This is a genomic window from Mongoliitalea lutea, assembly GCF_014652135.1.
Lineage (GTDB): Bacteria > Bacteroidota > Bacteroidia > Cytophagales > Cyclobacteriaceae > Mongoliitalea > Mongoliitalea lutea.
This window is the reverse complement of sequence record NZ_BMYF01000010.1, coordinates 1-115,343: the sequence shown is the minus strand read 5'-3', so window position 1 is coordinate 115,343 and position 115,343 is coordinate 1. Positions and strand designations below refer to the sequence as shown.

Genomic DNA, 115,343 nt, shown 5'->3' with positions numbered 1-115,343 from the left:
TTGGGTATTCCCAAAAGAAACTCCTCTCGTCAGATTACCTGATTTGGTCAAATTAGAGGATGAAAACAACTCTTCCCTAAAATCAAAAGCAGGAATAGCAGCCACTCTTCGGTCCCTAAATTGGGCCATGGAATCATAATCTGTCATCAATGTCCTTCTGGCATAACTTTGATGAAAAGCTATGGGAAAAGTACGGTAGCAAAAATTTAAAGAATCCGGCATAGAAGACTCGAGTTTCACTTGAATCCTTCCTGTTTGCAAATCATAGTTGAATTCAAAGGACTTACCCGATTGATCCCTTATCTGTATGCTTTCCTCCAGTACAGAAAGACTATCCAAAAGAAAGGCTTCTCGAAACACCTCCCGAGGGACCCATTTACAGGTTGGCTCCTGGGCCATACTTGCTGCGGTACTCAGCACAAGCAATAGGATACAGAAGAAAAACCTTAAATGAATCATGAATACAGGATTAGTATTCCCTAAGATACAATTTTTGACCAATAGCACGCATGAGAACAACTATTGGGCTTGAATTAGAGGAAAGCTGAGGAAGAAGGTACTGCCTTCACCTTCAACTGTCTCAAACCAAATTTGGCCTCCCGCAGTTTCTGCACCTCGCTTAGCAATCGCTAAGCCCAAACCAGACCCTTCGGTTTTGGTACTGAAATTTGGAATAAAAATCTTGTTTCTCAACTCTTCTGGAATTCCTTTCCCATTATCCTTCACTGCAAGAATGGCACAGGATTCTTCCAGATACAGTCGCAGTTGAATCACCGGTTTTTTTCTGCCCTCGACAGCCTGAATCCCATTAATGATCAAATTTGATATAATTCGTCCAAACAACTGATCATCCCCTTTGATATTGACCGTTGGCAGATCGGTTTCATCGGAGAATCGGATCATACCCTTATCTCGGGACTTAAAGAGCTCAATAGCATCGGAAACCACTTTTTTGAAATCCATTACCTCATTTTTCGGTAAAGGCATTTTTGCAAATGTGGAAAAAGAGGTGGCAATATCACTTAGGGTGTCTACCTGATGAATCAGCGTTTCTATCGGACGCTTGAGCATCGATGGGTCGTTTATTTTATTCTCTGCCTGTAAGCGCAACAAGTGCTGTAAGGTCAGTTTCATCGGTGTCAAAGGATTTTTGATCTCATGTGCTACCTGCTTGGCCATCTCTCTCCATGCCGACTCTTTTTCAGTTTCCGAAAGCACCTTTTTACTTTCTTCCAATTTAAAAAGCATGTTATTATACTCATTCACCAATAAACCTATTTCATCTCTGGTAGGCCAGTACATAGGTTCATTGTTTTCTAATCCTGTCATCTTCAATTTTTGTGTCAACAACTTAAACGGATTGGTGATTTGCTTGGAGACGAAATAGGACACAAACAAAAAGAGGACAAATATCAAGACAAAAATATTGACAATATTACTCAATACATCTGCTATTAGTCGATCCAACTCTTCTTCACTTTCAAAAAATGGAACAGCAATAATTGCCTGTATTCTTTCACCATCAGAACTTCTAATGGCTGCATATACCGTCTTAAAATTTAACTTTCCTACACTCTCAGAAAGTAATGCTATATTATTTTCCCTTTCTACTATCTCAATGATTGCCCTTGGATTGATTTTTCTGGAAATAATCCGCTTATCAAAAATTGTAGGCTGGGAGCTATAAAGCATACCTCCAGACGCAGCATACACATTGATTTCCGTATTTGAAGTTGACGAAAGACTATTTACTGCTTCAGGAAACTCATCTCGAAGACTTATTCCTGCGTCTTGTCTTTCCAATGAAGTGGTCAAATTATCCCTAATAATGGTCACTTTTTCCAAATATTGCCTATCCAATTCCTCCTTGTATGAGGTGGATAATAACCCAATAATTATGATAGAAATAATCAATATGGGAAAGAAAAATGCAAAATTCAGATACATCTGAAGTTTGGTAGCGAAATTAAACTCAAATTTGCCTAGGCCTTTGATCAAAGCGTAAATAAAAACACTAACTAAGGTCAATAGGATAAAAAAGATAAACAAAAGCGAAATATCTGCAAGGATGTAATACATTGGATAAATTGGCGATGACACAATCACCATCTTTACTCCGTCCTGAACACCGATATGGTGATATCCTTTTCTATAAATTCCTCGTCCAAACAATCCTGATTCTTGCCAAAGCGTCTCTAAAGATGCCATTCTATAATTAAACACTCCTACCGAATACTGTAGCTCTCCGTCCACAAGTACAGCATAATCATAGGACTGCTCATAATAAAAATTAGAATACCTGCTATCCAATAGCAACTTAGGGAATACAGCACTGGGTAATACTCTTAATTGCTGCAACTCAAAAAACACAGTTCCTAAAAGATTTCCCTCCCTGTATAAAGGAACAAATGCCACATATAATTTACTTAAAACATCTCCACTAGTCTGGCTAGGCATGTACAAATCACGGACTGAAGTAGCATAATCACTTTTCACATATGCTAATCGAAGGTCTTGAAGTGTGACAGCATCTTCCCTATTCAATATATTATCTCCATTAACATTAAATACTTTGATTTTGACAGCATATTGATCAAAGTAGTTTGGCAAATGAATCCGTCTGATTTTTCGTTCAATCGCCTCTTTTGGTTGAAATGGATCATTGATAGAAGATTTAATAAATAAGTCATGTCGAACCTTATCCATTACATCTGTAAGAAGAAACTCTGCCATCAGATCATTTTCAAGTAGCTGTTGACTCCCAAATCTTTCTTTGCTTTCTATTTCACGCTCAAGATAGACTTCGTAAGAAGCTATTCCGGTAATCAATGCTGCTATAAAACAACCGAAAAAGAAAGTTAAAAAAGTTGACAATCCAATCCTCCCTACATTTTTAAATAGCTGGAACCCTATAACAGACCCTATAAATACTAAATGCAATACAACTAATATTGACCATATCCAATTAAACCAAAACAACAGGACTCCTACTGGTAAAAACAGTATGAAAAGTACTTGCAAGCCCTGTTTTTTAGAAATAGAGCCTTCCTCAAAGAGAACTTTAAACCCAAAAAGATTAAAAAGTAAATAAATGGAGGCACCGAAAAATACAATCAGTAATGAAAGTGCTTTAAACAAGTCAAATGAAGGAAGGCTTAGGATATTTAAATCCCATTGAGAGTTAGTCAGAATATTCACATGCAAACTGTAGAATAATACCAATAAGCCAAAAGAAAGGAAATTAGCAACTACCAATTTCAACCAATAAGGAACCATTGCTTTAGCTCTCAACCTCCAAAAATGAAAGTCAGAAAACGCAAACTTCTTAATTATCATACCAAATACGAGCATAATGGAAAGCATATTTAGAAATAAGTCTCCTAAACTCGGATTCAGCCAAGAGGATGCGTATTTAACAGAATCAAATAATGTGAAATCAAAATACTTTTTTGGAAAACCTAAGACTAACATAGCCCCTCTAACAATTGCCAATATCAAACTAGTGTATACTATAGCTTTCCAATGCTGCTCTTTCCTCCAAAGAAAACGGACTAAATCAAGGGACAAAATTCCTATCAAACCAAGCAACGAAAAAAAGAATACTAATACAGGAATATTCCTAGACTCTCCAATAGACTGGTAGTTTTCCAGAAAAGAAACATAAAATAGAGGCTCTCCCTTGGTTCCTATGATAGGAATACCTCGATCACTTTGCTCACTAACAATAACAAAATCACCGGTACCAAATATCTCTTTGTTAAAACCAGAAGGCAGGTACTCGTTCTCCACCAAGGAATTAAGAATTAAGGGATAAAGTTGAAGTAATCGATACGACCTATTGTTTCGAGTAAAAAGTCGTGATTTACTAAAAAAAATACCTTCTCTTGTTTCTAATATATACGGGTTTACACTACCTTGAACATTTTCATAATCTGGGATAAATAGAAAATCTGACCAAAAGATTAATTCACCTGTGTCAGTATACACAAAATACGGATAATTGGAATCTATGAAGAGGCTTGTAAAGTCCATCTCATCATCAGGACGGTTTTTCATGAGAATATCAATGAAATCCGTATCAAAAGAGGACTCAATTAGTTGAATTTTTTCAGAAATCGGAGCTGCAAAACGCTTTTCCGGATCTGAAGAGGAAAAGTCAAACAAAAATACAAACACCAACCCGATCGCTAGAAGAGCAATAGTGACTAATAATCGTTTGGTTCGTGTATTCATGGATTAAAAGTAAAAAAGCAAAGTTTAGATTCAAACTTTGCTTTCTCTTTTAAAATTTATCACCGTGAAAAACGAACTTACTTTTCCGCTGTTTTGCGTTTTTGTACCAGAGATATCCTATGACAATGGCAATTGTATAAGGTGCAGCTAACAAGTAAAGAATCCCTTTATTTAAACCCGCACCAATAGTGGTATCACCATTACTAACGTTTATTTCTACCGTCGCTCTACACATCGCACACTGTGCATAGGCAGGCAATTGGATTAATAAAAACCCTAAGGCCAATAATACTACTCTTTGCAAACGCTTCATACTTCCATCAATTAAAAGGTGTAATAAGGACTTATCATTAGATACACCAAAACACCCGTTACAGTTACATATAACCAAATAGGATATGCAAATTTAACAATTTTTTTGTGTTGAGCACGCTTATCCATGTACCCATAGTAATAGGCTAGGAGAATTGGAAATAAAGCAACTGCTGCAAGAATGATGTGTGAAATCAAGATAAAGTAGTAAACTGGTCTTATCCATCCCTCACCACCAAATGTTGTACTTTCTGCTGTTGCATGATAAATGACATAAGAAACCAAGAAAATCGCACCAAGTCCAAATGCGCTTGTCATTGCCGTTCTATGTAATTGGATATTGCCATTTTTGATAAACACTAAAGCCAATACAAGGGCCAAAGTAGCCGCAGTATTGATGACCGCATTCAAATGGGGAAGAAAAAACACCCAATCAGAAGCTACATCTATCTTGGAAGGCATAAACAATAGAATAGCTACTACCACAGGTACAGCTATCGCTATAACCGTAATCCACTTAAGGATACCTTTATCTTCGGATTCGAAGGTTAATTTATTTTCCATGTAACAGGATTTTTGTTTCTAATATTAATCGATCAACTTCTTCTCTTGTAGTACCACTATAATAACCCCTAATACGTCCAAATTCATCCACTAAGACAAATTTATCACTATGCACAAAGTCATCAGGCACCCCATATCCATCAAAGGTAGGTAAAACAAACCCACAGCGCGCAAGATTATAAATTTCTTCTTTATCTCCTGTAAGGAAATGCCATTTATGGGAAGCTAAGTGTTTTTGCGCATAGCTATCTAATACCTCCTGAGTGTCGAATTCAGGGTCTATTGAGATAGAGTAAATCTGAACGTTAGGATTATCTTTAAAAGCATCATCCACCCGCTCCATTTCAGAAGACATCACTGGACAAATACTGGGACAGGAAGTAAAGAAGAAATCAACGATGGTGATTTTCCCCTCCATTTCAAACCTACCTACTTGTAAACCTTTATTGGAGGTGAAAGTAAAGTCAGGAATGATGTGCTGAACCCCTTGTTTGTGGTCACACTCCATGAATAAATCATTTGGAATGCCATCCACATAGAATACATCAATATCGTATTTATTGGAACCAAATGTCCGTAAGAAGACAATGATTACAATTGGTATCAACAGGATACAGAGTAATACGAAGCCTTGTAATATGCGTAAACTTTTCATAAGCCCTTTGAATGTTAAACAAAAAAATAGGTTAAAGTTCTCACCTTAACCTACTTTTTTTTATGATTTTATTGTTTTGTTACCAACGCACCATAAAGATATCACTACCTTCTCTAATCATTGCAATAACAAACCAAAGTAGGAAAATCAATGGAACTACGATTGAGTAGAACAATGGTTTTGCCTCTTCACCCAAGTGCATAAAATCCATCATGATATACTTAGCTTTCCAAATAGTTAGAGCAATGAAAAGCAAGTAAAGAAAGATGCCTCTTGGAAGAGTAAAAGCGAAAACTAACTCAATTGATGTTAAAACAAACAGAATTCCTGCTGTCTTCCATAATTTTTTAATTTTTGCCTCGTCGCGAGGAATTACAACCAATTTATTTTCTTGAGAAGCCATAATAGTTCAATTAATTAGGTTAGATCAAATAGAAGAAGGTGAATACGAATACCCACACAAGGTCAACAAAGTGCCAATACAAGCCGATTTTTTCAACCATTTCATAATGACCTCTTCTTTCATATACTCCTACAGCTGCCTGATAGAAGGCTAAGAACAATAAGAATACACCGATAGTAACGTGAAATCCGTGGAATCCAGTTATAAAAAAGAATAATTGGGCGAATGCGGCAGGGCCATATTCATTAACCATCAAATTAGCTCCAAAAACTGTTTCAGTAACTACTTGCCCCATTTTATTAACATAAGTGATTACAGAACCACCGTCAGTACCGTGAATAAAGTGAGACCACTCCCAAGCCTGACAACCTAAGAAAGTAGCACCACCCAAAATGGTCCACAACAACCACTTTACTACATCATTTCTATCATTTCTGTGACCTGCCTCTACTGCCAATACCATAGTAATAGAAGACATAATCAAAATGAAGGTCATCAAGGTCACAAACACCAATGGTAAATGCATACCATGGAAGAAAGGGAATGCATCAAAAACCAAATCAGGAACAGGCCAATATTCATTCGATCCAACAAATCCATCAGCAGGACCAGCATAACCTGGATAACTGACTCTGATCGCAGCGTAAGCAATCAAAAATGCGGCAAAAGTGAAGATATCGGAAAGTAGGAAAAACCACATCATGAGTTTTCCATAACTCGCTTTGAGAGGTTCATTACCTCCTCCCCAAATTCCTCTTTTTGGGCTTAACCCAACAGTAGTTGCAGTTGTCGACATATGTGTAAGTTACTTTTAATGATTCAATAATAAGAACATAAATAGATACAACCAAAGCCCCCCTAAGAAATGCCAATAGTTCATGCACATTTCAAGACTGACGATGTTTTTGGAATGTACTTTATAATTAAAGGACGAAATTAATACAATAATTAGAAATATCACACCACTAATCAAGTGTATTGCATGCAAACCTGTAAAGACATACAAGAAAGAACCCGCAGGATTCCCCACAAAGTACACATCCCTATCCACCAACGCAACCCACGAATACCACTGAGAAACCAAGAATGCAACTCCCAAGATAGTGGTAATTATCATACCTGTCTTTACAGCATTCAACTCATCTTTCTTCGCTGAAAGATAAGACCAATGCAATGTTAAACTACTCAATATAATAATCCCAGAACTATACCAGAAGATTTGAGGTAAGTCAAATTCCAACCAATTACCTTCTGACTGTCTAACAATGTAGGCACTAGTAAGAGACGCAAAAATCATCACCACCGTTACAATAAACAACCATAATGCAAACTTTTTAGGATGCATGGAAATTGGCTGTTCTGCCCCTTCTACATATGCAAATTTCTCTTCCATATTAAACTTTATCTAGCAGATATGCTATTTGTACAATTGGTAAATATAAGAATGAACCAAACATGATCCGAAGAGCCGATTTTCTAGAACAGTCTCTCATCAAAGAGAATGTCTGAGCTAGAAACAATACCCCACATAAAGTAGCGACTATCCCTGAATTGATTCCTGTCAAACCAAAATAGGTAGGTAAGAGACCTAGTGGCAACAAGAACAAGGTATAAATCATAATTTGAATAGCCGTATTTAAATCCTTTTTACCACCACTCGGAAGCAATTTGAATCCAGCCCTTTTGTAATCATCATCACCTACCCATGCAATCGCCCAGAAATGCGGAAATTGCCAGATAAACTGAATACCAAAGATGATTAATGCTTCATGGGAAATCATACCTGTTGCAGCTGTCCATCCCAACAACGGAGGCATAGCACCAGGGATAGCACCAACAAACACGGCAATAGGACCAACTCTTTTTAATGGGGTATACACGAACACGTATAATATCATGCTCAGCACACCCAAGGCAGTGGTCAATGGATTCGTTAATGTCCATAGAATCCCAACACCCGCAATTGCTATTAGCGTAGTGAACCAATAGGCCTCTTTTAAGGAAATCAAGTTCAATGGAAGCGGCCTATTTTGGGTACGCTTCATCAATTTATCAAAATCTTTTTCCCAAATTTCGTTAGCAGCACCGGAAGCTCCACTAATAAGAAGCCCACCGATAATCAAACCAATAAAATTTACCCAAGAGAAATTAACACCACTATCGCCTAGGATAAACCCAAAGCCCGCAGAGAAGGTAACCAAGGCGGAAAGCCTTAATTTCACTAGATCAGCATAAGCCTTCAACCGAAAACTTATGAAATCAAGCAGCGTGTCATTCGATATATTTAAAGTTCTCATGAACTTAGTTTAACAGCTATTAATTGTTTTTGATCAGATAATTTCATTAACAACAGGAACTGAATTCCAATTAATAAAGCCCCAAACAACAAATGGATTGGTTGGAGAAATGCAGGAATAGCAAAATAAGCCATACCAACACCGGATAAAATTTCCACCACCAACACTACAAACAAAAGTTGCGTGAGCTTAAATATTACGGAGTTTCTTACGGTAAGTTTATAAATCCTGTATACAAAATAAACATGTATGGCTAGAATCACTATACTGTAAGAACGATGAATCAGGAAGGATAAACCCAAATTGTCAACCCACTCCGATCTCAATAAACCGCCGAATTGAAATGCCACTTGATCCACTGCTTCTCTTACCTGAGTTCCCAATACAATTTGTCCGATCGTAAGCACAAAACCAATCACCAAAACATTAAATAGGTAATTAGGGTTGTCTGTAACTTCAAGACGATCTTTGACCAATCGATTGGAGCGGTAATACAAGTAAATCAACAAGCAAACAATCACTAGAGCTAATACCATGTGAATAGTAATCATCCAAGGCATCAAATTGGTGGATACTACAATCGAACCAATCCAAGCCTGAAAGAGAACCAACAATAAATTGAATACTGCCAAAACAGGAATAACCTTATCAGTTTTCCATAAGGGTAAGGAACGGATCATCGTTATCAAAACCAATAATCCAATAACCGCTCCTACTAATCTGTTCAAGTATTCAATCCAAGTTTTCACAGGATTAAACTCTTCTTCAATCAGGATACTTTTATCATTTCTGATTTCCTCGGCTTTTTTATTAAAACCTAAAGCCTCTAGGTTAGCAACAAAGCGATCATTTTTAACTAAGCGCTTTTCAAGATATATCTCCTGATAATTAGTTGGGAGCTGATCCACACTAGTAGGTGGAATCAAGCTCCCAAAACATTTAGGCCAGTCAGGACATCCCATACCAGATCCGGTACTTCGAACAACCCCACCGACCAGAATAAGAAAATAAACAGCTATCACAGTAATCAAAGATATACTGCGAAAGCTGTTTATAGAATGATTAAACGGTTTTTGTTTCATCGGCCACTAACATAGCTTCTTCCTCTGCAATAATCTCTTTCTCCAACTTCACAAGCTCCTGCTCATGTGGTAAGTTAGATTCAGGTGTCGCAGACAAAGGAACTGTTTGAGGAATGAAATCCTCAGCAGCGCCAGGCTTAGAATAATCATAAGGCCATCTATAAACCGCAGGAATCTCTCCAGGCCAGTTTCCATGACCAGGATTAACTGGAGTAGTCCACTCAAGTGTGGTAGATCTCCATGGGTTCATAGGCGCTTTACGACCTCTATACATGCTATAGAAGAAATTGAACAAGAAGATAGCCTGTGCAGCAAATGTAATAATAGCAGCAGCAGATACAAACATGTTCAAATCAGTATACATGTTGGTAAATTCGAAGTTTGTCCAAGAATAATATCTTCTAGGGAAACCAGCTATACCAATGTAGTGCATTGGGAAGAATACCATGTAAACTCCAATAAATGTCAACCAGAAGTGAATATAACCCAATCGAGCATCCATCATTCTACCAAACATTTTAGGGAACCAGTGGTACACACCAGCCATCAATCCAAAGAAAGAGGCAGAACCCATTACCAAATGGAAGTGAGCTACTACGAAATAAGTATCGTGTAATTGAATATCGATAGCAGAGTTACCCAAGAAAATACCTGTCAAACCTCCAGAAATAAAGAAGGAAACAAGACCAATTGAGAATAACATACCTGGAGTGAAAATCAAATTACCTCTCCATAATGTAGTCAAATAGTTAAATACCTTAACTGCTGATGGAATCGCAATAATCAATGTAAGGAACATGAAGATAGATCCTAAGAATGGATTCATACCAGACACGAACATGTGGTGAGCCCATACAACGAAAGAAAGGATTGCAATACCCAACATGGAAATAATCATTGCTTTGTAACCAAAAATAGGTTTTCTGGATTGAGTAGCAATAATTTCAGAAGTAATCCCCAAAGCAGGTAATAATACAATATATACCTCTGGGTGACCTAAGAACCAAAACAAGTGCTGATAAAGAACAGCACTACCTCCAGTATTAGGAAGCGCTTCTCCACCTATATAGATATCAGATAGATAGAAGGAAGTTCCAAAACTTCTATCAAACACCAACAACAATGCAGCGGAGAACAATACAGGGAATGACAACAAACCAATAACTGCCGTCAAGAAGAAGGCCCATATGGTCAAAGGTAATCTTGAGAAAGACATACCTTTGGTTCTCAAGTTAATTACCGTAGTGATATAGTTAATACCACCAAGCAAGGAACTCGCGATAAAGAAAGTCATGGAAATCAACCATAATGTCATACCCAAACCTGAACCGGGCATTGCCTGCTCAAGGGCAGATAATGGAGGATATACAACCCAACCGCCAGATGCAGGTCCTGTTTCAATGAATAAGGAAATGAACATGATCACACCGGAAACAAAGAATAACCAGTAAGACAACATATTCATAAAACCTGAAGCCATATCACGGGCACCGATTTGAAGTGGAATCAAATAATTTGAGAAAGTACCACTCAAACCAGCAGTAAGCACAAAGAATACCATGATGGTACCGTGCATCGTTACCAATGCCAAATAGAAGTTCGGATCCAGTTTGCCACCTTCATCAATCCAACCTCCAAGCAAAGGCTTAAGCCAGTGCAACTCCATGTCAGGGAAACCTAACTGTAATCTGAAAATAATAGACAAGGCACCACCAATGATAGCCCAGAAAATCCCCGTTACCAGGAATTGCTTACCAATCATTTTGTGATCGGTACTGAAGATATACTTGGTAATAAAATTGTCATGATGCTCATGATCATGGTGATCATGTGCAGTGGCATTGTGTAAAGCTGATTCTGCTGTCGCCATATTTATTGCTATTTATTACTTGTATTCGCTGATAGTAATTTCAGCTAATTCTTTTAACTCCAAAGGTAGATCCGCAACTAATGCTGGATTGTTAACGATGTAAGGTTTTTGATCAGCAACCCACTTTCTAAACTCATCCGGCTCTACCACTACAATTTCTCTTTTCATAGAGAAATGACCTCTCCCACAAATCTCAGTACATGCGATTTCATAGTTAAACTCAGGATTGTTCAGTTCAGCTCTCATTTCAGCCGTAGTCTTTGTAGGAACAAACCAAAAACGAGTAGGCATACCAGGAACAGCATCCATTTTCAATCGCATATGCGGAGCAAATACAGAATGCAATACATCTCTTGCACGGATTTTAAATAATACTGGCTCACCTTTAGGGATATAAACTACCGGAGAAGAGAAATCATCTAATGAATTTCTATCCGTAAAATCAACACCAGAAACATTAGAAGCATTGGTTAAACGGTAATCGTTCGCGCCAAGTACATTATCCATTCCAGGGTATCTCACTTCCCAAGCAAACTGATATCCCATCAACTCTACTACGTGAGCATTTTCCGGAGCAGGAGCAGTGATATCTGTCCAAGCTCTCCAACCACCAATTACCAACAAAGCAAGAACGATTGCCGGAACAACTGTCCAAATAACCTCTAATTTATTGTTGTCAGGGTAGAAGCTAGCAGTCCTTCTCTCAGAATACTGATACTTGTATGGGAAAATGAATAATAAGATATGCGTAATGATGAATACAATGCCAGTCACTGCCATTGTAACCCAAAACAACTGATCTGTTACCACACCATGTTCAGACGCAACTGGTAGATTGTAGTTATCAAACTCCTTGATTGAATACCAAAACATCAAACCACCTGCACCTACCAAAAACAGGATAAACATCAAGGCATTCACCTTATTGCTACCTGTTACAACCTTTTTGTCACTGCCCTTAACGACAGAGACCAATGTCTGAATTCTATAAACCATCCAAATGATGGATAGTAATAGTAAAACTCCAACTGCAATCAGAAATCCGTACATAGAATTAATTTTTTCGGATAATTAAATATGATGATGATAACTTTCTTCCAACATTGGATGGTTCTTCGCTACAAGATTACCTTTACCCAAATTGCTCATTACAACCCAAGCAGCACCTGCACCATATACCAAGAACATTCCAATCTCCATTAGACCAAAGCCACCGTTGTGACCCAAAGTACCTGGCTGAACCATCAAGAAGAAGTCAAACCAATGTCCTAAGATGATCAAAGAACAAACAACTTTCAAGAAAATTCCATGTCTCTTTGCATCACGTGTCATTAAAACAAAGAATGGCAAGAAGAAGTTTAGGATTAAATTTACAAAAACAAACGGTCCATACACATCAGACTGTAATCTTTCTACGAAGTACACAGATTCCTCAGGAATATTGGCGTAATAGATCAATAAGAACTGAGAGAACCATAGGTAAGTCCAGAAAATAGAGAAACCAAAAACAAACTTTCCTAAGTCATGGATATGGTTTTCGTTGACCATTTCCAAATAGCCTTTATCTCTCAAGTATAGCGTAATCAAAGTAATTGCCGAAAGACCTGCAACAAACCAAGACGCAAACATATACCAGCCAAACAAAGTAGAGAACCAGTGAGTATCTATAGACATTACCCAATCCCAAGCAGCAATAGAAGAAGATACTGCAAAGAATACCAAGAAAAATGCAGACCAAGTTCTCATTTTTCTCCAATGTTCTGTACCGCCTACTCTATCCTCTTCAAAGGACAAAGCTTTCAACTTGTTGAAAAAGAAAATCCAAACCCCTAGGAATACAAACATTCTTACAACAAAGAAAATTGGGAACGTACCTTTTTCTAAAGGCCAGAAAAAGAACCCACCTTTACCATCGATGATGTAATCATATTGCGGATCATTTTTATCAAATAGATAAGCGTGTGTCCAGTGGAAAATGTCATGGCTTACAATAAAATAAGATACAATCAATAATCCAGCACCGATAGGCAACCAATAACCAAGAGATAACATAACTCTAAGAATACCAGCAGACCATCCAGCCTGAGCAGCATATTGAATAGCAAAGAAGAAAACGCCGATTACTGCAATACCAGTAAAGTAAACGTTGTTAATCCATAAATTGGCAAATAGACGCTGATACCAATGATACGCATGAGCACCTTCCTCAGCACCATGATCATGGCCTCCAGTCATACTCAAGATAATACCAGCTACCAAAAGTACCGCACCAATTCCAAGTACAGTCATGATTGATTTTTTCAGCGCAGCCGAAAAATCAAATTTTTGGTCCAAATTGTAGTTAGTTGTACTGTGACCCATGATTATTGTTTCTGAATTTCTTGTTTAACATAGTGAACAATTTTCCAAATTCTCTCTTGAGGAATTTGTGAACCGTGAGCACCCATTCTGCCTTTACCTTTCATGATCACATGGAAAATATGACCTTCAGGCAAATCAATGTATGCACCACCTTTTAAATTGGCAACACCACCTACTACTTCACCAGCCTTACCATCACCTTCGCCATTATTACCATGACAAGTAGAGCAATACTGTCTGTACAACACTCTACCCTCAGCTAACACTTGCTCCGTTAGTTCTACTGGATTTTCAATTTTTGCAGCTTCTTCCAATTCAAATGCTTTCAAACGGTAAGGAAGCGCACCATCTTTGGTTCTTGGAACAGTATTAGCAACCGGTTCACGCATATTCATGCGGTTAGGATTATTAATGTTACTGTTGAAGAATTCACCCTTTCCATCTTCTCTTGTAGACAACCAAGAACCTTGGGATTCATCTACAATCTGATTTAATGGCTCATAAGCTACGGAGTTATACATCTGAGGTGCATACTCATATCCAGGATGGTCACCAGAAGCTGTACAGGCACCCAAGAAAACAAGGCCTGACAACCCAAGTACATATATAGAATTCGTAATTTTCATAGCTCTCAATGTTCTATTCAAAACTTTTTTTATTCACCTCAGAAGCACCAGAAGATTTTAAAACTTCCGCTAGCTTCTCTTCCTCCATTCCACTGTTTACAGCTAAATCAATTGCCATCACATGCTTATCATCAGTAACTCTTAGGTCAAAGATTCTAGCTTGTCCCCAAGGCTTCAGATTAGAGGATACGAAAAACACACCCACCATACCGAAAGCAGCTAAAAGTACCGTCAACTCGAAAGTTACCGGAACAAATACTGGAAAACCTGCATAATCTTTACCACCGATGATCATAGGCCAATCCCATTTCATCATGTAAAACTGCATCAACAAAGCTAAGCTTGTTCCCAACATTCCAAAAAGGAATGCTGCGATAGGCAATTTGCTTCTTTTATATCCTAAGACATCGTCAATTCCGTGAACAGGGAAAGGTGAATAAACCTCGTGGATTTTTACTCCACTTTGACGAACCTTTGTAATTGCGTCTAATAGTACATCCTCATCGTCGTACACACCGAGGATAAAATTCTTATCTCTTTCCATGTCTTATTTAGTAACTTTTTCAGATGAAGATTTAACAATTGACTTAACTTCAGCCATGTTGATTACTGGGAAGAATTTAGCAAACAACAAGAATAAGGTGAAGAACAAACCGAACGTAAACAAATACACTCCTACGTCAGCCCAAGTTGGATAGAACATCGCCCAAGAAGAAGGCAAGAAGTCTCTGTGTAGGGAAGTAACAATGATTACAAAACGCTCAAACCACATACCGATGTTTACAACAATCGATAAGATGAATGTGAGCACAATGGAAGTTCTAATTTTCTTAAACCAGAAAAGCTGAGGGGAAATTACGTTACAAGTCATCATCGCCCAATATGCCCACCAATATGGACCAAAAGCTCTGTTGACAAACGCATATTGCTCAGGAGCCACACCTGAATACCAAGCAATAAAGAACTCAGTGATGTAAGCAATACCTACAATAGAACCTGTGATGATGATAACGATGTTCATCAACTCAATATGTCCGATTGTGATATAATCTTCCAACTTGAATAGCTTTCTAGTGATGATCATCAAGGTCAATACCATGGCAAAGCCTGAGAAAATTGCTCCAGCTACGAAATAAGGAGGGAAGATTGTAGTATGCCAACCTGGAATTACGGAGGTAGCAAAGTCAAAAGATACAATCGTGTGAACTGAAAGTACCAATGGAGTCGCTAAACCTGCCAAAATCAAGGCAACTGATTCGTATCTGCTCCAAGTTTTTGCAGCACCATCCCAACCGAATGCCAATGCACCGTAGATAGTTTTTCTTAAACCTGTAGCTCTGTCTCTGATTGTCGCAAAATCAGGAATCAAACCAATGTACCAGAACACAAGGGATACTGAGAAATAAGTAGAAATCGCAAACACGTCCCACAAGAGCGGAGAGTTGAAATTTACCCACAATGAACCCCAAGTATTTGGAAGAGGCAAAGCCCAATAAGCACCAACCCATGGTCTACCCATGTGAATGATTGGGAACATTGCCGCACAAATTACAGCAAAAATCGTCATCGCCTCAGCAGCTCTGTTAATAGCCATTCTCCATTTCTGTCTGAATAGCAACAATACTGCGGAAATCAATGTACCAGCGTGACCAATACCGACCCACCACACGAAGTTGGTGATGTCCCAAGCCCAACCGATAGTTTTATTCAACCCCCACATTCCAATACCTTCCCAAAGAGTGGCTGCCAAAGCAAGTCCCCCTAAGCCCAAGGCACCAACGGAAACCAAAAGACCAAGAATCCAGCCGATGGACGGCTTACCTTCTACCTGTCTTGAGATATCATGGGTTACATCTTTTAAGGTTTTACCGCCGGTTATTAGCGGCTCGCGTACGGATGAAGTTACCTGCATATCTTATAAAATTATTAATTACGCTTCTGATTTATCCTTATTTCTGATTTTGGTAAAGTACCACACGTTTGGATTCACATTTAAGTACTCCAATACGTGATATGCTCTTTCCTCACCTACCTCTTTTGTCGGAGAATCGTTGTTATCTTCGATCTTCAACATTTTGGTAATGTTGCTTTCAGGATCATTCATATCTCCGAAAACAATCGCATTCGTAGGACAAGCGGTAGCACAAGCAGTATTGATTTCACCGTCTTTAACTCTTCTGCCTTCTTTCTTAGCAGTTAACTTGCCTGATTGAATACGCTGCACACACATAGAGCATTTTTCAATCACACCACGAACCCTAACCGTCACATCTGGATTCAATACCATTTTACCCATATCATCGTTTTGGGCAACGTTAACAGCAGCAAAAGCTTTGTTATCATGATACTTAAACCAGTTGAATCTTCTCACTTTGTACGGACAGTTGTTTGCACAATATCTTGTACCGATACATCTGTTGTACGTCATTTGATTCAAACCTTCTGAAGAGTGCGTTGTAGCAGCTACTGGACATACAGTCTCACAAGGAGCGTTGTTGCAATGCTGACACATCATCGGTTGGAAGATAACTTCTGGATTATCAGCCGCAGCTTCCAATTCTTTGTTGCTAGAAGCACCTTCTGGAGAAGAATAGTATCGATCGATACGGATCCACGCCATTTCTCTTCTATTCAACACTTCTTCTTTACCAACAACAGAAACGTTGTTTTCTACTTGACATGCTACTGTACATGCACCACAACCGATACATGAGTTCATGTCAATCGCTAATCCCCAATGGTGATTAGAATATCTGTGACCTTTCCACAAAGAAATCTTGTTTGGTTTTACAAACTCCCCTTCCATGTACACTTTAGGGAAATCTCTACCTGCAGATGGATTTTCTTTGTATTCAGGCAATGTAGACTCCTGGATGACATACTGTCTATCCATGTATGTCTGATGCGTCTGCGTTTGAGCAATCTTGTAAGAATCACTTGTAAGCTCAACACTTACGCCTTCAGTGATTTCATACGAGGTAAAGCCATTTGCATTGGTTAGCAATTCATAAGCATTTACCCCTACTCCATTGGCTACTCTACCTGCTTTAGATCTACCATAACCTAAAGCCAAACCTACAGTGCCTTTTGCTTGACCAGGCTGAACAAGTACAGGAACAGTTATAGTCTTGTCACCAATCGTTACTTTTGCTTTTTTGGTAGCACCTTCAAACATTTTTAAGCCTTGCTCAGAAGCCCAAGACTGGGATACTGTCAAGTAGTTATCCCAAGTAGCTTTGGAGATAGGATCGGACATTTCCTGCAACCATGGGTTGTTGGCAAAAGTACCATTTCCTAAACCTACCTTTGTATATACTACCAATTCTGTACCTGCATTATCTGCTTTGTACACTCTGTTGATAGCACTTGCAGCAGCAGATACATCAGCGGACCCTGTTACCGAAGTAGATGTACTTTCTACTGCATATACACCATTGAATAAGGATCTATCCCAGAATTCTTGGAAACTTGAAGTCTCAGACTGAGTAGAGAAAAGAGACGTTCTCCAATTCTCCTGTAAGAAATCGTAGTAATTAGTATCATTTCCTGCCCAAATCAAGAAAGACTCTTGAGCTTGACGGGTTTTAAACAAAGGAGAAATTACAGGCTGTGATAAGCTGTAGTGTCCTTTTCTTGGATTGAAGTCATTCCAAGACTCTAAGTAATGATGGTCAGGAGCAACAAACTTCACCAAAGAAGCAGTCTCATCCAAAGTACCATTCGTTGCAACAGAAACTTTTGCTTTAGCAATTGCTTCACCTAATTCAGCACCATTTACAAAATCATAAACCGGGTTACAGTTGTAGAATACTACACCACCAACTCTACCAGCTTTCAAATCAGCAACAAACTGATTCATTTTTGCATCATTTCCTTTTCTGAAATAGGTTGGAGTAGAGAAATCAACTGTAGCACCATTGTTATCTAGCAAATCATTGATTGCATTGATGACAATTTGTACGTTTGGATCGTTGGAACCAGCAACAACAAGAGACTTTCCTCTGTTTGCCCACAACTCATTGGCAGCTTTATCCAAATATTCAACTTCTACCGCCGCACCAGAAACAGTAGCAGCACCAGCTTTTCTTGCAATAGCATTGTATAATGCTAATACTGCCAAACCATTTTGTGAAGCTTTGATAGGAGTTCTGTAGTCCGCATTCGCACCAGTCAAAGAAAGATTAGACTCAAATTGGAAATGCCTTGACATCGTTGGCTTTTCTTTGGTAATCTTTCTTGTCTTGCTATACTGCTTAGCAAATTCAATTGGAGAAATCCAAGTACCTAGGAAATCAGCCGCGAAGCTAACAATCACGGAAGCTTTGTTGAAGTGATAGGTAGGCAGGATAGCAGATCCGTAGGTCATTTCTGCTGCTTTGGTAATACCATAAGCAGAAACTGGATCATAAGTAATTACTTCCGCTCCACCAAAAGCATCCGCGAACTGCTGTAACGCTTTTTCAGTAGAAGGAGAAAGAATGGTATTGGTAACAATCTTAACGGTTCCAGCAGATGCTAACTGAGCTTTCACTTGTGCATCTAGTGCTGACCATTCTACTTGCTCTCCATCAGCCATTGGACCAGCCACACGCTGCTTGTCATATAAAGACAATACGGAAGCTTCTACGATTGCAGAAGTACCACCTTGGGAGATTGGAGAAAGTTCGTTACCGTCAATTTTTATTGGTCTACCTTCACGCGTCTTCACTACGATAGAAGCATAATCACCGCCAGAAGCAAATGTTGATGCGTAGTAGTTTGGAATAGAAGGATTGATATCAACCGGCTTATTTACATAAGGGATTGCTTTTCTAACAGGAGCTTCGCAAGCTGCCAAAGAAGCTGCTGCTAAGCTGAATCCCATCATTTTCAAGAAATCTCTACGAGAAGAGCCATCTAAAGTAGACGGACCCTCCGGAAACTCTCTTTCAGCATTTCTGATAACTGACTCATCATTGGTCAGTTCTTCTAACCCTTTCCAGTAGGTTTTTTTATTTTCTTTCATTGTATATTCAAGAAAAGTAGGTTCCTAATTGATTTAAATTAATAGTGACACTTAGAGCATTCCAATCCACCGATATCTTTCACTTTTAGTGAACCTTTGGATCCGGAATGAAGCTGAACTAATTTATCATAGTACTCATTACCCTGAGCTTTGATGTCAGTCTGTCTATGACAGTCAATACACCAACCCATTGTCAATGTGGAATGCTGATACACAACTTCCATCTCTTCAATTGGTCCGTGACAAGTTTGACACTCAATGCCACCTACTACTACGTGCTGCGCATGGTTGAAATAAGCCAAATCAGGTAAGTTGTGAATTCGAACCCACTCAATTGGTTTATTTTCTTCTACCGCTGCATAAATTTTTGCGATTTCAGGAGACATTCCATCCTGACCACCTACGTTTTGAATGTGCATGTGGCAGTTCATACAAATATTTGCAGAAGGAATGTTGGCAGATTTGCCTAGCTCAACGCCTGTGTGACAATACTGACACTCGATTTCATATTGTCCAGCGTGTAAAGCGTGAGAGAATGCAATTGGCTGAGTAGGTGCATATCCTTGCTGAATACCTACTGAATATAAGCCATCGATTGCAGTTTTCGCTACCAATGCTACTACAAGCGCTGTAACGATCAGTACAAAAGCATCACTTTTAACTAATTTGGAGAAGTTAAATCGCTGATTGATAAACTCTTTATCATCTTCCTCTAAATTTTGAGTACCAAGATATTTGGTCAAAATAGAGATGATCAACCCTAAAACGATAAGGATCAACAATAATACGATAACCAACACAGCTAGGATGATGGTCAAGTATTCACTTGGAACCCCAGCACCGCCGGCGGCAACAGCACCACCACCGTCACCGGTAGCTGCCACAGCCTCAGCTTTGTCCCCGTACTCAATGTAAGCCAAAAGGTTCATCACATCATCGTCTGACAAGAACTCGTGGGCAGGCATCAAGGTCTGATTCCATTGGTTGTAAAGGGCCACTGCATCTGCATCACCGGATGCGATGAGAGCCTGAGAATTTCGGATGAATTTCGTAGCCCAATCTAAAGTTCTTCTTTCTGTAACTCCTCTCAAGGCAGGACCCACGTTGTTTTGGTCTAGCCTGTGACAAGCTTTACAATTCGAATTAAAGATTGATTTACCGGCAGAAATTGCCTCCTCACTGTCTGAGACTTCAGGATTAGCTGCCATGACCCCACTTCCAAGCAATAGGAAGAAAAACATCATAACGTAACCAAATCTCAAGGGAACACTTAATAAAGAGCGCTTGATCGACATATTTATTGTTTATTAAACAGTTTTTTCACCTATACGGATAATCCCTGCAAATGTACTACCCCAATTCTATTTTTCAAACTAAGGACAAATACCCTACGAATAGCGAAGAAAAAAAGTTTATTTTTTATAATGAACTGAAAAACAGTATATTATTAGCTGAACCACACGTTTTCAGCTTATTTAGAAAAATTATAAATAAATAAATCTTTGGCAAGCCTTTCACAACTAGCTCCTTTTGTGAATTCCAAGCCATTTGTCATATTAATGCAATTTATATGCATTATAAATTGAGCTTATGCATGAAATTTTATTTGTAATTTTTTTTTTGGCAGCTCATAGTAAATTCATACATTTGCATTCCCTTAGATAGGGTCGCGTGGCCGAGCGGCTAGGCAGAGGTCTGCAAAACCTTGTACAGCGGTTCGAATCCGCTCGCGACCTCCTTTTAGAGCATCCATATACTGGATGCTTTTTTATTTTTATAATTTTTGGCTTCCATTGACCAACTTATCTCTCCGTTTACACAAAAACAGATGTTTTTTAAGATGAGAATCAGAATATTAAGGTTCAATAGTCAGAGATTCTCATGAATAAATCGATTGAATTGCATGTAAATGGTGCAAAAAAAGTACTGGAAGCAGATCCTCAAGAACCCCTTTTATATATCCTGAGAAATGATTTAGCGCTGAAAGGTCCCAAATTTGGATGCGGCTTGCATCAATGCGGTTCCTGTATGGTATTATCGGATGGAGAAGCGAGCTATACGTGTAGGATACCATGTGCTGCTTTTGAGGGAAAAAAAATTCAAACCATTGAAGGACTAACTAAAAATGAAAAATTAATCAACCAAAGTCGCCTTGACCAAAGCTGTGGAGCCAGCAGTGCCTCTAACGGGAAATACTAAAGCCCGACCATTATCGGCCCAAGAAATACCCATCCCGAATTCAGATACACGCATTCCAGACTGGGTTACACCAAAAAAAGTCACTTGGTTGACAGCACCAGTAAGCATATCCAGCATCCAAATTTGAGGGATTCCCGATCGATCGGAAACAAATGCCATTTTGTTGGGATCAAAAGGTGACAAAGAAGGGGCAGAATCATTCCATTGGGACACCAAGACGTCAACTTTTTGCCCTCCTCTACTCCCATCAAACCCGAAAATATGGTACACAGGAAAATCATTATACAATTGCAAATGATCCGCAACCACCATTTCATTAATGCGCGAAACATCTAGTCCGCGGAATACAGGCAGACCAGTCACAAGATTGACACCATCACCAAAGGAAGTAAATACAGGAGTCATATTTCCTGCGAAATCACGTTTCCACACCCCAAAATCACCACTCACAAGAGAGTCAGCATAAAAAAACACCTCTTGATCATCTTTACTGAAACTAGGAGTTGCTTGTTGGTGCAAACCTCCACTGAATAGGTTGAATTCTTCGGTATCCAAATTAAAAATCTCCAAATGAGATGGCCTAATTCCCTGAGGCGTTTGACCAGAGCCAGCAGTAACGCTGTAAATTAATCGCTTCCCATCTGAAGACCAGTTCGGTTGGTTGGCATTTCTTCGTATCAAGCGGTGTTCCTGTGTCTGCTGATCAAAAATGAATAGGCTCAAAGCCCGACGCTCTTCACCATTCTCCGTGAATCTCACATCTGAGACATACGCTACCTGATTCCCTGATGGGCTTAATCTAGGGTGCAAAATACCATGTGGGCCAAAATCAGAATCGAATATTGGCTCTATTTCAGGGGATTTTCCTGGAACAATCATTACTGTATTGGAGTCCTCTTGCCTGCCTGCACGATTAGATCGGATAAAAAACTCATACGTTCCTCCAAAGTCAACATCAGTAAATAAGTATTCATTGGAACCTCTGGACAAACGAACCAATCGTTCGAAGTTTTGCATCCCATGTCTTTTCAAAAATAGATCATACGAACTTGCTTCTGCAAGGGGAACACAGTTCCACCCATTGCAAATCCGGAAATTTCCCCACATCAACAAAATATTTCCTTCTTCAGTCAATTCCGAAAGTAAGGTAGCTCTTGCTAAAGATACCCCTTCAGGAATAGGATCATCCCAGCGCTCCTCGCAGGAAGCCAAGGTGAAAAGAAAAGAAACCCCAATAATCAACCCAAAAAGCCTATTCTTCAAATCTATTCTCATGACTAACTCTTAAATTACATAAATACATTTCCTAATTCACTCTTTTAGAACTTAATTTATAAGCCACTCCTAGCTGTAACCCAAACTCAGTCAGCCGAGTATTGCTTTGATTAAAGCCTATGGCGGCATGTTGCTTAAAGTTGGGTTGCAAAAAAACACCTAACCGGTCAAAATAGTGTTGCAAATTAACACCCACTAAGTAGCCAACTCCTGATTGTTCCATCCAGCTACTGTATTCAGACTGCTGAAAGCCAAGCAAAGGACCTGCCTGCAGGGAGAGAAAACTAACTAATTCATAGGTGGCAAGCAATGGAACACTAATGTATTCAAAAGGCGTAGGTGCGATCGTTGTAAAGCTGCCAGGTCGAGGAGGTGGATTTCCCGTAGGAATCCATAAAGTCTCTACCAGCAAGGTTGCTTTGGAATAAGTAAACCCAGTTTCCATGCCCCATTTGCTATTCCCTTGCCAGGAAAGTCTGACGCCATATTCTTGAAATCTGTCCACATTGACCGAGGGACCACCTATCAATGTTGCTCCCAAAAAAGCAGCATCCGACACCCCAGCAAAAGCTTTGACTTGCCAATCCGATTGCCCGAGGGTCGGAAGCTGCATCATCACCCCAAAAATCAACAATCCCCAAATGAGTTTTTTCATCTTTTTTTGCTCTGTATTTTACTAGACGTAAGTTACGTGCAAAACGCTACAAGCTTAGGGGGATTTAGTGATTAGTAGATTAAGTGATTAGTAGTTAGAGGTCCACTGTTAACTGTCAACGGTTTGTGCAGGAGAAGGCTTCCTATTCGTATTTTTTATTCCCAGAATCACTACTTGGTAATTTAAGAGAAAAATGGACCATAATAACGACTACATTATTAGCAGCAGACTTCATTCTTTTAATGTTAAACATATCCTATGTGTGGTTTCATAAATACGATAGACATTAGCTAAAGGCATTTATGTCGGCCGTCCCGATGGGACTTTGGGGTCATAAACTAAATTTTAGCCCGAGGGTTGAAACCCTCGGCTAATATGTTGGCCGTCTCTATGAGACTTTTGCATTAAACCCAGGTATTTGAATAAGGAGATACCCACGTTTACCAGGGTTAAAACTAGGACAATTGATGGAGTTTATTGGTCGATTCTTAATTTCTCTCTTTGGACACAAATTTTTCAATGCAAATTTTTCTGCGTTTTCCGTGAATTCTGAGAGCTTTCTTTGTCTCGCATCTTCAATTCTCACTCCCGTCTCCTCAACTGTAGCTTATAAAACGTTAAAAAGTCTTGTTCCTCCCCAATGAATTCATCATCTCTAAGGGCATAGAATGGTTTTTCTACTGATTCGATGTTTAAGATTTTTCCAATCTTATATGGAACCACGATTTCGTTCGAAAGAGAGTCGTTTGGAAAAACGATTCTCAAGATTTGCCTTTGAAACTGCTTGTACAAAGGGAAGTTTTTTGGAAGCTTTAATTCATTCTGTAAAAAGACATCCTCTTCTATCCCTTCTGTATAAATTAATACAGATCCCTTTTCTGTGACAAAGAATTGCCTAATATTCCCATCAAGCATTCTTGTACCGGATATGTATTGATATTTCTGTGAATGTTCCCCATTATCCAAAAATTTACTTGGCATAAAATCTATGGAATACATATACTCCCCTCCTTTGGTTAAGTCATACTTATGGATAAATGTCTCATTACTTAACACTAGCTCAAGTGTATTTCCCTTGACACCAAATTGTAACCAAGGTCTTTCATAAAATTTATCAGAAGCATATCTTGATATCGAAGGAATTTTAATGATTGGGGTAGCATCCCCGGTTTCAAGGTTGATTTTTTCCAATAAGTAATGGTCTCTAAAAAAATGAGGGTCATAAGGATTTGCACCGTCTCTTCCCGGATAAAAACTAATCAAGGAGTTATTCCAATATTCCAACGTTCGATAAAACCCGCCACCATCTCTTGCTTCGGTTGGAAATGGTAGTTTTATTTCTTGCTTGAGGGTTAAATCAGGGTTCAATTCGTATAACCAACCTATGAAACTCGCAGAAAAAAGTGCCCCTGTCTCGGTAAATCTTAATTTTGAAGGATAATACAAAGAGCCTGGACCTTCATAAGGAAAAGAATTCTCATTTAGTATTCTTCCAGTTGAATCAAATGCTACTAGCTTATTCTCTTTGTAATTAAAAAAAACACCTTTGCCATTTTTATATTCTGCACCGCTGATTGTCCCCAAATAATCCACTTGAATAGAATCCAAAATAACCAGTTCCCAATTATTGGTTTCTAAAATTAAGTTTTTCTCTTGATCAGCACTGGAGCAAGCTAAACCAAAAGCTACTAACAAACACAGATAAATCCAGACTCTAGTCATGCTTTTGTAGTTTTACTTTATAAATCCTTAAGAAATCCTCTTCCTTCTCTTTACTTCCACTTCGCTCCATCCAGAGATAATCACCACTGGAAGCAAACCCCGCATTATTGACTCCCTCTGGTAATGGCACGTTGCCAACTATATGTAGGTTTTTTCTATCCAAAACTAAAATCCCCTTACTCACTTCCTTTTCATATCTGTTATAAAGTTCAAGGAATCCTTTGGAATCACCAGAACCCATCAGGGCATTTATTTCTTTCTCTTTATTTTCCGAAAATCCCCCGTAATACTGGATTAAAACATACTCATCTACCACATGTATGTTTCTGAGTGATGGAGTACTGGTTTTGACGGACATTGCTCCTTCGTAGAATTCATCACGGGAGGTAATGGGCAGCTTTTCGAAGCCTGGAATGTCTAAAGAAACGGATTTCTCCAAAATTGCACCATCCGAACCTAGTGTATAAACGTACAATTTAGGATCACCACCTAAAGCTATATAAAGCTTGTCTCCTACGGCTTCTAAAGCAGGCGCATAATCACTTGCAAAATAACCGTTCCCATCCAGAAACCTACTTCCTTTTTCAAAAGGTACAATTTCCAAAAATTCACCTCGGTCAATATCGATTAGTTCAAGAGCTTTAAAGCTATCGTAAAACTGCTGTTCGCCTGGATATGTACCACGGGTGCGCACAGAGTTACTAAGCAAAAAAGTTTTCCCTCCTATCCTAGTTGTTTCCATACCTTTCCCAACAAAGCTCATAGTAGAAGCCCCCTCCAAAGATTCCGGATGAGCTAGTCGCTGAAGCATATTACCTTTCAAATCATACAGAAATATTCCATTCATCCCAGATAGCGCAATGCTATTTTCATCCACAAAACCTGGAAACTCCAAAAGGAAACCGTGTGCATCCGGTATATCCCCGGTCTTGGAAAAGGCATGGGGCACCTCACCCGAATCATCCGTAAACACAAACCCTCTACTCGAAAAATCGAAAAATACGAAGTGCTTACCCTTAGGGCTTACATCCACAAGCATAAGACTCCCCAACACATCTACATCTAACGAGTCTACAACTCCAAATGAAAAGTCCTGCTTAGTATCAGACTCTTCCATTATTGGCTTGGAACAGGAAATCAACCAAAATGCCATCAGGGAAAAATAACAAAGTTGCTTCATATGGTTTTAGTGATAACTAAAGTAAGAATACATAAAACCACTGAAAAATCACCTAAAAAGGATTTATTTTAATTTGAAAAAATTCCACTGCTATCAAGAGAACCATATTCAGGCATTTAATTCAAAAGAATCCCAGGCACTTTTGGAGCTTGGCAGTAAATCTTCGAGGTTTGAAAAACCTCAAAGGTTCAATTCCCTTCCTTTCTGTGGATTCCGCACCTTCTGCGAGCCCAAGTTTCCGTCAGGAACCCATCTGTGTCAATCTGTGAAAATCAAAACATAAATCTGTGTCTAAAAATCAAACCCAGCAAGCCAAGACCTCAGCGCTACGCGCCTCTGGTGCCCAACTTACATAAATCTCTACGAAGGCCACAGTGCTGCGCCCCTGAAGCCTACATTTTTTACACTCATTTATTCGTGAAGATTTGTGCTATTGGTGAAAACAAAAAACCTTCGAGGTTTGAAAAACCTCAAAGGTTCAAAAAAAAAGTGACTGCCTTTCGACAGTCACTTTTAACAATAGGATTCACGAGTCTAGACTCTCGTCTCTCGCTTCTCGCATCTTATTTTTTCCCGCCTTCCATCTTCTCTTTCAACTCTGCCAATGCATCGATGTCACCGAAGGTAGACTTCTCTGCAGGTGCAGCAGCCGCAGGAGCGTCAGCTTGCTTCTTCGCTTTCTTAGGAGCAGCAGGAGCTTTTGCTTCTTCTTTGAAAGTAGCTGTATGAGAAAGAACGATTCTCTTATCGTCTTTAGAGAATTCAGTTACTCTGAAATCCAATGCCTCACCTACTTCTACAGATGAACCATCTTCTTTCTCCAAGTTTTTAGAAGTAGCGAATCCTTCTAATCCGTAAGGCAACTCTAATACAGCACCTTTTTCGTTTTTGGAAACTACTGTACACTTGTGAACTGAACCTACTGGGAACACAGTCTCGAAAGTATCCCATGGATTCTCTTCCAACTGCTTGTGACCTAGTGCCAATCTTCTGTTATCAACATCCAATTCCAACACAGCCACTTCCAATTCATCACCTACTTTTACAAACTCAGATGGGTGCTTGATTTTCTTAGTCCAAGAAAGGTCAGATACGTGAACAAGTCCATCGATACCTTCTTCCAATTCCAAGAACAAACCGAAACCTGTTAAATTTCTTACCACACCTTTGTGCTTAGTACCTACTGCATACTTAGCAGCCATGTCACCTTTAGTCCAAGGATCTTCAGTCAATTGCTTGATACCCAAAGACATTTTTCTTTCATCCTTATCCAAGGTCAATACCACAGCCTCGATCTCATCACCAACTTGTACAAAGTCAGCAGGGTTTCTCAAGTGCTGAGACCAGCTCATTTCAGATACGTGGATCAAACCTTCAACGCCAGCAGCTAATTCTAAGAATGCTCCGTAATCAGCAACGTTAACGATTTTACCTTTAACTCTAGAACCAACTTCTAATTCAGCAGAAAGTGCATCCCAAGGATGAGCGGTCAACTGCTTCATACCCAAAGAAATTCTCTTCTTATCATCATCGAAGTCAAGAACTACAATCTGTACTTTATCATCCAAGTTCAATACTTCCTCCGGATGATTGATTCTACCCCAAGAGATATCAGTGATGTGCAATAGACCATCTACACCACCCAAGTCGATGAATACACCGAAGTTGGTCATGTTTTTGATCACACCTTCCAATACCTGACCTTTCTCAAGGTTGTTCAAGATTTCAGCTTTTTGCTTCTCAAGATCCTTCTCAATCAATACTTTGTGAGAAACAACTACGTTATCGTTGGTGTGGTTGATTTTCACCACTTTCACTTCCATCATTTTACCTACATAGACATCAAAGTCTCTGATAGGCTTCACGTCGATTTGAGAACCTGGCAAGAAGGCTTCAACACCGTAGATATCTACGATCAAACCACCTTTAGTTCTTCTCTTCACAAGACCTTCGATTACGCTGTCATTTGCAAACGCATCTTCAATGTCCTGCCAAGCTCTTACCATTTTGGCTTTCTTTCTGGAAAGTACCAATTGTCCAAGAGCATTTTCCTGCTCTTCGATGAACAATTCAACTTCGTCACCGATTTTCAAATCAGGTAGGTCTCTGAATTCAGTTCTTGGAACCAAACCATCAGACTTAAATCCAATGTTGATGATCACATCCTTATCATTGATACCTACTACAGTACCTTTGATTACTTCTTTCTCTGTGATTTCATTCAACGTACCAGCGTAAAGAGCTTCCATTTCAGCTCTTTTGTCTTTGGAATAGCCTTCTCCGAAACCTTTGGTGTCGAAATCTTCCCAGTTAAAATCTTTTTGATTAGACATAATATTAAGAATAACCCTGATTTTCAACAGCCCTAGGGTCATGAGACTGAGGTTTTTTAGTGTTACATTAAGTCTCTGATCTCCAATCAGAAACCCCGTTCACCCGAACGGATTGCAAAGGTAAGGATTTTTGATAAATAGTCGAGAGTTATAATGAAAAATTGTATAAAGTGTGGGTTATTAGAGAGGCGAGAAGCGAGAAGCGAGAGTTTAGACTCAAGAGTCAAGAAACAAGATATGATTCGTATACTTCAAAGCAATTCATTTTTACTTGTTGATTAACGGAATATTCTCGTAGAGACGGTAAACATATTAGCCGAGGGTTTAAACGAACCTCTCACAGATCTAGGAGATTGAACGGATCCAGCACTGATTTACCATTTTAGATTTACCCCCCAATCGTGTCTATTAAGAATGCCCGATAGCAGTACTGTTGCGGGGAGGACGTCAGAAAACCGGGCCGGCGTGGGCCCTGCGGGGAGAAGGATTTTTCTGACTAGCCTTTTTGGTTACTTTTTGGGCGATGCAAAAAGTAACGACAATGTAGGTAAAGATCATCAATGATTGAAGATCAATTCGCAGCATATAAATTTCATTAAAAACAATTCAGTTAAATAATTGCAATTCACCATCTCATCGATCTAAAGAAAATTAGCGCGTAAGGCGAAGGTGGCTCGAAGACAACCCTCGTGCGAGCATATGGATCTGTTAATACATTCCCAACCCCGAGTTACGCCGCAAGAAAATACGAAAACAATACCAATCCACTAAGCGCTTTACCTAGGGCTTAAAAGCCACGGCTATTGATTGGATTATTTTTCAGAAATCGCAAAATTAACTACTATAAATTTTAATGCTATTCATGGGTTAAAACCCACAAGTGGGAGTGTTTTACAGGAATTCCATATCAGCACCTCTAATCCACATCTTTACACTTAACAATTAACATTTTATACGTACCCCCACAGGTTCACAAGAATAATCGAACATTCCACATTCCTAATTTGCCCAAGTATAGTTTACTGTTCACATCCAACTATTCACTGCTCACTGCCAACTGTTCACTTTCAACTGTTCATTGCTCACTGTTAACTGTTCACTTCCAACTGCTCACTGCTAACTGTCAACTGCCCACTACCGCTTCCCTTCCCAAGGAACAAACACCACCTTTTTGGTTTCGAAAAATTCGCTTTTAAAGTAGTCGTCAATGTGGTAAGTCACATAAGAAACATCGCGCTCCTCCATTTCCTCGTCCACATCTCCACCTTTGAGTAAAAATAGGCCGTTAGGAAATTCATTGAAATCTTCTTTTCTAAACTTCCCTTTGACCCATGGAAACATATTACTGAAGCGGGTTACTGCCCTGCTGACGACAAAGTCATATTTTCTGACTAAGGTTTCGACTCTTGCCTGCTGAGCCTCCACATTGGATAGTTTTAAGGCTCTAGCAACTTCTTTGACTACAGTGATTTTTTTACCAATCGAGTCAACTAAGTGAAAATGACAGTCCGGAAACATGATAGCTAAAGGAATTCCTGGAAAACCTCCACCCGTACCGATATCTAAGATTTTGGTACCCGGCTCAAACTTTATCACTTTTGCAATGGCCAAAGAATGCAACACATGGCGCTCATAAAAATGATCCATATCCTTACGGCTGATGACATTGATCTTTTCATTCCATTCTTGATAAAGCGACCCTAAGTGCTCAAATTTCTCCAATTGTGCCTCCGTAAGTTCCGGAAAATATGTTTTGATTAACTCCATGTGTCTAGTATATCCCGCAAAAGTACGTAATCCCTGGCATAAATGGAATGCGGATGATTAGGAAGCATGCAGTTGCGGGGAGGAAACGGATTTTGGATGTGAAATTTTAGATTTTAGATCTTAGCGTTTAGATTTACACCTACCGACAATATCCTACTATCCAATTTCAATCAATATCCACTTCAACATCATTTCATTTTCCTACGACTTCTGCGTTCTCTGCAAGCCCACTCCTGGTTTCCACCTGGTTTTTAATATACTCTCCTAGTTTTTTCCCTTTAGTAGACCCATGTACAATTGCCGGCATGTAGTGAATCCCTCCGTACAATCTGCTGATGGCTGCTTCGTCAGCGGCATGACGGAATGAATCAAATTCTCGGATTGGTAAACCATAAGCTACTTCTGTGGAATCTACAAAGTGAAAGGGCTCTCCAAAAAGTTTGGTCAAGGCTTCAGCAGCTGCATTTGACGCCACACTATGACCGGAAGTATATTCAGGAAATGGCGGGGTTTGTAGCAAAGGCAGCCAGTCTTCATCAATATATTTGTTGATATATGTCTCGGGACGGATCAATACAGAACGATACTTTTCATCCCAACAAGCAATAAAGGCATCAAAGAGCGCTATGGAGGTATAGGCTAAAGTCTCAGCCATACCTTTCCAATCCTGACCTGCTGTTTTACTGGCAATAGAAGCAATCCCCATCCAGTGTCCTCCTGGGGTAATTTTCTTCTCTGCAAACATCACATGACCTTTGATATTCACTTTGTAAGGATTACAATCCCAGAAATAGGCAATATCCTTTTGTTCTTGGGTCATATCCTGAGTAACCGTAAAGACCTCCATTGCCTCTTCAAAAAACGGGGTACCTGGTTCAGTAGAAAAAGGAGTTGCCGGCTCAGATATAAACTGATCTGCACGCTCCATCACCATCGTTCTGATTTTATTCCAGTGCGGCTCTATTCCCTCCATGTAATGCGGTGGGGTTGGCTGCCAGGAGTGCGGATCATTGGATACACTGTATTTTTCAAATGACCGGCTTTCATGGTAATTATCTGTTTTGGAATACGCTAACACATGCCCTGCTACCTGTTGACCTAGAGCAATCGAATTTTCAAATAGTTTTTTTGGCATACCTTGCTTGCGAAGGGCAGCAAATACTCCATCTCGATGATTGTCCATCATGTCTTCACTGAAAATCAAGGCAGTTGCCACTTGATAATAGGCAGCGAGTGCAGCTAGGGAATAATCCACCTCCTCAGGAATATCATAAGCTTTCGGTTCAAAGCCTCTCAATTGGCCTGTTAAGCTTTGGTATGAAGCATCTCCCAAAGCGGCAACTTCAAATGCTGCAATGGAAGAATATGCGTAAATCCTACTGGCCACAGGTGGAGAAAAAATATCATGGATAATCACATCCGTCAGTTGAAGTTGAGCGGCGATAAGCAACTCTCCATCTGCTAAGGTGTCCTTATAGGAATCCGAACTTTGACAAGCTACTAAGAAACTCCAAAAAAGGATAAATACACTGTTTTTTACTAATACTCTCATAGGATTGCTGTAATACTACTTGACCAAATCACTTACCTAGTTAACGAAAGGAAATGGAATGGGTTAGGCTTTCAAATGTATGGATTATTCCCAAATTCCAATATTTTGAATAGATGATTTTGCATAGGAAATCAAGGGTTTAGCCGGAAAATCAATGGGGAATCATTGTTTCGAATGGCCAAAATGCTCGGTTTTCCCTGAATATTGAGCATAGCTAATTTCCTGAAGGAACCCCAGTATTCATAGGCTGGAATCCCTAAGGGTTGATATACCCACTTCCCGTTCTCCCAGCGTAAGAGTGTGAGTGCTTGGGCATCTGATCTACCCAGGTCATTGCGGAAACCATAGAAATTACCAGCTACTAACAAGTATCGCTGGGAATTGTACTCAAAAGAAACAAAATCCCTAACTGGACTAAATTGAACTTCTACAGGGAAAGGCTGAAAATCATACTCCTTGGATAGTGAAATAGCTCCGGTTGCCAGATTAGTCACGGATAATTTCCTTGCAGCATTGACTACCTCAGAAGCAATGACGTCTTCAGGCTTTTGAATCTTCGCGTAACTCACATAGGAATCGTGTTTGCGTTTGATTGCTGGCACCTGCTTGATCAGATCATCCCGAGTAGCAAAAGGAACCAATAGATTGTCCATGTAATGAAAAATCAATGGATCATCTTGCGAGTTTCCGTCCACATCTACATGATACAACCAAAGAGGCTTTTCTTCACTGGCTTTAAGCTTACTATTCAGACCTAAATTCCCTAACAAAAGCTGTGGGGTAGGCAAATCTATTTTTTTCATCCCAGTGTACCAGCCAGCAGGACCTAATTCACGCGCTGTAAACTTTCCCTGATCGTCCAAAGAATATCCCAAAACAGGCATCCACTCCCCTGCCAAAACCAAGGTCAATTGATCCTCAACCTCGATCCATTCGGCTGATTGCACCATACCTGGCCTGAAATTTTCTCCAAAATACTGTGCAGTAGCATCTCGAAACCTTCCCTTTCCGTCGTTCAACAACAAATAGGCTGGCGGAGCTGCTCCATAATTTCCAGTAACGACTGATGCTGCAATGAAAATGTCCACAAAACCATCTCCATTGACATCATGGAAAGCAACAGCAGAGGTGTTTTCTCCAATTGGCGGTAAGGAGTTCATGGAAAATGAAAAATTACCTTTCCCATCATTGAAGTAGATACGATCAAAATTGAAAAGTTCGCCTCTTTTAAACTCATTCCCTGCACTACCTACATATAAATCCAAATGACCATTACCATTTAAGTCTACAAAAGCTGCTACTACATCTTCGGCTGGCTTGAAGGGCTCAAACATCCCTGGATTATGAATTTTAAAGCTACCATCTTGTTGCTGAAGAAATAGGCTACCTGCCTGTAATCGGGCACCACCCAAGAAGATATCATCTAATCCATCTCCATTCACATCGCCGACGGCTACCGCTGGACCTTCTGTTGCATACCTTCTTGGCATGAGGTACTCTCTTCTGAACTCATCGAAATCTGTATTTTCCTCATGTTTCCAGTCTATCCTAGCAGCACTTATGGCAAGTATTGGACTAGCGTTCACAATCTTTGGTCGCTGACTTAATTGGCCTTTGCCTGCTTCTAAACGAACCTTCGTATTGGCTGAAATATCTACAAATCGCTCCACCTGATCCGCTGTCCAAGAAACTATTACGGAATCTACTCTATCAAATGCCCCCAACCCAAACGTGAGTGTAGTAGATACCCCAGATTGAAACCCTCGAGAAGTAGAAAGGGTCTGCTGAAAAAGCTCCCCATGGGCAAACACCCAAACACTGGCTCCAATGCCGAAAGTATTGAATCCAGGACCTGTTAGATCTAGTTGGAGGAAATTATTGGCCAATTTTTCACTTTGGTTTCGGTAAATAAAGGATGCCTGATCGGTATTATGAACCACCAAATCCAAATCCCCATCATTATCCAGGTCCGCATAGGCAGAACCGTTGGAGTAAGATGCTTGGTCCAAGCCCCATGCCTTGGCTACCTCTTCAAATTGTAGCTTTCCTAGGTTTCGGAAGGCATAATTTGGGAGCTTTACACTTGGCAACATATCGATTTGCCTAGCCTGTCGTTGCTTTTCTGTGAGTTCTGGAGTGGGCGTTTGTGAATATTGGATAAAATCCAAGTCATTGGGACGCTTGACTATACCATTGGTGACATGGATATCCTTGTGCCCATCATTATCCATATCAAAAATCAAAGGCGCCCAGGACCAATCAGTAGCAAAGGTATTCGTCAATAAGGCTATTTCGGAGAATCGACCATCGCCCCGATTGAGCTGTAAGTGATTTCGTACGTATTGATCTTTGTAACCCAAGCGCTTTTTGACATCAAATACTTCCTGCTTATCCTCTCCTACCGATTTCATCCAAATAGCAGGATCTTCCGGTAGCATATCTGTAGTGAAAATATCAGGCAGACCATCATTGTTAATATCCGCCAGATCATTGCCCATGCTATAGCGACTGGTATTCGAAATATAATTTCCAAGGGATTCTGTAAATGTCCCGTCCTGATTATTGATGTAGAGGTAATCATCCTCCGTAAAATCATTGGATACATAGATATCCAACCAGCCATCTCCATTTACATCTTCCACACCTACTCCTAATCCAAAACCCAAACTACTGGAAAGAATACCCGCTTCTGCTGTCACATCCACAAACGTGGATTGGCCCTCCACAAGCATATTTTTGAAGAGTTTGTCTCCTCCTTTCTCATCAATATTTTCAAATTTGGTATCGGCATGAGAGAAAACTTCTGGCTTTTTTATAGAATGATTGAGTAGATACATATCCAAATCTCCATCCTGATCATAATCAAAAAATACTGCATGGGTAGAAAATCCTACAAAATCCAACTCATAGGCAGCAGCAGATTCCGTGAAGGTATTATCCCTATTATTGATGTACAATTTATTACTTCCCTTCAATCCTTTGTAATCTCCCACTTGGCAGACATAGATATCTAAAAAGCCATCACCATTAATGTCTGCCATAGTCACCCCCGTGGACCAGCCTCCATTACCATCCACTCCGGCAATATCGGTAATATCTTCAAACTGAAAGTTTCCTTTGTTTAGGTACAATTTATTGGAGCCTTGATTGGAGGTAAAATAGATATCGACCAATCCATCATTATTGATATCCCCGAGGGCTACTCCTCCACCATTGTAGAAATAGAGATATTCTAAGATGTTGAGTTCATCCGTGGATGTTAGCTTGTTTGAAAAATCAATCCCCGTTTCTTCACTCGAAAGTAGTTGAAATAGGGTGTCTTTTGGATCATTTATATCCTTACAAGAAAGACAAAGCCAACTTAAAAAAACTATTAAATACGTAAATCTATTCATTATAATTTCAGTATTTCAACCCCTTCATGCCTTGCTATGTCCATCAAAACTTTATCAGCAGTTGAAAAAATGTTTGCTTTGGAAACAATCAAAGCAGCTAATTGAATTGAATCCAAAGTTCTTAATCCCAAATCCCAGTATTTACCTAGTAATGAAATGGCAAGATCAGTTTGGTGGAAATTATATTTAACAAATAAATACGACCCCCAATCGTTAGAAAACTTTTGAATAATATAATCAGCATGAATCCTTTCAATCTCTTTCATTCTGTACTTTTTCCATACAACGGAATGAAACTCAATTTTCGAAATTTCAGCTAAGGATATTTCACTGATTTTTTCATTCCGAAAAAACTCTAATAAACTTTCTGTACCATCTTCACTATGGTAAAGCTTAAATAATGAAGATGTGTCTAAAAACAATCTCATCTTGAAAGATTTCTTTCTTTTATGACCTCATCAGAAAAAGATACATTCAAATCTTTTAGGAATTCTTGTGACTCCTCAAAGGAAAACTTCTTAAGTATTTCCCCTTCAGCCATCGTTTCTTCCTCAAAAATGACAGTAACCCTGACCGGTTTTCCACTATCGAATGGCTTGTCAAATTTAATTTTTCCTTTATGTAAAACTCCTTTGATTGCTTTCATCACCCAATGTTTTTTTTCTATTGTAAAGATAGGCTTTTTATTGGAGATGACTCAAAACTCCCAAAATCCTACTTTATCCGAATTTCTAGTCACCATTAACTGCCGTTTTCCTTGAAGCTGCATGACTCTTAGATCACGTACTTCTCCTTTGATTTGCAAGCCATGATTCCTATTGGGCACGTATTCAAATGTGCCATCGCCTTTCCCTAAAAGCAATTCACCATAGCTCGCATCATACTGCCCAACTTCCGGTTTGGCACCGTAGAGATTTCCTCCCATCAAGATATCCAAATTTCCATCTCCATCCACATCTTCTAGGGCTATGCTGTACATCCAACTTCGCTGTGCCATACGAGGTAACGCTTTCACTTCAAAAGAACCACTTCCTTGATTGAGCAAAACAGCACTTTGAAAAAAATTCACCTCCTGTATGATCGCTTTTTCCAATTGCTGTGGGGTGAAAATCTCTTCCAAAAACTTATCATTGAATGAGCTGTATTTCAAGAAATTCTTCTTGATCGACGGAATCTGTCGCTCCAATTCATGCTTCAAAGTGAAAGGCACATGCTTATCTCCAGCCTTTTGAACAAACACGTGCTCAACAGAGCCATTTTGATCAAAATCATTGACAAACATCCGAATAGGGCTTTCAAAGGAAGTTTTGAAACGGGTATTGAGTCCATGGTTCCCTAACACTAAATCAACTTTTCCATCCCCATTGATATCTCCTGCAGCAATGGCCTGATACCAACCCTTCAGCTTACTGAGCTCTGAATCTATATCCTTTTCCAATTTTCCGTTCCTATTCCAAAAAATCGTTGGAGCCATCCACTCACCTACTACTGCCACATCCAAACTCCCATCACCATCCAAATCAGCAAGGACTGCATCTGTTACCATGCCTAATTCCTTGAATTCAGGAGCAATTGTAGCTGTTGCATCCGTAAATGAACCTTCCCCATCATTCAGTAAAACCAGTGAGTTCGGGTTGACGCCATAAAGGAATGGAACAACTCTGGAAAACGCCAAAATATCCAAATGACCATCTCCATTGATATCCATGACTTGTAGGGAAGAAGTACTATTTCTAAATGTATTTAAACCTGAACTAGCAGATTTGCTAAAGTTTCCTTTCCCGGCATTCAAGTAGAGTCTGTCCGCAAGCTCCATGGAACCAAAACCGGATTCATTCCCACCCGACGCAACCAACAAATCTAACCATCCATCTCCATTAAAGTCAGCAAATACAGCATCCACATCTTCTGAAAGTTTATCCTCTGCAAAGGCCGATTGCGTTGACTTTTTGAATGTACCATCCCGCTGTTGCAGATACAGGGATGCTTCAAAACCTCTTGCCCCGCCGAAAAAGATATCTTCCAATCCATCTCCATTCACATCTCCAACAGCTACGGCCGGACCCTCTGTGGAAAGTTTATGATAGGTCAACCGATCTCTGTCAAAATCCACAAAACGGTTTTCCTGATGGATAAAATCAACAGCAGCTTTTTCAACTTTTTTGAAAATCTGTTCTTTTGGCTCGGTAAAAAATGGGAAATCCTCTTCTGTAGCATCGGACCAGTTCAAGTTTAAAGTCTGATTGACTGCCACATCAGACAATCTCGTAAAAGTACCATCAGGCCATCTGATTTGAACCTCATCAATGGAGGAAATGGACCCCAAACCAAAGTTTAAGCGAGGATCTACCGAAGACTGAAAGCCTCGGTTGGGCATTTGCTCTTGATAAAACGCCTGCCCACCGGCAATCAAGCGAACCTGTGTTCCGATAGCATCTGTATTTCCACCTTTCCCTTTCAGTTCGATTTTCAGGAAGTTATTTTCAGGATGCATCTCCCTGCTTTTGTTTTTAAAGATCAATACTTCTCTATTCACATTATTGACCACTAAATCCAAAGCCCCATCATTATTCAAATCCACATAAGCAGACCCATTGGAATGAATCGGATCCCCCAATCCCCATTGGTGCACCACATTTTCAAAAATCAGGTTCCCCTTATTTTTGTAGGCATAATTGGAAACTGGATTGATAGGCATTGGATCAATCAATGCCTTGTAGTCTACTCCTTCTTTGGAAATAATGGCACGCTTGGTCTCTTCATTATCAATGAAATTCAAGTAATCCAAATCAGTCAAATCCTGATAGATTCCATTAGCAACCCAAATATCTTTCAGACCATCATTATCCATATCAAACATCAAGGCTGCCCATGACCAATCGGTAGCTTCCACATTTGCCATCCTTCCCAAGTCTGAATAAGTACCATCTCCATTGTTGATATGGAGCATGTTTCGAGTGTACTGATAATGATACCCGTGTTCCAAGTTGAACTGAAACTTATCCCAACTCTCAAAAGTAGTAATCTGCTTCAGGCGCTGAGGTGGTTCGGGAAGCATTTCGGTAACGAAAATATCCAAATACCCATCATTGGTCAGATCTGCTATATCTGCCCCCATAGAAGCCGCAGAAGTTGAAACCATATAATCTGTCAGCTGCTCGGAAAAGGTCCCATCCTGATTATTGATATACAGATAATCCCGCTCGAAGAAATCATTGGAAATGAAGATATCCATCCAACCATCCCGATTCACATCACCGATGGTAATTCCTAAGCCAAAACCGATTACTGAACCATAAATACCCGCTTCTTCTGAAACATCGGTAAATTTCCCCCCCATCATTTCTAAATAATTTATCTCCACCTACAGGATCTCTTCTCGGACGCTCATTTTGCATTTTATTAAAACTCCCGATTGCTTGGTAGCTGTTGTTGAGTAGATACAAATCCAAGTCACCGTCATTGTCATAATCAAAAAATACGGCATGGGTAGAAAATCCCTCGTCTGCTAGGCCATAAGCCTCTGCCATCTCAGTAAATGTACCATCTCCATTGTTAATAAAGAGTTCATTTTGCTTATTATCGCCCTTCACATCTCCAGAATTACACACATAGATATCCAACAATCCATCTCCGTTGACGTCTGCCATGGCTACACCAGTACTCCAAGCGCGCGTACCAGCAACGCCCGCCTCTTCGGTCACATCCTTGAAGGTAAAATCACCCTGATTGAGGTAGAGTTTGTTTGGGCCCATATTGGCTGTCAGGTAGATATCCATCAAGCCATCTCCATTGACATCTCCAACGGCTACGCCTCCTCCATTGTAATAATTTCGGTAAGTAAAAATGTTGAACTGATCATCGAAGCTTAGGTCATTTCGAAAGTCCACTCCAGAAATTGAAGCAGGAATTTTTTCAAACAACGTGTTTGGGGGTGCTGCTTGCTCTTTTTTACTACATGCTACTCCAAAAACAACAGCAATCAGCCAAAGCTTGTATGCGTTAAACTTCTTCATCTTGTTTATTCAATTGTGTAAAATCTTTGATGCGAAGATCTAAAATTTCAACTCGGACTGTATTTATATTTTTCTTATGAACACGAATGACTCGATTACCATCCACCTTGACCATGGCAGATACGGTTTTTCCTTTGTTGCTTACTTCGAAGAAACCTTCTCCGTACCATTTCTCCAGCATAGCCATTACATCCTTCATTAAATTATCAATAGAAAACTCCTCATTGGTTGGGAACCAGTCTTGATAAAGAATTTCAATGGGCATGTAATACAAATGATCTTCTTCAAATTTTGGATAAAAATGCATATTGGCAACCTTCCCTGATGGTAGTATGGGATTATACAATACCTGTAAATAATGCGCCCCATTGGTCAAAATACCATTTTTGTTATGCTCCCAACAGGTCCCATAAAAATCCTTTCTGCCCATACCTAAGCGAAGATCCAAAAACAACTCCTCTACCACTTTGCCAGACTTTAACTCACGCTCTTTGACTTGCTCATATTCGGTTTTAGAGGTACAAGACGCCAAGAAAAAGATGATAAGCAAGACCCCTGTAACCAATCCCTTGATCGTTATTCTTTCTCTTACACTAGTTCTAGCCATAGCAATTTTATTTACTCCACTCATAAATTAACGGTCTTTCATTTGATCGTGTCACCAAAATCTTGGTGCCGGTATTTGTTTTTAGCTGTTGTATAGATCGGATTTCACCCGGTATATAAATCCCCGAACTTGCTGCATCCACGACTTTCCAGTTAGTTGCATTGCGCTCCATCAGCCATCCGTAACTTCCCATTTGTATGCCCCACTCAGGCTTGATTCGGGAATGATTCCCTCCTACTAACACATACTTATTTTGATCCGGTGCTGTTACCAGTTGCCCATGGAAAATGGGGGAATATTGAAGTTCTGAGGGAAGGTTTTCCCGCACAAATGTACCATTCTCTTGTTGGATATAAAGCTTGGATGCTAATTCGTGCACTTCCCATACTACACTTCTACCTAAGATTTCATCGCTTACCAAATCTTCTAAGCGCTTATCTTTGAAACTGTCAAAACTGAGTAATTGCTTTCGCCAACTTGGTAATTGTTTGAGCAATGCCTGTTTCAATACAATGGGATACGCATTCGAACCCTCAAACTGCGTGATGATTTGCTCCACACTTCCATTTTGATCAAAATCATTCACAAACATCCTTAAGGGTTTGGAAGGAGCAGCTACAAATCTGGAATTCTCCCCAAAATTTCCAACAAAAAGATCGAGTTTACCATCGCCATCAAGATCTTCTACCAATACATGATTGTAAAATCCATTCAAATCACCCAAACCAAGGGATTTACTGATATTTTCAAGCATCTGTCCATCCCTCTCATACACCGAAATTGGAATCCAATGACCGACGACTACCAGTTGCTTACGTCCATTACCCAATAAATCCCCCCACCAAAGGTCCCTTACCATCCCTATAGAAGCTAATTCAGGGATACGTGCCGATGTTTCATCTGCAAAGGTTCCATCCCCTTTATTGACTAGCAAACTCAACCCAACAGGCACACCATACGCAAAAGGAATGGTTCGGGTAGCTACTAAAATATCATCAAACCCATCTTGATTGATATCTAAAGCAATAGCTTTAGAGCTGCTCTCATAACGTATGGGTAGTGACTTATCCTGCTTAGAAAATTTTCCCTTTCCATCGTTGACATACAATCGGTCTTGATAATTGGGATTCTTCAGAGAAAACTCCAAACTACCACTCAACACATACAGGTCAGGGAAACCATCTCCATTGACATCGAGCACGAGCGCATCCACATCCTCAGGAAGTGCATCCTCTGCAAAGCTTTGGGAGAGCTTAAAGGAGCCATTGGTTTCTTGAATCCAAATTTGAGAGGCTTGTCCACGGGCACCAGGTAGAAAAACATCATCCAGCCCATCCTGATTAAAATCAGCAATGACAGCTTTTGGGCCTTCATTGGATACCATTTTCATCCGAAGCCTATCCCGATCAAAATCAACAAAATCACTCTCCTCATGCTTCCAATCAATTTGCTGCGGTGATAATCTAAGAAGTGGGGCTACATGTACAGGCTTACTTAAAGTATACGATTGCTGCGCAGATAAAGGGGATAAATCCAGTATCTGATTCACTGCCACATCCCTTAAGATAGTTTCTTGCTTACTAGGCCAACGCACAATAATCGAATCAATTTTGGTATGAATACCTAGCCCCAAATGTAGCCGATGATCAACCGATGACATGTAGCCTTTGACAGGGTTGTGTTCTGCATAATAAAGCTCCGGCCCAGCATGCACACTTACCTGCGTTCCAAAATATCCACCAAGATTGAATTGGATGTAGGAATTATCATGCAGTTCACGAGCGTTATTTTTTAAAATAAATGCCTCCCCATTGAGATTATTGATGACCAGATCCAAATCCCCATCATTATCCAAATCAGCATACGCTGCACCTGTGGAAAAGGTCAATTGGTCCAGGCCACTTTTCAGCCCTATATCCTCAAAACGGTAATTTCCGAGGTTTTTAAACAGATAATTCCTCAAAGGATTGGAGGGAAATTCATCGATCATCTTGGTCAGGAGAATGGAATCCCGCTTAAACTGTGCGATTAGATTCTGATTATTGACATAGTAATCTACATAGTCAAAATCTGTGAGGTCTTTTACAATTCCATTGGCTACAAAAATATCTTTCAGACCATCATTATCGGCATCAAAGATTAAAGCTCCCCAAGACCAATCTGTGGCATGAACACTGGCAAATCGGGAGACCTCGGCAAAATGAATTTCTTTGGAATTAGGTTTATAGCCCAAATTCCTTTGTAAAGTATTGCGGGTAAATTGATGAAAATACCCAGCCTTGACATTCGCCTGATATTTATCCCAATCCTCAAAAGGGGTTTTGGTTTTGACCCGGTCCCAAGTTGCAGGAAGCATCTCGGTAACGAAAATATCTTGCCAGCCATCATTGTTCAAATCAGCAATATCTGCCCCCATAGAACCCATGCTGATTTCAGTCATCATGTTTTCCAAGGCCTCTGTGAATGTACCATCACCATTATTGAGATAGAGGTAATCCTTTTCAAAAAAATCATTGGAAACGTATAAATCAGGCCATCCATCACGATTCAAGTCAGCCACAGTCACACCAAGACCATATCCAATCGCGGAACCGTAAATACCGGCTTCTTCGCTGACATCTACAAAATATCCTCCATCATTTCGATAGAGTTTGTTGCCTCCATCAGGATCTCTAATATCCCGTTGCCCTACTCTCAGATCATTGATACCGACTGAACGTGCTGAATTGTTGAGCAGGTACATATCCAAATCCCCATCTAGATCAAAATCAAAGAACACCGCATGTTGGGATAATCCTGTATCTGCTAATCCATATTCATGGGCCATTTCAGAGAATGTCAGGTCACCATTATTGATGTAGAGAGCATTGTGGCGCTCCTCTCCACCTAGAGGGCCTGATTTACAAATATAAATATCCAGCAATCCATCTCCATTCACATCTGCCATACTTACACCTGTGGACCAAATACCGGGCACAGCCAAACCAGCCTGTGCTGTAATATCTTCGAATTGAAAATTACCTTTGTTAAGGTAAAGTTTATTTTCGGCTTGATTCCCTGCGAAAAAAATATCCACTAATCCATCATTATTGATATCCCCAAGGGCTACACCAGCCCCATTATAAAAGTTTCGGAATGTGTAGGGATTAAATTTTTCATCATACACCAAATCATTTCTAAAATCAATACCCGTATGGGAGGATGGTAGCAACTCAAATAAGGTCTCGTCTTCTGAAGAGCGCGTAGAATTACAGGCAAAAAGGCAACTTCCAATAAAGACTAAAGCGATTAAACGACTAGCATCTTTTACAGCACAGACAAATAAATCATCAATTGCCTTCATTACTGAACCAAGAACTATTGTGAGTGGAATTTTAAATCGCATACCTGCTTTACAGCCAATTTCAGGGAGTGAAGTTGAAAAAAAGATAACTAAGAAGCTATAAAAATTAAAAAGAAGTGTACCAAAAAGGCACACTTCTTTTATAGTTATTCAAGAAATATTAATAACCTGGATTTTGTCTCAAGTTAGGGTTAGCCTGCAACTGATTCTCAGGAATTGGGAATAAGTTTCTAAAGGCTGGAGAAGCATTTTTCTCCCACCATGGAGCATTAAATCTACCAAAACGAATCAAGTCAGATCTTCTGTGACCTTCTGCAAATAATTCCCTACCTCTTTCTGCTAATAATAGGTCAGCATTTAAAGTAGTCAAAGCAGGTGCATTGGCTCTTTCTCTAACTTGGTTTACAAAGTTAAGCGCAACAGCGGTGTTTCCTTGTCTCCAAGCAGCCTCTGCTTTCATCAACAAGACATCAGCATAACGGAAGATTGCAAAGTCATTGTCCAAATCGGGACCTTGTCCAACAGGAATTTCCCATTTGTTAATTCTTGTACCTGCTTGTCTCAAAGCATTAGGCGCTAGCATATTAATATTTGGAGTAAAATTAATTGCTGGTCCATCAGGATCTGCTGGCTCAACAGAATCATCAATGATTGGTGTAACACCATCAGACTCAAACTGGGGACCTTCTCTAAGTGAAGCTTTTCTGGTATCACCATCTTCAAAGCTATTATAAAACTCTTCCAAAGCAGCATAACCATTCCATGGCTGCTCTTGTAAGTCAAATGTCAACTGAGAAGAATAGTGATAAGTCATTTGATGAATGTTAAAACCACCTGCATTGTTAGCATCATAAGGAAGTGTAAACATGTTTTCGGGCGAATTGGAATTATTCGCAGAAAAGTTTGAAAAGAAATTTGGAGATAAGCTGTAAGGACCTTCATTGATGATTACATCTAAAATTCTTTCAGCGTCTGCCCATCTTGCTGTTCCTGTATACACCTCTGCATTCAAATACAATTTGGCAAGAATCATATGTGCAGTCCAGTAATTCAAGTTAGTTCTTGTATTGTTTCTGGTTAGCAAATCCACATTTTCCAAAATACTGTTTTCAATGAATTGAAACACTTGTTCTCTTGTATTTTGAGCAGGACTACCACCTCTATCAGTTTCACGAATAATTGGCACATTTCCAAAAGTATCGATCAACCATAAATATGCTAGTGCTCTAAGGGTTCTAAGTTCTGCACCTAACTCTTCCAAATCAGGAAACTGCTGCAATAAGAGATTACATTCAGCAACTATAGTGAAAGGATATTGCCATGAACCGTTCAAAGGACCATCTACTGACAACCATGTATGTCTATGCGCTCTTAACCAGATACCTCCATCTTCCCAGTCAGCACCCTTTTGAGGAATTGCCAATTGATCCGCTGTCACTTCTAATACACTGTATAAGCCACCGTGGCTACCCCAGTTCCCTACTACTGCCGAATAAGCAGTTTGCTTCAACACCTCGATAAGCTCAGGAGTCACGTTATTGTTCAATTGCTCTTGGGTAATCCCAGAAAGTACCTCCTGCTCCAACTCCCAACATGACCCCATGGTCATCGCTACCAGGCTCCCGACGAATAATGATTTAATTGATCGTAACATATATAATTTAGGTTTATGTTATTTAAAGGTTATTGTTAAACCCGCAGTCCAGATTCTTGGCAAGAAATAAGTATTCCTACGCTCAATACCTGGGGCCAACGGATTTGGATTAAACACGTCTTCTGTATCCGTCCATCTAACTTCAGGATCTACACCTGAGAATTGTGTAATAGTAAACAAGTTTTGAACACCTGCATACAGACGTAAGTTATTGATAAAGGCCGATGTAGATGGTACGTTGTAACCAATTTGAAGGTTATCCAATCTCATGAAATCTCCTGGCTCCAAGTACAAGTCAGAGAACGTTGGTGTAGATGTAACCAAAGGATTGGTAGGAGTGTTTCGAGTCAATACAGAATTCCATGTTAAGGAAGCACCATCAGCATTTTCGTAGAATCCTCTGAAGGAGTTGTAAATCTGATGACCCCAACTACCTCTTAACAAGAAATTCAAATCCCAATTTTTGTAGATAAAGGTATTTGAGAAACCGAAATCACCAATTGGCAAACCATTTCCTAGTCTTTCAAATTCTTCTGGATTTTCACCTGATAGAATATACTCTCCTGCATCTGTCAAACCTAGCATACGTGGACCCCAGAAATCACCGATTCTTTCACCTTCTCTATTCCATACGATCGGGTTATTGTTTTGTCCTGGAGAACCTGGAATACCTTGTCTAATTTCAGGTAACTGAATAGAGCCAACACCAATATTACCAAATCTTGCTCTTTCATAAATGGTGAAATTCAAGGAAGGAATCCAATCTACCACCCCTAATTTAGTACCGTTTAACTGAGCCAAAAATTCAAAACCACCGGAGTTCAACTCACCAATATTTGCCCAAATGTTAGAGGCTGTGTAGAAGTTACCCGGAGCAAATTCGTTAGGCGCACCAACAGGTACTTCAACATTGAACAACAAGTCAGAAATAGTTCTCTTGTAATAATCAATCTGACCAGTGATTTTTCCGTTCATGATTCCGTAGTCTAAACCAATCGTAAATTCTCTGGTAGTTTCCCAACGCAACTGAGGGTTAGGGTTAGATAACTGACGAGGGCCGACAAAAACAGAGTTGATAGGCTGATCAGGGTTTAACGGAATTCTGTTACCATTACCAAACACACCTAAAGCTAACGTAGCAGATGGAGGCAATTGACCCACGACCCCGAAGGATGCTCTTGGTTTGAATTGATTGAAGATACCCATATCAAAAATCTGGGTAAAATCAGCACCTAAGGATACCGCAGGGAATATACCTGTTTGATTATCTCTACCAAATCCTGAATATGTTTCCGCTCTTACGGATGCATTCAAGAAATAAGTATTGTTATAGTTAAAACTTGTTCTTGCAAATAGAGAGTTCAAAACAGATCTTTCTGCAAATGAACTTAAAGCTGTACCAGGACCAAATCTCAAACCACCTGCGCCCAAATTATTAGGGCCTACATCAAATAGGAATCTTGCGACTTCCATGTTATTAGATCTCTCATAGAACGTCTGTGTTTCACCACCTAATAAGAATGTGAAGTCCAAATTGTCAGCGATCTCATTTTGGTAACGGATGGTACCATTCCAAATAGATTGAGTTCTAGTTTCCATGTTTTGTCCAGCTTGACCAAATCTACCGAATCCCACATCGAAGTCCTGACGAGACCAGAAGTTACTTCCTAATCTTGTAAATCTATCCTGAGAAAACTGAGATGCAACAGTCAAATTATCTGTAATATCAAACTCAACTCTGTAAGAATAAATAGTAGCAGCAATTTCATTGGTAAAACGTTGCTGATTTATCAAAGCCACTGGATTATAAAAATCAAACAATTGTCTCTGGAAATATCCACCAAATCGCTGAGCGGCTTCTGTATCCTCGAAAATCGGCGCTGTTGGATTGTAGATAGTCGCATACCTTACAGCCTCACCATTGACGTTGGTCTCATCGATATTTGTATAAGACAAGTTCAGATTCATTCTCAATCGGTTATTTAATGCACCATGATTTAAGTTGAATCGGGTATTCAATTGCTCTCTGTTTGTACCTTTTACGATACCATCGTTATTACGGTAGTTGACAGATGCTAAAAATGAAGTATTTTCAAATCCACCTGTAACAGAAGCATTTACTGTACCATTCAATGCTGTCTGCGTTACTTCTCTTCTCCAATCTGTACGGGAACCGAAATCAACACCACCTCTTTCTACAAATTGCTCTGGAGACAATACTGGAATAAAGTTGGTTGGCTGCTCAGCAGAACCAAACGTATTGATCGTTACAGAAGAAATTCCTTTTTTCGAAGTGCCTTTTTTGGTAGTAATCAAGATTACACCGGCAGCACCTCTAGTACCATAAATAGCCGCAGCAGATGCATCTTTCAATACATCAAAAGATTCGATATCATTTGGATCCACTGCATCGATAGAAGCACCGATGACGCCATCCAATACAATCAATGGAGATTGTGCAGCACCGAAGGAAGAGATACCTCTCAGTCGAAGTTCAGGTTGCGCATTTGGGTTACCACCCGGTCTTGATACGTTCAAACCAGCTACCTTACCTTGTAATAACTGGGTAGGATTCGGGAAGTTACCTCGGTTAAATTGCTCTGAACTTACAGAGGCAACTGCTGATGTGATTTCCTTTTTATCTTGTGTACCATAACCAATAACGATCGCTTCACGAAGACTTTGAATATCTTCCTCCAATTCAATGTTAAAGGTAGACTGATTACCGATGGTGATCTCCTGTGCTGTAAATCCAACAAAAGAAACAACCAACACCTGATCACCAGGCTGAACTGTTAATCTAAAATTACCATCCAAATCAGTAGTAGTACCTCTTGTGGTACCCTTGATTAGGACAGTTACTCCCGGAAGCGGGTCCTTCAAGGTAGCATCCAGGATGGTTCCTGTTACCTCCCTGCCTTGCGCAAATGCTGCTGCTATACTGAACATCATCAGCGAAGCAACTAACACATACGTCTTTACTTGTTGTAAATAATTTCTCATAGGGTTTGTTGTTTTGAAAAAAACGGTTTTGGTTTATGTAGTTAATTTCAAATCTAAAATGAGCGATTAAATTGAATTTTGCAATTATTAACAAATGCCACATATCGGTTTTGCAAGAAATGATGTTAACAGAATATTGGTATTTTTTAATAATCAGTAACCAAATAAAGTTTTTGTTAGTGATTATTCAACCGAAAACGTTTGAATTTTTCGAATAGTTAAAATTTTTAGTTTTTTTTAAAAAAGTGAAAATTCTTAGCAGCCAACCCCTCCCTACATTTAAATCCATTCTTTTGGAAATACCCCTCATGTCCAAATTAAATTTCTTTTGACTACTATTCTTAAAAATTAAAGCAAAAAAAGCATGAAAACAGGGCCGATTAACAAAAGATTTGCTATCAATTCTAAGTTGGTCAAGTGCTATCCAAATCTTAATAAGGCGATTCAATAAAAAATAGCTGGATTGGACCACAGTCCTTGAATAATCCTGTAACCATTTGCCCTTAGACTTACAAAGTTAAAAGATTAGAAAGTATCATTATTCAAACACCCACCAAGATGGTCGCTGACGGATTATCCTCCGACCTTGCGCTCTCTCCTCACATCTGAGACAGGATGCTGGGTAAGATGTAATCGAGCGAGTCGGAGAAAACACACATGGTCGCTGTAAAAAAAATGGAACATCGTCTGACGTTGTAAAAAAGCGTGTCTTTTGAACCTTGGCCACTTCAAAAATCCCTAACACCCGCTCTTCTTCATCGGAGATGTTTCGGAAATTCCCAGTTACAGGTGCCGGTGGTGTATCAAATATCCCTCCTTGGTTACTGATGGCAACCCTGATTTTTTCCCAATATTCATACGTTTCCTGATTCAAACTGTATTGAAGGATGGTAACAAAAAAAGGATTCAAAAAAGAATCATCCACATTCCTTCTACCAAAAAACAACTCCACCGAGCGTGTCTGTGTACCAGCAGTGCTAAACAAATTGATTCTATTAGGCTCTATCACAGATTGAATAAAACAAGGCTCAATTACCGGTGTAGATGGGCCAGAAGCCGGTATATCCAGCAAAGTCCAAAGGTACGTTTCCTCGGCGCTCCATCTCAGATACAAAGGCTCAGCGGCATCTTCAATTGTAGAAGATCCAAAGACTTCGAAGGTTGGTACTTCGATCCGTGTATCCGTTAGGATACTGGTAAATCTAAAATCCACTTGGTCTTCGGCATTTGATTCAGGCATTCGCTCAAAAGATGACTGGTATACTTCATTATTAATTTCGACTATTAGGGAGTAAGATGTACCAGGGATACCGGCAACACCTTCTAATATATAATCTCCGTTACCCGAAGGACTATACTGCCGAAGCAGCCCAGTATCTGATAGTAAAGAAACCCTAGCGTTGTTTACTGGAGCTTGAACTAAACCGAAATTTTGTGTGACCCCAACATTTACCTTATGTACACTTTCTGAATCATCTGTAAACAATCCATATATCACCACAAAACCTCTTTCCGTTTCTCCAATAAAATCCAAGGGATCTACGCAAGAATTCCATATAAGTAAACCAACACTTGCGATCAAAAATCTATACATCTTGTCTTTCATAGCGCTTAGAAATTAACCGTGTAAGCCATCGTAGGGAAAATGGACCCTAAGATGGACAATTGAAATGGACGGAGGCGTCTGGATTGGTTTTCCCGTTCGAAAAAAACCGAATAAGCATTCCTGCGACTTAATACATTATAAATAGAGAAATTGAAAGAATCATTCCATTCTCTAACAATGCCGTTGGTCAGGTACGAGAAATCCAAGCGTATATAATCTGGAATACGGAATTGGTTTCTATCTCCAAAATCTGGCACAAAGATACCTGCGATAATGTAGTTGGCCGTCGGAGCAGTTACAGGCCTGCCGGTAGAATAATTGAAAGAAGCATTGAAAAAGCGCTTTTTCCCCAAATTAACATTCCCCACCAAGGACAGAATATGTGGCCTATCAAAATTGGTAGGAAACCATTCTCCTCGATTAACTTGGATTTCCTGAAAAGGCGCAGTAGTTCTGATAAGGGAGCGACTAAAGGTGTAGGATAGCCAACCTGTAACTCCCCCTCTATTGCGCTGGATCATCAACTCTGCTCCATAAGCCATTCCCTCCCCTTGCACCAACTCAGTTTCGATATGTGGATTGAGGAATAATTGGGCAAAATCACGGTACTCCAATTGATTTTGCGTAGTCCGGTAAAATCCTTCCACAGAAGTTGACCAATCATTCTCCTTGAAATTCCTAAAATAACCCAGGGAATAATTAAATGAGCGTTGCGGCAGGATATAACTGGTACTGACCTGCCATAGATCTATGGGTGTAGGCCCCGTAGCGTCCGAAATAGTTTGTAGATACTGATTCATCACAGAGGCACCTGCTTTGACGGACTGTCGGTCATCCAAAGCAATGCGGAAAGAAAACCGTGGCTCAAACCCTCCATAATTTACAATTGGTCCCGACTCAAACGCTACTCTATCGACAATATTCAGGCGTGAAATTGGCAGGTTTTCTCGGTAAATAAAGACAGAATCAGGACCATTTTGCTGGTAAAATGAATATCGTGCTCCTAGGGAGAAAGAGAATGTTTCAGAAACATTCCAGTCCAAACCTACGAATGGCGCCCATTCCAATCCTTGTTGCTTGTTAACTGTGGCTGGAGAAATTCCAGAACGCTCATTTAATGGTTCCCTTCTCTCAGGTTTCATCTGATAATTAACTGCCTCCACCCCAAAGGTAAATTCAACAGTCTCTGTGGTCCACAGTGCAGACAATTTACCCTGCTGATACTGCAATCCATTAGCTATTTCAAAAGCGTCGTTGGGCGAAGGTTCAAAAAAACGATTGGTAAAATCCCCGTAAGCAAGCATACCTATAAGTGAAAAGTTGTCTGAAAGTAAATTCTTACTGGTCAGTGAACTTACGGTATTATTCCAGCGAAAACCAAATTGGTCAGAAAACTGAAATCGGTCTCCTGTGTGCAGGACATTCCACTCTAGCGTATGCTTCTGGGAAAATCTATGCGTAAGCCCGGCATAAACGTCACTGAAATTAAGTCGGCTATTGCTTACATCCAACTGATCTACTGTACCCAGCTTCCAATTGAGATTAGACCTCCTCAACCCAGCTATAATACTGGTCTTATCTGTTTTGATTGGTCCTTCCAACATTAACTTGGTAACTGCTGTACCGAGGGAGACCGAACCTTTCCAGTTTTCAAAATCTCCTTTACGCATATCAATATTGAGTGCAGAAGCGCTTCTTCCTCCAAATTGAGCCGGAACATTTCCTTTATAAAGAGCAAAATTTTGCACCACATCCCCATTGAATGCTGATAAAAACCCAAGTGCATGATTATTGGATAATACGATCGCCTCATTCATCAAAATAAGATTCTGATCTGCTTGGCCTCCTCTGATATTTAAGCCCGCTGAACCCTCTCCTACGGAAGTAACGCCTGGCATACTTTGTAAAACATTGAACACATCCGGTTCCCCCATCAATGCTGGTACTAATTTCAATTCTTCAATATTCATCTTGGTCACTCCTGTGATGGGACTTTTGACATTCCTATCCCGCTCTTCTGCCATGACCGTAAACATCTCCAATTGAAAGTCCAAATTACTAATGGAAGCATCCAAAACTGCATCTCTGTAAATATGGACTATGTAAAAATCCGCTTGTTTCCCAAAGCGCCTGAAAACAATCCGGTGTCTCCCGGAGTCTAAAGGAAAAACATACAAACCATTTTTATCGGTATTGACTCCTGTAAAAAATCCGTCAATATGAATGGCTACATTATCCAAAGGTAGACCAGTTTCCTTACTAGTGACTTTACCCGTTAGCAGGTATTGCGCTTTTTTTATCCCACCCTCATATTCAAACCGAATTTCTTTAAATTCATTTTGAGCGATGCCGTCTGTAATAAAACAGAACATCAAGACACATGAGAGCAATAATCTCCGCATAGTAGTTTTGGCAGGGAAGGTTTCAACGAAACTCTTCTACAAAACTAATTTTTTACTGGAGAATTACAAAAGGAATTAGTTTCTTTAATTGAAGCGAAGTGGCATACTAAAAAATCAGTTGCAGGATTTCAAATTTATTATGTGCATTACTTTAATTGATTTGACTTTTTATCCTAGTTTTAACTATTTCCCAAAAAGTAAATTCAAGCTGTCCATTTTCATATTTTTCCAATCTGATATCCAACTCCTTTTGTTGTTCTTCACTTAATAAAAGAGTATTCTCCTCCAGTTCTTTTATAATCTGAAGCTTTTTAAGGATTGAAGTATCTTCGAGTTCGGTAAGCCAATGAATCAGGTCGATCTTGACAGATTGTATATCCAAATCGATTGTTATTTTACACACTAAAGGTAACGAATAAATACTAAAAATGATTTACGCTTAATAAAAGGATGATTGTCTACTAATTTTATGAAATTTATTACTAAACTTAACAGTTTTCACACTCGTTCAAGAGTTTTAATCATTGACTGCATGAAACATACCTTCCTCCTGTTGCTTTTTATAATCAGCCTGCCACTTGTAGGAACTGCACAGGGTATCCGTGGCAAAGTAAGCAATGACCGGGGAGAGGAATTACCATTTGCCTCTATTTTTATCCGAAACCTTGGCGATGGCGTTCCTACCAACCAAAATGGATATTATGAATACAAATTGAAACCTGGATTTTACGATGTGGTAGCCCAATACCTAGGCTATTCATCCGTAATCAAAACGGTAGAAATCCAAGATAGCTGGGTTCAATTGGATTTTGTATTAGACGAACAGGTGTATGCATTGCAAGAAGTGACGGTAAAGACCGGACAGGAAGACCCGGCCTTGACCATTATGCGCAAGGCCATTACCAAAGCCAAATTCCATAGACTGCAAGTGGAGGAATACAGTATGATGGTCTATCTGAAAGGCACAGGCAAACTGACCAATGCGCCATTTTTTCTCAAAAAAGAACTGGAAAAAGATGGACTTAAACTAAACGAAGCCTATACCACAGAATCAGTCTCCCAAATCACCTTTCGCCAACCCAATACCGTTACCGAAAAAGTCATCAGCATCCGCAGCAGCGGCGACAATAATCAGACCTCCCCTGCTCCTTATATAGCTACCAGCTTTTATAATCCCAAAATCAACGAAGCAGTCTCCCCTTTGGCACCTAATGCCTTTGCTTATTACCGCTTTAAATACGAAGGCTCTTTCATCGACCAAGGAGTTATGGTCAACCGAATTAAAGTCACACCACGCTCCAGAGGTGAACGTGTCTTTGAAGGGACGATTTACATCATTGATGATTTGTGGGCCATTCATAGTCTGGACTTAACCACTTCCTTATTGGGTTTTCAAATAGGAGTCAAACAGCTCTACACCCCTGTTGCCGACAATGTATGGATGCCAGCCACCCATACGTACACCTTTGGAGGAAAGTTTTTTGGCTTTGCAGGGGAATACACCTACTTGGCATCTACCAGAGATTATAAAATCACACTCAATCCTGACTTATTGGTAGAGACCAAAATCATCGATGAAAAAGTAGATGAGGTACCCAAGGAAATCACCACATTCAACCGCAAAGAATCTGCCTTGGAGCAAATGGCCAATGCCGACCAAATGACCAAAAAGGACTTCCGCAAGCTGATCAATCAGTATGAAAAAGAGGCTGCACAGGAAATGGAAGAACTGGAAGTTGTCTCAGAGCGGAATTACAGCATAGACTCCTTGGCAACCAAACGGGACTTGAGCTATTGGGATAGTATTCGTCCTGTGAAATTAACTGATGAAGAAATCAGAGGATACATCCGGGATGATAGCTTGGCAGTCATTGAAGCAGCTAAGACTTCTGATGTAGATAGCATTGCCAAAAAAGCCCGAAGAAAATTCAGCCCCGGAGATATCCTGACAGGAGGACGCTACAACTTTGGCAAAGGAAAAACACTTGCTTTTGACCAAAACTTCACCAAATTTTCCTTCAATACAGTAGAAGGGTTTAAGGTGGGTTTATCGGGTTACTATCGCTTAGAAAAAGTGGAAAAGTTAGCCGATTCTGTGACAAGACATGTGCGTTCATGGAATTTTAGTCCAGAACTCCGCTATGGTTTTGCCAGTCAACAATTCTATGGAACTATGGGCATTCGACGTTCCATTACTATGGGACGCCAAAGCACTACTTTCGGGGTTCAAGGAGGTCGGTACATCTATCAATTCAACACGGAAAATCCTATTCAGGAACAAGTGAATATGCTCTACTCCCTACTTTTTAGACTCAACTACATGAAACTTTTTGAGCAGGATTTTATAAGAGCCTATTACTACCGCAGATTCACCGATGCCTTCACCTTCCGAACACAAATTTCCTGGGCAGAGCGGAGAATGTTGGATAACAATTCCGATTTCAGCTTTTATAGAAGACCGGAACGGGTGTATACTTCCAACACTCCTGAAAATATAGAAGCAGGTCCTGCGGCCTTTGAAAACCATCAGGCATTTATATGGTCAAGTTCCATTGATTGGAGACCAGGAATGAAATACCGCATCCGAAACGGACGTAAATCGCCAATTTACGATTCTGCTCCACTAATCAATCTAAAATATCGAAAAGCTATCCCAAGCTTGACCAATGACATCAATGCAGCGGACTTTGATTGGGCCGAAGTCGGAATCGAACATTTCTTCAATTTTGGCGTCAGCGGAAAACTGGACTACAACCTAACTGCTGGTACTTTTCTTAACAATAACCGGGTAGGCTTTATGGATTTTAAGCATTTTGGAGGAAATCGTACGGTCTTTGCCAATATGGGTGTGGCGACCAATTACCGGTTTTTGGATTATTACCAATACAGCACGAGTTCCAATTATGTCAGTGCCATCGTTCACTACCAGTTCCGAAAATTCCTCCTCACCCAACTGCCCATGCTGCGCTTCTCAGGCATTCGGGAAAATATCTTCTTCAACTACCTCAAGACTGAAAACAGCCCACATTATTGGGAAGCGGGATATTCCTTGGATAATTTGTTCCGATTGTTCCGCTTGGAGATGGGTGTTGGCTTCGAAAACAGCAGCTATCAGCGAAGTGGTGTACGATTTGGGATCGCGAGTTTTATCAATATCAATTGAAAAATGACAATAAGATTTTAGAGCTGGCTGAAACATCCCAAGCTTCATTTATCATTACAGGAAACACCAATCATTTCACATTTCAGCAGCATAAAACCACTAGAATTGTTTCTCCAAAAGATTATTGGGATATTTATGCACCTCGGTAAACAATTCAGACTTATTTCTCAATGGTTGTTTTTCATCTATTTCTATCAATCCTTTGGATAATCTTGGCAACCGCCCGATGGAAAATCCATCCCTTGATTGCATTAGCTGTAGCGGCTGTGTGGGTGGGAGTGGCTGCAGGCATGCATGTTTCTAGTGCCATTGAGGAATTCAGTAAGGGATTTGGAAGTTTGATTGGACAGATTGGGCTGATAATTATTTTAGGTTGTGTTTTTGGTTACCTATTAGAAAAATCTGGGGCAGCCATGAGTCTGGCGCTAAAATTATGGTCCAGCATTGGTAAAAGGTTCCCCGCTTTGAGTACAGGCTTGATGGGTTCGGTGGTCGGAATCCCTGTTTTCTGCGATGCTGGATTTATATTATTGGATCCTGTAGGGAAGAATCTTTCCAAAACCTCCGGAATATCACCCTTGACCTTCAGTCTGTCTTTAGCAGGAGGACTCTACCTTTCACATATACTTATCCCTCCCACACCTGGGCCTTTGGCTGTGGCGGGCATGATGCAGATGGAGCAACAATTAGGAGTAGTGTTGCTTTTGGGAATACTTCTGATGATCCCTGTTCTGCTTGTGGTGGCCTGGTGGGCTAAGCGTTTTGCCAATCAAAAATTACATGAGCAACTTCCTGAAAAAGCTACTGCTAATACACCCACTGCGACACCAATACCCTCATTCTTTTGGTCAGCTTCTGTAATATCCCTACCACTACTACTGATTGCCATCGGGAATCTACATTCCCTGATAACCAATGAAGCACTTGGGCAAGTATTAAAAACTGCTGGCAATCCCTTCCTAGCGATCAGCTGTGGATTGGCATTGGGCTTTTGGAAATTAAAAGCTCCTGATGGGAGTAATTTAATGCGGATTGCTTTTGAAAAAGGAATAGTCACCGCTGGACCAATACTTGTATTAACCGGTTCCGGTGCTGGCTTTGGAACCATTTTAAAACAAATTGGTTTGCAGGAAATCCTTCAATCCTGGAACATGCAGCCCTCTTCACTTTTTGGATGGATTTTATTGGCCTTTGGAATAAGTGCTTTTTTGAAGACAGCACAGGGTTCCAGTACCTCCGCGATGATTATTTCCGCTTCTCTGCTCATTAGTATGCTGCCGGCAGAAACTGGTTTTTCAGCTATGCAAACGGGTTTATTGATAAGTGCCATTGGTGCGGGAGCCATGAGTGTATCCCATGCCAATGACTCTTATTTTTGGATTGTAAAGGAGTTTACAGGACTGAGTGTTGCTGAGGCACTGAGAAGTTATACCCTGCTCACCTTTTTGATGGGAGTAAGCGCTTTAGGCATGATAGTAGTGCTCGCGTGGTTAATAAACTTATTTTACTAGTACCAGACTTGGCAGGTTTTTAAAATCTGCCAGGTCTGGACTGATTAGATACACTTCATCTTTTTCCCAAGATGAATCGCTCCTTTTCTTACCGATTTTTGCAGGACCATGGACATGGAGGATAAGTTTAGGGAATACATATCCTCATCATTGCCACTTGGAATCGGAATACCGGATGCTGTAGTCTGGGATTCGAACTCATAAACTTTGACATCCTGCTGCGTATCCCACACGATGAATCGCACTTTGACCACATTACTATTAGAGATTTGTGGACTCACGTAATAAGGATCCGAGCCCTTTCTTCCCAAATCCTCCTGTTCATAGGCCAAACCACCTTCATTCTTCCATCCCACGATATCCACTTGGATAAACCACTGCCTTTTTAGCTCTGAAAAAAACCGGTAAAATTGATCCGGATCATCCACATCCTTGATGCCTGCTGCGAGCATTTCATATTCCAAATCAGGGGCGGTTTCTACATTACCAAAACCCGCTTTCTTCAATTCCTCTTGAATGATTCCCTCCAATTTGACTGCCTCATTGAAGCCTATATCCTGAAAAGGAGCCAATACCACTCCATCTGTTGGTTCAAAACAAGCTCGAGATGGACCGATTGGGAAGATTTTGGATTGAACACAGGAAGAAAAAATCAATAGCAGAACTAATACCGGAAAATATTTCATAGGTCAAATTTAATTGGCACATTTGAGATTCAAACTATAAACCATGGGAAATATTATACGCTTTGTCATTAGTTTTTTTATGCTTTGTGGAACAGCTGCATGCCAATCCACTGAGCATGCGGAAGAATCCAATCCCTTTTCATTGGGTAGGGTTGGCAACAAGCAGGATGTCCATACAGCTTCCGAAGGAGGCCTTGTACTAATGGGTGGAGGAAGTGATGTAGATGCTGCTATGCAATGGATGATCGAGCGCTCAGGTGGTGGGGACTTTTTGATTATACGAGCCTCCGGAGGGGATGGCTACAATAGCTACATTCAAAATCTTGGCTCCGTAAACTCGGTAGAGACCCTTCTTATTCGAAATAAAAATGCTGCCAATGATCCCCGTGTTTATGAAACTATCCGGAAAGCAGAGGCTCTTTTTATTGCAGGAGGGGATCAGTCTGTATACCTTGAGGCTTGGGAAGGAACTGAAACAGAAAAGGCTATCCACTATTTGATTCATGAGAAGAAAGTCCCTATCGGTGGAACAAGTGCTGGCTGTGCGATTATGGGAGAATTTGTGTATACGGGTGAAAACGGAAGCATCATCAGTACGGAAGCATTGAGCAATCCCTTTGATTCACGATTGACAGTAAGAAAATCCTCCTTAATCAATCACCCCTTACTGCCTAATCTGATTACTGATCAGCACTTTACGGAAAGAGGAAGAGAAGGCCGCTTAGTTTCCTTTATAGCACGCCTCAAAAGCCCTAGTCAAACTGTGGCTTTGCGGGGAATTGCTGTGGATGAGCGCACAGCTCTTTGTGTAGCATCTTCCGGAGAAGCCATGGCCCTAGGCTCGGGTGGAGTAACGCTGCTAGAGGAACACCAACCCGAAAAATTCCCCGAAAGACTCCAAGCAGGTCAATCCCTGCATTGGAGATTAGATAATCAGGTTCTCCGCTACCGTCGTCTATCCCAAGCCACTAACGAAGAACTTGTAAATATTCTTCATTGGAACATCCCTTGGTCAGAACAATTTTGGCATGTAGATAATGGGCAGCTGCGAATGCAGTAGGCGGGGTATTAATACTGATGCCTTATCGGCTATTCATGCAAATGTTAGAAGAAATAGAAAAACTGTTTTTAACGTTGAAAAAAGACCCCTACAACAGTTGAATAAACTTTAATTGAATTAAACTCCCCCCTATTGAAGTGTCATAATTGCAAGGATTGGAGTTTCAATATCATCAACTGTCCTTATCAACCGTTCCAGTTCATCAGAATGTAGTTTTTTCTCTTTGAGCAGAGCAATGTATGATTCTACATCGGATTTTTTTATCCTTGGCAGCTCAATATGGGCAATACATGTATTCCCTTGACAAGACCAAGGAAGACTGAATGAAAGTAAGCCCGGAACATCAAATTTTATTGCAGTTCCATGAAGTGTGCGACCCGTCAATCTATCATGAAAAATGAACAAGGGATTTCCTTTACTTCGACTAAATTCCACTCCTATCCACTTTTCAGTCACGAAATGCCGTCCAAAAGAATAAAACTTTTGGTCCTTTTTTCTTTCTTCGATAAAACTCGGTCCTATCGATTGATATTCTTTTGCGGTAAGACCTTTATTTCCCAGATCAATTGTAATCAATGTTTCAAATGAATTAGTCTCATTGTCCCAGCGATAAATTTCAGGATGAAACCGAAGCATGGCTGTGATGATTCCTGAATTATTTCTGGTAACATCCCTTGGCGTAAAATCTGTTGCATGGTGGTTAAACAAGGGCGAAGAAAATTTTAAAAAATGTTCACCACCCTGATCCCACACCACGATATCGCCATCATCTAAACTTAGAAAATGCCCATTAGGATTATCAATGTTTGAAAATAACCATTTTTTATCCCCAATTTTTCGAAACGTGGATACCCTCAAAGGCACTTTCCATTCTTCAATTAGGCTCCATTGATGTGAATAATGATGAAATTTAGCGCCCCAATTATCATAGATGTACACTCCATCGGCATCTACATCAAAATCTGATATTGATTGCAACTCATTTGGCCCATTACCTGTAGGGGTTATTGCCTTAATAAATTCGCCTTTGCGGCCGAAAACTTGGAGTGAATTGTGTACATATCGGTCAAGCATGTAAATAAGGGAATCATTGAAAATAATTTTATCAATATCCCCAATTAAAAAGTGGGGGCTCTCATCTAATTGGACCAGTTTCACCCCTGCAAGCAGTTCCGACAGAGCAATCGACTGATTCAAATCGGCCCCAGAGAGGTCAATTGCAATAGAATGATTTTCAAGCAAGGGAATGTCATTGACATTTGAATCATCGGTCACCCAGTCAAAGAGCGTATTTCTGCTATGTTGCGATCGCTGATTTGTGCAGGAAATCATAAAAATGGTAGCCCCAAAGGCTAGGGCTACCATTTGGACAAATGTAGTATTCCTCATAGTTTTAATAACAAACACCGGTGAAACACCAGGAATCTCCACTTACACATTGGGTTTTTGTACCAATCCATTCATCACCAATCTCCACCTCAACAGGGCCTAAACTAGCTTTGATTTTGTAAGATGCTGTACATTCAATTGTTTGACCCTTCCACCACCAAGCATTGGCATCAATTGACCCCAGCAACACAAGAGCAAAAGTTACTGACATTATTTTTTTCATGAAATTATTGATTTATGTTCTTTGCAACATGCGGGAGAACTTGACCCATTAAGAACACCTATCCTTAACGTTTCAAAAAAAAAAACGAATACTCCAACGGTTAAACACTTTTTTTATTTTTTTTCTCAATTATACTTATTCGCAGCAATATTCATGACATATTAATAAATTTTACTTACCTGCTGCAAGCAAGTTCCTGGCAAAAGAACATCAATCGCCCTCCTACCGAATCCAAGAATTGAGGCGGGCGTGGGAAAGGGCTTGCGCGGTGTTGTGAATAAGAATCATCTCAACACCTAAGGCTAACATTTCCTTGGCGATGTTTTCCATCAATTCCTCCCGCTTTTCGGATACGCTTCGGATATATACGGCTTTTACTCTTCCAGGATAGTCCTTGATGACTTGGAGGTAAATCTCTGCATCGTGCTGTCCACTATCGCCAATCAAAATAAAAGGGAGTTCTTTCTCCACTTCAAAAATCTTTTCCACTTGTCTCAACTTATGCTCCCAATGGCTGCCTGCAATAAACTGTTCTCTCGAAAGACCCAAATCCCGCAGCATTAGAGGTCCTTTTGGAATTTGATGGGCATCCAAAAACTCCATCAAAAAATCATACAAATTCCAAGGCGAACTCGACACATAAAAAAAGGGATTGGAGTCTAAACCATCCATCCCTCGATGCAAAGCCTGATAAAACTCAGCAACTCCCTCGAAGGGCAATCGGGTGTGCGCATTCCCAAAAAAGGTGGTCTTCACCATTTCCCACAATCGTGTGGCTCCCGTAGGCACGATGGTGTCATCGATATCAGAAATCACTCCAAAATCACAGGCTTCATACGGTATAAACACAGGGTTGTACACTTGGACCAAAGGAGCATCTTTCAGTGGATTATCTAATAAAGTGAGCTCCACCTGATTCCAAAAATGTGTGAGCTTCCAACCGCCTGCCTTTGAAAGATGCACCTCAAAATACCCTTCGTCATCGGAAATTACTGTAACTTCTTCTCCTTGAAACCTCGCCTGAATCTGTAAACCTGGTATTTCCCAACTAGCAAAACGCTTGTACATATTTACAAAGTTTCTCCATTTGCTGTCCTCAATGGTCGAGATGCCAATTCCTCGATCCCGAAGCACCCGCCCCACAAAAAAAATCTCCTGAGCATTCCCAAAGCCTTTATAAGGCATGAGTTGAATCGACTGAATCAATCTCAACTTCAACCCTAGAAAGACCTTGATCGAAGAAAGTTTACTTTTTATGCCGTAAAGTATGGTCAAAAGAATTTTTTTCATTTACAAGTAGCAATGGGAAAGCTAGTCTACATAAATTTAATGTATACAACAAGTAGGAATAGCGTATAATTTCAGCAAACTATGAAAGTGTTTGATTTTCTATTTGAACAAAGTTTTTACATTACTACCAACACCTTACGAATTTGATTAATACAGAACCCCTGAACACTTCCTCATTTCTTCTCTAGAAATAAGCGTGCTCCCCTTCCTTTTTCTTACCTTTGCCGCATGGAGCAAAGTAAAAAAGACATCCGTAAATTTTCTCTTCAACAATTAGAAGAGTTTTTTGTAACACAGGGAGATAAAAAATTCCGAGCCAAGCAGGTCTATGACTGGCTTTGGAATAAGTCTTTGAAAAACTTTGATGACATGAGCAATATCTCCAAGGAGACCCGGGAGATGCTCAAAGACAATTTTTCTATCAACCATGTCAAAGTGGATTTGATGCAGCACTCCACAGATGGCACCATCAAAAATGCCGTAAAGCTGCACGATGGCAAGATTGTCGAATCCGTGTTGATTCCAACTACCAAACGTATCACTGCTTGTGTATCTTCCCAAGTAGGCTGTAGTCTGGACTGCAACTTTTGTGCAACGGCCCGCTTGAAACGCATGCGTAATCTGAATCCGGATGAAATCTATGACCAAGTGGTTGCGATCAAAGAAGAGGCTGAGACTTATTTCAATCGTCCTTTGACCAACATTGTATTCATGGGAATGGGTGAACCGCTCTTGAATTATGCCAATGTAGTGGATGCCATCGATAAGATTACGTCACCTGAAGGTTTGGGAATGGCCCCGAGAAGGATTACCCTATCCACCGTAGGCATCCCAAAAATGATCCGAAAAATGGCTGATGATGAAGTAAAGTTCAACTTAGCCATATCCCTGCATTCCGCAATCAATGAGACGAGAAGTAGATTAATGCCCATCAATGATGTCAATCCATTGGAAGATTTGGCAGATTCCTTGCGCTATTGGTATCAGAAAACCAAACGGAAAGTCACCTACGAATACGTCATTTGGGATGGCATCAATGACGATGAGGCACATGCCAAAGCATTGGCCAAATTCTGTAAAATCATCCCTTCCAAAGTCAATATCATCCAGTACAACCCGATTGACGAAGGAGAATTCCGTCAGGCCAAGCAGGAGGCTGTGGACATGTATATCCGTATCTTGGAAGGACAGGGCATCATCGCCAAAGTCCGTAAGTCCAGAGGACAGGATATCGATGCTGCCTGCGGTCAGCTAGCCAATAAGAATGAAGTCGCCGAACTGGAAGGCAATATCCCTTTGAAGAAATCCTAATCCAAGTATTGCATAAGGAAATACTCTTGGTAACGTTTGACGGACTCATCAGTCTCCGCATCATACATTTGCTTTAGGCTATCCAAGACTCCTGGCTGATCTACAAATCCGAATAAGGCAGAGAAGGCAGCAATTTTGATATAAAAAGGCTCCTCACTCTTGGCGATTTTAGTCAATCGCTCAATGGCTTTTTCCATGCCTTCTTCAGGAAGTTTGGTGAAATACTCCCCATAATATCCTATAAAGTAATACAAAGACCTGCGATTATAGGCATCCAATCGCTCGTGAAACCAATCCCCTTTCCCGAGTAGAGATTCCTGAATAAAATACTCAGCTAAAGCAACAGTCATTCGGATGTTTGGATCGGACGTATACCGCTCGGCAATTTCTTTTCTATTTGAATTCGTTTCTTCCACCAAGTAAGTTCCTAGTGCTGCCGCAGCGACGTAATAGGAAGGGTCATTCATCCAGCGAAGCATGGCAGGTGCATATTTTTCTCCATCCAGCATCCCCAACAATTCTATCGCTGCCAATCGAACGGTATTTTGTGGATCCTGCTCCGCAAGTTCATAGATTTTCTCTTCAAGTCCTGCCGGAACTAAAGTGGGTGCTTTGGCAAAATACATAATTGCCAGTTCCCTATTAGCCCAAAATGTATCGTCCAAGGTATTCGCCGCCAAAGAAGGTAATCTTAATTCATTAGGAAAATAAGTCATCAGACTATCCAAGGCTTCATAACGGGCGATTGCAAACTCAGACTCTTGCAATTGTTTGATGAAAAATTCCTTCGGCCTGTTGGTGACGGTTTTTTTCAACAAGACTTTTTCCTCATCCAAGTATAGCTGATTGACAGGAACGCTATTTTCAATGGCAAACTGCTGAAATGCTTTATCCAATACTAAATCCTTTTCAAATCGCTTACCCTCATGATACCAGCTAACTTTGAAAGGAATCCGGTAAAGGGGTGTAGTTGTCAGGTCTTGAGTTTGTCGGATAGTCAATAATAAGTTATCAGGAATGGAGTAATCCACCTCATAAGCAAGTGTTGGATGTCCAGAGGCTAAAAACCAAGGATTAAAAAACCAATTGAGATCCATACCAGTCACTTCTTCAAAAGCTAATCTCAGATCATGGACCTCCACTGCGGAGTATGCATGCTTGGTCAAATAATGTTTGAGTGAGGCAAAAAAGGCTCGATCACCCAAATGCCTGCGAAGCATGTGAAGGATTCTCCCCCCCTTAGCATAGGAATGATTATCAAACATATCCTCGGGATCATCATAATAGAAACGAATCAGATCCTCCTGTTTTTGCTCTGCTTCTCCAAAATACTTCTCCATTTCTGCTATATGATGCATATTCGCTTCATCTCTGCCTAGCTTGTATTCATACCACAGATATTCAGAATAATTAGCGAAAGCTTCATTGAGGGTCAGATTAGCCCAGGACTCTGTGGTAACCAGATTTCCAAACCATTGATGAAAGAGTTCATGTGCAATAATCCCATCCCACTCACTATCAATGGCTTCACGAGGAGTAAGATTCAAGTCTTCCATAAAAATGGATAAGGTAGTATTTTCCATAGCTCCAGACACAAAATCCCTTACTACCACTTGATTGTATTGTTGCCAAGGATAGTCCACACCCAACAAATTGGAGAAAAAACCAATCATTTCCGGAGTATTTTTAAAAACTTCTTTAGCTCCTTCCTGAAAAGCAGGCTCCACATAATAGTTCACGGGCAAACCCTTCCATTCATCTTGAATTTCCACAAATTCACCTACAGCAATGGCTGCCAGATACGGTGCGTGTGGCTTATCCATCAACCAATGATCTGTTCGGGTGCTATCCTGATGCAACTCCGAACTCAGCAAAACGCCATTGCTTAGTGTCCTGTATTTTTCAGGGACACGCAATTTAATTTCCTGAGTCATGCGCTGATTTGGGCTATCAAAGGTTGGAAACCATTTGGAATTGTGGGCAGTTTCTCCTTGTGTCCATATCTGGGTGGGTTTTGCTTCTTCTCCTGTGGGGTTGATAAAATACAAGCCTTTGGTGTCTGTGATAGCTCTACTGCCTGCTGCATTATTTTCGTTGGGATTGGCTGTGTAGTTGATTTTCAATCGCAAGGTATCTGTATCATGGAATACCCGAGGCAAATAAGCCGTGAGCTCATTGTCTTTGTACAGATAATTCAAAGGTAGTGCCCCTCCTATTTCCAACAAGTCCACTCGATGAATATCAAAATCTTTAGCATCCAAAACCACTTCTTTTTGTTCAAAGAAATAGGGCTTCATTACCAGTTCGGCTGAGCCCAATACTTGTTGGGTAGAAAAATCAAAACGCAAATCCAACGCTGTATGCAAGATATCAAAATATCGGGTATCTGTTGCCCGGTAATCCGCTACCTTAGATTCCCATTCTCTCGCAAGCAAAGAGGAGGTCCTTGGTACCAATTGCTCATTTACTCCAAGTTGGATTACAGAATCCTCAGTTTGTATATCAGTTTTCACAGATTTACAAGAAGCTATAGAAAATAAGCAGAAGATTAGTAAAAGCAGGGAATATTGAGATTTCATGAAAATATTTTTTGAAGATTAATTGTATATTTAACGCAAAATAACCGAAATGTACTCAGTAACTATCAAAAATAACGCCTTTGACCTTGAGAAAGGTACAAAAGGAATCAGTTTGGAAGGAAATTTAGTTGATTTTGATATCGAAAAGGTTGACGATCGATTTTTTAAAGTCTCCAACAACGGTTCAACCCACACATTGGAGCTTGTCAGCATCGAAGAAAGTACCAAAACCATCAAAGTAAAACTCAATAATAAACCTGCCGACATTTTGATCAAGGATAAATTTGATCGTTTGATTGAAAAATTGGGGATAAATATGAATCAAGGTTCAGCTGCTAAAGATATCAAAGCTCCAATGCCAGGTTTGATTTTTGACATCAAAGTTGCGGAGGGTGATACGGTGAAAAAAGGTGACCCTGTATTGATTTTGGAAGCCATGAAAATGGAAAATATTTTGAAATCTCCAGGCGATGGTGTCATCAAACAGATCAAAATCAAAAAGGGTGACAGCGTAGAGAAAAATCAAATTCTCATTCAATTTTAGGGAATCCCTTTCCATATCTGTAGCTTAGCTTATATCTTTGTCCAATTTCCAAGACAAAAAGCAGGTTACCTGATTACGTACAAAAACACCAAAACAATGAAATACAAACGGATATTACTGAAACTCAGCGGTGAAGCGCTGATGGGAGAGAAAAACTACGGCATCGACCCCAACAGGCTTGACCAATACGCACAAGAAATCAAGAAAATCAAAGAACTGGGCGTAGAGGTTGCCATCGTTATCGGAGGAGGTAATATTTTTAGAGGTGTTCAGGCTGAAAACACTGGCATCGATAGAGTTCAGGGAGATTATATGGGCATGCTGGCTACCCTTATCAATGCTATGGCTTTGCAAAGTGCTTTGGAGCAGAATGGCATGTTCACCCGTCTGATGTCCGGTATCAAAGTAGAGAGTGTGTGTGAGCCTTTTATCAGAAGAAGAGCTATCCGCCATTTAGAAAAAGGAAGAATTGTAATTTTCGGCGCAGGAATTGGTAACCCATATTTTACTACGGACTCTACCGCAAGTTTAAGAGCGATTGAAGTAGAAGCAGATGTAGTCCTGAAGGGCACTAGAGTAGATGGTGTCTACACAGCAGATCCTGAAAAAGATAAAACAGCAACCAAATACGACAACCTTTCCTTCCAAGAGGCCTACGAAAAAAACCTCAATATCATGGATATGACAGCCTTTACGCTCTGTCAGGAAAACAATTTGCCAATTGTTGTATTTGATATGAATAAACCCGGTAACCTCAAGAAATTGATTGAAGGTGAAATTATCGGGACGCTAATCACAACCAATTAATATCTCATGGAAGAAATCAAATTATATCTAGACGAAGCTAAAGAACTCATGCAGAAAGCAGTAGACCATACTGCTAGCGAATTGGTAAAAATACGTGCGGGTAAAGCAATGCCTAACTTATTGGATGGCATCATGGTCTCCTATTATGGGGCGCCTACTCCCTTGGCGCAGGTAGCTTCTGTAAATACTCCGGATGCCCGTACCTTGACTATCAAGCCTTGGGAACGCACACTGATCGGTGAAATTGAAAAGTCTATTATCAACTCAGACTTAGGCCTTGCTCCTCAAAACAATGGAGAAATCATCATTTTGACGATTCCACCATTAACAGAAGAGCGAAGAAGAAACCTGGTAAAACAAGCCAAACAAGAGTGTGAAACAGGTAAAATTTCCATCCGTTCGGTAAGAAAAGATATCAATGAGGGTCTTCGCAAACTTCAAAAAGACGGAGCATCAGAAGACGATGTCAAAAGAGCTGAGGACACTGTACAAAAGCTAACAGACCAATATTCTGCAAAAATCGACGAATTGTTGGTGAAAAAAGAAGCCGATATCATGACTGTATAAGTCTATCAAGATAGTCTAATTACTCAAAAATGGCTGGTTTACGACAAATCAGCCATTTTTATTTTCATCTTTTATGAGCTGTGGAAACTAGCGATTCCTAGACTTTTTCCGTAACTTCCATGAAATTTTCCAGCATATACTCCTATGAAAAAACATGTATCCGCGGTCATTTTTGCAATTGCAATCATCGTAGCAGCAGCCCTCTTGGGAAATGCCATCATCAACCGAAATAAAAAATCCGGCACTGTGGATGTGACGGGACTTGGACAAAAAAACTTCACCTCTGATTTGGTCGTGTGGGAAGGAAATTTTAGCCGGGACAATGTGGATATCAAAATAGCCTATGCTGATTTGGAGAGGGACAGAAAGGAGGTATTGGCCTATTTGGTAGCTAAAGGTATTCCTAAGGAAAATATCATTTTTCAAGCAGTAAGTACTATCCCGCAATACAGACAAAACTACAGCAGCTCGGGGAATTACATGGGACAGACTTTTTTGGGTTATGAACTCAACCAAACCTTGCAAGTAGAATCCAAGGAGGTGGAAAAAGTAGAACAGATCAGCCGAGAAATAACCGAACTCCTACTTCAGGGTGTGAAATTCTATTCTCAAGCTCCGCGTTTTTACTACACTGAATTGGAGAGTTTGAAAATCGAAATGATCTCCCGTGCTACCGAAGACGCCCGTATTCGTGCCGAAAAAACCGCCGAAAACTCGGGCGCCCGATTAGGAAAGCTATTCTCTGCCAATATGGGTATTTTCCAGATTACAGGCTTAAATTCCACAGAAGATTATTCTTGGGGAGGGACTTTTAATACATCTTCTAAAGAAAAAACAGCCTCCATTACCATGCGGTTGAGTTATGCGGTCAAGTAAACTCTCATGAAAAAATCAGCCACCCGAAGAAGCGTACTAAAAAAACTTGGAATTGGAACAGCAGGTTCTGTAATGCTATCTACGGCAGCTCATGGAATCCCTTCCAGCAATGATATCGAGCCTATTTTACGAATTGCACATTTGACTGACATGCATCTTCAACCTGGGGAAGTTTCAGAAGCTGGAGTAAGGAAGTGTTTAGATCAAATTTTACGAGACGAAAAACCCATAGATTTCTTCATCAATGGAGGTGATTTGATTATGGATGCCTTAAGGGAAGATGAAGCAACTACAGAAGCCCAATGGGCAGTTTGGAGAGCTATTAAAAAAGACTATCCTCAATTGAAGTTTTATCATTGTTTGGGAAACCATGATGTCTGGGGAAAGACTCCCGTTCAAGAGCCTTACCCAGGAAAAGCTTGGGCGTTACGGGAACATGGGTTGGACCGACCTTATTATTCGTTTTCAGAAAAAGGGTGGCATTTTATTGTGCTGGATAGTACCCAACAAAAACCCGACGGCACATGGTATACTGCCAAACTTGACCTAGCTCAGCGCAACTGGCTTGAACAAACATTACAAGATATCCCATCAGAGGAGCCTATTTTGATTGTGTCACACATTCCAATTTTGGGAGCGACCCCGTTTTTAGATGGAGATAATGCTGAATCAGGTGACTGGGTAGTTCCAGGTGCTTGGATGCACATCGATGCCAAATCCCTTATCAACTTATTTTATAAACATAAAAATATCAAATCCTGCATTTCGGGACATATTCACCTCGTTGAAAGCTTAAAGTATCACGACATCATGTATCATTGCAGTGGCGCTGTTTGTGGCAATTGGTGGAAAGATGAACCTTACGAGCTTACGGATAGAGGATATGCGATTATGGAGTTGTTTGCGAATGGAGAGCATAATTACATTTACGTTAATTTTTAAACCAAAAAAGCCAGTTTTGCTAACTGGCTTTTTTTGATTTAACTTTTCTGAGTTTACCCCACATTTCCAATTACCACCAGCTTTTCTAAGGTAGGGCTTTCACTACCGCCTTTAGGCTCTATGGTTATTGCAAAAGCTCCTGCGGCCAATACGGATTCCATTTGTTGCAAAGAATATGCTTGGCCCGGATTTACTAATCCAATTCCTATCGGACCTGCATCACCGATTGCCCATAATTGATAATCCAAATCTTCCGAAAGTGAGGCTAACTGATTGACAGAAACAAAGACCTTTGCAGCCGATTGATCCCACCAAACATCAACTTTAGCCTCTTTTTGGATTTCAAAAGGCTCACCTTTCATAGGGATTTTAGTGAAATTGCCCGTCAGTAATACGTCTAATTGAGTTTCCGTCTGCTCATAGTTTACCTTGTATTGATTCAAATCTTCTACAAGGACGGCCTTTTCATCCAAAAGCGCCATAAAACGCTGATCCAAACTAAAGTACTGACTAGCAAAATAAACCGCTACCGCTGAAGCAAAAACCGCTGCAATACTTGCGGCAACAAAGTAGGTCTTCCAAGGTTGCATAGGAATTATTTTGGTTTCAGCTTGTTCGGCGGCGCCCAAAACTTCTCTTTCCCAAGTTGCCATTACCTTGGATTTCAAACCAGCAGATGGAGCTTTGCCTGTTTGGTTATCCAACTGGAAAAAAGCATCCTCAATTTGATTGAGCTCTTCCCTGATTTCAGGATACCTTGCAGCCATTTCCAACACCTCGGCTTCTTCCCGTTCACTCAACTCTCCTAACACAAAGAGTTCGAGTTTTCCAGATGCTATGTATGATTGAATGTCCACTATATTTTATCTAATTTCTTTTTTAATACGACTAAGGCTGCTCTGATACGGGACTTAACGGTCCCCAAAGGTATGTCAAATTCCTCTGAAATCTCTGAGTGCGTGTATCCTTTAAAGTACATACACTCGATCACAAAACGCTGCTCCAAATTGAGATGATCCATCAGTTCCTTGACACCTATACCATCGGTAAATGCTACCGTACCTTCGGTGCCCTCCAATCCATATACGTAGTCATCTATGGTATTGGTCTTACTGTCTTGTGAAAACTCTTTGGATCTCGTGCGATCAATGGCTGCATTACGGCAAATATTGGCCATCCACGTATACAATCGGCCTTTTGACTCATCATAGGAATCAACCTTTTTGGTAATCTTGATAAAGGCATCATGAAAAACCTCCTCCGCTATCTCCTGATCGGTAATGATCCGGCTGATGACTGTAAACAAGGCCCTAGAATAATTCTCATACAGGTAATCGACCGTTTTTCGGTCTTTTGCCCGTAAACCTGCTATTAGTTCTTTTTCTTCCAATGGTTAGAATATTTGGGAAATCCCTTATAAAATAAAAACACAAGGTCAATTGTTTAACCTTGTGTTTCGAATGTAAGAAAATTTATTCAATAATTATAAGTGAATCACTTCATCGTATGCAGCCGCTGCAGCTTCCATCACTGCCTCAGACATGGTTGGATGCGGATGAACAGTCTTAATCAACTCATGACCAGTAGTTTCCAGTTTACGGATAGCTACAATCTCAGCAATCATCTCCGTCACATTGGCACCAATCATGTGTGCTCCTAGCAACTCACCGTATTTGGCATCGAAAATCAATTTCACGAAACCATCTTTAGCACCTGCCGCAGATGCCTTACCTGATGCCGAGAATGGGAATTTACCCACCTTCACGTCATAACCTGCTTCTTTTGCTTTTGCTTCCGTATACCCAACTGAGGCGATTTCCGGAATACAATAGGTACATCCTGGGATGTTATTATAATCCAAAGCTTCGGGGTGATGACCGGCAATTTTCTCCACGCAGATGATGCCTTCTGCTGAGGCTACGTGTGCTAATGCTGGACCTGAAGTCACATCACCAATTGCATAATAACCCGGCATATTGGTTTTGTAATATTCGTCTACCTTGATTTTACCTTTCTCTACCAAGATACCGACATCTTCCAAACCAATGTTCTCAATGTTGGAAACAACACCTACAGCAGATAGTACTACATCACACTCCAACACCGATTCGTTTCCTTTTTTATCTTTAACAGTAACTTTACAGCCTTTACCTTTGGTATCTACAGCCGTCACTTCGGTTGAAGTCATGATTTTTACACCATTCTTCTTGTAGATTTTCTCCAAAGCTTTAGATACTTCCTCGTCCTCATTCGGAACAATCCTGTCCATAAACTCAACGATTGTCACCTCTGTACCAATAGAGCTATACACATAGGCAAACTCCACTCCAATAGCACCGGAACCTACGACAATCATTTTGCTAGGCTTCTCTTCCAAAGTCATTGCCTTGCGGTAACCCACGATCTTTTTATCGTCGATTTTCAATGCTGGCAACTCTCTTGCACGCCCACCTGTTGCGATGATGATATGGTCTGCGGAATAAACCGTCTTTTTACCATCCTTATCAGCAACCTCTATCTTTTTACCAGGCTGAACTTTACCCCATCCCAACAATTGGTCGATTTTATTTTTCTTCATCAAGAACTGAATGCCTTTGGACATACCAGCAGCCACATCACGGCTTCTTTTGATCATGCCTCCAAAGTCAACCTCAGCACCGCTTACCTTGATACCGTAGTCTTCGGAGTGATTGATATATTCAAACACCTGTGCACTTTTGATCAAAGCTTTGGTTGGGATACAGCCCCAGTTCAAACAGATACCGCCCAATTCAGCAGCCTCTACTATCGCTATTTTCAAGCCCAATTGTGCTGCACGGATTGCTGCTACATACCCCCCAGGACCAGACCCTACTACAATTACATCATATTTTGTTGAAGACATATTCTTAATGTTTGATTTTCAAATAAGCTACGCAAAAATAAGGCTTTTGGTCATACAAAAAAATTAAAGAATCCCTTCCAACTCCTTTAAATGACGAATGGTATACGTGGGATTATATTCAATTCCTTTCTCATAAGGATCAAAATACACGGAATCCACATTGGCTCGAATAGCTCCCAAAATATCTGAATTAGGGTTATCCCCGATCATAATCGTATCTGTATGTCGAATCCCTAATTGATCCAAAGCATATTGAAAAATCCGCGGATCAGGCTTTTTATGACCAGTTGTTTCGGAAGTGATCACCAAATCAAAATAAGGACTCAGTCCCGAAGCTTCCATTTTTTTAAATTGACTTTCATTGAATCCATTGGAAATGATGTGCAAGCCATAGTGAGGTTTCAGGTATTCCAAGATTTCAAAAGCATAAGGCAATAAATGATTTTTGCTCGAGGTGCGATGCATAAAATCCGCTTCCATCGCTGGAGTAGCCCAAACATCATCAAGGCCTGCATGCTGGAAAATCAATTTAAAACGTGTTTCTCTTAAGCCTTTTTTATCAATTTTACCCACATCATACATGGCCCACAACTTAAAATTAACGGCGTAGAATGCTTGGATAAAGTCCTGAGCAGAGGCAAAGCCTGACTCGATTAATTGATAAACTTCATAAAGCTCGCTGAGAGATTCCTGAACATTGCGATCGTAGTCCCAAAGGGTATGGTCCAGATCAAAGAGGATATGGGTGTATTTTTTCAAGAAAAAGAACGGTTATCTTCTGTATGGATTATTTTGGATTTTGTTTTTGGCCAACTCCCGGTTGGAATCCAATATTTTGTAAACCTCCTGATCTCGGATGAGGTTCACATCTTTTTGAATAAATGTAAAAATCTGACCGATGATCTCTTGTGCCTCATCCAAAATGTAGTAAAAAATCCACTGATCGACCCTCCTGCTTCCGACTAAGCCTGCGTTTTTCAAATAACCTAGGTGTCTGCTAGTCTTGGTTTGAGTGAAATCGAGAATATGCTCTAAATCCGAAATTGAAAGCTCTTTATTTTCCAGTAATAGATGCAAAATCCGAACCCTCGCTTCTTCAGAAAGGGCTTTAAAAATTCGCATTCCATAACTCAAACTGATGTTTTTGAGGCGCATTTGTAACTTTTAACCAATTTTTATGGTATGAAATTAAGGAATAGAATGTAAATTGAGCTAATATTATGGGAAATTTAGCTGAAAGGCTAAAACCTATTTTCAACGAAAGAATTAATACACATTGAGAGTACATATTTACCATATCATTACCCTTGTATTTTTTGGACTGTTGCTAAGCCAGTCGCAGGAAGCACATGCGCAAACAAAAGAGGAGCGAAAAGTTATACAGCTCTCGGGGATAATCTTAAATTCAGACAGTACAGATGCCGTACCTGGCGTAAACGTATATGTTCCAAAAAAGGGACGTGGTACCAGTTCTGGTAGATATGGTTATTTCTCTTTACCTGTTTTGGAAGGTGATAGCGTGATTTTCTCTTTTATAGGTTTACAAAAACAAACATTCAAAGTTCCTGAGAAGCTAGAGGATGATAAGATATCACTTATCTTAACCATGCAAGTAGACGAAATCGCACTTGCTGAAATCGAGGTCATGCCTTTCCCAACGGAAGACGAATTTAAACGTCAAATTCTAGCCATGAACTATGAAGCCCCGATGGCCATAGACACAAGGGGTAATATGAGTTCGGAAACCCTACTCCGATGGGCTGAAAATATGCCAGCTTCCGGGAATGAAAACATGCGCTACTTCCGACAAAACCAAGTCATGCAGATCCAGGACCGCTACGGACCGAGACCGTTTACACTGCTTGACCCATTTGCCTGGAACAAATTCATCCAATCCATCAAGAGAGGGGATTTGAAGAAGAGAGATTAGTAGAGAGGCGAGAGTTTAGAAGCGAGAAGCTAGAAGCTAGAAGCAAGAGCCAAGAATCAAGAGTGAACTCGCAGAATACACTGAGAACGCAGAAAAATTCAGATTGAAAATTTGTGTCCAAAAAGACATATTACATTCAGATTGTTGACTCCATCAATTGCCCTATATTTTTAACATGGGAAAATCGGAGTATATCTAAATTCATATATGTGGGTTTTAACCACCTACCATGGAATGTCAGCAAACACGCAAATCACCGGAATATATCTTTGAAAACTGTAAAGATTGGGATTTATCCCTCTAAATAGAAGCAGTTTCAGGACGAGACAAAAACATTCTGCAAATCTCTGGACAACTTTTTCCGTTGCAATCGTTGCGCTTAATCGTAGCATACGTTGCGTGCACCATTGTCTCTCGAAAAGATAAGTGATCTTAACTGATTAGGCACAGATTTTAAAAAACTGTTGACCAATAACTTTTAACTTTCCAACTCCACACCACTCTTCCAATGACCAGGGTTAAAATCCGAATCTATTGATTTTTCATACTAGACATGATTTACACGGGCTAAAGGTATTGATGTCGGCCGTCCCTATGGGACTTTGGGGGTATCAACTAAATTTTAACCCGAGGGTTGAAACCCTCGGCTAAAATGTTGACCGTCTCTACGAGACTATTGTGCTCATTCGTACGCAAGAAAAAACTTCTTTAAAACATGTCAAATCACATCTAAGGTTATCGAATCTTCGTATCTTGAGTCTTAATACTTACCTCTTCGCAACTATTTTCTCATCCTAACTTCCCCAGTGTTCACTTACACCCTATCATTCTACATCCCTCATTCTACATTCTAAATCACCTCCCTGTTCACTGAACTGCTAACTTCTGCAACACCCCTTCTTCTTTCATAATCGCTTCGATATCTTCCACAGTCTTTGGAACGAAATTGGAAAGATTGATATGTCCATTTTCAGTGATAAGAATATTATCTTCGATCCGCACACCAATTCTCCACCATTTTGGATCTGTATTGCTGCCTTCAGGAATATAAATTCCAGGTTCTACAGTCAAGACCATGCCAGGGGCAAATTTTACATTGCCTCCACGGTCATGCACATCTAAGCCCAAGTGATGCCCAATGCCATGAGGAAAATACGGATGGCGCTCTCCTTTTTTGATTATTCCAAGACGAACCAAGCCATCATCTATCACTTTTCTGGACACTTGCTGTACATCACGCATGTCCGCACCTGGCTTGCAGGCAGCAATGCCAGCCTCCATAGACTCCAACACAATTTCGTAGATAGCTTTTTCTTCAGGTGAGAAAACACCCTTTACAGGAACTGTACGTGTGATATCACCAGAATACCCTCTATACTCCGCCCCTATATCCATCAAAAGTAAGCCTTCCTGCAAGTTTACTTGGTAATTATCCACATAATGCAAAATGGTCGCATTGTTACCTGCTCCAGCAATAGAATTGTAGCCAACTGCCTCTGCCCCCATAGCCTTGTGGACAAACTCATGAACACCTTGAATAGCTCTTTCAGAAACGCCAGGTTTGATGGAACGCATGGCTTCCATGTGCCCTTTACCACTGATTTCTATGGCCTTGGTCAACAAAACCAATTCCTCTTCTGTTTTCACCACCCTCAAAGCATTCATCAACTCATTCAAGTTAGGCGAACTTGGAGCCTCTGTACGGAGATTCATTCCTTTAAATGTGGCCACCATGTCTTTCAACGGAGCATTGTAAGACCCACCCTCAAAATCTCCTATGGGGAACGAAAGGATTTGCTGCATTCCATTCCAGTTGACAGCAGGCTTTTTCATGAAATCTGCATAAGTAAATGCCACTTCAAAACCTAACTTCGTCTTTACACCATCCACACCCAAGCGCTCGCCATCCCACTGCTCTTTACGGGGATCACGGGGCTGCACGTAGATAATTTCCTTGACCGATTGACCATCGATTAGCTGAGCTTCTTTAAAAACTACTAAAGCTGCATTGGGCTCGCGAAAGCCTGTCAAGTAATAAAAATCAGAATTGGGGCGGTACATAAACTCTGTATCATTGGACCTGTTTTTGACAGGATTGCTGAAGAATACCGCCACACTATTAGCAGGCATCAAAGTCCGGAGCGCTTCTCTTCTTTCTTGATGAAAAGCAGCAGACAAGCCGTCAGCAAAATACGATTGTGCATCAATAAAACCCCAACTCATCATGAGCAGGCAAACCGTCAAAAGAAATTTATTTTTCATTCGTGTTCAAATTTGTAGTTTTGAAATATACTATGACTTTTTAAAAAATCTAAACGAATCTATACCTGTGGAAGGTTAAACAAGTGAATAATCTATAACATGCGATGAAAAAAATTATTCTGAGTATATCATTTGCCCTTTATTCGTGGTTGGGGCAAGCACAAGAGGCAGAAAAACCGGCTATCATCATTGGTTTAGTAGTCGATCAGATGCGTCAGGAATACTTCTACAAATTTGAAGAGCGTTACACCGACGGGGGATTCAAACGCCTGATGCGGGAGGGTTTTATGATGAAAAATGCACATTATAACTACATCCCTACCTATACAGGTCCTGGCCATGCCTCCGTTTACACAGGAACTACCCCTGCCACTCATGGAATCATCGCCAACGATTGGTATGTGAAAAATTTAGGAAGAACCATCTACTGTGCTTCTGATAGCACTGTGAATGCTGTAGGTGGCTCGGCATCCAATGGAAAAATTTCCCCAAGAAATCTATTGACCACCACGATCACGGACGAACTCCGATTCGCCACCAATAAGCGATCTAAGGTAGTAGGCATTGCCATCAAAGATCGGGGTGCTGCCTTACCTGCTGGACACTTGGGCGATGCCTATTGGTTTGATAGCAAAACTGGGGAGTTTATGACCTCCGATTATTACTATGAAACCCTCCCAACTTGGGTACAGCAGTTCAATGAACGAAAATTGGCTGAAAAATATCTTTCCCAAGCATGGGAACCACTTTTCCCTTTAGAAACTTACGTTCAGAGCATTGCGGATGACAATGATTTTGAAGGCCCATTTATTGGCATGGATAAGCCTGCTTTTCCTTATGATTTGAAAAGTTTGATGGAAAATAATGGTGAATACGGGCTGATTTCAACAACTCCTTTTGGAAATACATTGACATTAGATATGGCATACGCAGCCATTGAAGGGGAGCAGTTAGGCAAAAGAGGAGAAACAGATTTCTTAGCAGTTTCCTTTTCATCTCCAGACTATATCGGGCACAGGTTTGGACCTAGTTCTGTAGAATTGGAAGACAATTACCTTAGGCTGGACAGGGATTTAGAGAAGTTTTTCACCTATTTGGACGCTACTTACGGTCAAGGCAATTACCTCATATTTCTTACAGCAGATCATGCCGTTGCGGATATTGTTGAGTATATGAAAAGTGAGCGAGTCCCGGCTGGCAATTTCAATACCCGATTTATTCTGACGCAGATGAAAGGTTTTACCTCCGAAAAGTTTGGAGAAGGTGACTGGATCCTCAATTTTTCGAATGAACAGGTATTCTTAAATGATAAATTGGCAGCAGAACGAGGGATATCTATAGAAACCATCCAACGGGAACTAGCTTCTTTCCTACTACGCTTCGAAGGTGTTAAAGAAGTTTATACCGCTACAGATTTAAGAAAAGAAGAGTACATCCACGGAAGAAAAGCCTTGTTGCAGATGGGTTACAATCACAAAGCTTCGGGGGATTTGTTATTGATTCTAGAGCCAGCTTGGCTAAGCAGTTCGTGGAAAGGAACTACTCATGGTACAGGTTACACCTATGACACCCATGTACCCATTGCATTTATGGGCTGGAACATTCCTCAAGGTGAAAGTACCCGCTACGCCAGTATTACAGACATTACTCCTACCCTATCCATGCTATTGAACATCCGACTTCCAAACGGCTCGGATGGCAACCCCATTCAAGAAATCTTTACGAAATAAGGACAAAAAATAAAGTAACGACCCTTCCGAAGGCTTTTCACATACTTCGAATAAGGGTTCGTTACTTTTTAAAATCGAATTTAACTTTTCAGGGAGAAATCAATATCCAAATATCCAATATCTAAATATCGTCTAATAATTTAGAACCACCTGAACCCCCACTTTTTCCTTCCTTTCCAATTCCAATAATTTTTCCTTTCTCCAGATTCCTCCTGCATATCCGGTTAATTGTCCAGATTTACCAACAATGCGGTGGCATGGCATCATGATTAAAATTGGATTAGCACCAACAGCCGTACCAACTGCCCTGACTGCTTGGGGCTTACCCATACGTTTGGCAATATCTTCATAGGTAGTGGTCTTCCCGAAAGGAATCGTGTTGATCAATTTCCAAACTTCATGTTGGAAATCGGTACCGCCCAAGGCAACAGGAACATCAAAAGTCTCTTGTTTTCCTTGGAAATATAATCCTAACTGTATTCTTACATCCATTAAGACGCCATCTAAAAATTTGTCAGTAGCAGGTTCCTCTGTAAACTGTAAGCGAACCAAGTATCCATCCCAGACCTCAGCCCTGACATTCCCCAATGGCGTTTCCATCACTGCATAATCTTTCATCTTCGCACTTGTTTAAAGGGTGTAGTATGCGTATTCAGTATGCCAATCAACTTAACTCGGGAGAGTTGTCAAAGGTATAACGGATTTCTGGCATTTTTGTCTATGATTAGGTGTTAATATTAGTGAATAGTGGATGAGGTGATTAGTTATTAGTAGATTAGGTGATTAGTGGGTGGCTGAGCGGAGTCGAAGTCAGCGGAGTCGAAGCCAGTGAGTAGTTTGGAATTAGGAATGTGGAATGAAGAATTTGGAATGATGAAGAGTTCACGCCAAGGCGCAAAGCCGCAAAACTAGGGACGTCCCTAGCACTGAAAGACATCCATTGAAACGTCCCCCAAGACCTTCACATTCGACATTTTAACCCAATTCCCCGCCATGGTTCACACCACGCCGGCAACAATCGAGCGCCAAGTCCGCAAAAGGATGGTCCACAGATTTCGCAGATTTTCACAGATTTTTATTTTGCACAATCCCACTGTTTTCTACGAAGACCTCAGGCCTAGCGGTCCTATGGATACCGGAGCTATTTCTAATTTATTTGAACATTATTTCATTTCTGCCCCACCCCCCAAACCTCTCCATCCAAATGGATAGCTAATCCCAATTATTTCAACTTTATTTCTACCTTATTTCCATTTATTTCCACTTATTTCAATTAGACTAAAATCATCTCTCCAAGACAAAATTGTCTTGATTCTTTCTCCTTTTCTTCCTACCCTCCAACCTAGCTCCTCGTTAAAAAGTTATCAAAATAGCTTTTCTTAACGCTCTGTCCTCCTTCATCCTTTATTTCTAATTTCTAACTCACTTCCGAGGCTTTCCATTCAACCAAATTCCAGTAAAATCAGGAACTACATCTTGAAGTCTCGAACTATCATTAAGATAAAAATTAGAAAAATATGGAATCAGATTCCATATTTTTCCGTATTTTTATCCTATGATTGAACGAACCGCTTCCTCTAAACTAGTGCAACTAGCTTCCATGTTTAAAGCTGTTGCTGTAATTGGACCAAGACAATCTGGAAAAACAACGTTGGTCAAATCCCTATTCCCTAAAAAGCCATATGTTTCTTTGGAAGATCCTGATACTCGAAATTATGCACTGCAAGATCCGAGAGGCTTCTTGGGCAACTACCCTCAAGGAGCCGTTTTAGACGAAGTCCAACGAACTCCAGACCTGTTCTCCTATTTGCAGGGAATCATTGATAAAAGTGATGAATCTGGTCAATTCATATTAACCGGCTCCAATAATTTTTTATTGCAACAAACTATCAGTCAAAGCCTTGCCGGGAGAGTTGCCTATTTGCAATTACTTCCTTTCAGCTTGAGTGAACTTTATGGGTCGGACCCACAGAATGAATTGATTGAGGATAAAATTCAGTTTACCGGCTTTTATCCTCCTGTACATGACCGTGGAATTCCACCAACTGATTGGTTCCCAAACTACCTCAGAACCTATGTTGAGCGTGATGTCAGACAAATCAAAAATGTAACAGACCTGATTGTATTTGAGCGATTCATCCGAATACTTGCAGGAAGGACCGGGCAGGAATTAAACATGACTTCATTAGCTGTTGAAGTAGGAGTGGATACAAAAACAATACAGTCCTGGATCGGGATCCTCGAAAGTAGTTTTATTGTATTTCTGATCAGACCACACTATAGAAATTTCAACAAAACAATTACCAAAAGGCCCAAGGTGTATTTTTATGACACTGGATTGGTTTGTTCCTTACTTGGGGTTTTAAAGGAAGATCAGTTATCCATTCACCCATTAAGGGGAAGTATCTTTGAGACCTTCATTGTTTCTGAATTAGTGAAAAAAAGAACCAATGCAGGCAAGGAAGTTAACCTGTTTTATTGGCGAGATAAAACAGGAAGAGAGATTGACATCATCGTTGATGAGGGATTAAACCTTTTACCAGTTGAAATTAAATCCGGAAAAACAGTCACCAGTGAATATTTCAAAAATCTTAGTTATTGGATGGAACTGAGTGGAGCCACCAATGGAATCGTCCTTTACGGAGGTCAAATGGACCAAAACAGAAGTAATGGAATAAAGGTCTCAAGCTGGAAAAACCTCATGATCGATGGACTTCTAGAGTAATTGAAAGTAATCGATGGCTGAGTGGAGTCATTGACCAGTATGGAATTGGGAATGTGGAATGATTCGATAGTCGTTGTGAACCTGCGGAGGTGGTTGCAAAATGTTAATGGTTAAGTGTTGAAATGTGGATTAGGGGTGCTAATTCCAGAAACAAGTCAGATATACTGTTTTGTGGGTTTTAATCGACATTTTAACCCAATTCCCTTCTATGGTTCACGCCACGCCGGCAACGATCGAGCGTCAAGGTCCGCAAAAGGATGGTCCACAGATTTCGCAGATTTTCACAGATTTTTTATTTTTCACAATCCCATTGTTTTCTACGAAGACCACAGGCCTAGCGGTCCTATGGATACTGGAGCTATTTCCAATTTATCTGGACATTATTTCAACATTACCTCCACACTATACCCCCAAATCTCTCCATCCAAATGTCCCATAGCTAATCCCAATTATTTCAACTTTATTTCCACCTTATTTCCAATTATTTCAATTCGACTAAAATCGTCTCTCAACGACAAACTGTCTCGTCCTGAAAATACTTGATTCTTGTTTCTTGTCTCTTGATTTGCATTACCTACTTTACATTTACAGTAATATGGTTATTGAAGTGCTGTTACTCAATAAACCCAAAAAAAGAGCTAATTTGAATGACCTGATCCTTTTGACTGGAAGCTTTTAAGGGCTCTATTCGGATATCTGCATCTTGACTACCATCAATCAACAAAATAGATAACTCGCTTAAATTATCCTTCACGAAGGACCAATTGTAATATTTTTGTGGTTCAATAAATATATTCGGTATATTCTTTGAAGCCAATACTTTCTGATGTCGATTTCGTTCCCACTTATCATCACCTGTGATAATTAAAGCTAAACCTTTATCAGTAAGATCAAGAGAATCAATTTGTATTGACGTCAATAGATTTTGATAACAAGCCGAACAAGAAGAGTCAAATGGAACTACTATTAATTTTTCAACATTTAGTTCAGCAAGCTCCAAAAGCTCCTCAAAGTAATTGGTTTCTATTTTTTTACAACTTGAAAAAATAGAAATTACTAACCCAATTACAATAACATTAACTCTCAACACTCAGCAAATAAAACCTAACCATATTTTCTACAGGATCCTCTTTACCGATATCCATCCTCGCAAAAAAACATCCATGGGGACACACTCCAAGACCTCAGGCCTAAAGGCCCTCTTGCTGAGATGAGACATTTGTTTTCTACGAAGACCACAGGCCTAGCGGCCCTATGGATGCCCTAAGCTATTTCAAATTTACCTGGACATTATTTCAATTCATTTCTGCACCACCCCCCAAACCTCTCCATCCAAATGCCCAATATCCATTCCCAATTATTTCTACCTTATTTCCATTTATTTCTATCTTATTTCAATTAGACTAAAATCGTCTCTCCAGGACAAATTTGTCTTATGTCTTGTGTCTAGCATCTCGTGTCTCCCTCCCTACACCATCATCAACCGAAACTTCCACACTTCTCGCACATCCGCTATTGCCACATAAAAGGGCTTATAAATAGGATTGGAGGAACAAAGCAATAGCCGCTCTTTTTCCTTGATCTGATTGTAAGCGAGTTTGAAGGTGACACCGTCCTGCTCGGTGACGATCACGTATTTTTCCCCATCCTTGATAGCCAACCAATCGTCCACATACTCACAGACAAGCCAAGCTCCATCAGGAATGGGCAACATGGAATCCCCATCTACCTGAAAAACCCGGTGCTTCTTGTCCTGCGGCAGAAAAGGCAAGGAAAAACGTGGCAATTCCTCAATAAAATCCGGATCCGAAAACCCTGCCAAGTAAGAGGCCTTGGCTTTTTGGGAAACCACCTCGATCAACTCTCTCCCATCTTGGTCCACCGTCGTGCTCAGAATCCGGAGATTGCGACCCCGAAGAAACTGATCCGTCTCCAATACCTGTCTTAGCTTGTACTCCGAAAGAGAAGCCAACTCTTTTCTCAATAAAATATCCACCGATACCCCAAAATAATCGGCAAACTCCAGCAGCTTCTCCAAAGGAGGGGAAATATTGAGTTCATAACCTGCCAACTTAGACCGACTAATCCCCAAGGCATGGGCGAGCGTCTCTTGCGTCAGGCCCTTTTGCTTGCGTAGAAATTTAATATTCGCGTTCAGATACATTTTTCCGTCAATTGCTGTCATGCGTGCACATACACCTTTCAAATATAAAAAATGATGTTTAAATTATAAACACAAAAATGTCAAAATATTTAACAAGATGGAAAGTGGGAGAAGCATTGTGCACATGGACTTGGATTCATTCTTTGTGTCGGTAGAGCGCTTGTATGACAATCGCTTGGTAGGGAAGCCCATCCTCATCGGAGGTTCGGGAGATCGGGGGGTAGTGGCTTCTTGCAGTTACGAGGCACGGAAATTTGGCATACACTCCGCCATGCCCATGCGGACAGCGCGGCAACTCTGTCCTGAGGCATTGTTGATTCGGGGGGATTTTGAAAAATACAGCCAAAAATCCCATGAAATCACCGAAATCATTCGAGAGGCTGTACCCCTCTTTGAAAAATCCTCCATCGATGAATTCTACATAGACTACACCGGCATGGACCGCTTCTTTGGCTGCCTGAAGATGGCTCGGGAACTACGTGAGCGTATCTTGAAAGAAAGCGGATTACCCATTTCCCTTGGACTGTCCGAAAACAAGACCGTCTCCAAAGTAGCCACCGGAGAGGCCAAACCCAACAATTACCGGGAAATCCCACGGGGAGACGAGAAGCCTTTTCTCGCCCCTCTATCCGTGCGGAAGATTCCCATGATCGGAGAGAAGACTTCCAACACCTTATTCAACATGGGAGTCAAAACGGTCAAAACCCTACAAGTGATGCCTTCGGAATTGCTGGAAGCTACGTTTGGGAAAAATGGACTCAGCATCTGGGAAAAGGCCAACGGCATAGACCGCAGCCCTGTAGTCCCCTATTCGGAGGCCAAGTCTATCTCTTCCGAAAACACCTTCGAGCAGGACACCATCGATGTGAAAATGCTGGAAGCCCATCTGATCGCCATGACGGAACAGTTAGCGGGCAAACTCCGGCAAAATCAGCAGCTCACCGCCTGTGTGAGCGTGAAAATCCGTTATTCCGATTTCGATACCCATACCGTGCAGCAGCGCGTTCCCTACACCTCTGCAGATCATACGCTGATACAGGTGGTCAAGGACTTATTCAAAAAACTCTACAGCCGCCGCATGCTGATCCGGCTTATCGGTGTGCGCTTCAGCAACCTGGTCCATGGCAACTATCAGATCAACCTCTTTGAGGACACCGCCGAGCAAATCCGCCTCTACCAAGCCCTGGACCGCATCAACGGCAAGTTTGGAGACAAGACCGTGTGCAGGGCTGTGGGCATGCAAGTGGGTAGAAGGAGGTTTAATCCTTTCAATGGGGTGGTGGTGTAGGACAAGTTAGTACCCATAAGGAACTACCTTTTCGGGTACTTGTCCTTTGAGAGGGTAGCGAAACACATCGAAGGATTTTCTCCCTTGCCTTCCTTCATATACGTAACCATTATCTATGACCAAAGGAAAAAATGAAAGATTGTAAATTGGTCTAACTTGATTGGCATCATCTACCTTATGAAGTGTATAGGTTTTGCTTGCATCCTCACCTAAGCCAGACTCCCATGAAAGCAGGTAAACCTCACCATATTCGTGATCAAACAGCATTTTCATTTCTGTATTTTCTTCCTTTACGGGAACCGTTGAACGTTGAATACTACCATCCTTATGCAATCGAATTAGCGTCTTATGCGAAGATGACCAAATGAATGTAAACCCCTTCTTGTATCCATAATAAGCGCCAAATGTCTCACTATCTTTACCTATCTTTTCACCTTTTGGATGAAATATTACAGTAGTATCTTGTGCCGAAACAAAGCCATAATCAAAAGGTGGATTTTTTGTAAAACCGTACCCTATGTGCTGAAGTCTTCTGCGTGGATTGATAATTTTATCTCCAGGCCTTTTAATCAAAATAATTTGTGTTCCTGTTTCATCTGGACCCTTTTCCAAGTATTCCCGACCAACAATATAATCTGGATTCAAAAATGTGTTCGTAGTATTGATCCCATGCTGCTTTCCATTGTAAAATTCGTAGGCTTCTACCACTTCAAACCGATTATTGGATGTTTTAATCATCAGTGAATAACTCACGTCCAAAGGACTAAAAATGGAGTCATTCACCTTTACAAAACTTTGAGCGGCATCAATCTTCATTTCATCTACTACAAGATTCGCTTTATCCAACAAGTACATCGTCCTTTTCGCGGGCCTATTATTAGAGGCATAGATCAACACTTTCTGTTCACCCATGGGCAGATAAGATGTCAGAACACAGTTTTCACAGCCATAAACCAATTCAGGCACAGCATCTTGGGCATTGATAGCTGTGGCGAGCATGCAAAAACTATAAATAAGTAGCAGCGTTTTGAAGAGAGAGCGAAACATAACTGTATTTTTTAGCGGAAACATTAATCAATACAGGACTAAATGCATTCAAATCATACGATTTCATGAGGTTGTTTTCATCGATCACGATTTTTAAGTTTGTTTTTGAAATTAACCTTTTAGATTTTTCAAGCCTATCTTTTGACACCACATTCCCTGAAAGAACCACAGAAATCTCGTGCTCAGTTTTTACCAACTGTTCCAGTACTTCATCGACACACAGTCCACAACTATCTAAAGGCAACAATAAAACCTGCGCAGTAGTTACCTGAACATTTAATTCTTTAAGATAATATTCTAAATCTTGCCCATATGCATATGGGCTGAAACCATTAGACTCACAACCAAGAAGAAAAAGAAGGTATATCAATTTATTACTCTTCCCAGTTAAAGATTCCGAAAACCATTTCATCATCATTTTTCCGTTCATTACTAACTATATAGAGGCCATTTTCTCTTACAAATGTGAACATGGGGTTGTAAGCCTGGGTATCCAAGTCTATAGCACCGACTACGTTTAACTCTTTATCCATTACCAATATTTTCCATTGAGCATCCAAAGCAGTATTTTTAGTACCCCGCGGATTTATTAAATCCTGTTTCTCCTTCAAAAACCTGTAATAAACCTGCCTATAGGGATCAAAAAGGAGTTGCTGAAACCAGGCAGAAGAAATATAATGGTTGACGAATTGCTGAAAATCAGCATCCCTTTTTACACCTATATTTTCATACTGCTTCAATTTGGGATAGTGGTATTGGAGTACAATTGAACTGTCTAAGGTATATTCATAGATACTTGGGTCTGCTGGAAAAGTAACTAAATACGTATTCCTGTGCGAATGGGTAAGGGTCGGTTCACGCAAAATATCGTAATAAGCATCTCCTCTGTAAACTTCCGGGTACGAACCGAAGGTAGTTCTCGTTTCATTATTTACAGGATCCCACACTACAAACTTATCTTTTTTGTAATAGTTGGTCGATTTGACATCGGTATCAGGATACACAGGCAATATCCAATTCGAGGATCCGAAAATAGGCCTTTGCCCTTGATGTGCATAAGCTACCGGGTAAAGCTGCATTCCTTTGTTATCCCGCAATTGAACTGCTGGTGAACTAATTACCTCACCACGTACATTAAAAACCTTCATCCGCTTACTTCTATCTTGCATCATTACAATACTGTCAGAATTGAAGTACCAAAACATATCTAAATCAGCCTCTATACTTCCCGGTCCATCTTCTTCAAAAAAGATGTGGCGAATTGGGATACTATCATCATCCAAGGGGATAAAATCCAAAGAAACCTGCTGTCGATTGAAGCCTAGCAGATAAGAAACCCCATTCTCCTCGATCAACTGAAAATAATCGTAAAATGGGAGCGTCAAGGAATCAATGGTGATGATATAGTTATCAATCATTACCGTTTTTTGGGTAAAATTTGTATCCCGGTTTATAATTTCAACAGATTCAATAGCCGTATTTACACCTGAACATGAGACTATTAAGAGGATGAAATATATCAATCTTAATTTTTTCATAAATAAAAAGAAAAGTTGCCTTATAGAAGTTCAGTTAAACATTATTACTACATCTTCACTAAGTACAATTTACTTATGTATTTTAACTTGTTTACGTTGTAATATCTTCAATGTTTTTCTAACTCAATAAGACAACTAAATAAAAGACTTATTTATTAATTAGATGAAACAGAAGCCACAATGGCTGCCGCTGCCGCAGCAATGGTTACGACATCTTTAACATCTTTCCAAAAGCAGATTTTTTTGCCATCGCAAGTTGTTCCTGTTTGTTTACATTTTTCGGCTTGACTTATGGAACAATATTCTTTTTGAAATTTTGAGCCATCAGAAGCCATAGTCAAATTACCGAAAGAAAGCCCTCCAAATACTAGGACTCCGCCAATCAATAAAGATAATTTTCGTTTCATGTTTTTTTTTAATTTAATGGTTTTGTGAATATTTTGTCTTACACACAAGACTAATGATTTCCTTTTGAGTCATACGGATTGCCAATCCCACCTTAGCATTACATCTTTTTTTAACTAAAATAGTGTGTGTGTGTGTGTGTAATGCAAGAGTTTATTGTGATTTTTTTTACAAAATACATGAATAAGTTCTTTTTGTAAACGAAATAATTTTTCTTGTGTTTAACCATATAGTTATGGGATTATTTTTTTTCAGCACTCCGTCAAGAAATATCATTCTTTGTTTTTCTAGAACATAAAAATCTATTCAGCACACCCTATTACCATTTCCCCACTTAAATCCTTAAATTTGCAACATGAAAGGACAATTCGATACCCAAGCTTTCAAAGAAAAACTGGAAGCACAAACGACCTTCCCCTCACTTTACATGTTTAAATTTATCGTCCCTGTGGCACAGCAGGATGAATTGGCAGCTTTACTTCCCAATAATGCGATTCAGTTTAAACAATCCTCCAAGGGGACTTATGTCAGTGCTACCATCGAAGCCATGATGCCAAACAGTGACGCCATCATTGCAGTTTATGAAAAGGCAGCCAAAATCTCTGGCGTCATCGCACTTTAAAACACCAAAACTATGTGGACCGAACAAGACAATAAACTTCGTCGGGAATTTAAATTCTCTGATTTCCAAGAAGCTTTTGCATTTATGACACGGGTAGCCTTTTTGGCGGAAGCCCATAATCACCACCCTAATTGGAGCAATGTCTACAATACCGTCACCATCGAACTGACCACACACGATGCAGGAAACGTGGTGACTGAAAAGGATAGAAAACTTGCAGCTGCCATCGACCAACTAGGATATGCCGGCTGATCAGCATATTCATTTACACCTTGTACCAACTCCTGTGGGCAATCTAGGGGATATGACCTTTCGAGCTATCGAGATATTGAAGTCCGTGGATGTCATCCTAGCCGAAGACACCCGTACGTCAAGCAAACTCTTGAAGCATTTCGAAATTCAGCGTCCTCTGCAATCCTATCATATTTTCAATGAGCATAAGACCATTGAAAAATTGATTCAGCGTATGCAAAAAGGAGAAGTGATGGCGCTGATTTCAGATGCAGGAACACCTGCTGTGTCAGACCCTGGCTTCTTATTGGTGCGTGCAGCGCGGGAAGCTGGATTGGAGGTCTCTTGCTTGCCAGGAGCCACTGCCTTTGTACCTGCCTTGGTCAATTCGGGTTTTCCTACAGACCGCTTTGTTTTTGAAGGATTTCTTCCCCACAAAAAAGGAAAGAAAACAAAAGTGGAAAGTTTGGTCAGCGAGACGCGAACCATGATTTTCTATGAGTCTCCTCATCGACTAGAAAAAACTTTGGAACTGTTTGCGGAAGTTTTTGGCCCTGAGCGAATGGCAGCAGTATCTCGGGAGATCAGTAAGCTCTACGAAGAAAACTTACGTGGAACATTACAAGAATTGCTAAGCCATTTTTCTGAAAATCCTCCCAAAGGAGAAATTGTATTACTGCTCCAAGGAGCCGAAGAAATCAAAGAAAGTAAATCCGAAGCCAAACGAAAAAAATGGCAATCATCTGAAGAAGACTAACTCATGCAAGACCTAACCCATATTGTAGAAAAAGTAAAAAGCATTGCCAAAGAAGCTGGCGCATTTATCCGCAAGGAGCGTCAGAACTTTAATTTGGACAAAGTCGAACAAAAAGGCTTGAATGACCTAGTTTCCTACGTGGACAAACAAGCTGAAATGATCATCGTCTCTCGCTTGCAACAAGTACTTCCAGAAGCTGATTTTATTGCAGAAGAAGGCAGTGCAGGTACCAGTGGAAAAGATTGGACTTGGATCATTGACCCCCTGGATGGGACTACGAATTTTATCCATGGGGTACCTGTTTTTTCTGTCAGCATCGGTTTACGGCATTTAGATGAAATCGTGTTGGGCGTAGTCTATGAGATCAATCAAGACGAATGTTTCTCTGCTGTCAAAGGACATGGCGCTTTTTGCAATGAAAAACCTATCAAGGTAAGCCCTTCCAAATGTTTGTCAGAAGGCTTGATGGCAACGGGATTCCCTTACAGTGCGTTTAAACAATTGGATCAGTACCTAGCTGTATTAAAAGCATTGATGGAAACCTGCCATGGAGTCCGGAGAATGGGCAGTGCAGCTGTGGACCTTTGTTATGTTGCGGCAGGCAGATTTGACGCATTTTATGAATATGACCTCAAGCCTTATGACGTTGCGGCAGGATCTTTGATTGTACAAGAGGCAGGCGGTACAGTAACTGACTTCAAAGGTGGAAAAGACTACCTTTTTGGAAAGGAAATTCTCGCAAGTACTCCGCTTGTCTACAGAGAAATTCAAGATATTTTATCTACGCATTGGAAAAGCTGAGATTAGACTTGTCTTTTCCGTGAATTGAAGTTTTAATTTAAAGGAATTCGGGTTGAAGGTTGTCGCATACACCCACCCATCAATCCGATTATTCCATATGACCATCAAAAACATAGATACTTATGAAAAAGACATGGATCATCATCGCATCAATTTTTGTATTTTTATTGATCACTGCATTCGTTTTACCTTCCTTCCTCAAGGGTAAAATCATTGAGAAAGTCGATCAGGCATTGGAAGAGAATATCAATGCGGATGTTTATTACAATCCGGGAAATGTCAGCGTAAGTCTTTTCCGACGATTCCCCAATATATCCATTAGCATTGGGGACTTTGGGATTGTGGGCCGTGAGGTTTTTGCACAGGATACGCTTATTCATGTCGACAGGGTTCAGGTAGACTTCAATCTACGCTCAGTTATTTTTGGAGATTACCCTACACTTACGGGGGTACACTTGGACGGAGCAGATATTTTGGTCAAAGTCTTGGAAGACGGTCGGGCCAACTATGACATCACCTATCCATCGGATGAGGCCCCAACGGAAAGTGACCTTCAGATTGGCATTGACTTACTGGAAGTAAACGATGTGAATTTGGTGTACGATGATCGCTCGCTGAATTTCTTAATGGCACTTGGAAACTTAGCTGCTGTGGGTTCGGGAGACTTTACTTTGGATGTATATGAAATGCCTTTGAAAGCGCGTGCGGATATATTGACTATGACTTATGAAGGTGTCAATTATTTAAGCAACAAAAAGTTCAAAGGGGAAACCTTGTTAGGGATTGATCTTAACGAAATGAAGTTCACGTTGGGCGATGGCTCCTTCGCCCTGAATGATTTTTTGTTTGATTTAAAAGGCATGATTGCTTTACCAGAAGAAAGCATTGATTTTGACTTGGTATTTTTCTCCAAAGAAAGCTCTTTTAAAACCTTGCTATCCTTAGTTCCCGGGATGTACACCGAAAGTTTTTCAGGTTTAAAAACAGAGGGCACGATAGATTTCAGGGGCATGTTCAAAGGCTCGTACAGTGAGGAAAGTTTCCCTTCATTCGACATTGGTTTAAATGTGATGGACGGGATGTTCCAATACCCTGACCTCCCACTTCCGGTATCTGATGTGCAGCTGGAAATGCATTTAAAAAATAATACTTCAGACCTATCATATACAACCATCAACGTCCCGATTTTTAACCTTCGCATGGGTACTAATCCCATTGAAAGCAGGTTTTTCATTGCCAATCTTCGCAGCTATGACATGGATGCCAGTGTTCGAGGGAAATTGAATCTGCAAGAACTTACCTCTATTTTCCCTGTGGACGGCATGCAAGTCAGAGGATTGCTTGATGTCCGGGCGCTTGCCAAAGGACGTTACGATGAAGCAAAGAAAGAACTGCCTAATCTGGATATTCAATTGGCTTTCCAAGATGGTTTTGTGAAGAATAGTGATATCCCAACTGCCTTAGAGCAAATAAATGTTCAGGCGAGTATCCTTAATCCTAGTGGAAAGATGAATGATTTCCGTGTGAATCTGGAACCATTTAGTTTCCTATTGGAAAACGAAAAGGTAGAGGGTAAGATGCGCATTTCAGACTTCGAGCTTCTCAATTGGGATGGAGCGATCAAAGGTGCGTTGGATATAGGGAAGATGATGGCAATATTCCCCCAAGAGGGCATGGAGATAGCCGGAAAGATTCAAGCAGATATCACTACTAAAGGCAGTTATGATGCAGTGAAAAAAGAACAGTATAACCGTTTGGACACACGTGGCTTTGCCAAGCTTTCCAATTTCTCTTTTAGTAGTGCAGATGTACCTCAGGGTATTTTGATCACTAGTGCCCAAGCAGAATTCAACCCTGACAGAGTTACCCTATCCGAATTTGCTTCACAATTGGGACAAAGCCCTGTCAATGCTACGGGTTCTCTTTCCAATTATATGAATTATATTTTCGAGAAAGATGCCACCCTTCGTGGACAATTGAGCATACAATCGGATAAATTCAATGTCAATGAATGGATGGAGGACTCAAGTTCATCCGATGAAGCTCTGGAAGTAATTCCGTTGCCCACGAACATTGATTTCACCATGAATGTACAGGCCACAGAAGTGCTATACGACAATCTGAGTTTGCGAGATGTGCGGGGAAATATGACCTTGCGTAATGGTGTGCTTTCATTTAAAGACACTGGTATGCGTTTGCTCGGCGGACAAGTGACCATGAATGGTGCCTATGATCCACGTGACTTAACAAAACCCACCTTTGATTTTGGACTGGCAATCAATAGCCTTTCCATTCCAGAATCGTTCAAAGCTTTTAATACGGTTCAGATTCTCGCACCAATTGCACAACATTTGACGGGTGTTGTCAATACCAATTTGAATTTCTCTGGAACATTGGGTGCTGATATGATGCCGATTTTATCGAGTTTGGATGGCCGAGGCATCTTGAGGGTGGCCGAAGCATCCTACCAAAACAGCGCCTTGGTGCAAGGAGTCACCAGTTTGACCAGACTGAATGAAACCAATACACTTGTGTTTAGAAATGTTGCTATTCCAATCCAAATAGAAAGAGGGGTATTAAATGTGCAGCCATTTGATGTGCGTCTGTGGGACTATCAAGCCAACATTCAAGGAAGCACAGGTTTTGATGGCAGTATCAATTACCTCATCAACATGCAAGTGCCAGCAGGTAAATTTGGAAGTACTGCAAATAATCTACTTGCCACCATCTCAGGAACCCAGGCCTCTACTAGCACATTGATACCTGTAGCAATCAATCTTGGAGGTTCGTATGCCAGTCCAAGATTCTCTTTAGCGGGTGGTAATAGCATTGAAAATCTTCTGGCTACTGCGGTTCAAAGCAGAGTTCAGACCGAACGCCAAAACATTCAGGAACAAGCCACCCAACAATTCCGAGCAGCAGAGGACAGTATCAAAAGAGAACTCCAAGTCCGATCCGAGCAACTTCAGGACAGTGCCCGCAGAGAAGCCGAGCGCAAAGTCAACGAGGCTAAGGGAAAAGCTACAGACGAAGCTACCCGAGTTATTCGGAATTTGATAAGACCGAGGAATACGGCTCCAGATACGACGAAGAAGAATTAAAGGAACGGAATTGTACCAAGTACAAAGTACCAAGTAGGGAGTCGGGTAGCCGACTTGCCTACTGCAAGCAGGAGCGAGAGTTTAGACAATGACACAAGAATCAAGACAGGGGTGAAAAGAAATATGCTAACGCGAAATACAGTTGAAATATACCTCCACCTGTGGTAGACAGGTTCGGCGATATTATAGTGGCGTGTAGTTAAGAGAATTATACTTAGAAAAAAGTATCATGTAATTTCCGGAAAGGCACATTCCAAATTCTTCATTACACACTGTACCACCAATGCCGGGGCTTAAAAGCCACGGCAATTGATGGGTGTATCCTTTGAAATTCAGATAAATTTTGTTTTAAAAATTCGCGATTACAGTCGTGGGTTAAAACCCACAAAAGGGCATATCTGACTTGTGTCGAAACTAGCACCCCGGATCCACATCTTAACACTTAACCATTAACATCATGTAACCACCCCCGCAGGTTCATAAGATCAATCAAATCATTCCAAATTCTTCATTTCACATTATACATTGTACTACCAATGCCGGGGCTTAAAAACCACGGCAATTGCTGGGTGTATTCTTAGAAATTTGCGAAAAATTTGTTTTAAAAACTCGATCAATGTCGTGGGTTGAAACCCACATGCGGGAATGTCTGACAAGTATGCGGGACTAGTACCCCTAATCCACATCTGAACACTTAACCATTAACATTTTGTAACCTCCCCCCAGGTTCACAACGACAATCGAATCATTCCACATTCATCATTCCACATTCCTAATTGCTTACACTGTTCACTGTCAACTGTTCACTCCTCTTACAATGCCGGGGCTTAAAAGCCACGGCAATTGATTGGGTGTATTCGTTGGAAATTCGATTAAATTCTGTCTCAAAAATTCGATTACGGACGTGGGTTAAAACCCACAAAACGGCATATCTAACTGGTATACAGCGCTAGTTCCACTGATCCACATTTTAACACTTAACTATTAACATCTTGTAACCACCCCGCAGGTTCACAACGACAATCGAATCATTCCACATTCTTCATTCCACATTCCTAATTACTTACACTGTTCACTGCCAACTGTTCACTGTCCAAACTCCAAGAAATAATACCAACCCCCAAGTGTCAAGAAAGACAACGGAATCCCAATCCCCACTAAGAGGGACGCTAGCTTGGGTTCGAGATCATGGGAGATGGCGATGATGGAACCTGTAATCATGGGAGCCATAGCCATTTCCATGACGGGAACTTTCAGCATTAACCCTTCCACATCCATCAGGGGTCCCAAAAAAATCCAAGTGACCAAAGGAATTAATAACAACTTGTACCCTAATCCGTACCAAAGAAACCTAGTTGAAATGGCTTCCAAGTTGATCTTTATTTGTAAGCCCACAGCAGTGAGTGCCACGGGAGTCAAAGCCAAAGCAATCCAGGCCAACAATTCATCCACCCAACCAGTCGCAGTCCAACCAACTAAATTCAAAACAAGCGCCAGATTGAAAAATATAAACGGAGGAAAACGGAGGATTTTGCCTGCAATATCACGTTTTCGCTTTTTCCCTGCTGCATAAATGGATGCCACAATGATAGCCAAGGTACTGACCAAAATAAAGGAACCTGCTTGATCTATCAGCAGAGCGATTTTAACTGCCTCGCCTCCATACAAGGCCTGCAAGACAGGAATTCCTACAAATGAAGTATTTGCCAAACCGCTGGTGATGATCAGGCTCCCCGTCACCGATCGCGTCCAACCCCTCCACTTCCCTACTTGTGAAAACAAGAACCATGAGAGGAAGAAACTGATATAGGCTACAGAAACTGGCAATAGCAACTGAAGTGAAAGTTCTACTCGTGGCAGATAGCGCAAAGCAAGCGCTGGAAGAATCACTGAAATTAATAATTGATTCAACCATGCAGCAAGCTTATCAGGTGACTGAAGAAGTCGCTGCAAGGATAACCCTAAGATTAGAAAAATTAAGATTTGAAGCAGGTTAAGCATGTAGGTTTCTAAAATTTAACATTCTCATAATTCACTCTTAACCAGTTTCCTGAATAAATAAGCTTCATTTGTGGTGTAAATTACGATAAGCTATGAACAAAATAATACCACTAGAAGTAAAAGGCCAAAAAATCGTACAGCTTTCTCAGTTGAGCATAGATGAATCCAACGATATCCGCAGCTGGCTTCCCCAAAACAGCATCCAAAAAGTAGAGTTTCAGGGTATGGAGCTAAACGATTGCATTGCGTATGAGACCTACGAGTGTTGGTTTCGTACCAATCACAGTTTGAATTTCCGATTTTCCAGTATGCTGGACTTTTAATCCAGCCCGAATAATTTTCTTTTTTCAGCAAAGTACGCTTCTAACTGTGGGTAGAGCGGGCTCTCTGCTACAGGAACTCCCCCGATGGTCAAGGCTGCATTTCCTTGAGCAGTTTCCAAGTCCACGTCCATGGTCTCGATCAGGAAGATCAACTCTTGAAGCGTAAGCGGTTGATCTGTTTGTTCAGGGTTGAGCTTAAACTCATTCCCATAAAAATCCACTGCCTCCAAATAATATATTCCATCCAAGACATTGGCAAAGATGCTGATTTCATCTCCCCAAGTACTTTCGGGATAACTTAACTTGCAAATCAGGGTATTGGGGCCAGTGCCGTTAAAATAGGTTTCAGGCCTGTAATTGAAATCAATCATGGTGTGAAGGTAAAAAAATGACAGGAGTGTATCTCAATTGCTTTTTGATTTTTTTCTTAAAACTCCGTGCCTTTTATCAATAAAAAACAACTATATTGTTAAATCAAAACTCGACATTTTGGTTTTATTTAATTGAATCTTTTTCTGCAATCTTCATTCGCTCCAAATACACTAGATCTTTATCTTCATCTATTGCTACAGCATTTAAAATTCTCTGCACACAAGCAGGATCATTCTCTGTCTGATAGGATTGGAATTTTTCTGGGTCGATGATAAAAACAACTTCATCCTCAGCGTTTAAAAGACGGGGATTGCCTACAAACCGAAAAAATCCATTATCCGCCCGCAAACTAAATATCCTAGAAGTCAAATCCCTTCTTAAATCTATGAAGGCCGTTTGAACCTTGGCATCATAGGTCATATTTAGAAATAGATGATTTTCATTTTTTATAGATTTTTGATAAAAAAAGCATATTTCCCCCATTCAACCAAAGAATTACAGCTCGAACGTAAATTATTCTTATTTCATCAACATTCTTTCCTATGTTTGCAACAAATTCCAACTGAGCAGGTTTGAGAATTAAACCATCATGCAAACAATTAGAAAAATACTACCCCTATTTAGCCAGTTTGCGCTAGCCCTGATGCTTAGCATCTTGGCCAATGGTGTATTGTTTTTCCACACGCATGAATTGGAATGTGGGAGAATTATCACCCATGCCCACCCACTGATTACCGAAGAACAGCAAGAACTTCCTGACCACGGGCATAGTGAGATGGAGTTGATCATTTTGGATTTGATATCCAATGCCAATTTCTTCCTGTATGACTATCAAGTTGTTTTACCTGAAACAGCTACTTTAGAACAATTTTTGGGTTCCAGCTTCGTTTCAGAAGCAGTCCACTACCACTTCCCTGTAGGGTTTGACCATCGAGGTCCACCCATTTCCTGATTTTTCTACTTCCACCCTCCACGGGGGCTTACCAATTTATTTTACAAATTCCTTTACTTACCTTATTCAAGCATGCGCTTTGTTATTGCTATTGCACTGATGTTCCTGTACACAGGTATATTAGGTGCCCAAGATATTTCTTTGACCGGTAGGGTTTTAGATAAAAACACGAATTCTCCTATCCCAGGAGCATCCATATTCATTCCCGAACTCAATCGAGGGGTAGTTACCGATCTTGATGGAAAGTTTATCATTCAAGGACTTCCCGACCGAAATATTACCCTTCAAGTGACATTTGTGGGATATTCCAATAAGGTTCAGACTATCCGACCGGGTCAATTTGGTCGTGATTTGGTTGTTGAGCTGGAAGAGTCCATTACCAATTTTGAAGAAGTGGTGATCTCCGGTGCTTATGTAATGAGCAAAGAGAGTTCTCCCATCAGCATAGAAAAGATCAACCGAACGGAGATCTTGAAAATGCCTTCTCCATCCTTGATGTCTTCCATTGCACGTACACCGGGAGTTTCTGAAATCTCTTTGGGACCAGGGATTAGCAAACCTGTAATTCGAGGTTTATCTTTCTCCAGAGTTTTATCCCTTTATCAAGGGGCAAGATTTGAAAATCAGCAATGGGGCGCAGACCATGGGTTGGGTTTGGCAGAAACAGGCATTGGAGACATTGAACTGATCAAAGGACCTGCATCCTTAATTTATGGCTCGGGTGCCATGGCCGGTGTGGTCAACTTGATTGAAGAAAAAGATGCAGATGCTGGTGTGATTGAAGGAGATGCCAATTTGCGGTTTTTCAGCAATTCCCTAGGACTTCGCTCGGAAGTAGGTGTTAAAGGCGCCAATGAAAATGGATTCTTCTGGTCTTTACGAGGGGCCGCCGAGTCCCATGCCGATTACTTGGATGGTGATGGCAATGCCGTAGGCAACACCCGGTTCAATACCCAAAACCTCAAAGCTGGAGCAGGCATCCGTAGGAGTTGGGGAGATACCCGAATTCGCTACACTTACCTCAAGCAAAAATTAGGAATCTTGGAAGAAGATGAACTGGACGAATTGGTGACTACTAGAGGCGATAGAAGCATTCAATTACCTTTGCAAGATGTGACCGATCATTTCATCAATTCTGAAACCAATATTTACTTAAGGGAAGATAAAATAAAGGCAACCTTTGGTTATCACCTCAATTTCAGGGAAGAAGTTGAAGATGATTTTGATGAAGTTGATTTAGGCTTAATTTCTCAGAATTTCATGTATGACGTGAAATACTACAAGGGGCTTACACCTCATTTGGAGGCTATTGTGGGTGTTCAGGGTTTTTACTTGCGCAACATCAATTATGAAGATGCAGGTGAATTTTTAATTCCAGATGCAGTAAAAGATGACCGCTCGGTTTACGCTCTTTTAAACTACAACAAAGACAAATGGGTGCTGCAAGGTGGCTTGCGTTATGATTACAGAAAAGTAACTGCCGATGCTTCCGCACAGCACTTTGTAGACTATGGCTTCATTCTTCCAGAAAATCCTACTGACCGCACCTTAGAAAGAACATTTGATGGGGTGACAGCAAGTGGAGGCGCAACTTATCGCCCAAATAGCACTTGGAGATTCCGAATGAATGTTGCTCAAGGTTTCCGCGCTCCTGATTTGGCTGAATTATTCTCCAACGGGCCACATCCTGGTACCAGCCGCTTTGAGCGTGGTGATGCCAGTTTTGGTAGAGAGCAAAATATTCAAACAGACTTTGGTGTTCGATACAGTCAAACAAATTTTACACTTTCGGGAGAGGTATTTTACAACCATGTGGACAATTACATCTTCTTTGCCCCTACGGATGAGCGTGTGGAAGAGTTGACCGTATGGGTATTCGAACAAGCAGATGCCCGCTTGTATGGTGGTGAAATGGAGTTAACCATCCATCCTAGCAGCATGAAATGGATTGCTGCCTCCACAGGCTACAGCGCCGTAATCGGTCAGCGACGCTCGGATATGAGTTTCCTACCTTATATTCCTGCCTTCCAATGGACGCAAACAGTGGATTTCAAGTTAAAAAACACAGGCTACATCAAAAACCCATACATCAGTATCCTAGGAAACTGGGTATTTGACCAAAACAGATCTGCGCCATTGGAGGACGATACCCCAGGCTATTACTTACTTGGCTTGAATGTAGGCGGAAGTGTTCCGGTAGGTAAAAACATGCTTGATGTATTTGTCAGCGGAACAAACCTATTGAACAGAACCTATCTTGACCACATGTCACTTTTCAGACCATTTGGCGTGAATCAGTTGGGTAGAAATGTGGCGGTGAATGTGAGAATACCGTTTTAGGAGAAGCGAGAGACGAGAAGCGAGAAGCGAGAGACGAGACAAGAATTAAGAATCAAGACTCGGGGCGTATATGAACAGAGACTGTTCATTTTAATTTGGGAAATCTGTGGACAATTGGTAGAAGCGAGAGACGAGAAGCGAGAAACGAGACAAGAGCCAAGAATCAAGAACCAAGACTCGGGGCGTATATGAGACCTAAGAGACTGTCTCTTTTAATCTGCAAAATCTGTGGACAATTGGTAGAAGCGAGAGACGGGAGGCGAGAAGCGAGACTCGGGGCGTATATGAGACCTGAGAGACTGTTCATTTTAATCTGTGCTAATCGGCGAAATCTGTGGACAACTGGTAGAAGCGAGAGACGAGACAAGAGCCAAGAATCAAAAAAATAAGGTAGAAGGATGAGGGAGGAAGGATGAAATAGGCTTGTGCGAAATAAAGTTGAAATCCCCTAAAGTTGGATAAGCTATGCCTAGTGGCGATATAATTTAGGGTCTGGTGAATAAGGGGATATTCTTGAAAAACGTTAATTAGATTGAGGACAGAAACCGCAAAGAACCCTAAGGTTAGCGCAAAGGTCGCTAAGTTTGGACATCGAATCTGTGCTAATCTGCGAAATCTGTGGACCGACAGCCATTGCGAGCGTTGCGATCAATCGTAGCGCACGTGGCGTGAACTTTGTCTCGTCCTGAAAATACCTGACACTCTCTTTAAGAATAATTCTCTTGTTTACACGCCACCATTATTTCGCCGATAGGAATATATCAAATTATTTCGAGTAAGCATATTTCATTCTTGATTCTCGCTTCTCACTTCTAAACTCTCGCCTCCATATTCACTCCTCACTTAACTCCCCTTTGAATTGGATTATCCATTGATTAAAACTAATTTTGGGCAACCTATTAAAAATCATATCCATGAAAAGAGATCAGGCAATCTTTGACCTCATTGCAAAAGAAGAAAACCGTCAAAAGACGGGTATTGAATTGATCGCATCTGAAAACTTCACCAGCAAGCAGGTGATGGAAGCGGCGGGAAGTGTGTTGACCAACAAATACGCTGAGGGTCTGCCTAATAAGCGTTATTACGGAGGTTGTGAAGTGGTGGATCAGATTGAGCAATTGGCCATTGATCGTGCAAAAGAACTCTTTGGAGCTAGCTGGGCAAATGTGCAGCCGCACTCCGGTGCACAGGCTAACGCCGCCGTTTTCTTGGCAGTATTAAATGCAGGTGATCCTATCTTAGGATTTGATTTGGCTCACGGTGGCCACTTGACCCACGGTTCCCCAGTGAACTTTTCTGGTAAATTGTATCAGCCTCATTTCTACGGGGTAGAAGAAGAAACAGGTTTGATCGATTATGATAAGGTGGAAGCCAAAGCCTTGGAAGTAAAACCTAAATTATTGATCTGTGGTGCTTCTGCCTATAGCCGTGACTGGGATTATGAGCGTCTAAGAGACATCGCTGACCAAGTAGGTGCCTTGTTATTAGCGGACATCTCCCATCCATCCGGTTTGATTGCCCGTGGATTATTGAATGACCCATTGGAGTTTTGCCATATTGTCACCACCACTACCCACAAAACCTTGAGAGGACCAAGAGGTGGTTTGATCTTGATGAGAGAAGATTTTGACAATCCGTTTGGACTGAAAACTCCAAAAGGTGAGTTAAGAAAAATGTCTTCGCTTTTAGATTCTGGTGTTTTCCCAGGTACGCAAGGTGGGCCATTGGAACATATCATCGCAGCTAAGGCAGTAGCCTTCCAAGAAGCACTTTCTGACGAATATATGGCCTATGTAGTGCAGGTGAAGAAAAATGCAGCCGTGATGGCGGAGGAGTTTGTGGCTAGAGGTTACAAATTAATCTCCGGAGGAACGGATAACCACTTGATGTTGATTGACCTGACAAATAAAGACATCACAGGCAAACTCGCTGAAGAAACTTTGGGCAAGGTTGATATTACCATCAACAAAAACATGGTCCCATTCGATAAGCGATCTCCATTTGTAACCTCCGGTATGCGTGTCGGCACTGCTGCTGTCACCACCAGAGGATTGAAAGAAGCCGACATGAAGAAAATCGTAGCCTTGATCGATGATGCTTTGGTTAATCATGCAGATGAAGCTGCTTTGGCAAGCATCAAATCCCAAGTTAACGAGTGGATGGTTCAATTCCCATTGTATTGATTTGATTATCCGCAGGTATAAGAGGTCAATTCTTCAATTACAACCACGCGGATAATCGTCAACAGACAAAGTGTTCCAGTCCACTGTGACTTAAACAAAATACACAAACCACATAAGTGCTGACTCGCAAGAGACCGCAGGTATAAATTAATCGCTCAAAATTAAAGTGGCATTAGATCAGTATAGAGAAGAAGAGGAAGATGAAGGCATGTCCTTTTTGGACCATTTGGAGCAACTGAGGTGGCATTTGCTGCGCTCAGTTGCTGCTATTTTAATTTTCACCATTATCGCCTTTCTCGCCAAAAGCATCGTATTTGGACAAATCATCTTGGGCCCTTCCCGGGTTGATTTTTTCACCTATCGCATGCTCTGTCAATTGGCAGAAATCTTTAACACACCTGTTCTGTGCATCACAGAACTACCGTTTATCTTACAAAGCCGTCAAATGACGGGGCAGTTTTCCATGCATATCACCTCCTCTTTGGTGGTGGGGATCATCGCGTCCTTTCCTTATATATTTTGGGAAGTATGGAGATTCATTAGTCCAGGATTATACGCCAAGGAACGTCAGGCAGCAAGAGGGGCAGTGTTTTTTGTAAGTTTGCTCTTTTTCTTGGGTACACTCTTTGGATACTACATTCTCACCCCTATTTCGGTGAATTTCTTGGCCAATTACCAGTTGGACCCTACGATTTCCAATGAATTTGATATAACCTCTTATGTAGGTACCTTGAGTATGTTGGTCTTGGCTTCGGCGATTATGTTTCAGTTGCCTATGGTCATCTACTTCTTATCCATGTCAGGATTGGTCAGTGCGGCTATGTTGAAAACCTACAGAAGGCATTCTATCATTGTCATTCTTATCCTAGCAGCTGTGATTACTCCTCCCGATGTCATCAGCCAAATCCTGATAGCCATGCCAATCTTGGTCTTGTATGAAGCGGGGATTCAGATTGCCAAGAGATTAGAGAAAAAACGCGCAAAAGAAGCACTAGAAGATAACGTTTAACTCCTTTGATGATGAAAAAAATTGCAATCGGCGGAGACCATGCCGGATATGAATACAAGCAAACCATAATCAAACAATTGCAGGAAGCAGGTTTGGAAGTCAAAGACTTCGGCCCCTACTCTGATGGTTCAGTAGATTATCCTGACCATGTACACCCCTTGGCTACTGCTGTGGAAGCTGGTGAGTTTGATTTTGGAATCTTAATCTGTGGCAGTGGCAATGGTGTCGCGATCACAGCCAACAAACACCAAGGTATCCGCGCTGCCTTGTGTTGGAATGAAGAACTAGCCGCCTTGGCCCGTTCACATAATGATGCCAATGTGCTAGCTATCCCTGCCCGATTTATTCCTTTCGAGACAGCCTCCAAGATGGTGGATATCTTCTTGCAAACAGCCTTTGAAGGTGGCCGCCACGCCACCCGTGTCAATAAAATAGCCTGCGGATAATTTCGCAGGTTTTTTTATCTTTCATTATTAATTTAATTTCAGTTAATAATGAAGGTATTTTTGAAGACAGGATATCATGTGAGTTTAGCTATTATGGCTGTGCTCTTGATCAGCTCTTGGATAAGTGAGCAATCATTCAACAGTGAAGCTTTTTGGGTACTTTTTATCGTCAATGCAAGCTGTCGCTTAGCCCTATACAAATTGGAACCCCACCATAGAACCTTGACCAAAAACGAAATCAAAAAGAAACTCATGCTTTACGGACTAGGTTATGCCATTTTTATTGGAGTAGGGCTTTGGTGGATAGGAGCGCTGTAAATTGGTTGTTTTTTTTGGCAATCCACAGACTTTTTGAAGTTGATGTATTTTTAACGCTAGGGTTTTAAACCCTAAGTACATACCCGATTGTCAACTAATGATAAATCTCCAAAGAGCAGGTGGTTAAATTAAACGTTTATTTAAACGTTTAACTTGGGTGGGATAAGAGGAAATTAGTGGGTGTTTTTTTAATTTTCGATTACAGCATTTTCAAATGAAAGCTGGACATCAACCTTTTAAATCTTTTAGTCTATGGAAACTAACCTATTCCCTGCCTCCATCACGCAGCAAACCGTCGAAGTTTATGATTCTAAAATCAGCGTGCGATCCAGTATTATTTACTTGATCATACTGGGCTTTTTGGTAAGTGCAGTAATTGCGCTACCCCTAGTGTATGTAGATGTAGCTGTCCAAGCAAGGGGAACATTTCAATCAGCACTTCAGCGCAATTCCTTAATTGCCTCTGTTGGCGGGCGGATCGAACAGTGGAATCTTTTAGAAAACCAAAAGGTCAAAAAAGGGGACGTTTTGGCATTGATCCGAAATGAACAAATTCATTTAGAAATGATAGGTTTCGAAGAACGATTAACCTTAGTGCAAAGCTTCATGAATGACCTGCAAAAACTGGTAAACATAGACTTAGAAGAATCTTCACTTGCTCCTCTTCGCTTACAGTCCAACTATTACCAAGCATCATTCCTAGAGTTTCAATCAAAACTATCCAATCATCAAACAAGTCTTCAGAAATTAACTAGAGACTATGAGCGGGCTCAAATATTATTCGAAAGTAAATCCATAGCATTCGCTGAATACGACAATACAGAAGCTCAGTACATGCAGGCGAAAACACAATTGGAGCTTCTCAAAAAACAACAAATCAACTTATGGGAACAAGAACTGGTCAATTATCAACAGGAAAAGATTCGACTTAAAAGTCAGCTGGATGTTTTCTCCGAACAAATGGATCAATACAAGATTATCGCGGGCACCAATGGAACTCTTATCAATGTCTTGAATCTGAATAAAGGAGACTTTATCCACCCGCATCAAAAACTAGCGGAAATATCTCCTGACACCACATTGATTGCCGTGACCTACATTTCTCCCATGGACATTGCTTTTGTAGAAATAGGCCAGGAGGTCAGTTTCCAAGTTGACGCATACAATTACAATCAATGGGGACTTGCCACAGGAAAAGTTATTGATATCGCTGATGATCTGACCTTGATAAATGAAAAAGAGGCCGGATTCTTAGTTACCTGTGCATTGGCATCTCCTCATCTAACCCTGACAACAGGACAGGAGGGGCTAATCAAAAAGGGGATGACCTTCAATGCACGGTTTGTAATAGCTCGAAGATCATTATATCAATTGCTTTATGACAAAGTCGATAATTGGATCAATCCGCAAGTTCAACTTCCATCCTAATCACTACTGCCATGAGTATCAAAATCAAACAAAGGGATATTACCGACTGCGGTGCTGCTTGTTTAGCCTCTGTAGCATCTTACTATAAATTGGAAATGCCGGTTTCCAAGATCAGGCAAATGGCCTCCACTGACCAAAAAGGGACCAACATCTTGGGAATGATTGAAGCTGCTACTAAAATGGGGTTTTCTGCTAAAGGAGTGAGAGGAGAATTTGAGGCACTTAAAGATGTACCCATGCCGGTAATCGCTCATGTAATCGTCAAAAAAGTACTGCATCATTTTGTAGTTCTTTATAATGTAGGTGATAAGACCGTGGAATACATGGATCCTGGCGATGGCCAAATGCACAAGGTCAGTCCTGATGCATTCAAAGAAATGTGGACGGGAGTATTGGTACTATTAATGCCCAATGATGAATTCAAAGCCATCAACCAAAAAGTTAGCACTTGGAGTCGATTTTGGTTTCTTATTCGTCCGCACCGTGGAGTGATGTTTCAATCATTAATTGGTGCTATTGTTTATACGATTTTGGGACTTTCCACTTCGATTTATGTTCAAAAGATAATTGACCATGTCTTTATCGGTAGAAATGTAAACTTGCTTAACCTGCTTTCGGTAGCGATGCTTGTCTTATTGGTATTACAGGTAGTGATCGGGGTGTTCCAAACACTTTTTGTAATCAAAGTAGGCCAACGAATCGATGCACGGTTGATATTAGGTTATTACAAACATTTACTTACCCTCCCACAACGGTTTTTTGACACTATGAGAGTAGGAGAAATCATATCACGGATTAATGATGCTGTAAAAATCAGAGCATTCATTAACGAGGTATCCATAGGCTTGTTGGTAAATATTTTCATAGTCATTTTCTCCTTCGCTTTAATGTTTACATTTTACTGGAAATTGGCCTTAGTGATGCTATTGGTGATCCCTCTTTATGTGACCATCTATCTCATTACCAATAGTCTCAATAAAAAAATTGAGCGAAGACTCATGGAGGAATCCGCGGAACTCGAATCCCAATTGGTAGAATCCATCACATCGGCTGGCACCATCAAAAGGTTTGGCGCAGAAGACCACGCCAATATCAAGACCGAGGTACGATTTGTTTCCTTACTTAAAACAATTTATCAATCTGGACTGAACAATATTTTCTCGGGCACCTCATCAGAGATGGTCTCAAGAGTATTTACAATCATATTATTATGGGTCGGTGCAGGCTATGTGTTGAAAAATGAAATTACACCTGGAGAACTCATGTCTTTTTATGCATTAACCGGATACCTTACCGGCCCTGTGTCAAGTCTGATTGGCATGAATAAAACCATTCAAAATGCCTTAATAGCAGCTGATCGTCTTTTTGAAATTATGGATTTAGAAGTAGAAAGCAATGATGACACCTTTCCTCTCAAGAAAGAAGATGTTGGAGATATCCGTTTCAAAAACGTGAGTTTTCGCTATGGTTCACGGGCCAATGTTTTTGACGGTTTGAACCTGGTTTTCCCACAGGGCAAAATATTGGGAGTCGTGGGCGAAAGTGGTTCTGGTAAAAGCACATTAGTATCTCTTCTGCAAAATCTCTACCCGCTACAATCAGGAAATATCTACATCGGAGAACAGGATATTAAATTTATTTCAAATGCAAGTTTGAGGCAAATTGTCTCTGTGGTACCTCAACGGATTGATTTATTTGCGGGCAATGTCCTTGAAAACATCGCCCTGGGAGATTATCTGCCAGATATGCAAAAGGTAGTACAAATCTGCAATAAATTAGGGATGATGCCATTTATTGAAAGCTTACCAAATGGCTTCGGCACCTATCTAGGGGAGAATGGTGCTTCCCTGTCAGGCGGCCAAAAACAACGAATTGCCATAGCTAGGGCACTTTATCGAGATCCCTCCATATTAATACTGGATGAGGCAACTGCCTCCTTAGACCCAGATTCCGAACAATTTGTACAGCAAACCATCCGAATGCTCGCAACTGAGGGCAAAACCATCATTTTCATTACCCATAGACTGGCAGCAGTTCAAGACTTTGATAGAATCTATGTCCTTGACAAAGGAAAACTCATTGAAGAAGGTACGCATGATCAATTGATAATGCAAGAGGGGAAATATTTCGAAATGATCCGCAAGCAATTGGTCATACTTTGAATTTGGACTACTCATAAAACCGTAATCATGAGATCAAAAAACCACTCAATCACTAAGTAACCCAATTAACTAATCACAAATTTACTTCACCAACAACACAACCAACCATGGAATTCATCAAACAAATCGAGCGATTACAGCTGATCAATAAACTCATTCGAGAAGAGAGAACAGGCAGCCCTGAGGAATTAGCCTTAAGGCTAGGGATCAGCAGGCGTCAGCTTTATGTGTATGTAGAATACCTTAAAGATATGGGGCTTGACATTCAATTTTCAAGGAGGTTAAACAGCTTTGTCTTTGCCTGTCAAAAACAAGTTCGGATCGACTGGAAATTTGAAATTTTAGAAAACACTCAGATCACCAATGTAAATGGAGGAAGAAATTTTCAATCACTAAACTTTAAAACTTATGTATTCTACAACTCAATCTGTGCATAACTCTACATTTAAGGCACAAATCACAGAAACAATTGAGAACATTATCAATTTTCTCAAAAATCCACACAGACCTGAAACCTTTGCAGATATGACCCCCAAGGAGTTTCTGAAATTGCTGCTAATCACGTTTTTGGCAATCGTTCCACTAGGTCTGCTCTTACACTTATTTGATATAGAGCAATTTGATCATAAAATAGAAGCCATGCTGGAAAATCATCTTTGGCTCATAGTGTTTGCGGGGATATTTATCGCACCTTTGCTAGAGGAGCCTGTATATCGCTTACATCAAAACTTGAAATACAGCTCTTTGGCTTGGAGTTTTGGACTTTCTTTTTTGCTTCTGAGTGAAGTTTGGTATCCTCTAATCATATTTTGGGGGTATTTAGCTTATCTTTTCATACAGCTCAATCAAGGAAGGCAACCTTCTCTCAAAATGGTTATTTGGGTATCTTCCATCTTATTCGGATTAGTTCATATGGGAAACTATACAGAATTTGACTATAGCAACCATTTCTATCTAGTACCCTTTTTGGTGGGGATTCAGATTGTTTTAGGGTTGATTCTAAGCTATGTTCGGCTAACCTACGGCATGAAGTGGGCAATTATTTTCCATGGTGTCTACAATGCCACCTTATTGATTCCTTTGGCGATTTTTTACGAACCGTAAAAAATTTGAAAAAATTTCTATCGTGCTGTTTTTCAGCACGGAGCAAGATTAATTTAGTATCATGATCAAACAACAAGTCTTTATGCTAGCTACCAAGAATTGTTTGGATGAGATTGGGAAAACCCAACGCCTGGAAATGGTTGGGGAAAAATGAAAATTTATTTAAATTATGGACAAGTTTAAAGAATTAGATTATTTAGAGAAATATAATCTAAATGGAGGAGCCCCAATGGGTTCAGATCCACTAGCTAATATAGGCTATTTTGCACACAAAGCTTGGTGTGCATTAAAAAATAGAATTAGTGAAGTAAACAGTTCTTACCAAGGTGGTAAAATTTATGGACCAACAGGATTACGTTACCCTTAAAATTTGATTACGCTATGAAAAAAAATAAAATAGAAAAAGTCTTTCATCCTCTTGAAGAAAAAGAAATAAATTCTATTGAAGGAGGATATATTAATCTAATCTTGAGAGTTGGAGCTGCTCTCTTCGGAGGTTATCAAGTAGGTTATGGGTGGGGTTCTTATAATTGTGAATGTTTAAAGGAGCCTGATTTATCTAAAGCTGGTCCAACGCATTATAGAGCTTAAAACAATTTTCAAGGGAATTTAATTATTCCCTTGATTTAAATTATAGAGTTAATGATACGAGCAATAAAATTATTTTATTATTTTCTTCTTTTATGTTGGCTATATGCATTTATCGATGTTTTTTTCCTAAGCCCAAATATTAATGAGTTTTATGTTATGGGTTCAATAAAAACATCAAAACCAATTGCATCTCTAATTTATTTCTTGCTAGTTATAATAGCCATTATTTCAATTAGAGAAACCAATAGGGAAGAAAAAGGCAGAAAACAATAATGGGGAAATCTTTCATAACTCCAGATAACATGTTTGTAAAGTCATACTTTAAAATTTACAGGGGACTTAAAAAGACATCCGGATCTGACCTAACCTGACAAATTATTCCCTCCTACGAAGACCACAGGCCTACGGCCCTAGCCGTTCATTTCGGATTAGGTGAATCTAAGAAATACAGATCTACAGTTCTAAACGTCACCCTGCTCTGAAAGAGCAACACAACAATAACCATGGGTTCTCAAACCCATGGTAAAAACCACACTCCCCTTCTCTGCCCTCAAGGGGCAGTACATCTCCTATAGCTCAGCAAACCAGAAATTAAACGTTTATCTTTTCCTCCTTCTTTTCTAAATTGAGGCCTATCCATTATTTTCCATCAGGATTTACTCAAACACACTATGTGAGATTGAACTTACTAAAATTGCTTCTTTAAATCTTTCAAAACTGTAATCGTTAACAGAAAAACCTTATGAGAAAAATTATAATGGCTTTCTTCTTCTTTATCTTCTTATGTTGGACTTACGCTGCTATTGATATTGCTTTCTTTAATCCAAACTGTAATCAATTTGCAGTTTTAGGAGCCTTTGAAACATCGAGGCCTATTGCTGTGCTTATTTACTTTGTGTTGGCGATTATGGCCCTTGTATCAGTTAACACAACGAATAAAATAGGAAAAAAAGGAGACTCATGATACCCTACCTAGTTTCGAAATTCGCCGTTTGATATTCATCATTCGCAATTATATACCAAAAACCTACAACTAGGCTTCCATAAGCCATTTTTCAACATCACTTTTTCAGAAATTATACGACGTCAGGGCTACGCCCCTAGCCTTTTCTCACGAATTATTTCCTCCTAGGAAGACCACAAGCCTACGGCACTAACCGTTCATTTCGGATTAGTTGAATCTACGAAGTACAGATCTACAGTTCTAAACGTCACCCTGCTCTGAAAGAGCAACACAACAGTAACCATGGGTTCTCAAACCCATGGTGAAAACCACACTCCCCTCCCCTGCCCTGAAGGGGCAGTATAATAACAACTCCCATTTGATGGACTACTTGATGGTCTCGGAAGATGGACAAATAAAAGCTTATGGAACAGCCTCGCTATTACTACAATCAGAGAATCAATTCTCTAAAGCATATCAACATCTAGTACCATTAAACTGATAAAACTATGGCAGGACTGAAGTATTATGAGCGCACGAAACTCTTGATTGAGCTGATTGAAAAAAAGAAGACAGGAGGGCCAAGTGATTTAGCTAGAAACATAGGAGTTCCCAAAAGAATGGTCTATTTAATTATCGATCACCTTCGATTAAGTCTTGGAAAGGATATTTCTTACTCCAAAGACAAAAAAGTTACATTTTTATCGAAAATTCTTCCTAGAGTGAAAGATTATTTCACCGATACAGTAATAAATTTAATTATCAATTAAATAAATGTTCAACCAAAAAACTAAATTTGTTATGAAAGAGCTAAATTTTGAAAAAATGGAGATGGTGAGTGGTGGTAGCATTCGTGATTGTGTAGGTGTTGGGTTATCGATTTTAGGTTTTGTAGCACTTACATATACCACAGGACCATTATGGGCTGTTGCAGGAGGTTATGGAATATGGGCTGTAAGCACAGCTATAGCAATAGATGGCTGTGCTGACACCATTGCTGGACGCAACTAAATGATATAATATGGGTAAAGTGTTTTCAATTATTTTCCTTATCGTTACTTGCATTAGTGCAGCGTACTTTTGGTTATCTAATGAGCACAACATCATTAGCAAAACAGGTCTATCAATTTTGTTGTTTTTAATATTAGCCATGCTTTTAGTTTATTTAAATTTTAAAAAAAAAGAAGAAGTTTAGTGTAGTTTAAACTTCTTCTTCATTACCCTTCCTTGTAAGCAATTGCCAGGAAGGGAATTTTATTCTTTAATCTGACTCTTCGGAATCATACACGTAGCCAAATATAGTTTGTTAATTTGTGTCAATTATTTTATTAGTTTGTTTAATTGGTATTTCTTGGCTAAAAACACACAAAAGCATGAACATCTTAGAATTTGTAAACTATTTCCCAAGTGAGGATTTCTTGAAAACCTACCGTGAGAACACCGGGATTTATTGTAAAACCTATAAAAGCTTCTCAAAACAGTACTGCTTTAGTGGAAAGAAGTTTTTTTAGTGCAGAATATGTAAAAGGAGGACTTCCCTTAAGGCAGGCATTGTAATGGAATCGAGCAATCTTTCATTGCAGACATGGTTGACCGCCTTTCTGTTGATGTCAGCCACCAAGAAAGGCTTTTCCTGCCTAGAATTCCAGAGACAGTTGGGACTTAAAAGGTATGAGACTGGGTTCAACCTCATGCACAATATCAGAGGTGTAATGGGAAAGCGGGATGATCTGTATCTAACCAAAGGAATGGTGGAATATGATGAGGCATATGTGGAAAAAGCAACAAGAAAGGAGGTTCAGGAACGTCTGAAGCGAGGTAAGGGGAGCCAAAAGCAGGCAATTGTTGCAGTCGCTTCAGAATCAACGCCATTGGGGGATCCAAATACAGGTAAGAGGAGCCGTCATTGTGGTTTTTTTTAAATGAAAGTACTAACTGATGTGACCAAAGAAACTGTGGAACAATTTGTAGAAGAATCAATAGATACAGAATCAGTTCTGTTTACTAATGAAAACACTGCATGTGTAAACCTCGAAAGATTGGTGGAAGAGCACATCAAGATAAAGTCCTCCCCAGACTCTACAAAAGTAGCTCTTAACTGGGTCCATGTGGCAATAAGTAACTTAAAAAGGAATCTGCTGGGAATCTATCACATGGTAAGTGAAAAGTATCTTCAGAATTACCTCTATGAGTTTGTATATAAGCTCAATAGAAAGTTTTTTGGTGAAAAGTTGTTCAACAGATTAATTTTTGCGGCAATTTATCCATACGTGCAACATTCCGAAAAGTCAGATTTTTTAATTTAAAAAATATTCAAACTTATGTTTTTTATAATTACCATCTCACGGCACAACATTTCATTCAAAAGGGTATGACCATTTTGATTTAACTATAATTATTTTCTGTTTAATGACTTACCAACATCATCTTATCGCGGCAATGAGATGATGGAAGGGTTAAAGTATTACGAACGGACTATACTTTTATTGAGTTGATTAAAAAAAATAGACAGGAGGGCCTGGTGACCTAGCTAGAAACATAGGAGTTTCCAAAAGAATGGTCTATTTAATAATCGATGACCTTCGATTAAGTCTTGGAAAGGATATTTCGTACTCCAAAGACAAAAAAAGTTACATTTTTATCGAAAATTCTTCCTAGAGTGAAAGATTATTTCACCGATACAGCAATAAATTTGATTATCAATTAAATAAATGTTCAACCAAAAAACTAAATTTGTTATGAAAGAACTAAATTTTGAAAAATTAGAGTGCGTGAATGGAGGTTGTAGTATTGAGGATATGATGCTTTATGCATCACTTTCTGTATATTATGCTGGTAAGAGTTCACTACTTTCTGGACTATACCTACATAAATTATATAATTGTATGTAGTTGAACTGCTCCGGTTAAAAATTACCGGAGCATCAACTAAATCCAATAAAATTAATTTTATCGCTATTAAATCTGCAAACCAAACCGACATGAGATATTTTATCTTAATGATTTTGCTGTTCGCCTCCACTATTTCTCATGGTCAAAAGCTTGAGGGAGTTTACATGGGAGATTTAATTGGAGAGCAGAATATGCTCATAATCGAAAAAGAAAAAGATCATTACTTGGTTACCATACAATCTGGGAAAAATCATTCAATCATAATGATAGGAAAAAAAACAGAAAATAAAATCAAGTTTGGTCTTCCCCTTGACAGTGGCGAAGAACTCGAAGTGGTGGCTTCTAGAAAAGATGAACTCCTTTCCTTAGTGTTTGAATTAGAAAAAAAGACATATCATGTATATTTTGAACCAGTTAGAAAAACATCTTTTGATAGTAAAAGCATATCATCCAACCATTTAAAAGATGAACGTCTTATAGGTACTTGGGTTGAAAAACAAACATTTACGCTTGAAGGAATACTTGATAAAGAGCTAGACAATTCCTCTAAAAATTACAAATTCACATATACTAATGATGGAAGAATCATACCGGAATCGCGAGTTTTTAGAGATTTAGCAAAAAAACATGGGCACAAATTTGAATTTTCAGATATACCTTCTATTTACTGGTCCACCAGTGATCATGCTATTTTATACACAGAAATTCCATCAATTAGTCAAACCATGCAGTCAACCTATCAAATCTCTGGAGACTCATTAACTATTACGGAAGAAAAAGTTAAACGAGTTTTTGTAAAAATAAAATAATTAAAAAAAAATTAATAGATTAGTTTAAATTAAACTAATATTTTTTGCTTTTGGGAGAGAAAAAATTGGTTTATAGGTGGTTTTATTTTTGGAGAGTAACAAAAGAAAAATCTTATGAGAAAAATTATAATGGCTTGCTTCTTCTTTATCTTCTTATGTTGGACTTACGCTGCTATTGATATTGCCTTCTTTAGTCCAAACTGTAATCAATTTGCAGTTTTAGGAGCTTTTGAAACATCGAGGCCTATCGCCGTGCTTATTTATTTTGTATTGGCGATTATGTCCCTTGTATCAGTTAACACAACGAATAAAATAGGAAAAAAAGGAGATTCATGATAACCTACTTAGATTCCGGAATTCGTCGTTTGATATTCACCATTCGAAATTATATACCAAAATCTTACAACTAGGCTTCCATAAGCCATTTTTCAACATCACTTTTTCAGAAATTATAAGTCCTCAGGGCTTTGCCCCTAGCCTTTTCTCACGAATTATCCCCTCCTACGAAGACCATAGGCCTACGGCCCTAACCGTTCATTTCGGATTAGTTGAATCTACGAAGGACAGATCTACAGTTCTAAACGTCACCCTGCTCTGAAAGAGCAACACAACAGTAACCATGGGTACTTAAACCCATGGTGAAAACCACACTCCCCTTCTCTGCCCTCAAGGGGCAGTACATCTCCTATAGCTCAGCAAACCCGAAATTAAACGTTTATCTTTTCCACCTTCTTTTCTAAATTGAGGCCTATCCATTATTTTTCATCAGGATTTACTCAAACACACTATATGGGATTGAACTTACCAACATTGCTTCCTTAAATCTGTCAAAACTGTAATCATTAACAAAAAAATCTTATGAGAAAAATTATAATGGCTTTCTTCTTCTTTATCTTCTTATGTTGGACTTATGCTGCTATTGATATTGCCTTCTTTAGTCCAAACTGTAATCAATTTGCAGTTTTAGGAGCCTTTGAAACAACGAGGCCTATTGCCGTGCTTATTTATTTTGTATTGGCAATTATGTCCCTTGTATCAGTTAACACAACGAATAAAATAGGAAAAAAAGGAGATTCATGATAACCTACTAAGATTCTGGAAAAGGTCGTTTGATATTCACCATTCGAAATTATATACCAAAAACCTAAAACTAGGCTTCCATAAGCCATTTTTCAAAATCACTTTTTCAGAAATTATAAGTCCCCAGGGCTACGCCCCTAGCCTTTTCTTACGAATTATTTCCTCCTAGGAAGACCACAGGCCTACGGCCCTAGCCGTTCATTTCGGATTAGTTGAATCTAAGAAGTACAGATCTACAGTTCTAAACGTCAACCTGCTCTGAAAGAGCAACACAACAGTAACCATGGGTTCTCAAACCCATGGTGAAAACCACACTCCCCTCCGCTGCCCTGAAGGGGCAGTATAATAACAACTCCCATTTGATGGACCATTTGATGGTTTTGGAAGATGGGCCAATAAAAGCTTTTGGAACAGCTGTCGATTTATTACAATCAGAGAATCAATTTTCTAAAGCATATCAACATTTAGTACCACTAAACTGATACAACTATGGCAGGATTGAAGTATTACGACCGGACCAAACTCTTGATAGAGTTGATTGAAAAAAAGAAGACAGGAGGGCCAGGTGACCTAGCTAGAAACATAGGAGTTTCCAAAAGAATGGTCTATTTAATAATCGATGACCTTCGATTAAGCCTTGGAAAGGATATTTCGTACTCCAAAGACAAAAAAAGTTACATTTTTATCGAAAATTCTTCCTAGAGTGAAAGATTATTTCACCGATACCGCAATAAATTTCATTAACAATTAAATAAATGTTCAACCAAAAAACTAAATTTGTTATGAAAGAGTTAAGTATTGAAAAAATGGGACTGGTGAGTGGGGGAACCAAATGTGGAGCAGTAGTTGCTTTGGGTTTAGGTGTTGCCGTTGGAATAGGTGCATCAGCACTTTTGGCACCCGGTATCTGGTCAAACCCAAAGGTTTGGTTTGCTGCATCCTCTGTTGTTAGTGGAGTGATAAACAAGTATGACGACCATTGTCTAAAAAAAATATAGTTCTTATGAGGACCATAATTGAATTACTAGATATTGAAAGCTTTAGCTCCTTGATTTCTACCTTGTTGATTATCGGCGGATCATGCTACTTGGCTTATGCCACGATCAAATACAGGGCTTCAAAAAACCAAAACCTCTAACCATAATTCTTCCTTGAATAATAATTGGTTAATTTGGTTCGAAAACTGGAACAATCTAAAAATAAAATCCCAGTTTTATTTGAAAATCAAAGATGAGTAGCCCTAGTAAAGCTCACTCATCTTTGTTGCAATGTTATTTCTTTATGATTATCCGCTTGTATACAAGTAGGGGCAAATGCTTGCAATAACCAGTTTGATATTCATCATTCCACATAATATACCAAAAACCAATAACTAGGCTTCCATAAGCCATTTTTCAACATTACTTTTTCAAAAATCATAAGACCTCAGGGCTACGCTCCTAGCCTTTTCTCACGAATTACTCCCTCCTACGAAGACCATAGGCCTACGGCCCTAACCGTTCATTTCGGATTAGTTGAATCTACGAAGGACAGATCTACAGTTCTAAACGTCACCCTGCTCTGAAAGAGCAACACCACAGTAACCATGGGCTCTCAAACCCATGGTGAAAACCACACTCCCCTTCTCTGCCCTCAAGGGGCAGTACATCTCCTATAGCTCAGCAAACCCGAAATTAAACGTTTATCTTATCCCTATTCTTTTCTTATTTAATCTCTGTACCTTATTTTTAAAAAATTATCACTAGTGTCCGAGAAACGATTTTAAAATAAGGGTAGATTCAATTGCTTAAACCTACCCTATTTTGTGTACTTTGTGTTTACGACAACATAAATTACACATG

Annotated in this window: 99 protein-coding genes, 1 tRNA gene and 2 pseudogenes (1 of these 102 running past the window's edge); 45 read left to right on the top strand and 57 right to left on the bottom strand. The window is 40.2% G+C overall.

The window, feature by feature from the left end; genetic code table 11:
• The 18 genes from IE080_RS09720 to IE080_RS09635 all read right to left on the bottom strand — a co-directional run.
• A protein-coding gene (locus IE080_RS09720) for a DUF8818 domain-containing protein (protein WP_189581362.1) crosses the window boundary here: on the bottom strand, positions 1–459 show its 5' end (the start). The gene continues 3,012 nt to the left of window position 1, outside the view; the window shows 459 of its 3,471 coding nt (coding positions 1–459); the start codon lies at positions 457–459; its stop codon lies beyond the left edge, outside the window.
• Between the two features lie 60 nt (positions 460–519).
• Positions 520–4,233 (bottom strand): sensor histidine kinase, encoded by a 3,714-nt coding sequence (locus tag IE080_RS09715; protein ID WP_189581358.1) that lies wholly within the window; start codon positions 4,231–4,233, stop codon positions 520–522.
• Positions 4,234–4,282: 49 nt separating this feature from the next.
• The gene (locus tag IE080_RS09710; protein WP_189581355.1) at positions 4,283–4,546 is read right to left on the bottom strand and encodes a CAMCR motif-containing small membrane protein; all 264 of its coding nucleotides are present in this window, start codon (positions 4,544–4,546) and stop codon (positions 4,283–4,285) included.
• 11 nt (positions 4,547–4,557) lie between these two features.
• Positions 4,558–5,109 (bottom strand): DUF420 domain-containing protein, encoded by a 552-nt coding sequence (locus tag IE080_RS09705; RefSeq protein ID WP_189581352.1) that lies wholly within the window; start codon positions 5,107–5,109, stop codon positions 4,558–4,560.
• A complete protein-coding gene (locus tag IE080_RS09700) occupies positions 5,099–5,764 on the bottom strand; it encodes an SCO family protein (protein ID WP_189581349.1) in 666 nt (221 codons plus the stop codon). The genes IE080_RS09705 and IE080_RS09700 overlap by 11 nt, the downstream gene beginning before the upstream one ends.
• A gap of 79 nt (positions 5,765–5,843) precedes the next feature.
• Complete coding sequence (locus IE080_RS09695) at positions 5,844–6,167, bottom strand: cytochrome C oxidase subunit IV family protein (protein WP_189581346.1); 324 nt, start codon at positions 6,165–6,167, stop codon at positions 5,844–5,846.
• A gap of 19 nt (positions 6,168–6,186) precedes the next feature.
• On the bottom strand, positions 6,187–6,963 hold the full coding sequence (locus tag IE080_RS09690) for a cytochrome c oxidase subunit 3 (RefSeq protein WP_189581343.1): 777 nt from the start codon (positions 6,961–6,963) through the stop codon (positions 6,187–6,189).
• A gap of 15 nt (positions 6,964–6,978) precedes the next feature.
• Positions 6,979–7,560 (bottom strand): cytochrome c oxidase subunit 3, encoded by a 582-nt coding sequence (locus IE080_RS09685; RefSeq protein ID WP_189581340.1) that lies wholly within the window; start codon positions 7,558–7,560, stop codon positions 6,979–6,981.
• 1 nt (position 7,561) lies between these two features.
• Complete coding sequence (gene cyoE, locus IE080_RS09680; protein ID WP_189581337.1) at positions 7,562–8,464, bottom strand: heme o synthase; 903 nt, start codon at positions 8,462–8,464, stop codon at positions 7,562–7,564.
• The gene (locus tag IE080_RS09675; protein WP_189581332.1) at positions 8,461–9,546 is read right to left on the bottom strand and encodes a COX15/CtaA family protein; all 1,086 of its coding nucleotides are present in this window, start codon (positions 9,544–9,546) and stop codon (positions 8,461–8,463) included. Before IE080_RS09675 ends, cyoE begins: the two co-directional genes overlap by 4 nt.
• On the bottom strand, positions 9,527–11,416 hold the full coding sequence (locus IE080_RS09670; RefSeq protein WP_189581329.1) for a cytochrome c oxidase subunit I: 1,890 nt from the start codon (positions 11,414–11,416) through the stop codon (positions 9,527–9,529). The genes IE080_RS09675 and IE080_RS09670 overlap by 20 nt, the downstream gene beginning before the upstream one ends.
• A gap of 15 nt (positions 11,417–11,431) precedes the next feature.
• Complete coding sequence (locus IE080_RS09665; protein ID WP_189581326.1) at positions 11,432–12,466, bottom strand: cytochrome c oxidase subunit II; 1,035 nt, start codon at positions 12,464–12,466, stop codon at positions 11,432–11,434.
• Positions 12,467–12,487: 21 nt separating this feature from the next.
• Positions 12,488–13,777 carry a quinol:cytochrome C oxidoreductase gene (locus tag IE080_RS09660; RefSeq protein WP_189581323.1) on the bottom strand — a complete coding sequence of 430 codons (1,290 nt, stop codon included), beginning with the start codon at positions 13,775–13,777 and terminating at the stop codon, positions 12,488–12,490.
• 2 nt (positions 13,778–13,779) lie between these two features.
• Entirely contained in the window at positions 13,780–14,403 is a 624-nt protein-coding gene (locus IE080_RS09655; protein ID WP_189581321.1) for a c-type cytochrome, read from the bottom strand.
• 13 nt (positions 14,404–14,416) lie between these two features.
• A complete protein-coding gene (locus IE080_RS09650) occupies positions 14,417–14,947 on the bottom strand; it encodes a DUF3341 domain-containing protein (protein ID WP_189581319.1) in 531 nt (176 codons plus the stop codon).
• Positions 14,948–14,950: 3 nt separating this feature from the next.
• Positions 14,951–16,315 carry an NrfD/PsrC family molybdoenzyme membrane anchor subunit gene (gene nrfD / locus IE080_RS09645; protein ID WP_189581317.1) on the bottom strand — a complete coding sequence of 455 codons (1,365 nt, stop codon included), beginning with the start codon at positions 16,313–16,315 and terminating at the stop codon, positions 14,951–14,953.
• Between the two features lie 18 nt (positions 16,316–16,333).
• Positions 16,334–19,408, bottom strand: a complete 3,075-nt coding sequence (locus IE080_RS09640; RefSeq protein WP_189581315.1) for a TAT-variant-translocated molybdopterin oxidoreductase — start codon at positions 19,406–19,408, stop codon at positions 16,334–16,336.
• Positions 19,409–19,446: 38 nt separating this feature from the next.
• A complete protein-coding gene (locus IE080_RS09635) occupies positions 19,447–20,703 on the bottom strand; it encodes a c-type cytochrome (protein ID WP_189581313.1) in 1,257 nt (418 codons plus the stop codon).
• 370 nt (positions 20,704–21,073) lie between these two features.
• Between IE080_RS09635 and IE080_RS09630 the strand changes: the two genes are divergently transcribed.
• Both IE080_RS09630 and IE080_RS09625 read left to right on the top strand, forming a co-directional pair.
• Positions 21,074–21,144: transfer RNA gene (locus IE080_RS09630), tRNA-Cys, on the top strand.
• A gap of 145 nt (positions 21,145–21,289) precedes the next feature.
• Entirely contained in the window at positions 21,290–21,607 is a 318-nt protein-coding gene (locus IE080_RS09625; RefSeq protein ID WP_189581311.1) for a (2Fe-2S)-binding protein, read from the top strand.
• Here IE080_RS09625 and IE080_RS09620 read toward each other — a convergent pair.
• From IE080_RS09620 to IE080_RS09535, 18 genes and pseudogenes are all read right to left on the bottom strand, one after another.
• A complete protein-coding gene (locus tag IE080_RS09620) occupies positions 21,542–22,882 on the bottom strand; it encodes a TolB family protein (protein ID WP_189581308.1) in 1,341 nt (446 codons plus the stop codon). The two genes, IE080_RS09625 and IE080_RS09620, sit on opposite strands and share 66 nt — an antisense overlap.
• A 31-nt stretch (positions 22,883–22,913) precedes the next feature.
• Entirely contained in the window at positions 22,914–23,537 is a 624-nt protein-coding gene (locus tag IE080_RS09615; RefSeq protein WP_189581306.1) for a hypothetical protein, read from the bottom strand.
• 582 nt (positions 23,538–24,119) lie between these two features.
• Positions 24,120–25,259, bottom strand: coding sequence for a hypothetical protein (locus tag IE080_RS09610; RefSeq protein ID WP_189581304.1), 1,140 nt, complete (start codon positions 25,257–25,259; stop codon positions 24,120–24,122).
• Positions 25,252–26,439, bottom strand: a complete 1,188-nt coding sequence (locus tag IE080_RS09605; RefSeq protein WP_189581302.1) for a hypothetical protein — start codon at positions 26,437–26,439, stop codon at positions 25,252–25,254. The genes IE080_RS09610 and IE080_RS09605 overlap by 8 nt, the downstream gene beginning before the upstream one ends.
• Before the next feature lie 563 nt (positions 26,440–27,002).
• Positions 27,003–28,772 (bottom strand): 30S ribosomal protein S1, encoded by a 1,770-nt coding sequence (gene rpsA, locus IE080_RS09600; RefSeq protein ID WP_189581299.1) that lies wholly within the window; start codon positions 28,770–28,772, stop codon positions 27,003–27,005.
• Between the two features lie 1,134 nt (positions 28,773–29,906).
• Positions 29,907–30,539: a 16S rRNA (guanine(527)-N(7))-methyltransferase RsmG gene (rsmG, locus tag IE080_RS09595; RefSeq protein WP_189581297.1), complete on the bottom strand. Its 633-nt coding sequence runs from the start codon at positions 30,537–30,539 to the stop codon at positions 29,907–29,909.
• Positions 30,540–30,732: 193 nt separating this feature from the next.
• On the bottom strand, positions 30,733–32,091 hold the full coding sequence (locus IE080_RS09590) for a vanadium-dependent haloperoxidase (protein WP_189581295.1): 1,359 nt from the start codon (positions 32,089–32,091) through the stop codon (positions 30,733–30,735).
• A 131-nt stretch (positions 32,092–32,222) separates the two neighbouring features.
• The gene (locus IE080_RS09585; RefSeq protein WP_189581292.1) at positions 32,223–35,486 is read right to left on the bottom strand and encodes a VCBS repeat-containing protein; all 3,264 of its coding nucleotides are present in this window, start codon (positions 35,484–35,486) and stop codon (positions 32,223–32,225) included.
• Positions 35,486–35,914 (bottom strand): type II toxin-antitoxin system VapC family toxin, encoded by a 429-nt coding sequence (locus IE080_RS09580; RefSeq protein WP_189581289.1) that lies wholly within the window; start codon positions 35,912–35,914, stop codon positions 35,486–35,488. Before IE080_RS09580 ends, IE080_RS09585 begins: the two co-directional genes overlap by 1 nt.
• The gene (locus IE080_RS09575) at positions 35,911–36,132 is read right to left on the bottom strand and encodes a hypothetical protein (RefSeq protein WP_189581286.1); all 222 of its coding nucleotides are present in this window, start codon (positions 36,130–36,132) and stop codon (positions 35,911–35,913) included. The genes IE080_RS09580 and IE080_RS09575 overlap by 4 nt, the downstream gene beginning before the upstream one ends.
• 51 nt (positions 36,133–36,183) lie before the next feature.
• Positions 36,184–39,502, bottom strand: a pseudogene (locus IE080_RS09570) (VCBS repeat-containing protein).
• The gene (locus IE080_RS09565; RefSeq protein WP_189581283.1) at positions 39,489–40,109 is read right to left on the bottom strand and encodes a hypothetical protein; all 621 of its coding nucleotides are present in this window, start codon (positions 40,107–40,109) and stop codon (positions 39,489–39,491) included. The pseudogene IE080_RS09570 and the gene IE080_RS09565 overlap by 14 nt, the downstream one beginning before the upstream one ends.
• A gap of 7 nt (positions 40,110–40,116) precedes the next feature.
• On the bottom strand, positions 40,117–43,452 hold the full coding sequence (locus IE080_RS09560; RefSeq protein WP_189581280.1) for a VCBS repeat-containing protein: 3,336 nt from the start codon (positions 43,450–43,452) through the stop codon (positions 40,117–40,119).
• A 160-nt stretch (positions 43,453–43,612) separates the two neighbouring features.
• Positions 43,613–45,106: a RagB/SusD family nutrient uptake outer membrane protein gene (locus tag IE080_RS09555; RefSeq protein ID WP_189581277.1), complete on the bottom strand. Its 1,494-nt coding sequence runs from the start codon at positions 45,104–45,106 to the stop codon at positions 43,613–43,615.
• Positions 45,107–45,124: 18 nt separating this feature from the next.
• A complete protein-coding gene (locus IE080_RS09550; protein WP_189581274.1) occupies positions 45,125–48,109 on the bottom strand; it encodes a carboxypeptidase-like regulatory domain-containing protein in 2,985 nt (994 codons plus the stop codon).
• Positions 48,110–48,647: 538 nt separating this feature from the next.
• Positions 48,648–49,715: a DUF4249 family protein gene (locus IE080_RS09545; protein WP_189581270.1), complete on the bottom strand. Its 1,068-nt coding sequence runs from the start codon at positions 49,713–49,715 to the stop codon at positions 48,648–48,650.
• 5 nt (positions 49,716–49,720) lie between these two features.
• The gene (locus IE080_RS09540) at positions 49,721–52,117 is read right to left on the bottom strand and encodes a TonB-dependent receptor (protein ID WP_189581268.1); all 2,397 of its coding nucleotides are present in this window, start codon (positions 52,115–52,117) and stop codon (positions 49,721–49,723) included.
• 151 nt (positions 52,118–52,268) lie between these two features.
• On the bottom strand, positions 52,269–52,499 hold the full coding sequence (locus IE080_RS09535) for an addiction module component (RefSeq protein ID WP_189581266.1): 231 nt from the start codon (positions 52,497–52,499) through the stop codon (positions 52,269–52,271).
• Between the two features lie 150 nt (positions 52,500–52,649).
• Here IE080_RS09535 and IE080_RS09530 point away from each other — a divergent pair, with 150 nt between their 5' ends.
• Together IE080_RS09530 and IE080_RS09525 are read left to right on the top strand one after the other, a co-directional pair.
• Entirely contained in the window at positions 52,650–55,280 is a 2,631-nt protein-coding gene (locus IE080_RS09530) for a DUF5686 and carboxypeptidase regulatory-like domain-containing protein (RefSeq protein ID WP_189581263.1), read from the top strand.
• 170 nt (positions 55,281–55,450) lie between these two features.
• Positions 55,451–56,791, top strand: a complete 1,341-nt coding sequence (locus IE080_RS09525; protein WP_189581260.1) for a GntP family permease — start codon at positions 55,451–55,453, stop codon at positions 56,789–56,791.
• Positions 56,792–56,835: 44 nt separating this feature from the next.
• On the opposite strand, the gene IE080_RS09520 is transcribed toward IE080_RS09525, so the two are convergent.
• Positions 56,836–57,477, bottom strand: a complete 642-nt coding sequence (locus IE080_RS09520; protein WP_189581257.1) for a hypothetical protein — start codon at positions 57,475–57,477, stop codon at positions 56,836–56,838.
• 43 nt (positions 57,478–57,520) lie between these two features.
• On the opposite strand from IE080_RS09520, the gene IE080_RS09515 reads away from it, so the two are divergent.
• Positions 57,521–58,537, top strand: a complete 1,017-nt coding sequence (locus IE080_RS09515) for a cyanophycinase (protein WP_189581254.1) — start codon at positions 57,521–57,523, stop codon at positions 58,535–58,537.
• Between the two features lie 129 nt (positions 58,538–58,666).
• Here IE080_RS09515 and IE080_RS09510 read toward each other — a convergent pair whose 3' ends face one another.
• From IE080_RS09510 to IE080_RS09500, 3 genes are all read right to left on the bottom strand, one after another.
• Complete coding sequence (locus IE080_RS09510; protein WP_189581251.1) at positions 58,667–59,926, bottom strand: DUF4934 domain-containing protein; 1,260 nt, start codon at positions 59,924–59,926, stop codon at positions 58,667–58,669.
• A 4-nt stretch (positions 59,927–59,930) separates the two neighbouring features.
• Complete coding sequence (locus tag IE080_RS09505) at positions 59,931–60,149, bottom strand: hypothetical protein (protein WP_189581248.1); 219 nt, start codon at positions 60,147–60,149, stop codon at positions 59,931–59,933.
• Between the two features lie 222 nt (positions 60,150–60,371).
• Positions 60,372–61,439, bottom strand: a complete 1,068-nt coding sequence (locus tag IE080_RS09500) for an App1 family protein phosphatidate phosphatase (protein ID WP_189581245.1) — start codon at positions 61,437–61,439, stop codon at positions 60,372–60,374.
• 228 nt (positions 61,440–61,667) lie between these two features.
• On the opposite strand from IE080_RS09500, the gene rlmN reads away from it, so the two are divergent.
• The gene (gene rlmN, locus IE080_RS09495; RefSeq protein ID WP_189581242.1) at positions 61,668–62,750 is read left to right on the top strand and encodes a dual-specificity RNA methyltransferase RlmN; all 1,083 of its coding nucleotides are present in this window, start codon (positions 61,668–61,670) and stop codon (positions 62,748–62,750) included.
• Here the strand turns inward: rlmN and IE080_RS09490 are convergent.
• The gene (locus IE080_RS09490; protein ID WP_308428165.1) at positions 62,747–65,263 is read right to left on the bottom strand and encodes a M1 family aminopeptidase; all 2,517 of its coding nucleotides are present in this window, start codon (positions 65,261–65,263) and stop codon (positions 62,747–62,749) included. The genes rlmN and IE080_RS09490 overlap by 4 nt on opposite strands.
• A gap of 115 nt (positions 65,264–65,378) precedes the next feature.
• Between IE080_RS09490 and IE080_RS09485 the strand changes: the two genes are divergently transcribed.
• The 5 genes from IE080_RS09485 to IE080_RS09465 all read left to right on the top strand — a co-directional run bounded on the left by IE080_RS09485 (position 65,379) and on the right by IE080_RS09465 (position 69,065).
• Positions 65,379–65,873 (top strand): acyl-CoA carboxylase biotin carboxyl carrier protein subunit, encoded by a 495-nt coding sequence (locus tag IE080_RS09485; protein WP_189581235.1) that lies wholly within the window; start codon positions 65,379–65,381, stop codon positions 65,871–65,873.
• Between the two features lie 96 nt (positions 65,874–65,969).
• Positions 65,970–66,680: a UMP kinase gene (gene pyrH, locus IE080_RS09480; RefSeq protein WP_189581232.1), complete on the top strand. Its 711-nt coding sequence runs from the start codon at positions 65,970–65,972 to the stop codon at positions 66,678–66,680.
• A gap of 6 nt (positions 66,681–66,686) precedes the next feature.
• Positions 66,687–67,247 (top strand): ribosome recycling factor, encoded by a 561-nt coding sequence (gene frr, locus IE080_RS09475; RefSeq protein ID WP_189581229.1) that lies wholly within the window; start codon positions 66,687–66,689, stop codon positions 67,245–67,247.
• Between the two features lie 144 nt (positions 67,248–67,391).
• Positions 67,392–68,123 carry an SIMPL domain-containing protein gene (locus IE080_RS09470; protein ID WP_189581226.1) on the top strand — a complete coding sequence of 244 codons (732 nt, stop codon included), beginning with the start codon at positions 67,392–67,394 and terminating at the stop codon, positions 68,121–68,123.
• Between the two features lie 6 nt (positions 68,124–68,129).
• Complete coding sequence (locus tag IE080_RS09465; protein ID WP_189581223.1) at positions 68,130–69,065, top strand: metallophosphoesterase family protein; 936 nt, start codon at positions 68,130–68,132, stop codon at positions 69,063–69,065.
• Positions 69,066–69,118: 53 nt separating this feature from the next.
• Here the strand turns inward: IE080_RS09465 and IE080_RS09460 are convergent, their stop codons facing one another.
• From IE080_RS09460 to IE080_RS09440, 5 genes are all read right to left on the bottom strand, one after another.
• Entirely contained in the window at positions 69,119–69,922 is an 804-nt protein-coding gene (locus tag IE080_RS09460; protein WP_189581220.1) for an anti-sigma factor, read from the bottom strand.
• Positions 69,922–70,455, bottom strand: coding sequence for an RNA polymerase sigma factor (locus IE080_RS09455; RefSeq protein WP_189581217.1), 534 nt, complete (start codon positions 70,453–70,455; stop codon positions 69,922–69,924). Before IE080_RS09455 ends, IE080_RS09460 begins: the two co-directional genes overlap by 1 nt.
• Positions 70,456–70,548: 93 nt before the next feature.
• Entirely contained in the window at positions 70,549–71,949 is a 1,401-nt protein-coding gene (lpdA, locus tag IE080_RS09450) for a dihydrolipoyl dehydrogenase (protein WP_189581214.1), read from the bottom strand.
• A gap of 63 nt (positions 71,950–72,012) precedes the next feature.
• Positions 72,013–72,708: a YjjG family noncanonical pyrimidine nucleotidase gene (locus IE080_RS09445; protein WP_189581211.1), complete on the bottom strand. Its 696-nt coding sequence runs from the start codon at positions 72,706–72,708 to the stop codon at positions 72,013–72,015.
• A 12-nt stretch (positions 72,709–72,720) separates the two neighbouring features.
• Positions 72,721–73,104, bottom strand: coding sequence for an ArsR/SmtB family transcription factor (locus tag IE080_RS09440; protein WP_189581208.1), 384 nt, complete (start codon positions 73,102–73,104; stop codon positions 72,721–72,723).
• 166 nt (positions 73,105–73,270) lie between these two features.
• On the opposite strand from IE080_RS09440, the gene IE080_RS09435 reads away from it, so the two are divergent.
• A complete protein-coding gene (locus tag IE080_RS09435; protein WP_373295124.1) occupies positions 73,271–73,879 on the top strand; it encodes a carboxypeptidase-like regulatory domain-containing protein in 609 nt (202 codons plus the stop codon).
• Positions 73,880–74,746: 867 nt separating this feature from the next.
• Here IE080_RS09435 and IE080_RS09430 read toward each other — a convergent pair.
• Positions 74,747–76,141, bottom strand: coding sequence for an aminopeptidase P N-terminal domain-containing protein (locus tag IE080_RS09430; protein WP_189581202.1), 1,395 nt, complete (start codon positions 76,139–76,141; stop codon positions 74,747–74,749).
• A 104-nt stretch (positions 76,142–76,245) separates the two neighbouring features.
• Between IE080_RS09430 and pafA the strand changes: the two genes are divergently transcribed.
• On the top strand, positions 76,246–77,871 hold the full coding sequence (gene pafA / locus IE080_RS09425; protein ID WP_189581199.1) for an alkaline phosphatase PafA: 1,626 nt from the start codon (positions 76,246–76,248) through the stop codon (positions 77,869–77,871).
• Positions 77,872–78,003: 132 nt separating this feature from the next.
• Here the strand turns inward: pafA and IE080_RS09420 are convergent, their stop codons facing one another.
• A complete protein-coding gene (locus IE080_RS09420; RefSeq protein ID WP_189581196.1) occupies positions 78,004–78,489 on the bottom strand; it encodes a methylated-DNA--[protein]-cysteine S-methyltransferase in 486 nt (161 codons plus the stop codon).
• Between the two features lie 937 nt (positions 78,490–79,426).
• Between IE080_RS09420 and IE080_RS09415 the strand changes: the two genes are divergently transcribed.
• Positions 79,427–80,596 (top strand): ATP-binding protein, encoded by a 1,170-nt coding sequence (locus IE080_RS09415; protein WP_189581193.1) that lies wholly within the window; start codon positions 79,427–79,429, stop codon positions 80,594–80,596.
• A gap of 613 nt (positions 80,597–81,209) precedes the next feature.
• On the opposite strand, the gene IE080_RS09410 is transcribed toward IE080_RS09415, so the two are convergent.
• Both IE080_RS09410 and IE080_RS09405 read right to left on the bottom strand, forming a co-directional pair.
• Positions 81,210–81,683, bottom strand: coding sequence for a hypothetical protein (locus IE080_RS09410; RefSeq protein ID WP_189581190.1), 474 nt, complete (start codon positions 81,681–81,683; stop codon positions 81,210–81,212).
• Positions 81,684–82,064: 381 nt separating this feature from the next.
• Positions 82,065–82,760, bottom strand: coding sequence for an XRE family transcriptional regulator (locus IE080_RS09405; protein WP_189581512.1), 696 nt, complete (start codon positions 82,758–82,760; stop codon positions 82,065–82,067).
• A 97-nt stretch (positions 82,761–82,857) separates the two neighbouring features.
• Between IE080_RS09405 and dinB the strand changes: the two genes are divergently transcribed.
• Positions 82,858–84,048, top strand: a complete 1,191-nt coding sequence (dinB, locus tag IE080_RS09400) for a DNA polymerase IV (protein ID WP_189581187.1) — start codon at positions 82,858–82,860, stop codon at positions 84,046–84,048.
• Between the two features lie 6 nt (positions 84,049–84,054).
• Here dinB and IE080_RS09395 read toward each other — a convergent pair whose 3' ends face one another.
• The 4 genes from IE080_RS09395 to IE080_RS09380 form a co-directional block, all read right to left on the bottom strand.
• Positions 84,055–85,047, bottom strand: coding sequence for a hypothetical protein (locus IE080_RS09395; protein WP_189581184.1), 993 nt, complete (start codon positions 85,045–85,047; stop codon positions 84,055–84,057).
• Positions 85,048–85,054: 7 nt separating this feature from the next.
• Positions 85,055–85,525 carry a hypothetical protein gene (locus IE080_RS09390; RefSeq protein WP_189581181.1) on the bottom strand — a complete coding sequence of 157 codons (471 nt, stop codon included), beginning with the start codon at positions 85,523–85,525 and terminating at the stop codon, positions 85,055–85,057.
• Positions 85,470–86,513, bottom strand: a complete 1,044-nt coding sequence (locus tag IE080_RS09385) for a DUF4221 family protein (RefSeq protein ID WP_229800571.1) — start codon at positions 86,511–86,513, stop codon at positions 85,470–85,472. Before IE080_RS09385 ends, IE080_RS09390 begins: the two co-directional genes overlap by 56 nt.
• 275 nt (positions 86,514–86,788) lie before the next feature.
• Positions 86,789–87,040 (bottom strand): hypothetical protein, encoded by a 252-nt coding sequence (locus IE080_RS09380; RefSeq protein WP_189581175.1) that lies wholly within the window; start codon positions 87,038–87,040, stop codon positions 86,789–86,791.
• 353 nt (positions 87,041–87,393) lie between these two features.
• Between IE080_RS09380 and IE080_RS09375 the strand changes: the two genes are divergently transcribed.
• From IE080_RS09375 to IE080_RS09355, 5 genes are all read left to right on the top strand, one after another.
• Positions 87,394–87,660: a DUF493 family protein gene (locus IE080_RS09375; protein ID WP_189581172.1), complete on the top strand. Its 267-nt coding sequence runs from the start codon at positions 87,394–87,396 to the stop codon at positions 87,658–87,660.
• Positions 87,661–87,672: 12 nt separating this feature from the next.
• Positions 87,673–87,912 carry a 4a-hydroxytetrahydrobiopterin dehydratase gene (locus tag IE080_RS09370; RefSeq protein ID WP_189581169.1) on the top strand — a complete coding sequence of 80 codons (240 nt, stop codon included), beginning with the start codon at positions 87,673–87,675 and terminating at the stop codon, positions 87,910–87,912.
• Complete coding sequence (gene rsmI / locus IE080_RS09365; RefSeq protein WP_189581166.1) at positions 87,902–88,648, top strand: 16S rRNA (cytidine(1402)-2'-O)-methyltransferase; 747 nt, start codon at positions 87,902–87,904, stop codon at positions 88,646–88,648. The genes IE080_RS09370 and rsmI overlap by 11 nt, the downstream gene beginning before the upstream one ends.
• 3 nt (positions 88,649–88,651) lie before the next feature.
• Complete coding sequence (locus IE080_RS09360; protein WP_189581163.1) at positions 88,652–89,449, top strand: inositol monophosphatase family protein; 798 nt, start codon at positions 88,652–88,654, stop codon at positions 89,447–89,449.
• Positions 89,450–89,571: 122 nt separating this feature from the next.
• The gene (locus IE080_RS09355; RefSeq protein WP_189581160.1) at positions 89,572–92,550 is read left to right on the top strand and encodes an AsmA-like C-terminal region-containing protein; all 2,979 of its coding nucleotides are present in this window, start codon (positions 89,572–89,574) and stop codon (positions 92,548–92,550) included.
• Positions 92,551–93,636: 1,086 nt separating this feature from the next.
• Here the strand turns inward: IE080_RS09355 and IE080_RS09350 are convergent.
• Complete coding sequence (locus tag IE080_RS09350) at positions 93,637–94,551, bottom strand: AEC family transporter (RefSeq protein ID WP_189581157.1); 915 nt, start codon at positions 94,549–94,551, stop codon at positions 93,637–93,639.
• A gap of 92 nt (positions 94,552–94,643) precedes the next feature.
• On the opposite strand from IE080_RS09350, the gene IE080_RS09345 reads away from it, so the two are divergent.
• Positions 94,644–94,874: a hypothetical protein gene (locus IE080_RS09345; RefSeq protein WP_189581154.1), complete on the top strand. Its 231-nt coding sequence runs from the start codon at positions 94,644–94,646 to the stop codon at positions 94,872–94,874.
• On the opposite strand, the gene IE080_RS09340 is transcribed toward IE080_RS09345, so the two are convergent.
• Both IE080_RS09340 and IE080_RS09335 read right to left on the bottom strand, forming a co-directional pair.
• A complete protein-coding gene (locus IE080_RS09340; RefSeq protein WP_189581151.1) occupies positions 94,871–95,245 on the bottom strand; it encodes a UDP-glucuronosyltransferase in 375 nt (124 codons plus the stop codon). The two genes, IE080_RS09345 and IE080_RS09340, sit on opposite strands and share 4 nt — an antisense overlap.
• A 124-nt stretch (positions 95,246–95,369) precedes the next feature.
• Positions 95,370–95,666: a hypothetical protein gene (locus IE080_RS09335; RefSeq protein WP_189581148.1), complete on the bottom strand. Its 297-nt coding sequence runs from the start codon at positions 95,664–95,666 to the stop codon at positions 95,370–95,372.
• A gap of 169 nt (positions 95,667–95,835) precedes the next feature.
• On the opposite strand from IE080_RS09335, the gene IE080_RS09330 reads away from it, so the two are divergent.
• The 24 genes and pseudogenes from IE080_RS09330 to IE080_RS19635 all read left to right on the top strand — a co-directional run bounded on the left by IE080_RS09330 (position 95,836) and on the right by IE080_RS19635 (position 114,640).
• Positions 95,836–96,198, top strand: a complete 363-nt coding sequence (locus IE080_RS09330) for a DUF8478 family putative metalloprotein (protein WP_189581145.1) — start codon at positions 95,836–95,838, stop codon at positions 96,196–96,198.
• Between the two features lie 72 nt (positions 96,199–96,270).
• Positions 96,271–98,538: a TonB-dependent receptor gene (locus IE080_RS09325; protein ID WP_189581142.1), complete on the top strand. Its 2,268-nt coding sequence runs from the start codon at positions 96,271–96,273 to the stop codon at positions 98,536–98,538.
• Between the two features lie 914 nt (positions 98,539–99,452).
• On the top strand, positions 99,453–100,721 hold the full coding sequence (gene glyA, locus IE080_RS09320) for a serine hydroxymethyltransferase (RefSeq protein ID WP_189581139.1): 1,269 nt from the start codon (positions 99,453–99,455) through the stop codon (positions 100,719–100,721).
• Positions 100,722–100,887: 166 nt separating this feature from the next.
• On the top strand, positions 100,888–101,730 hold the full coding sequence (gene tatC / locus IE080_RS09315; RefSeq protein WP_189581136.1) for a twin-arginine translocase subunit TatC: 843 nt from the start codon (positions 100,888–100,890) through the stop codon (positions 101,728–101,730).
• A gap of 8 nt (positions 101,731–101,738) precedes the next feature.
• Positions 101,739–102,176 carry a ribose 5-phosphate isomerase B gene (gene rpiB, locus IE080_RS09310; RefSeq protein ID WP_189581131.1) on the top strand — a complete coding sequence of 146 codons (438 nt, stop codon included), beginning with the start codon at positions 101,739–101,741 and terminating at the stop codon, positions 102,174–102,176.
• Between the two features lie 48 nt (positions 102,177–102,224).
• Entirely contained in the window at positions 102,225–102,494 is a 270-nt protein-coding gene (locus IE080_RS09305) for a hypothetical protein (protein WP_189581128.1), read from the top strand.
• A 252-nt stretch (positions 102,495–102,746) separates the two neighbouring features.
• Positions 102,747–103,922: an HlyD family secretion protein gene (locus tag IE080_RS09300; RefSeq protein WP_189581125.1), complete on the top strand. Its 1,176-nt coding sequence runs from the start codon at positions 102,747–102,749 to the stop codon at positions 103,920–103,922.
• Between the two features lie 11 nt (positions 103,923–103,933).
• Positions 103,934–106,084: a peptidase domain-containing ABC transporter gene (locus IE080_RS09295; protein ID WP_189581123.1), complete on the top strand. Its 2,151-nt coding sequence runs from the start codon at positions 103,934–103,936 to the stop codon at positions 106,082–106,084.
• 107 nt (positions 106,085–106,191) lie between these two features.
• On the top strand, positions 106,192–106,521 hold the full coding sequence (locus IE080_RS09290; RefSeq protein ID WP_189581119.1) for an HTH domain-containing protein: 330 nt from the start codon (positions 106,192–106,194) through the stop codon (positions 106,519–106,521).
• Complete coding sequence (locus IE080_RS09285) at positions 106,493–107,188, top strand: CPBP family glutamic-type intramembrane protease (RefSeq protein ID WP_229800570.1); 696 nt, start codon at positions 106,493–106,495, stop codon at positions 107,186–107,188. Before IE080_RS09290 ends, IE080_RS09285 begins: the two co-directional genes overlap by 29 nt.
• 169 nt (positions 107,189–107,357) lie before the next feature.
• Positions 107,358–107,555: a hypothetical protein gene (locus IE080_RS09280; RefSeq protein ID WP_189581116.1), complete on the top strand. Its 198-nt coding sequence runs from the start codon at positions 107,358–107,360 to the stop codon at positions 107,553–107,555.
• 14 nt (positions 107,556–107,569) lie between these two features.
• Entirely contained in the window at positions 107,570–107,779 is a 210-nt protein-coding gene (locus IE080_RS09275; protein ID WP_189581112.1) for a hypothetical protein, read from the top strand.
• A 742-nt stretch (positions 107,780–108,521) separates the two neighbouring features.
• Positions 108,522–108,743, top strand: a complete 222-nt coding sequence (locus IE080_RS09270; RefSeq protein WP_189581109.1) for a hypothetical protein — start codon at positions 108,522–108,524, stop codon at positions 108,741–108,743.
• Between the two features lie 298 nt (positions 108,744–109,041).
• Positions 109,042–109,224 (top strand): hypothetical protein, encoded by a 183-nt coding sequence (locus IE080_RS09265; protein ID WP_189581106.1) that lies wholly within the window; start codon positions 109,042–109,044, stop codon positions 109,222–109,224.
• A 7-nt stretch (positions 109,225–109,231) separates the two neighbouring features.
• Positions 109,232–109,492 carry a hypothetical protein gene (locus IE080_RS09260; RefSeq protein WP_229800569.1) on the top strand — a complete coding sequence of 87 codons (261 nt, stop codon included), beginning with the start codon at positions 109,232–109,234 and terminating at the stop codon, positions 109,490–109,492.
• A 31-nt stretch (positions 109,493–109,523) separates the two neighbouring features.
• Positions 109,524–109,733: a hypothetical protein gene (locus IE080_RS09255; protein ID WP_189581103.1), complete on the top strand. Its 210-nt coding sequence runs from the start codon at positions 109,524–109,526 to the stop codon at positions 109,731–109,733.
• A 362-nt stretch (positions 109,734–110,095) separates the two neighbouring features.
• Positions 110,096–111,028: pseudogene (locus tag IE080_RS09250) on the top strand (IS1595 family transposase).
• A gap of 674 nt (positions 111,029–111,702) precedes the next feature.
• The gene (locus IE080_RS09245; protein ID WP_189581100.1) at positions 111,703–112,422 is read left to right on the top strand and encodes a hypothetical protein; all 720 of its coding nucleotides are present in this window, start codon (positions 111,703–111,705) and stop codon (positions 112,420–112,422) included.
• A 114-nt stretch (positions 112,423–112,536) separates the two neighbouring features.
• A complete protein-coding gene (locus IE080_RS09240) occupies positions 112,537–112,758 on the top strand; it encodes a hypothetical protein (RefSeq protein WP_189581098.1) in 222 nt (73 codons plus the stop codon).
• 522 nt (positions 112,759–113,280) lie between these two features.
• The gene (locus IE080_RS09235) at positions 113,281–113,502 is read left to right on the top strand and encodes a hypothetical protein (RefSeq protein ID WP_189581096.1); all 222 of its coding nucleotides are present in this window, start codon (positions 113,281–113,283) and stop codon (positions 113,500–113,502) included.
• Between the two features lie 299 nt (positions 113,503–113,801).
• On the top strand, positions 113,802–113,984 hold the full coding sequence (locus tag IE080_RS09230) for a hypothetical protein (protein ID WP_189581094.1): 183 nt from the start codon (positions 113,802–113,804) through the stop codon (positions 113,982–113,984).
• Positions 113,985–113,991: 7 nt separating this feature from the next.
• Positions 113,992–114,204 carry a hypothetical protein gene (locus tag IE080_RS09225; RefSeq protein WP_189581092.1) on the top strand — a complete coding sequence of 71 codons (213 nt, stop codon included), beginning with the start codon at positions 113,992–113,994 and terminating at the stop codon, positions 114,202–114,204.
• A gap of 80 nt (positions 114,205–114,284) precedes the next feature.
• Entirely contained in the window at positions 114,285–114,500 is a 216-nt protein-coding gene (locus IE080_RS09220) for a hypothetical protein (protein WP_189581089.1), read from the top strand.
• 5 nt (positions 114,501–114,505) lie between these two features.
• Positions 114,506–114,640, top strand: coding sequence for a hypothetical protein (locus IE080_RS19635; protein WP_262893055.1), 135 nt, complete (start codon positions 114,506–114,508; stop codon positions 114,638–114,640).
• The last annotated feature ends 703 nt before the right edge of the window (positions 114,641–115,343 follow it).

Excerpts from the sequence above, each read along its gene's own strand:
- IE080_RS09610 (WP_189581304.1), bottom strand. The coding sequence starts at position 25,259 with ATGACTAGAGTCTGGATTTATCTGTGTTTGTTAGTAGCTTTTGGTTTA.
- IE080_RS09505 (WP_189581248.1), bottom strand. The coding sequence starts at position 60,149 with ATGAAAAAAATAATGTCAGTAACTTTTGCTCTTGTGTTGCTGGGGTCA.
- IE080_RS09500 (WP_189581245.1), bottom strand. The coding sequence starts at position 61,439 with ATGAAAAAAATTCTTTTGACCATACTTTACGGCATAAAAAGTAAACTT.
- IE080_RS09715 (WP_189581358.1), bottom strand. The coding sequence starts at position 4,233 with ATGAATACACGAACCAAACGATTATTAGTCACTATTGCTCTTCTAGCG.
- IE080_RS09685 (WP_189581340.1), bottom strand. The coding sequence starts at position 7,560 with ATGGAAGAGAAATTTGCATATGTAGAAGGGGCAGAACAGCCAATTTCC.
- IE080_RS09355 (WP_189581160.1), top strand. The coding sequence starts at position 89,572 with ATGAAAAAGACATGGATCATCATCGCATCAATTTTTGTATTTTTATTG.
- cyoE (WP_189581337.1), bottom strand. The coding sequence starts at position 8,464 with ATGAGAACTTTAAATATATCGAATGACACGCTGCTTGATTTCATAAGT.
- IE080_RS09225 (WP_189581092.1), top strand. The coding sequence starts at position 113,992 with ATGGCAGGATTGAAGTATTACGACCGGACCAAACTCTTGATAGAGTTG.
- IE080_RS09510 (WP_189581251.1), bottom strand. The coding sequence starts at position 59,926 with ATGAGGAATACTACATTTGTCCAAATGGTAGCCCTAGCCTTTGGGGCT.
- IE080_RS09420 (WP_189581196.1), bottom strand. The coding sequence starts at position 78,489 with ATGAAAGATTATGCAGTGATGGAAACGCCATTGGGGAATGTCAGGGCT.
- IE080_RS09380 (WP_189581175.1), bottom strand. The coding sequence starts at position 87,040 with ATGAAACGAAAATTATCTTTATTGATTGGCGGAGTCCTAGTATTTGGA.
- IE080_RS09395 (WP_189581184.1), bottom strand. The coding sequence starts at position 85,047 with ATGCTCGCCACAGCTATCAATGCCCAAGATGCTGTGCCTGAATTGGTT.
- IE080_RS09415 (WP_189581193.1), top strand. The coding sequence starts at position 79,427 with ATGATTGAACGAACCGCTTCCTCTAAACTAGTGCAACTAGCTTCCATG.
- IE080_RS09325 (WP_189581142.1), top strand. The coding sequence starts at position 96,271 with ATGCGCTTTGTTATTGCTATTGCACTGATGTTCCTGTACACAGGTATA.
- IE080_RS09580 (WP_189581289.1), bottom strand. The coding sequence starts at position 35,914 with ATGAGATTGTTTTTAGACACATCTTCATTATTTAAGCTTTACCATAGT.
- IE080_RS09670 (WP_189581329.1), bottom strand. The coding sequence starts at position 11,416 with ATGGCGACAGCAGAATCAGCTTTACACAATGCCACTGCACATGATCAC.
- IE080_RS19635 (WP_262893055.1), top strand. The coding sequence starts at position 114,506 with ATGAGGACCATAATTGAATTACTAGATATTGAAAGCTTTAGCTCCTTG.
- IE080_RS09530 (WP_189581263.1), top strand. The coding sequence starts at position 52,650 with ATGAAACATACCTTCCTCCTGTTGCTTTTTATAATCAGCCTGCCACTT.
- IE080_RS09345 (WP_189581154.1), top strand. The coding sequence starts at position 94,644 with ATGAACAAAATAATACCACTAGAAGTAAAAGGCCAAAAAATCGTACAG.
- IE080_RS09245 (WP_189581100.1), top strand. The coding sequence starts at position 111,703 with ATGAGATATTTTATCTTAATGATTTTGCTGTTCGCCTCCACTATTTCT.
- IE080_RS09555 (WP_189581277.1), bottom strand. The coding sequence starts at position 45,106 with ATGTTACGATCAATTAAATCATTATTCGTCGGGAGCCTGGTAGCGATG.
- IE080_RS09290 (WP_189581119.1), top strand. The coding sequence starts at position 106,192 with ATGGAATTCATCAAACAAATCGAGCGATTACAGCTGATCAATAAACTC.
- IE080_RS09660 (WP_189581323.1), bottom strand. The coding sequence starts at position 13,777 with ATGGGTCACAGTACAACTAACTACAATTTGGACCAAAAATTTGATTTT.
- IE080_RS09440 (WP_189581208.1), bottom strand. The coding sequence starts at position 73,104 with ATGCGCCTCAAAAACATCAGTTTGAGTTATGGAATGCGAATTTTTAAA.
- IE080_RS09520 (WP_189581257.1), bottom strand. The coding sequence starts at position 57,477 with ATGAAATATTTTCCGGTATTAGTTCTGCTATTGATTTTTTCTTCCTGT.
- IE080_RS09295 (WP_189581123.1), top strand. The coding sequence starts at position 103,934 with ATGAGTATCAAAATCAAACAAAGGGATATTACCGACTGCGGTGCTGCT.
- IE080_RS09540 (WP_189581268.1), bottom strand. The coding sequence starts at position 52,117 with ATGCGGAGATTATTGCTCTCATGTGTCTTGATGTTCTGTTTTATTACA.
- IE080_RS09565 (WP_189581283.1), bottom strand. The coding sequence starts at position 40,109 with ATGGCTAGAACTAGTGTAAGAGAAAGAATAACGATCAAGGGATTGGTT.
- IE080_RS09305 (WP_189581128.1), top strand. The coding sequence starts at position 102,225 with ATGAAGGTATTTTTGAAGACAGGATATCATGTGAGTTTAGCTATTATG.
- IE080_RS09335 (WP_189581148.1), bottom strand. The coding sequence starts at position 95,666 with ATGACCTATGATGCCAAGGTTCAAACGGCCTTCATAGATTTAAGAAGG.
- rpiB (WP_189581131.1), top strand. The coding sequence starts at position 101,739 with ATGATGAAAAAAATTGCAATCGGCGGAGACCATGCCGGATATGAATAC.
- IE080_RS09470 (WP_189581226.1), top strand. The coding sequence starts at position 67,392 with ATGAAAAAACATGTATCCGCGGTCATTTTTGCAATTGCAATCATCGTA.
- pyrH (WP_189581232.1), top strand. The coding sequence starts at position 65,970 with ATGAAATACAAACGGATATTACTGAAACTCAGCGGTGAAGCGCTGATG.
- IE080_RS09405 (WP_189581512.1), bottom strand. The coding sequence starts at position 82,760 with ATGTATCTGAACGCGAATATTAAATTTCTACGCAAGCAAAAGGGCCTG.
- IE080_RS09625 (WP_189581311.1), top strand. The coding sequence starts at position 21,290 with ATGAATAAATCGATTGAATTGCATGTAAATGGTGCAAAAAAAGTACTG.
- IE080_RS09350 (WP_189581157.1), bottom strand. The coding sequence starts at position 94,551 with ATGCTTAACCTGCTTCAAATCTTAATTTTTCTAATCTTAGGGTTATCC.
- IE080_RS09370 (WP_189581169.1), top strand. The coding sequence starts at position 87,673 with ATGTGGACCGAACAAGACAATAAACTTCGTCGGGAATTTAAATTCTCT.
- IE080_RS09285 (WP_229800570.1), top strand. The coding sequence starts at position 106,493 with ATGTATTCTACAACTCAATCTGTGCATAACTCTACATTTAAGGCACAA.
- IE080_RS09340 (WP_189581151.1), bottom strand. The coding sequence starts at position 95,245 with ATGATTGATTTCAATTACAGGCCTGAAACCTATTTTAACGGCACTGGC.
- IE080_RS09695 (WP_189581346.1), bottom strand. The coding sequence starts at position 6,167 with ATGGCTTCTCAAGAAAATAAATTGGTTGTAATTCCTCGCGACGAGGCA.
- IE080_RS09560 (WP_189581280.1), bottom strand. The coding sequence starts at position 43,452 with ATGAAGGCAATTGATGATTTATTTGTCTGTGCTGTAAAAGATGCTAGT.
- IE080_RS09485 (WP_189581235.1), top strand. The coding sequence starts at position 65,379 with ATGTACTCAGTAACTATCAAAAATAACGCCTTTGACCTTGAGAAAGGT.
- IE080_RS09465 (WP_189581223.1), top strand. The coding sequence starts at position 68,130 with ATGAAAAAATCAGCCACCCGAAGAAGCGTACTAAAAAAACTTGGAATT.
- IE080_RS09375 (WP_189581172.1), top strand. The coding sequence starts at position 87,394 with ATGAAAGGACAATTCGATACCCAAGCTTTCAAAGAAAAACTGGAAGCA.
- IE080_RS09590 (WP_189581295.1), bottom strand. The coding sequence starts at position 32,091 with ATGAGAGTATTAGTAAAAAACAGTGTATTTATCCTTTTTTGGAGTTTC.
- IE080_RS09620 (WP_189581308.1), bottom strand. The coding sequence starts at position 22,882 with ATGAGAATAGATTTGAAGAATAGGCTTTTTGGGTTGATTATTGGGGTT.
- IE080_RS09230 (WP_189581094.1), top strand. The coding sequence starts at position 113,802 with ATGGTGAAAACCACACTCCCCTCCGCTGCCCTGAAGGGGCAGTATAAT.
- IE080_RS09665 (WP_189581326.1), bottom strand. The coding sequence starts at position 12,466 with ATGTACGGATTTCTGATTGCAGTTGGAGTTTTACTATTACTATCCATC.
- glyA (WP_189581139.1), top strand. The coding sequence starts at position 99,453 with ATGAAAAGAGATCAGGCAATCTTTGACCTCATTGCAAAAGAAGAAAAC.
- dinB (WP_189581187.1), top strand. The coding sequence starts at position 82,858 with ATGGAAAGTGGGAGAAGCATTGTGCACATGGACTTGGATTCATTCTTT.
- IE080_RS09650 (WP_189581319.1), bottom strand. The coding sequence starts at position 14,947 with ATGGAAAGAGATAAGAATTTTATCCTCGGTGTGTACGACGATGAGGAT.
- IE080_RS09330 (WP_189581145.1), top strand. The coding sequence starts at position 95,836 with ATGCAAACAATTAGAAAAATACTACCCCTATTTAGCCAGTTTGCGCTA.
- IE080_RS09265 (WP_189581106.1), top strand. The coding sequence starts at position 109,042 with ATGGTGAAAACCACACTCCCCTCCCCTGCCCTGAAGGGGCAGTATAAT.
- frr (WP_189581229.1), top strand. The coding sequence starts at position 66,687 with ATGGAAGAAATCAAATTATATCTAGACGAAGCTAAAGAACTCATGCAG.
- IE080_RS09710 (WP_189581355.1), bottom strand. The coding sequence starts at position 4,546 with ATGAAGCGTTTGCAAAGAGTAGTATTATTGGCCTTAGGGTTTTTATTA.
- IE080_RS09390 (WP_189581181.1), bottom strand. The coding sequence starts at position 85,525 with ATGAACGGAAAAATGATGATGAAATGGTTTTCGGAATCTTTAACTGGG.
- IE080_RS09705 (WP_189581352.1), bottom strand. The coding sequence starts at position 5,109 with ATGGAAAATAAATTAACCTTCGAATCCGAAGATAAAGGTATCCTTAAG.
- IE080_RS09635 (WP_189581313.1), bottom strand. The coding sequence starts at position 20,703 with ATGTCGATCAAGCGCTCTTTATTAAGTGTTCCCTTGAGATTTGGTTAC.
- pafA (WP_189581199.1), top strand. The coding sequence starts at position 76,246 with ATGAAAAAAATTATTCTGAGTATATCATTTGCCCTTTATTCGTGGTTG.
- rlmN (WP_189581242.1), top strand. The coding sequence starts at position 61,668 with ATGGAGCAAAGTAAAAAAGACATCCGTAAATTTTCTCTTCAACAATTA.
- lpdA (WP_189581214.1), bottom strand. The coding sequence starts at position 71,949 with ATGTCTTCAACAAAATATGATGTAATTGTAGTAGGGTCTGGTCCTGGG.
- IE080_RS09700 (WP_189581349.1), bottom strand. The coding sequence starts at position 5,764 with ATGAAAAGTTTACGCATATTACAAGGCTTCGTATTACTCTGTATCCTG.
- IE080_RS09260 (WP_229800569.1), top strand. The coding sequence starts at position 109,232 with ATGGCAGGACTGAAGTATTATGAGCGCACGAAACTCTTGATTGAGCTG.
- IE080_RS09240 (WP_189581098.1), top strand. The coding sequence starts at position 112,537 with ATGAGAAAAATTATAATGGCTTGCTTCTTCTTTATCTTCTTATGTTGG.
- nrfD (WP_189581317.1), bottom strand. The coding sequence starts at position 16,315 with ATGCAGGTAACTTCATCCGTACGCGAGCCGCTAATAACCGGCGGTAAA.
- IE080_RS09220 (WP_189581089.1), top strand. The coding sequence starts at position 114,285 with ATGAAAGAGTTAAGTATTGAAAAAATGGGACTGGTGAGTGGGGGAACC.
- IE080_RS09430 (WP_189581202.1), bottom strand. The coding sequence starts at position 76,141 with ATGAAAAATAAATTTCTTTTGACGGTTTGCCTGCTCATGATGAGTTGG.
- IE080_RS09550 (WP_189581274.1), bottom strand. The coding sequence starts at position 48,109 with ATGAGAAATTATTTACAACAAGTAAAGACGTATGTGTTAGTTGCTTCG.
- IE080_RS09675 (WP_189581332.1), bottom strand. The coding sequence starts at position 9,546 with ATGAAACAAAAACCGTTTAATCATTCTATAAACAGCTTTCGCAGTATA.
- IE080_RS09605 (WP_189581302.1), bottom strand. The coding sequence starts at position 26,439 with ATGAAGCAACTTTGTTATTTTTCCCTGATGGCATTTTGGTTGATTTCC.
- IE080_RS09655 (WP_189581321.1), bottom strand. The coding sequence starts at position 14,403 with ATGAAAATTACGAATTCTATATATGTACTTGGGTTGTCAGGCCTTGTT.
- IE080_RS09300 (WP_189581125.1), top strand. The coding sequence starts at position 102,747 with ATGGAAACTAACCTATTCCCTGCCTCCATCACGCAGCAAACCGTCGAA.
- IE080_RS09275 (WP_189581112.1), top strand. The coding sequence starts at position 107,570 with ATGAAAAAAAATAAAATAGAAAAAGTCTTTCATCCTCTTGAAGAAAAA.
- IE080_RS09235 (WP_189581096.1), top strand. The coding sequence starts at position 113,281 with ATGAGAAAAATTATAATGGCTTTCTTCTTCTTTATCTTCTTATGTTGG.
- IE080_RS09545 (WP_189581270.1), bottom strand. The coding sequence starts at position 49,715 with ATGAAAGACAAGATGTATAGATTTTTGATCGCAAGTGTTGGTTTACTT.
- IE080_RS09360 (WP_189581163.1), top strand. The coding sequence starts at position 88,652 with ATGCAAGACCTAACCCATATTGTAGAAAAAGTAAAAAGCATTGCCAAA.
- IE080_RS09515 (WP_189581254.1), top strand. The coding sequence starts at position 57,521 with ATGGGAAATATTATACGCTTTGTCATTAGTTTTTTTATGCTTTGTGGA.
- IE080_RS09640 (WP_189581315.1), bottom strand. The coding sequence starts at position 19,408 with ATGAAAGAAAATAAAAAAACCTACTGGAAAGGGTTAGAAGAACTGACC.
- IE080_RS09615 (WP_189581306.1), bottom strand. The coding sequence starts at position 23,537 with ATGAAAAAACTCATTTGGGGATTGTTGATTTTTGGGGTGATGATGCAG.
- IE080_RS09585 (WP_189581292.1), bottom strand. The coding sequence starts at position 35,486 with ATGAATAGATTTACGTATTTAATAGTTTTTTTAAGTTGGCTTTGTCTT.
- rsmG (WP_189581297.1), bottom strand. The coding sequence starts at position 30,539 with ATGGAGTTAATCAAAACATATTTTCCGGAACTTACGGAGGCACAATTG.
- IE080_RS09270 (WP_189581109.1), top strand. The coding sequence starts at position 108,522 with ATGAGAAAAATTATAATGGCTTTCTTCTTCTTTATCTTCTTATGTTGG.
- rpsA (WP_189581299.1), bottom strand. The coding sequence starts at position 28,772 with ATGTCTAATCAAAAAGATTTTAACTGGGAAGATTTCGACACCAAAGGT.
- IE080_RS09280 (WP_189581116.1), top strand. The coding sequence starts at position 107,358 with ATGGACAAGTTTAAAGAATTAGATTATTTAGAGAAATATAATCTAAAT.
- rsmI (WP_189581166.1), top strand. The coding sequence starts at position 87,902 with ATGCCGGCTGATCAGCATATTCATTTACACCTTGTACCAACTCCTGTG.
- IE080_RS09255 (WP_189581103.1), top strand. The coding sequence starts at position 109,524 with ATGAAAGAGCTAAATTTTGAAAAAATGGAGATGGTGAGTGGTGGTAGC.
- IE080_RS09385 (WP_229800571.1), bottom strand. The coding sequence starts at position 86,513 with ATGATTGATAACTATATCATCACCATTGATTCCTTGACGCTCCCATTT.
- IE080_RS09575 (WP_189581286.1), bottom strand. The coding sequence starts at position 36,132 with ATGAAAGCAATCAAAGGAGTTTTACATAAAGGAAAAATTAAATTTGAC.
- IE080_RS09690 (WP_189581343.1), bottom strand. The coding sequence starts at position 6,963 with ATGTCGACAACTGCAACTACTGTTGGGTTAAGCCCAAAAAGAGGAATT.
- IE080_RS09525 (WP_189581260.1), top strand. The coding sequence starts at position 55,451 with ATGGTTGTTTTTCATCTATTTCTATCAATCCTTTGGATAATCTTGGCA.